The organism is Micromonospora sp. NPDC047620, from assembly GCF_043205005.1.
Taxonomy (GTDB): Bacteria; Actinomycetota; Actinomycetes; order Mycobacteriales; family Micromonosporaceae; genus Micromonospora.
This window is the reverse complement of the sequence record NZ_JBIDDG010000026.1, coordinates 1-99,012: the sequence shown is the minus strand read 5'-3', so window position 1 is coordinate 99,012 and position 99,012 is coordinate 1. Positions and strand designations below refer to the sequence as shown.

Annotated in this window: 70 protein-coding genes; 42 read left to right on the top strand and 28 right to left on the bottom strand. The window is 70.8% G+C overall.

Annotated elements, in window-relative coordinates; genetic code table 11:
• Positions 1–111: 111 nt before the first annotated feature.
• The 6 genes from ACGF5C_RS26605 to ACGF5C_RS26580 form a co-directional block, all read right to left on the bottom strand.
• Complete coding sequence (locus ACGF5C_RS26605; protein WP_393305870.1) at positions 112–864, bottom strand: hypothetical protein; 753 nt, start codon at positions 862–864, stop codon at positions 112–114.
• 258 nt (positions 865–1,122) lie between these two features.
• Positions 1,123–1,992: an alpha/beta fold hydrolase gene (locus tag ACGF5C_RS26600; RefSeq protein ID WP_393305868.1), complete on the bottom strand. Its 870-nt coding sequence runs from the start codon at positions 1,990–1,992 to the stop codon at positions 1,123–1,125.
• Between the two features lie 467 nt (positions 1,993–2,459).
• Positions 2,460–2,999, bottom strand: coding sequence for an enediyne antibiotic chromoprotein (locus ACGF5C_RS26595; RefSeq protein WP_393305866.1), 540 nt, complete (start codon positions 2,997–2,999; stop codon positions 2,460–2,462).
• A gap of 221 nt (positions 3,000–3,220) precedes the next feature.
• Complete coding sequence (locus tag ACGF5C_RS26590; RefSeq protein WP_393305864.1) at positions 3,221–4,864, bottom strand: (2,3-dihydroxybenzoyl)adenylate synthase; 1,644 nt, start codon at positions 4,862–4,864, stop codon at positions 3,221–3,223.
• Positions 4,861–10,053 (bottom strand): type I polyketide synthase, encoded by a 5,193-nt coding sequence (locus tag ACGF5C_RS26585; RefSeq protein ID WP_393305862.1) that lies wholly within the window; start codon positions 10,051–10,053, stop codon positions 4,861–4,863. Before ACGF5C_RS26585 ends, ACGF5C_RS26590 begins: the two co-directional genes overlap by 4 nt.
• A 69-nt stretch (positions 10,054–10,122) precedes the next feature.
• Positions 10,123–11,538, bottom strand: a complete 1,416-nt coding sequence (locus tag ACGF5C_RS26580) for a methyltransferase (RefSeq protein ID WP_393305860.1) — start codon at positions 11,536–11,538, stop codon at positions 10,123–10,125.
• On the opposite strand from ACGF5C_RS26580, the gene ACGF5C_RS26575 reads away from it, so the two are divergent.
• Positions 11,510–13,300: an FAD-dependent monooxygenase gene (locus ACGF5C_RS26575; protein WP_393305858.1), complete on the top strand. Its 1,791-nt coding sequence runs from the start codon at positions 11,510–11,512 to the stop codon at positions 13,298–13,300. The genes ACGF5C_RS26580 and ACGF5C_RS26575 overlap by 29 nt on opposite strands.
• Positions 13,301–13,446: 146 nt before the next feature.
• Here ACGF5C_RS26575 and ACGF5C_RS26570 read toward each other — a convergent pair whose 3' ends face one another.
• From ACGF5C_RS26570 to ACGF5C_RS26560, 3 genes are all read right to left on the bottom strand, one after another.
• Entirely contained in the window at positions 13,447–14,499 is a 1,053-nt protein-coding gene (locus ACGF5C_RS26570; protein ID WP_393305856.1) for an alpha/beta fold hydrolase, read from the bottom strand.
• A gap of 327 nt (positions 14,500–14,826) precedes the next feature.
• Positions 14,827–15,072 carry a hypothetical protein gene (locus ACGF5C_RS26565; RefSeq protein ID WP_393305854.1) on the bottom strand — a complete coding sequence of 82 codons (246 nt, stop codon included), beginning with the start codon at positions 15,070–15,072 and terminating at the stop codon, positions 14,827–14,829.
• A gap of 84 nt (positions 15,073–15,156) precedes the next feature.
• Complete coding sequence (locus tag ACGF5C_RS26560) at positions 15,157–15,432, bottom strand: phosphopantetheine-binding protein (protein WP_363703127.1); 276 nt, start codon at positions 15,430–15,432, stop codon at positions 15,157–15,159.
• 189 nt (positions 15,433–15,621) lie between these two features.
• On the opposite strand from ACGF5C_RS26560, the gene ACGF5C_RS26555 reads away from it, so the two are divergent.
• The 7 genes from ACGF5C_RS26555 to ligA all read left to right on the top strand — a co-directional run bounded on the left by ACGF5C_RS26555 (position 15,622) and on the right by ligA (position 27,976).
• Positions 15,622–18,828 (top strand): amino acid adenylation domain-containing protein, encoded by a 3,207-nt coding sequence (locus tag ACGF5C_RS26555; RefSeq protein WP_393305852.1) that lies wholly within the window; start codon positions 15,622–15,624, stop codon positions 18,826–18,828.
• 6 nt (positions 18,829–18,834) lie between these two features.
• The gene (cmdF, locus tag ACGF5C_RS26550) at positions 18,835–20,445 is read left to right on the top strand and encodes a tyrosine 2,3-aminomutase (protein WP_393305850.1); all 1,611 of its coding nucleotides are present in this window, start codon (positions 18,835–18,837) and stop codon (positions 20,443–20,445) included.
• A gap of 38 nt (positions 20,446–20,483) precedes the next feature.
• Positions 20,484–22,016 carry an FAD-dependent oxidoreductase gene (locus tag ACGF5C_RS26545; RefSeq protein WP_393305848.1) on the top strand — a complete coding sequence of 511 codons (1,533 nt, stop codon included), beginning with the start codon at positions 20,484–20,486 and terminating at the stop codon, positions 22,014–22,016.
• Entirely contained in the window at positions 22,003–23,418 is a 1,416-nt protein-coding gene (locus ACGF5C_RS26540) for a condensation domain-containing protein (RefSeq protein WP_393305846.1), read from the top strand. Before ACGF5C_RS26545 ends, ACGF5C_RS26540 begins: the two co-directional genes overlap by 14 nt.
• Before the next feature lie 115 nt (positions 23,419–23,533).
• A complete protein-coding gene (locus ACGF5C_RS26535; protein ID WP_393305844.1) occupies positions 23,534–24,247 on the top strand; it encodes a class I SAM-dependent methyltransferase in 714 nt (237 codons plus the stop codon).
• Positions 24,248–24,317: 70 nt separating this feature from the next.
• Entirely contained in the window at positions 24,318–25,733 is a 1,416-nt protein-coding gene (locus tag ACGF5C_RS26530) for a nucleotide disphospho-sugar-binding domain-containing protein (protein ID WP_393305842.1), read from the top strand.
• 92 nt (positions 25,734–25,825) lie between these two features.
• A complete protein-coding gene (gene ligA / locus ACGF5C_RS26525) occupies positions 25,826–27,976 on the top strand; it encodes an NAD-dependent DNA ligase LigA (protein WP_393305840.1) in 2,151 nt (716 codons plus the stop codon).
• Between the two features lie 75 nt (positions 27,977–28,051).
• Here the strand turns inward: ligA and ACGF5C_RS26520 are convergent, their stop codons facing one another.
• From ACGF5C_RS26520 to ACGF5C_RS26510, 3 genes are read right to left on the bottom strand one after another with little or no spacing between them, the layout of a single operon-like run.
• A complete protein-coding gene (locus ACGF5C_RS26520) occupies positions 28,052–29,593 on the bottom strand; it encodes a 4-hydroxyphenylacetate 3-hydroxylase family protein (RefSeq protein WP_393305838.1) in 1,542 nt (513 codons plus the stop codon).
• Positions 29,590–30,585 (bottom strand): NAD-dependent epimerase/dehydratase family protein, encoded by a 996-nt coding sequence (locus ACGF5C_RS26515; protein WP_393305836.1) that lies wholly within the window; start codon positions 30,583–30,585, stop codon positions 29,590–29,592. Before ACGF5C_RS26515 ends, ACGF5C_RS26520 begins: the two co-directional genes overlap by 4 nt.
• Positions 30,582–31,913: a nucleotide sugar dehydrogenase gene (locus ACGF5C_RS26510; RefSeq protein ID WP_393305835.1), complete on the bottom strand. Its 1,332-nt coding sequence runs from the start codon at positions 31,911–31,913 to the stop codon at positions 30,582–30,584. The genes ACGF5C_RS26515 and ACGF5C_RS26510 overlap by 4 nt, the downstream gene beginning before the upstream one ends.
• Before the next feature lie 683 nt (positions 31,914–32,596).
• Here ACGF5C_RS26510 and ACGF5C_RS26505 point away from each other — a divergent pair.
• Positions 32,597–33,799 carry a methyltransferase domain-containing protein gene (locus tag ACGF5C_RS26505; protein WP_393305878.1) on the top strand — a complete coding sequence of 401 codons (1,203 nt, stop codon included), beginning with the start codon at positions 32,597–32,599 and terminating at the stop codon, positions 33,797–33,799.
• A 242-nt stretch (positions 33,800–34,041) separates the two neighbouring features.
• On the opposite strand, the gene ACGF5C_RS26500 is transcribed toward ACGF5C_RS26505, so the two are convergent.
• Genes ACGF5C_RS26500 through ACGF5C_RS26480 form a run of 5 tightly spaced genes read right to left on the bottom strand, consistent with a single transcriptional unit; the run spans position 34,042 to position 39,524 of the window.
• Positions 34,042–35,355 carry a cation:proton antiporter gene (locus tag ACGF5C_RS26500; RefSeq protein ID WP_393305833.1) on the bottom strand — a complete coding sequence of 438 codons (1,314 nt, stop codon included), beginning with the start codon at positions 35,353–35,355 and terminating at the stop codon, positions 34,042–34,044.
• On the bottom strand, positions 35,352–36,455 hold the full coding sequence (locus ACGF5C_RS26495) for a carboxymuconolactone decarboxylase family protein (RefSeq protein WP_393305831.1): 1,104 nt from the start codon (positions 36,453–36,455) through the stop codon (positions 35,352–35,354). Before ACGF5C_RS26495 ends, ACGF5C_RS26500 begins: the two co-directional genes overlap by 4 nt.
• 32 nt (positions 36,456–36,487) lie before the next feature.
• Entirely contained in the window at positions 36,488–38,125 is a 1,638-nt protein-coding gene (locus ACGF5C_RS26490) for a GMC family oxidoreductase N-terminal domain-containing protein (RefSeq protein ID WP_393305829.1), read from the bottom strand.
• Entirely contained in the window at positions 38,122–38,691 is a 570-nt protein-coding gene (locus ACGF5C_RS26485; RefSeq protein WP_393305828.1) for a DUF5987 family protein, read from the bottom strand. Before ACGF5C_RS26485 ends, ACGF5C_RS26490 begins: the two co-directional genes overlap by 4 nt.
• Positions 38,688–39,524 (bottom strand): TIGR03084 family metal-binding protein, encoded by an 837-nt coding sequence (locus ACGF5C_RS26480; protein ID WP_393305826.1) that lies wholly within the window; start codon positions 39,522–39,524, stop codon positions 38,688–38,690. The genes ACGF5C_RS26485 and ACGF5C_RS26480 overlap by 4 nt, the downstream gene beginning before the upstream one ends.
• Positions 39,525–39,847: 323 nt before the next feature.
• Here ACGF5C_RS26480 and ACGF5C_RS26475 point away from each other — a divergent pair, with 323 nt between their 5' ends.
• From ACGF5C_RS26475 to ACGF5C_RS26450, 6 genes are all read left to right on the top strand, one after another.
• Positions 39,848–40,846, top strand: a complete 999-nt coding sequence (locus tag ACGF5C_RS26475; RefSeq protein ID WP_393305824.1) for a DUF1702 family protein — start codon at positions 39,848–39,850, stop codon at positions 40,844–40,846.
• Between the two features lie 107 nt (positions 40,847–40,953).
• A complete protein-coding gene (locus ACGF5C_RS26470) occupies positions 40,954–41,940 on the top strand; it encodes a DUF1702 family protein (RefSeq protein ID WP_393305822.1) in 987 nt (328 codons plus the stop codon).
• A gap of 42 nt (positions 41,941–41,982) precedes the next feature.
• On the top strand, positions 41,983–47,799 hold the full coding sequence (locus ACGF5C_RS26465; protein WP_393305820.1) for an SDR family NAD(P)-dependent oxidoreductase: 5,817 nt from the start codon (positions 41,983–41,985) through the stop codon (positions 47,797–47,799).
• Position 47,800: 1 nt separating this feature from the next.
• A complete protein-coding gene (locus ACGF5C_RS26460; protein WP_393305818.1) occupies positions 47,801–48,241 on the top strand; it encodes an acyl-CoA thioesterase in 441 nt (146 codons plus the stop codon).
• Positions 48,241–48,792, top strand: coding sequence for a flavin reductase family protein (locus tag ACGF5C_RS26455; protein WP_393305816.1), 552 nt, complete (start codon positions 48,241–48,243; stop codon positions 48,790–48,792). The genes ACGF5C_RS26460 and ACGF5C_RS26455 overlap by 1 nt, the downstream gene beginning before the upstream one ends.
• Entirely contained in the window at positions 48,789–50,156 is a 1,368-nt protein-coding gene (locus ACGF5C_RS26450) for a cytochrome P450 (RefSeq protein ID WP_393305814.1), read from the top strand. The genes ACGF5C_RS26455 and ACGF5C_RS26450 overlap by 4 nt, the downstream gene beginning before the upstream one ends.
• Here ACGF5C_RS26450 and ACGF5C_RS26445 read toward each other — a convergent pair.
• Positions 50,069–50,884, bottom strand: a complete 816-nt coding sequence (locus ACGF5C_RS26445) for a helix-turn-helix domain-containing protein (protein WP_393305812.1) — start codon at positions 50,882–50,884, stop codon at positions 50,069–50,071. The genes ACGF5C_RS26450 and ACGF5C_RS26445 overlap by 88 nt on opposite strands.
• Positions 50,885–51,340: 456 nt before the next feature.
• On the opposite strand from ACGF5C_RS26445, the gene ACGF5C_RS26440 reads away from it, so the two are divergent.
• The 12 genes from ACGF5C_RS26440 (at position 51,341) to ACGF5C_RS26385 (ending at position 65,111) form a co-directional block, all read left to right on the top strand.
• Positions 51,341–52,060 carry a MerR family transcriptional regulator gene (locus ACGF5C_RS26440; RefSeq protein WP_393305810.1) on the top strand — a complete coding sequence of 240 codons (720 nt, stop codon included), beginning with the start codon at positions 51,341–51,343 and terminating at the stop codon, positions 52,058–52,060.
• A 468-nt stretch (positions 52,061–52,528) separates the two neighbouring features.
• A complete protein-coding gene (locus ACGF5C_RS26435; RefSeq protein WP_393305876.1) occupies positions 52,529–54,442 on the top strand; it encodes a CRTAC1 family protein in 1,914 nt (637 codons plus the stop codon).
• Positions 54,439–55,449: an enediyne biosynthesis protein gene (locus ACGF5C_RS26430; protein ID WP_393305809.1), complete on the top strand. Its 1,011-nt coding sequence runs from the start codon at positions 54,439–54,441 to the stop codon at positions 55,447–55,449. The genes ACGF5C_RS26435 and ACGF5C_RS26430 overlap by 4 nt, the downstream gene beginning before the upstream one ends.
• A gap of 962 nt (positions 55,450–56,411) precedes the next feature.
• Complete coding sequence (locus ACGF5C_RS26425; RefSeq protein ID WP_393305807.1) at positions 56,412–57,200, top strand: helix-turn-helix domain-containing protein; 789 nt, start codon at positions 56,412–56,414, stop codon at positions 57,198–57,200.
• 225 nt (positions 57,201–57,425) lie between these two features.
• Entirely contained in the window at positions 57,426–58,604 is a 1,179-nt protein-coding gene (locus ACGF5C_RS26420; protein WP_393305805.1) for an acyl-CoA dehydrogenase family protein, read from the top strand.
• A gap of 33 nt (positions 58,605–58,637) precedes the next feature.
• Entirely contained in the window at positions 58,638–59,060 is a 423-nt protein-coding gene (locus ACGF5C_RS26415; RefSeq protein WP_393305803.1) for an SgcJ/EcaC family oxidoreductase, read from the top strand.
• A 634-nt stretch (positions 59,061–59,694) separates the two neighbouring features.
• Complete coding sequence (locus tag ACGF5C_RS26410; protein WP_393305801.1) at positions 59,695–60,954, top strand: aminotransferase class V-fold PLP-dependent enzyme; 1,260 nt, start codon at positions 59,695–59,697, stop codon at positions 60,952–60,954.
• 142 nt (positions 60,955–61,096) lie between these two features.
• Positions 61,097–61,963 carry a formylglycine-generating enzyme family protein gene (locus ACGF5C_RS26405; protein ID WP_393305874.1) on the top strand — a complete coding sequence of 289 codons (867 nt, stop codon included), beginning with the start codon at positions 61,097–61,099 and terminating at the stop codon, positions 61,961–61,963.
• 14 nt (positions 61,964–61,977) lie between these two features.
• A complete protein-coding gene (locus ACGF5C_RS26400) occupies positions 61,978–62,244 on the top strand; it encodes a MoaD/ThiS family protein (RefSeq protein ID WP_393305799.1) in 267 nt (88 codons plus the stop codon).
• Positions 62,244–63,263, top strand: a complete 1,020-nt coding sequence (locus tag ACGF5C_RS26395; RefSeq protein ID WP_393305798.1) for a quinone oxidoreductase family protein — start codon at positions 62,244–62,246, stop codon at positions 63,261–63,263. Before ACGF5C_RS26400 ends, ACGF5C_RS26395 begins: the two co-directional genes overlap by 1 nt.
• Before the next feature lie 139 nt (positions 63,264–63,402).
• Positions 63,403–64,467: a glucose-1-phosphate thymidylyltransferase gene (locus ACGF5C_RS26390; RefSeq protein ID WP_393305796.1), complete on the top strand. Its 1,065-nt coding sequence runs from the start codon at positions 63,403–63,405 to the stop codon at positions 64,465–64,467.
• A 263-nt stretch (positions 64,468–64,730) separates the two neighbouring features.
• Positions 64,731–65,111, top strand: a complete 381-nt coding sequence (locus ACGF5C_RS26385; RefSeq protein ID WP_393305794.1) for a hypothetical protein — start codon at positions 64,731–64,733, stop codon at positions 65,109–65,111.
• A gap of 89 nt (positions 65,112–65,200) precedes the next feature.
• On the opposite strand, the gene ACGF5C_RS26380 is transcribed toward ACGF5C_RS26385, so the two are convergent.
• The 8 genes from ACGF5C_RS26380 to ACGF5C_RS26345 form a co-directional block, all read right to left on the bottom strand.
• On the bottom strand, positions 65,201–66,430 hold the full coding sequence (locus ACGF5C_RS26380) for an acyltransferase family protein (RefSeq protein WP_393305792.1): 1,230 nt from the start codon (positions 66,428–66,430) through the stop codon (positions 65,201–65,203).
• A 156-nt stretch (positions 66,431–66,586) separates the two neighbouring features.
• A complete protein-coding gene (locus ACGF5C_RS26375; RefSeq protein ID WP_393305790.1) occupies positions 66,587–67,930 on the bottom strand; it encodes an FAD-binding monooxygenase in 1,344 nt (447 codons plus the stop codon).
• A gap of 250 nt (positions 67,931–68,180) precedes the next feature.
• A complete protein-coding gene (locus tag ACGF5C_RS26370; protein WP_393305789.1) occupies positions 68,181–68,528 on the bottom strand; it encodes an ArsR/SmtB family transcription factor in 348 nt (115 codons plus the stop codon).
• A 119-nt stretch (positions 68,529–68,647) separates the two neighbouring features.
• Positions 68,648–70,051 (bottom strand): UbiD family decarboxylase, encoded by a 1,404-nt coding sequence (locus ACGF5C_RS26365; protein WP_393305787.1) that lies wholly within the window; start codon positions 70,049–70,051, stop codon positions 68,648–68,650.
• A complete protein-coding gene (locus tag ACGF5C_RS26360) occupies positions 70,048–71,472 on the bottom strand; it encodes an aldehyde dehydrogenase family protein (protein ID WP_393305785.1) in 1,425 nt (474 codons plus the stop codon). Before ACGF5C_RS26360 ends, ACGF5C_RS26365 begins: the two co-directional genes overlap by 4 nt.
• Entirely contained in the window at positions 71,469–72,269 is an 801-nt protein-coding gene (locus ACGF5C_RS26355) for an SDR family NAD(P)-dependent oxidoreductase (protein WP_393305783.1), read from the bottom strand. Before ACGF5C_RS26355 ends, ACGF5C_RS26360 begins: the two co-directional genes overlap by 4 nt.
• The gene (locus tag ACGF5C_RS26350) at positions 72,266–73,864 is read right to left on the bottom strand and encodes a class I adenylate-forming enzyme family protein (protein ID WP_393305781.1); all 1,599 of its coding nucleotides are present in this window, start codon (positions 73,862–73,864) and stop codon (positions 72,266–72,268) included. Before ACGF5C_RS26350 ends, ACGF5C_RS26355 begins: the two co-directional genes overlap by 4 nt.
• A 4-nt stretch (positions 73,865–73,868) precedes the next feature.
• Positions 73,869–74,984, bottom strand: coding sequence for a pyridoxal phosphate-dependent aminotransferase (locus tag ACGF5C_RS26345; RefSeq protein WP_393305780.1), 1,116 nt, complete (start codon positions 74,982–74,984; stop codon positions 73,869–73,871).
• 481 nt (positions 74,985–75,465) lie between these two features.
• On the opposite strand from ACGF5C_RS26345, the gene ACGF5C_RS26340 reads away from it, so the two are divergent.
• The 8 genes from ACGF5C_RS26340 (at position 75,466) to ACGF5C_RS26305 (ending at position 83,692) form a co-directional block, all read left to right on the top strand.
• On the top strand, positions 75,466–76,650 hold the full coding sequence (locus tag ACGF5C_RS26340) for an epoxide hydrolase family protein (RefSeq protein ID WP_393305778.1): 1,185 nt from the start codon (positions 75,466–75,468) through the stop codon (positions 76,648–76,650).
• Between the two features lie 109 nt (positions 76,651–76,759).
• Entirely contained in the window at positions 76,760–78,322 is a 1,563-nt protein-coding gene (locus ACGF5C_RS26335; protein ID WP_393305776.1) for an MFS transporter, read from the top strand.
• An 88-nt stretch (positions 78,323–78,410) separates the two neighbouring features.
• Positions 78,411–79,424, top strand: coding sequence for a hypothetical protein (locus ACGF5C_RS26330; RefSeq protein WP_393305774.1), 1,014 nt, complete (start codon positions 78,411–78,413; stop codon positions 79,422–79,424).
• 137 nt (positions 79,425–79,561) lie between these two features.
• Positions 79,562–79,948: a DUF1801 domain-containing protein gene (locus ACGF5C_RS26325; protein WP_393305772.1), complete on the top strand. Its 387-nt coding sequence runs from the start codon at positions 79,562–79,564 to the stop codon at positions 79,946–79,948.
• Positions 79,948–80,739, top strand: coding sequence for a YaaA family protein (locus ACGF5C_RS26320; protein WP_393305770.1), 792 nt, complete (start codon positions 79,948–79,950; stop codon positions 80,737–80,739). Before ACGF5C_RS26325 ends, ACGF5C_RS26320 begins: the two co-directional genes overlap by 1 nt.
• A gap of 105 nt (positions 80,740–80,844) precedes the next feature.
• On the top strand, positions 80,845–81,438 hold the full coding sequence (locus ACGF5C_RS26315) for a hypothetical protein (RefSeq protein WP_393305768.1): 594 nt from the start codon (positions 80,845–80,847) through the stop codon (positions 81,436–81,438).
• A gap of 428 nt (positions 81,439–81,866) precedes the next feature.
• Positions 81,867–83,246: an FAD-dependent oxidoreductase gene (locus ACGF5C_RS26310; protein WP_393305766.1), complete on the top strand. Its 1,380-nt coding sequence runs from the start codon at positions 81,867–81,869 to the stop codon at positions 83,244–83,246.
• A gap of 212 nt (positions 83,247–83,458) precedes the next feature.
• Positions 83,459–83,692 carry a hypothetical protein gene (locus ACGF5C_RS26305; RefSeq protein WP_393305764.1) on the top strand — a complete coding sequence of 78 codons (234 nt, stop codon included), beginning with the start codon at positions 83,459–83,461 and terminating at the stop codon, positions 83,690–83,692.
• Positions 83,693–83,707: 15 nt separating this feature from the next.
• Here the strand turns inward: ACGF5C_RS26305 and ACGF5C_RS26300 are convergent, their stop codons facing one another.
• Positions 83,708–84,079, bottom strand: a complete 372-nt coding sequence (locus ACGF5C_RS26300) for a hypothetical protein (RefSeq protein ID WP_393305762.1) — start codon at positions 84,077–84,079, stop codon at positions 83,708–83,710.
• Between the two features lie 418 nt (positions 84,080–84,497).
• Between ACGF5C_RS26300 and ACGF5C_RS26295 the strand changes: the two genes are divergently transcribed.
• The 7 genes from ACGF5C_RS26295 (at position 84,498) to ACGF5C_RS26265 (ending at position 98,287) form a co-directional block, all read left to right on the top strand.
• Positions 84,498–85,742 (top strand): phosphodiester glycosidase family protein, encoded by a 1,245-nt coding sequence (locus tag ACGF5C_RS26295; RefSeq protein ID WP_393305872.1) that lies wholly within the window; start codon positions 84,498–84,500, stop codon positions 85,740–85,742.
• A gap of 341 nt (positions 85,743–86,083) precedes the next feature.
• Complete coding sequence (locus tag ACGF5C_RS26290; RefSeq protein ID WP_393305760.1) at positions 86,084–86,800, top strand: hypothetical protein; 717 nt, start codon at positions 86,084–86,086, stop codon at positions 86,798–86,800.
• A gap of 3 nt (positions 86,801–86,803) precedes the next feature.
• Positions 86,804–87,631 (top strand): cobalt transporter, encoded by an 828-nt coding sequence (locus ACGF5C_RS26285; RefSeq protein ID WP_393305758.1) that lies wholly within the window; start codon positions 86,804–86,806, stop codon positions 87,629–87,631.
• 66 nt (positions 87,632–87,697) lie between these two features.
• Positions 87,698–91,897: a LamG-like jellyroll fold domain-containing protein gene (locus tag ACGF5C_RS26280; protein ID WP_393305756.1), complete on the top strand. Its 4,200-nt coding sequence runs from the start codon at positions 87,698–87,700 to the stop codon at positions 91,895–91,897.
• Between the two features lie 466 nt (positions 91,898–92,363).
• On the top strand, positions 92,364–93,974 hold the full coding sequence (locus ACGF5C_RS26275) for an FAD-dependent monooxygenase (protein ID WP_393305754.1): 1,611 nt from the start codon (positions 92,364–92,366) through the stop codon (positions 93,972–93,974).
• A gap of 539 nt (positions 93,975–94,513) precedes the next feature.
• Positions 94,514–94,849, top strand: a complete 336-nt coding sequence (locus ACGF5C_RS26270; protein ID WP_393305752.1) for a trypco2 family protein — start codon at positions 94,514–94,516, stop codon at positions 94,847–94,849.
• 42 nt (positions 94,850–94,891) lie between these two features.
• Positions 94,892–98,287 (top strand): tetratricopeptide repeat protein, encoded by a 3,396-nt coding sequence (locus ACGF5C_RS26265; RefSeq protein WP_393305750.1) that lies wholly within the window; start codon positions 94,892–94,894, stop codon positions 98,285–98,287.
• Positions 98,288–98,361: 74 nt separating this feature from the next.
• Here ACGF5C_RS26265 and ACGF5C_RS26260 read toward each other — a convergent pair.
• A partial coding sequence (locus ACGF5C_RS26260; protein ID WP_393305748.1) for an IS5 family transposase occupies positions 98,362–99,012 on the bottom strand: 651 nt, incomplete at its 5' end.

The following is a 99,012-nucleotide window of genomic DNA, read 5'->3' as shown; positions in this document are numbered from 1 at the left end:
GGCGCCGCCGCACCGGCCCCCCTTCACCAGCCCCTTTGGCTGTGTCCGCGCCGGGCGCGGGGGGTGGGGGCCGGCGGGGCCCCCCCCACGACCTGGGAGGGCGGCGGTTGATCAGCTCAGGGCCAGGGCCCGCTCGTAGACGGTGGAGACCGACTCGGTGGCCAGCTGCTCCGTCGGCTCGACCGACCAGATCAGCACGTCCCCGTCAGCGGCCAGGGTGAGCTGGGCCTCACACTCGGTGGTCGGAAGGACCTCGTCGTTGAGTCCGGTGAACGACGGCAGGATCGTCGTGAGGGTAGAGGCGAAGGTGCGGGCGCCGTCCAGCGGCAGCGCCTTGTGCTCGGCGTAGGAGATGCTGCCCTTCAGCGGCTCACCCTTGCCGGTCTCCAGCAGGATGGTGCCGGCGCTGCAGGTGCGCAGCACCTCGGCCACCTTGTCGATCGCCGCGTCGGCGCCGCCGGGGATCTGGAACACGGCGGTCATGAAGTACCGCTGGAGGCTGTCCGGCGCGGCCTCCACCGATCGCTCGCCCGACTGCATGTAGCCCTCGACCCCGCTGAGGTCGCCAAGGGCATCGGTCATGTTCAGGCAGCCCTTGGGCTCGGACGTGAGACCAGGACCGGACTCGAACTGACCGGTCGCCACTGCCTCCTCGATGGTGATGGTGGGCTGGACGGACGCCGACTTCGCGTCCAGACCGTCGGCGGGAAGGAGCTGCCGGAGCTCCGACGACTCGAAGTGCATCGGGGCCGCCGCGGTGTCGCCGGACTCGGCGCTGGCCGCCCCGTTACCCGCCAGGAACAGCGTGGTGAGGGCCGCCATCGCCACTGCGGCGAGTGCGACGACGGTACGCTTTTTACGCATGTCTTCTCCATTTTTTCGGTGACATTGACCGGTGAACGCCTGAACAGCGGAATTCACCCGAGGCGTTCGGCCGCCCTCCCGATTCTCTCGCCTCTCCATCAGTATGTGGTTCGTCCGGACCGTTTTCCCCTCCCGTATTGCTCACCGGTTAGGGGGTGTGGAGTTCGCGATTCGTGTCGGATTAGTTATTGATTCAGGCGTGTAATTAAGACGGGCACAAAGGTCGCCTTTCCCTCGCAGCGAACCGGTCTCGGGCCGTCACCGCGTCGGTGGCGTGCTTGTCGCACGGGGGTGCGACAGGAGAACGGCGTGGAGCGCCTCGGCGAACTCGTACGGGTGGGTGACGTGCCCGAGGTGGCCGCCGGGAAGGTCGACCATTCCCACCTCCAGCAGCCGCGCCAGCTCCTTGTTGGGGCGGTAGGCGTACTGCTCCCGGGAGGCGGTGCCGCCGGCGAGCACCAGCTTGTCGCGGTGTCGGCGCAGGGCCGCCAGGTCGGGCTGGAAGGCCGGGAAACTGCGGGTCTCGTGCTCGAACCAGAACACCTCGTTGCGGCGGAGCCGGGTGAGCAGTTCCTCGAGTTCCCGCGGCGGAAGCCTGGCGTCCTCGGGCGGCCGGGTCTCACCTTCCAGGCCGACATGGTCGCGGAAAACGGCCTTGGCGGCGGCGACGCCGGACTCCCGGTAGGTGACGTAAAGGGTCTCGTAGAAGCTCAACCAGTGTGCGGCGTCCGGCAGGACCGACGCCAGGGGCGGCTCGTGGGCAACCAGGGTGCGTAGGCGGTTCGGGTGCGACTGCAGCAGTGCCAACGCCACGATGCCGCCTGAGCAGGTACCGAACACGTCGGCCGGCTCGTCGGAGACATGGTCGAGCAGCGCACGCGCGTCCAGCGCGTCGACGAGGACCCGCCGATGATCCGCCACGGCGTCGAAGGTCGGGCTCCGGGAAAAGCCGCGCCGGTCGTACGTGATGACCGTGCGGTGGGCGGCGAGGGAGTCGGCCAGTGGCCCGAACGGGGTGGCGTCCCCGTTGCCCGTGGGAATGCACAGCAGTGGTGGCCCGTCGCCGCGGAGTTCGAAATAGAGGGTGGCGCCGGGAACGTCGATGGTGCCCCGTCGCGGTGGGCGCATGTGGACCTCCTGGGGGAGTGCGGGGACCGGCGCGGTCGCGGCCCTGGCTGGGGATGCCACGACGGTCGCGTGCCTCCGAGACCGCCCGGAGCGCGCCGACGCGTCGACCGTGGTTGGCCCGACCGCTGCTCGGGAGCGGCTGCGGTCCCGGTGGAGTCGGCGGGCCCGGCCCTCGGCCGTCAGTCGACGGTAGGTCCGGCGGTGCTGCTGGACATCTTCATGAATGCGTGGAGGCCGGGGCGCGCCACCGCCCGTTTCTCAGCGCGGCCAACGCGGTGCAGGGCCGGAACATCGCCGGCACGTTGTCCACGTGTCGAACGCATCGACAGCGGCCGGTGGCCGGCCGAATTGCGTCGCTGTTTTTCGCCGGGCGTTCGAAGCGGCGCGGAATGGTGCCCGTCAGGTCCAAAAAGGCTGTTCCGGGTCACGCGGAACGTGACCCGGAACAGCGTTAGTGCGGCTTGCGATTACTTGAACGAAATTGCCGCGCCGGCGCCCTCGCCGAGGTCGTTGAACATGCCGATGCCGCACGGCACGGCCTTGCAGTCAACGGTGCCCCACGGAATGTTCTCCGGGCCCAGCGTGCCCTCGTAGACCTGCCGGACCGTCAGTTTGGTGCTCAGGTTGCCCGAGCTGGACGAGCTGACGTGAATGGTCTCGGCGCCGTTGCACGGAAGGGTTTCGCCGACGATCGCGCACTGACCGATGTGGTACACGGTGTCCGGCCGGAGGCCGGTGGCGGCAATGGTCACCGCCGTCCCGTCGACCAGGTTGCTCGACGGCGTGATGGTGACCTTGGCGGCGGCGGCGGAGACGCCGTCCTTCGGGGCGCTGACCGCTGGCGCCGAGGCGGCAACGGTGAGACCGAGGGCCGCCACGGCGCTGAGGCCGAGGGCGGACAGGGCAGTGCGGTTCCAGTTCCTGACGGTCACGCGAAACTCCAATTCGTGGGATGTCGTGCACACTTCTGGCAGGACCGGTCGTTTTGCGCCCGAGGCAACGGGCAAGTGATGCGACGCGACGGGACGAACAGTGCACCCGTGTCATGGCGTATTGACGACCGCCGAGCCGCATCATGAGCGCTCTAACAGTTATGACGACGGGCCGGCCGGCGATTGATCGGTCTGCGGCCAGAAATTTTTGTGCGGCCATCTCGCCGCTGCGGCCGGGGGTGGCGGCACCAGGGTGAGACCGGCGAGCCCACGGCAGGCCGCGCGAGGCTCCGGCGCTACGCAGACCGCGTCAGGAGCAGCCGCAGCGCCTTCTTGTCCGGTTTCCCGAGCGGGGTGTGTGGCAGGTCGTCCAGGACGACCAGACGCTCCGGCACCTTGAACGTCGCGAGCCCCCGCTCCGTCAGCGCCGCCGCCACCCGGTCCAGGGTCAGCTCGCGTCCCGGATGCAGGCGGACAACGAGGCAGACCCGTTCCCCGACGACGGCGTCGGGCACCGATACGGCCGCAGCCTCGGCGACATCCGGGATGTCCTGCGCCAGCGTCTCGATCTCGGCGGCGGAGATCTTCTCACCTGCCCGGTTGATCACGTCCTTCACCCGGCCACAGACCACAAGGTTTCCTCGCGGGGTGATGCGCACGAGGTCACCGGTGCGGTACCAGCCGTCGGGCGTGTAGGAGACGGCGTTCTGCTCGGGCGCGCGGTAGTAGCCGCGCGGGGTGTACGGGCCTCGGATGAGCAGCTCCCCAACCGCACCGGGCGGCAGGGGTCGGCCCGTCATGGGGTGGACCACGAGCAACTCGTCGAAAGGGCTGAGCGGGCGCCCCTGCGTCGTGTTCGCGATGGAGCGGGGCGCGTTGACCGGGGTGTAGCAGACCAGACCTTCGGCCATCCCGTAGACCTGTTGCAGCTCGCAGCCGAGGGCCGGGCCGATGGCGGCGGCGACCTCCGGGGAGAGCATCGACCCGCCGACGTGAATGTGCCGCAGGCTGGACAGGTCACGACCGCTGCCGTCCACGGCCTCCATCCATCTGATCGCCACCGCAGGCACCACCGACGTCGCGGTGACCCCTTCCGCCTCGATGGCGGCGAACGCCTGCTCGGGGCGGGGCGACGGCAGCATGACGACCCGCCCGCCGCTGTGCAGGGTCCCTAGCACTCCGGGGTTCGCCAACGGGAAGTTGTGGCCGACGGGCAGCACCGCCAGGTACACCGTCTGGCGGTTGAACTGGCAGACATCGGCGCTGCGCCGGATGTTGTACTCGTAGTCGTTGTGCGTGCGGGCGATGACTTTCGGTACTGCGGTGGTGCCGCCGGAGAGCAGGAAGAGCGCCACGTCGGCGGCGGACGGGGCCAGGCCGTCCAGCCGCCGGCGCCGCGCCTCGACGTCGTTGCAGGAGCGCATGAGGGACCGTACGTCGACGTTGTGCGGTCGGACGTCGGCGCCGACCACGAGAACGGCCGCGCTGTCCGGCAGGCCGGCTGCCACCCGGTCTGCCAGGGCCTGGTGGTCGTAGCCGCGCCAGGTGTCCGGTACGACCAGTGCCCGAGCCTCGACGTGTCTGGCGATCGCGGTGAGCTCGTGCGCTCGGTGCTGCGGGAGCAGCATCACGGGTGCCACCCCCGCTCGGAAGCAGGCGAGGGTGACGACGACGAACTCCCAGCAGTTCGGCAGCTGCACCAGGACGCTGTCGCCGCGGCGGAGCCCGTGCTCGATCAGCTGCTCGGCCAAGCCGTCGCTCAGCACAGCGAGTTCCCGGTACGTCAGCCGCCGGTCGCCGTCGACCACGGCCACGTGGTCGCCCCACGCGTCCGCCCAATCCCACAGATACGCCCCGAGTGGGCGGCCCCGCCAGCAGTCGGCCGTCCGGTAAACGTAGGCGAGATCCTCCGGCCAGGGCACGGTGCCCTCATCGATCACGGCTTGACTCCTTCCGTAGGGGTGGCCGTCGGCGCCAGCCGGGCGGCCAGGTATGTGGCGATGGCGTCCACGGTGGGTTGGTCCCAGAGCAGGGTCGCGGGCAGTGCGAGCCGGAATTCCTGTTCCAGCGCGTACCGGATCCGTGTGGTCATCACCGAGTCCAGGCCCATCTCCGACAGGGGGCGGTGAGGGGCGACGTCGCGGACGGGCAGCCGGGTCTCGTCGGCGACCTGTTCGCTGATCCGCAGGGACAGGTGCGCGTGCAGCGCGGCGTCGTCCAGACCGGTCCACGATGGAGCCGTCGTATCGGCCGCCTCTCCGGCGGAGGAGGCGGTCGTCAGCTCATCGAGCAGGGGTGGGCGCCGCCCGGCCGGGGAGCCCGGCAGGATGCGCAACACGGCCGCCTCGCCGAGGCTGTACCGCTCCACGAGGTCCCAGGAGGCGAACGCCTCGGCCGCACTGATGTCTGCGGTGCCCCGGGCGGCCAGTTCGGCGTTGATCACGTCGGAGGAGGTGGACATGCCGAGCCCACGCCAGGACGTCCAGGCGATGCTTCGCGTTCCGCTGTCCCCCACTGCGCGTCGGTGTCGCGCGAGACCGTCGAGGAAGGCGTTGCCCGCGGCGTAGCTGGCCTGCCCGGGCAGGCCGAGGAGTTGGCCCGCCGAGGAGAAGAGCACGAAGAAGTCCACGCTGCCGGGCGGGAAGATGTCATGCAGGGCCAGCGCCCCCGCGACCTTCGGCCGTAGCACGTGACGCAGTGACGCCTCGTCGAGTGCGTCGACCGTGCGGTTGTCGATCACCCCTGCCGCGTGCACGAGGCCGCGGACGGGAGGCAGCCCGAGCGCGGCCGGCCGCAGCAGTCGCGCGGCGGCGTGCCGGTCGGCGATGTCGACCGGCACCACGGCGACCGTGACACCGGAACGCTCGAGTGCCCGGATGGTCTCGACCGCTGCCCGCTGCCCGGGGTCGGTCAGGTCGTCCCATGCGTCACGGTGGGGCAGACCACGGCGACCGGCCAGCACGATGCGGCGCGCGCCACGCGTCGCCAGCCAGGACGCCACCTGCAGGCCGAGGGTCCCCAGCCCGCCGGTGACCAGGTACGTGCCGTCCGGCCGGCAGATCGCCGGTGAGGCCTCGGGGGCGTCCTCACCGGTACGCAGGCGTGGCACCGAGACGATCCCGTCCCGGATGACGATGACGTCTTCGCCGTGGCTGTCCCCGATGATCTCCACGAGCGTCGACAGGTCCCCCGGCGACGCGCCGACGTCAACGACACCGCCCCAGAGCTCCGGATGCTCGCCACCGACGATCCTGCCCAGACCCCAGAGAGCCGCGTGGCCGAGAGCCCCGCTGTCCGTGCAGCCGACCACGCCCTGGGTCAGGCACCAGAGGCGTGCGGGCCGCGCCGACCCGGCCCCCGCCAGCCGCTGTACGGTCCGGGTGAGCAGCCAGGTGTTCTCGTCGACCGACCCGGCCACGTCGTCAGGATGCGTGCGGGCGGGCACGACGAGGACCGCCGTACCATCGGTCAGGTCCGTGCCGGCGAGGTGGTCCGGGTCGGAGACGTGCCTCCACGGTATGCCCGTGCCCTCCAGGCGAGCGGTCAGTCCCTCGCTCAGCGATGTGCCCGGGCCGACCAGGACCACCGCCTCCGGGCGGTGCCCGACCAGCCGGGGTGCGGACCGCCAGATGGTCTGGTGCACCAGACCCGTCGGGGTGCCACCCCGGTGCACATCGAGGTCGAGTACCCCGTACCGCAGGCCGGTCAGCCGGCCGACCGTCTCGCCATCCGAGTTGACGATCTCAACCTCGACGACGTCGTCGGCCGCAGTACGCACGACGATCCGTGCCTGGGCGACCGCCGCCGGCGAGAGCGTGACCCGGTGGATGTGCGCGGGCATCCGGAGGGTGGCCGGCCCGGGAAAGACCACCGACGCGATCGACAGCGCAGCGTCGAGCATCGGAGCCCATCCACGCGGCGCGCCTTCACCGTTCTCGACATCGACGTCCGCGACCATGCCGTCCACGGTTCGGCCGATGCGACGGACGACCCAACGGAAACCCATGGCGGCGACACCGAGCGAAGCCAGCCGGTCGACGACGAAGTCGTCCGGCAACGCCTCGATCACCTTGGTGGGGTGGCTGTCACCGGCGGGTAGGTCCAGGTGTGTGTCGATGGTGGCTGCGGTGTGCGTAACCCAGCTCTCGTCCTCGTCGTCGGCGCCGTCAGCGAGGATCCGCGAGCTGAGTCGGAGCGTTTCGCCCTGACGGACCACCTGGACTTCCCGCGGCCGGGTCACGCTGACCGGTACCCGGAGGGCGAGGTCTGCCAGGTCGACCCAGCCCCGATCCGTTGCGGCGGAGAAGAAGGTGTTGAGCAGCACCGCGGCGGGGACGATCTCCACGTCCCGTACGGGATGGTCCCCCGGGTACGGACGGGAGCCGTGGTCGAGGCGGGTTGACCAGAACTCGGTCCTCTCGGCCCCACGCACCACCGTGCGCCCGCCGAGCAGCGTGTGGCTGCGCGGGTCGTGCCGCCTCGTCACCCCCGGCGTCGGTGCCGGCTCCGGTGCCCAGTGCCGCCTGCGCTGCCACGCCTGGGTCGGCAGGTCGGCGAGGTCACCAATGGACCATAGGGCTGACCAGTCAACGGCCGCGCCGTGGCAGTACAGCTCGCCCAGGCTCGTCAGCAGGGCTTCATGTGCCGGCCGCCCCCGGCGCAGCGAGTACGCCACCCGGCCGTCGTCGATCCCGAGGCTGTCCAGGGCTTCGCTGATCGAGTGTGCGACGACGGGGTGCGCGGAGATCTCCAGGAAAAGCCGGTGACCGTCCTCGGCTGCGGCGGCGACGGCCTGCGCGAAGCGCACCGAGCCGCGCAGGTTCGCCGCCCAGTAGGCGCCGTCCCGAGCGACGGTCGAGCGGGGATCGGAGAGGGCCGTCGTGTAGGTCGGGATCAGTGGCGCCGCAGGCGGAAGGTCGGTGGCGGCGGCCTCCAGCGGGTCCAGGAGCGGATCCATGTGCGGACTGTGGAACGCCACATCCGACTGGATCGGCCGGACCGTCACCCCGTCTGCGAGCCACCGTTGCGCGACGTCGGCGATGCCCGCGACGTCACCGGAAAGCACCGACCATTCGGGGGACGCGGCGATCGCGACGACCACGTCGTCCCGTTCGCCCAGCCGGCGTACCGCCTCGTCGAATCCGACGTTCACCATGACCATGGCGCCGGCCCCGGCGACCTCCCGCAGGAGCAGCGAGCGGCGGCAGACCAGGCGCGCGCCCTGCTCCAGGGTGAGCATTCCGGCGGTGACCGCGGCGGCGATCTCCCCCACGGAGTGACCTATGACGGCGGCGGGACGCAGTCCCATCGCCCGCCACGTCGTCGCCAACGCGACCTGGACGGCGAAGATCATTGGCTGGATCACGTCCACCGGTTGCGGACGGTCGTCGAGGAGAACGGACCGTGGCGAGAGGCCCAGCTCCGCCCTGAACACCGGGTCGAGTTGGTCGAGCACGTCGGCGAACGGGGTGTCGTCGATCAGGTCGCGGGCCATGCCGGTCCACTGTGAGCCGTGTCCCGAGAACACCCAGACGACGCCACGGTCACCGCCGGCCGGTGCCGCGCCGGTCACGCAGCCCCGGCCGGTGGACGCGTACTCCCGCAGCGTCTCGACCAGGCCGGTCCGGTCGGCGGCTACCACGGCGGCGCGATGGGTGAGATGGCTGCGTCCGAGGGCGAGGGTGTGGCCGACGTCCGTGGCGGTCACGGCCGGCTTATCCGTGAGTCGCCTGGCGAGCCGGTCGGCGTTCTGCCGCAGGGCGGTAGGGCTTGCCCCCGACAACGGGTGGAGAAACGGGCCGGGTCGCTCGCCGTCGCCGCCGCGGCGGACCGGCGTGCCGGCTCCGTCGATGATGAGGTGGGCGATGGTACCGCCGTAGCCGTACCCGGAGACCGCCGCGCGCCGCGGCGTATCCGCTTGCGGCCACGGCGTCAGCTCCGTCACCACCTGGAGTCCCGAGGTCTCCCACGCGACGGCGGGGTTGGGACGGTGGAGGTGCAGACTCGGTGGCAGCTCGCCGTGCCGGAGGGCGAGCACGGTCTTGATGACGCCGGCGACGCCGGCACCCGCCTCCAGGTGACCGATGTTCGGCTTGACCGAGCCGATCAGCAGCGGTCGGTCCGGCGGCCTGCCGGCCCCGAACACCGACGCCAGCGCACCCGCCTCCAGGGGATCGCCCACCGGTGTCCCTGTGCCGTGCGCCTCGACGTACTGGACCGTCCGCGGATCTATGCCGGCGTCCCGGCAGGCGCGACGCATCAACTGCTCCTGTGCGTGCCCGTTCGGCGCCATGATGCCGTTGGTTCGGCCGTCCTGCTGGACCGCGCTGCCCCGGACGACGGCCAGGATCCGGTCGTTGTCCCGGCGGGCGTCGGCGAGCCGCTTGAGCACCACGACGCCACCGCCCTCGCCACGGCCGTAGCCGTCCGCGTCCGCGTCGAAGGACTTGCAGCGCCCGTCCGGGGCGGTGGCGCCGGCGGCGTCCAGTACCAGGGTCAGGCCGGGCGCCGCCATCACCAGCACCCCGCCGGCTAGGGCGACATCGCATTCCCCTGTCCGCAGGGCCTGTGCTGCCAGGTGGATGGCGACCAGGGACGAGGAGCACGCGGTGTCCACGGTCATGCTGGGACCGTGCAGGTCCAGCGCGTACGACACCCGGTTGGCGACGGCGCAGTAGGCCCCTCCGATTCCGGTCCACGCCTCGATGCGGGGGAGGTCCTCCAGCAGCCGCCGCCCGTAGTCGTCCGTGCCGACGCCCATGAACACGCCGGCGTCGGTGCCGGCGAGTCCCTTCGGCGGGATGCCCGCATGCTCCAGGGCCTCCCACGCCAGTTCCAGCACGATGCGTTGCTGCGGATCCATCAGCGCCGCTTCCCGCGGTGTGATCTCAAAGAAGTCGGCGTCGAAGCCGGAGACGTCGGCCAGGAAGGATCCTCGCGTGGTCGCCGTCGCCAACGCTGCGGCCTGCTCCGGGCCCTGGCTGGCGTACCAGCTCCAGCGGTCGTCGGGGAGTTCCCCGACGGTGTCCCTGCCGTCACGCAACAACGCCCAGAACTCGTCGGGCGAACTGACGTCTCCGGCGAACCTGCAGGCCATGCCGACGATGGCGATGGGTTCGGTTGAGGTCATGAAGAGGTCTCCTTGACGCGTCGCGAGCGCACGGTTGTCGGAGTCGGTGTGGAGCCGGCGGACGAGGCCCTATCGACGGCCGACGACGAGGGCATGGCTGAACCCCATGTCCTCGTACCGCTCGACGTGCGAGAAGCCCGCATCGAGGGCCGCTTGCTCCATGTCGGCGGCGGAATAGGCCATGCCTTCGCCGGAGGCCAGGGTGAGGAAGTACGGGGAAACCAGCCCGGCGCTCATCGAGCCGGTGCCCGCGTCGTCGGAGACGAAGTTGTAGATGAGGCAGATGCCGCCCTCCGGCAGCGCCGCCCGGCACTTGCGCAGCAGTTCGGTGTTACGTTTCCGGGACCAGATCTCGAAGATGTGGAACACGAACACCGCGTCGGCGCCGTCGGGCAGCGGGTCGGCGAGGATGTCACCGGCGTGGAAACGTACCCGTCGCCGCAGATCCGGATCCTCGATCCGGTCTGCGGCCAGGCGGGTGACACTTTCCTGGTCGAAGACGGTGACCGTGAGGTGCCGGTAGCGTCGGGCGAGTTCGATCGCGTTCGTCCCGTCGCCACCACCCACGTCGACCGCGTGCCGCACGGTGCTGAAGTCGTAGCGCTCCAACAGCTGCGCGAATGCCTTGCGCGACGCGTCGCCCATGTTGGCGTAGAACACCTGCTGCAGCTCGGGATGCGCGGTGAGCCGCTCGTAGAGGGTGGTCCCCGGGCCAGGCAGATGACGGAGCCCTACGTTGGTGCCGCGACGTACCGATTCCGCCAGGTCGGGCAGGGCTCGGTTGATCACCTTCGCCTGGACGTCGACGAGCGCTCCCAGGAAGCGGGGGCTCGACCGCAGCAGCTTCCTGCGCGCCATGGCGGTGTTGCCGTAGGTGTCACCGCACTTCTCGACCAGCCGGAGCGCACAGAGCCCCAGCAGCATGACGCGGGCAGGCTGCGCCTGGATACCGATCGTCGCGGCCAGGCGTGCCGCGTCCATTCCTCCGCTGCTCTCCAGGTGCTCGAAGATCTCGAGTTCCAGGCTGGTGCGCACCAACTCGAACGCGGTCGTGCCGTGGATCAGCAGTCGGAGGTAGTCGGCTTCCGTCAACGCCACGTGCCGATCGATGCCCATGGTGCTCCTTCCTGCCCTGCGCAGGGTTTCGGGGCCGTACGTGCCGACGAGACGGCAGTTTCGGGGGGACGATCCGATCGTGGTGGCGGCGTGTCGCCTCCTGCACCTCCCTGGGTGCCGCGTCGTCGGTGCGCCGCCCGCGGCATCAGACGCGGACCTGGATCCGGGGAACGCGGACGCCTCCGCCGCACCGGGGAAGATGCCGCCCGTGCAATCGGCTGCGACGATCCGAACCAGGCCGGACCGTGCCGCGGCGGAAGGTGGCGCGGTCCGGGCCGGACTTCTGCTCGGAATCGTCGGCGCGACCGCGTACGGCGACGAGGAAGCGGTGAGGGCGGACATGGGTGGCGTGACGCGGTTGGCGATCATCGGGGCAGGTCCCGCCGGTCTCTTCCTGGCACGGCTGATCGGCCGCACGCTGCCCGGGGTGACCGTCGACGTCTACGAGCGCAACCGGCGTGAGGACGTGGCCGGCTTCGGCGTCGCGTTGTCCGACCGGACCATGCGGGAGCTCGCGACCTGGGATCCCGAGGTCGCCGAGCGCCTCGGGTGCGTCGTGCGGCCGCTGTCCGGCATCGAGCTGCGGCTGCCCGGCGAACGCCTCCGCTACGCCGGCTTCCCGATCGCCACGGTCTCCCGCGACACGATGCTGGCGCTTCTGTCGGAGGCGGCACGACGGGTCGGCGCCCGGCTCCACTACGGGCATAATGCCCGCGCCGACCAGTTCGACGCGGACGTGACCGTCCTCGCCAACGGTGCCCGCTCGGCGCAGCGGACGGCCCGTGCCGCGGACTTCGGCACCACCGTGCGCACCGGCGCCGCCCGCTACATCTGGTTGGGCTCGGCCGCCGACATCGGCGACGCCGCCACGATGTTCTTCGTGCCCACCGAGCACGGACCGATGGCCGCGCACACCTATTCGTGCGGTGACGGGTTGAGCACCGTCGTGGTGGAACTCGACGAGGGGACCTGGCGTCGGGCGGGTCTTGACGTCCTGTGTCGTCCCGACGGCGTACCGGGCGAAATCAGCGGCGACGGGCTGGCACTGCTCGACGACGTCTTCGCCGACCACCTCGGCGCCCCGCTGGTCAGCAACAGGAGCCGGTGGTCGCGTTTCGACGTCGTGACGAACCAGCGGTGGTCCGACGGCAACCTGGTGCTGGTCGGCGACGCCGCCCACACCGCGCATTTCAGCGTCGCGTCCGGAACCACGATGGCGCTCGCGGATGCGGCTGCGCTTGCCGCTGCGCTGCGCGAGCAGGACACCGTCGCCGACGCGTTCGCCGCGTACGAGCGGGCGCGACGGAGCCGGGTGTCCCGCGTGCAGCGCCTGGCGGGACCCAGCATGCGGTGGTGGGAGACCTACGGGCGGCGCCTGCACCTGCCGCCGGCGCAGTTCGGCATGCACTTCATCACGCGGAGCACGGCGATCAGTTATCTCGGCCTGCGCCGTCGTTGTCCCGCCCGCGTCGACGAAGCGGAGGCGGCGTACCGCCGTGCCGCCGGCGTCGACCCGGACGGCCCTACTCGCAACGCCATTGCCGAACCGCTGACACTCGGTGCGCTGCGTCTGCCGAACCGGCTCGTCAGTCTCGGTGGACCGGCATCCGTCGGCACCACCGGTCCGACACTCGGCGCGGGGGACGGGATCGACCCGCGTCTGCGGCCGGTTGCGGAGCTGCACCCGCTCCCGCCCGGATCAGCTCCGCCCGCCGACGGCTGGACGGTGGGCACCGAGGGGCGGCTGCTGGTCCGGGGCATGCACGCGCTGAGGATCGTGGCACTGGCACCGCCGGACCCGACGGCGTCCGCGCCGGTCGACGACGACGGACTGGTCGCCGCCGCCGCGCTCCGCAGGCGCGGCGTCGACGGTGTCCTGCTGTTGCCGAACTTCAGCGTCCCCGGCTGGTGGGACCGGACCGTCGAGTTCGGCGGCCGGATCCGGGCGGAGGCCGGCATGGTGGTCGTCGGCTGCGTGCCGATGGACTGGTCGATCGACCTGTTCCGTGATCCGTCCGTCGACGCGTGGCCGACGCGGATCCACCTGGCGCTGGTGTCGGCCCGCCTGGACCTCGTGGTGCAGTGGCCGTGCTCCGCGACGCAGATGGCTCCGGGCAGCGAGGCGGCGTGACCCCACCTCGTGTTCCTCTGGAACACGTCCGGATCGGCTGTGGGCGAATGGCGGTTCGGACGACGCGGCCGGCCGCCACGCGCCGGTGGGCACGTGACGGCCGGCTGCTGACCTCGTCGGGGCGGACCCCGGCGCGGGCCGGACGATCAGGCGACGCAGTTGGCCAGTTCCGGCGACGGCGGGGTGGCCGTCACGCCGGTGAAGAGGTTGACGCAGGAGATGAGGAACTGCGGGTTCTCTTCGGGGATGAAGTGCCCCGAGTTGGGGGCGACGACCTCGCGTACGTCGTCGGCGACCTGCCGGAACGAGGCCGCGACCCCAGGCCCGAACGTCGCCGCCGAGCCCATCGCCAGGACCGGCATGGCCAGCCGCCGCGCCGCGTTGGCCCGGTTGTTCTCCGCGTCCCCGGCGTACGCGCGGTAGTAGTTGAAGCCCGCCGTCCGGTCGGCCGGGTCCCGGTAGTACTGGTAGTAGACCTCCCTGTCGATGGCCTCGCGGTTGACGCTGAAGTCGAAGATCATGCCCAGGTAGGTCGACACGTCCTCGTTGTCGAGGATCCGCTCGGGGATCGGCGAGGGCGCCGCGTTGAACAGGAAATGGAAGCTGAGGGTGTAGGCGTCCTCCAGGCCGAATCCAGACAGTGTCGAGTCGAGCACCGCGAGTCGCGTGACCTCGGTGGGGAACTCACGGGCGTACGGGTACGCGACCAGTACGCCGACGTCGTGCGCGAGGATCGAGACCTGACGGTGTCCGAGGGCGTGCACCGCCTGACGAATACGCTGCGCGGTGGTCACCTTGTCGTATCCGCCGGCGAAGGAGCTGGAATCGCCGAGGCCCGGCAGGTCGAACGCGATGACCGTGTGGTTGCGGGCGAGGGCAGGCATGACATCGTGCCACGCCCACCAGGTCTGCGGCCAGCCGTGCAGCAGTACCAGCGCCGGCCCGGAGCCGCCCTTGACGTAGTGCAGCTGGCCGCCGTCGACCGGCACCATGCCGTGCCGGAAGGACGTGCTGAAACTCGCCGTGCCGCTGGTCGGCTCGGCGTAGGTGCCCGCAGCGGAGGACGACGACGCCCCGACGACGAGCACCGTCGCCGCGACCGCGAGGGACGCGACGCCCCTTCGCCACAGCGATCTCGCCCGGGCGGGCGAGCCACCGTAGTGCTGCTTTCGCCCACGGCGAAGTACGGACAATGTCATGGTGCCCCTTTCGGTGTTTGCCGAGCGTCGGGCGCGCCCGACCCACGACGGGATGCGCTTCCCGGAGCAGGACCGCAGGCTAACGATATGCATAGATATAGGTCTTAGCCTGACAAGATCCGTTGTTGGCGACGATCTTATGTTTGGCTAAGATAGTCGTCAATTGTCCGTGTGGACCGCCGCCTTTGGCTCACCGGGTCCATGTCGCGATCGCAAGGACGAAAAAGCGCCTCGACCGATGACTGGCGGCCGGCGGGCACGTCGGTGGCGCGGCAGCTCCGGGCGTCCGTTCGCGACCGGGCCGGCAGCCGACGGGGGTTGGTCCACTCATGCGGCCGCCCCCGGTGTGGCCGGACCCGCCATCCGCAACACGGTGTCGCGCCTCGGCTGCGTCGGACGTACCGGAGCCGGGGGTGGTGTCGACACCAACTCCACGACGTACACGACGTCGTTGGTGCCGATGCCGCCAGCTCCGAATCGCTCCAGCCACGAGTCCGCAGTCGCCGGATCGGTCACCTCGGTAAGTGTCTGGACGTGGCCGGTCTCGATGTCGTACAGCCTGATGGCCAGCATCGCGTGCTCCCTTCTCGCGGCGACGGGGCGTGCCCTGGACCGGGCGGCGTGGGGTGGGGCGGCCGGGCCCGGACCCGAGCCCGGTTAGCCGGCGGACTCTGCCTGCCGGATGACCACGTCGGTGAAGGTCCGCAGATCCGGGTCGTCGAAGAGGACGGCGGCGTCGACCTCGATGCCGAGCTCCTCCTCGATCCGGCCGACGATGCGCACAGCGGAGATCGACTGCCCCTGCAGTTCAAGAAAGGTGGCGCCCGGGGACGCCTCGCGGGCGTTGAGGACGTCACGCCAGATGGCGCTGATGCGCCCCTCCAGCTCAGCGGGGTCCCGGGGGTTCGGAGCAGTTCCGGGGACGTCGTTCATTCGTCACCTCTTCCAGGTTGCGCGCTCGGCTCTGCGGTCATCCTGGGCGGTATCGACAGTGGCGCGCATCTCTGCGAATGCGCATTCCGGGAGATCGGCTCCCGGCGTACGGCCGGCCGTTCGCCGGTCCCACTTCCACGGCGCATTTCATGAGATGCCGGCCCTGCGGGACCCGCCGAGACTTGCTGCGTGACAACCGACGCTCCAACCACCCCGTCGCGCCTGGCCGCGGCCGCCGCCGACGTGCAGGACGGCATCTGGTACGTCACGCGGCTGCACGCGGACGCCCCTGCTCCGACGGTCCGCCGCTCGTACTGGGTCACCGGCGACATCGACGTGGACGCCCTGTGCTCGGCCTGGCGGGCGGTACTCGACCGGCACGAGGCGCTGCGGACGACGGTCGCGACGGTGGGCGGCAGGCCCGTCCGGTGCGTCGGCCCCGTGCACCGGGACGCCGTCGAGGTGCGGGACGTGCGCGACGGATCACCGGCTGTGCTGCCGGGCGACCTCGGTGCCGGGCCGTCCGCCCGGATGACCGTCCTCCGAATCACCCCGCGGCACCACCGCATCATGCTCGCCGCCCACCGGGCGGTCGCGGACGACGTGTCGATGTCGCTGGTCGCCGGGGAACTCTCGGCCGGGTACGCCGACGCCGTCGGCGCTTCCCACGAGGCGTCCGCACCGACCCGGCACCACCGCGAGCACCCGCGCAGGCCAGAAGCAACCATCTGCCGCGACGCTGCCGACCGGTGGGTCGCCGAACTGGACCCACCTCCGCCGGCCGCGTCCCTTCCGGTGTACCGGCCCGCCAGCGGAACACCGATGACGGCCGACGAGGTGACCTTCGACTGGGAATCGAGCCTGTACACCGCGGTCCGGGCTCTGGCCCGAGCGGAGGGCACCGCGCCCCTGACGATCGTGTTGGCCGCGCTCCAGGTTGTCCTCGGGCGGTACGGCGGCGACGACACGCTGACGGTGGCGATGCCCGTCTGCCTGCGCGGGCCGGGCGAGGAGGGCACGGTCGGTCCGCTGTCGACCCTCGTTCCCATCGTCGGCAGGCTGACCGCCACCGCCACGTTTCGGGAGCACCTGCGCCGTACGGCGCGGCGGCGGCGAAGCGCTGAGACGCACGGACGGCTGCCCTTCCCGCGCCTGGTCCGTGGCCTCAATCCGCCCCGCCCCGTCGACGGAATCCCGCTCTGCGACGCGGTGCTCGCCGAGGGCCGGCACCAGGGCACGTCGCTGCGGCTGGCCGGCGCCGCCGTCCACGAGCTGAGGACCCCCGCCCACACGCTCCTCGCCGATCTGGTGCTCACCGTCTCACCGACCGGTCCGGCCCTCACCGGAACCCTCGCCTACCGCACCGACCGGATGGGGCGCTCGACCGCGGAGGGCATGCTCACGCACCTGCGCACCCTGCTCACGGCGGCCGCCCGCCACCCCGACGTGGCCATCGCCGACCTCCCGCTGGAGACGCCCCGGCAACTCGCGACGGCGGTACGCGACCTGGACGCCACGGCCGATCCGCCGGTACCGCCGCGGCCGGTGCCCGACCTGATCCGCGAATGCGCCGAGCGGTTCCCGGACGCGGTCGCCGTGCGGTGCGAGGAGGAGAGCCTGACCTACGCCGAACTCGTGGCCCGGGCGGCCAGCCTCGCGGCCTGGCTGCGGGCCCGGATCCCGGTGACGGGCCGCGCGGTCGCCATCCGGCTGCACATGGGACCGGCGTTGGTGGCGGCGTCCCTGGCCGTGCTGCAGTCCGGCGGGCATGTGGTGTGGATGAGCCCGGACGACACCGGGGAACGGGCCGCGATGGTCCTGACCGACCTGAGGCCGGCCGTCGTGCTGCTCGGTGGCGACCCGGCCGACGACCTGCTGGCCGACCGGTACAGGGCCGAGCGGGGCGGGCAGGTCCTCGCGCTGCCGACGGATCTGACCACGCGAGCGGCGGCGACGCCGTGCGACATCGACCTCGCGTCGGCGGCGTACGTCGCGTTCACGTCCGGGTCGACCGGGCGACCGAAGGGCGTCACCCAGACCCACGCGGCGCTCGCCCAGTTCGCCACCTGGCTCGCGCACATCGGCGGTCTCCAACCCGGTTCACGGGTGGCGCAGTGGGCCGCCGTCGAGCACGACCCGAGCCTCTGCGAGGTGTTCGCGACCCTGATCTCCGGTGCGACGCTGGTGCCCGTGCCGGGCCGGGTCCGGGCTCACCCCGAGCGGTTCGTGCGCTGGCTCGACCGGGAGGGCGTCACGCTGCTGCAGACCGTGCCGAGCTTCGCCCGCGAGCTGGCGGTCGCGATGGAGCGGGACGGCGCCGTGCCGAATCGCCTGACCCACCTGATCCTGATGGGGGAGGCACTCGCGGCCAGCCTGGCGAACCAGCTGCGCCGGCTACTCCCGCACACCCGGCTGTGGAACGTCTACGGACCGACCGAGACGGTGGCGGCCAGCGCGTACCAGATCGATGCCCCGGTCCGCGGCGAGCGGGTGCCGATCGGCCGGCCGATCCCCGGCCGGCAGGTGCTCGTCGTCGACGAGCGGGACCGTCCCTGCCCCGCGGGAGTGACCGGGGAGATCATCGTCCGTAGTCCGTACGCCGTGCCGGGCTACCTGCCCGGCGCGGCCGGGCAGAGGCCACGCGACGCCGCCTTCCGGCCCCTGCGCGGCGCCGATGAGGCCGCCTCGCCGGCGGGGCGTTGCTACCGGACCGGCGATCTCGGCCGACGCCGCTTCGACAACACTCTGGAACACGTCGGCCGGATGGACCACCAGGTCAAGCTCGCCGGACACCGGCTCGAACTCGCGGCGGTGGAGGCAGCCCTCGCCGAACATCCGCTTGTGGCGGACTGCGCCGTGGTCGCCGTGGCCGACCCGGACGGACTGGTGAGCCGGCTGGTCGTCTTCGTGGTCGCCCGGCACCGCGGCGACTGGCAGACGCTGGTGGCGTCGCTGCGGACGCACCTGCGTCGTCGGTACGGTCCCGTGATCCACCGCGCATCCTTCGCCGCCCTCGACGGGATGCCACGCAACGTCGGCGGCAAGGTCGACCGGACCCGGCTCCCGGACCCCGTGCTGGCCGCCGGGTCCGCCGCCGGGCGGGATCCGACCGCGGCCGAGCAGGAGATCGGGCGGCTCTGGGCGGAACTGCTTCCGGCCGGGCCGGCGGACGTGCACCACAGCTTCTTCGCCGCGGGCGGCCACTCGCTGCTGTTGGCTCGGCTCGCCCACCGGCTCACCGAGCGCTTCGGTGTGGACGTGTCCGTGGCGGAGCTGATGACGGCCCCGACGGTGGCTGGCATGGGGGCGCTGGTGCAGGCGGCGGCCGCCGGGTGCGGCGACTCGACAGCCGGTGGAGCGTTCGCTGCTGCCGGGCCAACCACGACGATGGGATGAAAGAGCATGGCTCAGTTCGACAGCGCTGCCAGATCGGTGGTTCTCGACGGCGCCGGACTCACGATCGACGGCGTGCGACAGGTGGCCGAACAGGGCGCACCCTGCGTGGTGCCGGCGGAGTCGCTGGCCCGCGCGGCCGGCAGCCGGCAGCGGTTCGAGGACATCGTGCGGCAGGGCATCCCGGTCTACGGCGTGACGACCGGGTACGGCGAGATGATCTACATGCTGGTGGACCAGTCCAAGGAGGTCGAGCTCCAGACCAACCTGGTCCGCAGCCACAGCGCTGGCGTCGGTCCGCACTTCTCCGAGGTGGAAGCCCGGGCGATCCTCGCCACCCGACTCAACGCCCTGGCCAAGGGCTACTCCGCCGTACGCCCCGAGCTGATCACCCGACTGGAGCTATACCTGAACCTCGGCATCACGCCGGCCATCCCGGAGATGGGCTCGCTGGGCGCCAGCGGGGACCTGGCCCCCCTGTCGCACATCGCGAGCACGGTGCTGGGCGAGGGATACGTGCTGCGCGACGGCCGGCCCGTACCGGCCGGGGAGGTACTCCGCGAGCACGACATCACGCCGATGGAGCTGCGGTTCAAGGAAGGCCTCGCGCTCATCAACGGCACCTCCGCGATGACCGGACTCGGTGCCCTGGTGATCGGCCGGGCGACCGAACAGGTCCGCCAGGCCGAGATCGTCGCCGCGCTGATCATCGAGACCCTGCAGGGATCCACCGGCCCGTTCCTCGCCGAGGGCCACGACCTTGCCAGGCCGCACCCCGGCCAGATCGACTCCGCCGCCAACATGCGTGCGTTGATGAGCGGCAGCGAACTGACCGTTTCCCACGCCAGCCTGCGGCAGCGGCTCGCCGACGAGTGGCAGCCGGACAAGGCGGTGCAGCGGACGAACATCTACATGCAGAAGGCGTACTCCCTGCGGGCGGTGCCGCAGGTGCTGGGCGCGGTGCGGGACACCCTCACCCACGCCCGGTCGACGGTCGAGGTCGAGCTGAACTCCGCCAACGACAACCCGCTCTTCTTCGGCAGCGGCGAGGTCTTCCACGGTGCGAACTTCCACGGCCAGCCGGTCGCCTTCGCGATGGACTACGTCACCATCGCCCTGACGCAGCTTGGTGTGCTCTCCGAGCGCCGCACGAACCGCCTGCTGAACCGCCATCTGAGTTACGGTCTCCCGGAATTCCTTGTCATGGGTGAGCCGGGGCTCAACAGCGGTTTCGCCGGCGCCCAGTACCCGGCCACCGCGCTCGTCGCGGAGAACCGCACGATCGGCCCGGCCAGCATCCACAGCATCCCATCCAACGGCGACAACCAGGACATCGTCAGCATGGGCCTGATCGCCGCCCGCAACGCGCGCCGGGTCCTGGCGAACAACGACACGATCCTGGCCGTGGAGCTGCTCGCCGCCGCGCAGGCGGTCGACGTCTCCGAACGGTACGCGCAGCTGAGCCCGGCCGGGCAGGCCGCCTATGACCTCACCCGATCCATCGCACCCACCCTGCACCGCGACCGCTACATGGCCGACGACATCGCCGCAGTGGCGACGGCGCTGAGCCGTGCGGACCTCCTCGACGCCGTCCTGCGCGCCGACGTGGTCCTGCGGTGACCGGCGAACCCCTGTCCGCGACTCCTGGAGGACGTGACATGAACAACGACGGCTATGACTACGACCTGATCGTCGTCGGCGGCGGGCCGGCCGGCTCCACGGCTGCCACGCTGGTGGCGATGCAGGGGCACCGCGTCCTGCTGCTGGAGAAGGAGACATTTCCCCGGTACCAGATCGGGGAGTCGCTGCTGCCCTCCACGATCCACGGCATCTGCCGACTGACCGGCGTCACCGACGAACTCGCCCGCGCCGGGTTCCCGGTCAAGCGCGGCGGGACGTTCCGCTGGGGACGCAACCCCGAACCGTGGACGTTCGCCTTCGCGATCTCGCCCAAGTTCGCCAGCGAGGGCGCCACCGCCTACCAGGTCGAGCGCATGAAGTTCGACCAGATCCTGCTCGACAACGCCCGCCGCAAGGGGGTCACCGTCCGCGAGCGGTGCGCCGTGGTGGACGTCCTGGAGGAGGGGGACCGGGTATGCGGCGTTCGGTTCGACGACGAGGACGGCACCCGCCGGGAGGTCCGCAGCCGCTACGTCGTGGACGCCTCCGGCCACCGCAGCCGCATTCACCAGCGGATCGGCGGTGACCGGCACTACCCGGAATTCTTCCGCAACCTCGCGCTCTTCGGGTACTTCGAGGGCGGCAAGCGGCTTCCGGAGCCGAACAGCGGCAACATCCTCGCCGTCGCCTTCCCCAGCGGCTGGTTCTGGTACATCCCGCTGAGCGACACCCTCACCAGCGTCGGCGCCGTGCTGCGGCCGCAGGCCCTGGACCGGATCCGGGAGGGCGACCGGGAGGCGGTGCTGCGCCAGTTGATCGCCGAGTGCCCGATGATCGCCGACTACCTCGCCGACGCGACCCGGGTCGAGAGCGGCCCGTACGGCGAGGTCCGCGTCCGCAAGGACTACTCCTACATCCACGACACCTTCTCGCGGCCCGGGATGCTCCTGGTCGGCGACGCGGCTTGCTTCATCGACCCGGTCTTCTCCTCCGGGGTGCACCTGGCGACCTTCAGCGCGTTGCTCGCCGCCCGCTCCATCAACAGCTGCCTGGCCGGGGAGCTGGACGAGGAGAGCGTCTTCGAGGAGTTCGAGGCGCGCTACCGCCGCGAGTACAGCCTCTTCCACGACTTCCTGGTCGCCTTCTACGACATGCACCAGGACGAGGAATCGTATTTCTGGACGGCGAAGCAGATCACCGACGACAACGTCGCCGGCGCCGTCGAGGCATTCGTGCAGCTGGTCGGAGGCGCCGGGTCGCAGGAGCGGGCGTTGGTCGACGCCGAGTCGTACGTCCAGCGCCGGGAACCGGCGTTCCGGCAGCTCGCCGAGGTCGTCCAGGGGCCGGTCTCCGAGGCGGGCGAGGACCGCAACCTGCTCGGTGCGTCGATGCTCAGGGAGGTCCTCAAGGAAGGGGTTCGCGTGCAGACCCAGGCAGCCCTGGGCGGCAACGTCGACGATCTACACCCGCTCCGGCCGGGCGGCCTGATCCCGTCCGCCGACGGCATGCGGTGGCGCCGGCCGGCCGGCGACGAGGCGGCGGCCGGGGGCTCGGCCCATGCCGGCGGATGACCACCGTCCGGCAGCGTCCCTGTGGACACTGCCGGACGGCGTCGCGCCCGCCGCGCCGGAACACGTCCCGGAGCCGGCATCCGGACCGGACGAGCCGTTCGCGCTCTCCCGGCAGCAGGAGTTCCTCCGCATGGTCGACGGCGGCGACGACGCCGGCCCGTTCGGGCCGCGGTACACCATCGTCGGTGGCTGGCGGATCACCGGACCGCTCGACGTCGCGATACTCCGGGCAGCACTCGCGGACGTGGTCGAGCGACACGAGTCCCTCCGCACGTCGATCGTCCGCGAGCCGGGCAACGTCCACCAGCGCGTGCGGCCCGCCCAGGCACCCCACCTCGAGGTCGAGTTCCTTCCCGCCGAGCCGGCCGACCGCGACGAACAGGCGGAGCGCCTCCTCAACGACGTGGAGTCCCGCCCGGTGCCGATGGACCAGTGCCCCACGCTGCACGCCCGGCTCGGTCGCTTCGACGACCGTGACGCGGTCCTCGTGCTCGCCGCCCACCACACCGGTGTCGACGGCTGGTCGATCCAGGTGGTGCTGCGGGACCTCGCGCACTGCTACGCCGCGCGTCACGCCGGACGGCGACCGGACCTTCCCCCGGTACGCCAGTACCGCGAGTACGTGCACTGGCAGCGGCTCGCCGCTGCCTCGCCGGCGTTCGCCGCCGCGCGCCGGTACTGGGAGCAGCGGCTGCGCGGGGCGGCGGTGACGCCGGTCCGGATGGACCGACCCCGCGGGTCCCAGCGACCGGACGTCACGTCGTGGTACCGGTTCCTCTACGAGGACGATCTACGTCGCCGGGTGCAGGCGTACGCCACCGCCCGACGCTGCACGCCGTTCATGGTCATGGCCGCGACCTACGTGTGGCACCTCGCCGCCACCACCGGCCACACCGACGTGGTCATGCCGACCTTCACTCCCGGCCGGCGGCCAGCCTGGACGCTCGACATGGTCGGTTCTTTCTTCAACCTGCTGCCGCTGCGGGTGCGGACCGACGGCTGCGTCCGCTTCGACGATTTGCTCGACCGGGTCCGGACGGCATGCGTGGAGGCGTACCGGCACGAGATCCCCTTCGTGGACCTGCTGGGCGTGGCGCCGGAGCTGATGGGCGCCGCCGCCGGCGAGGAGCACGCGGCCTGCGTGTTCCAGCTGGTGCAGTCACCGTTCATGGCCGTCGGCGAGCGGGTCGGCGATCTCACCTACCAGGCGATGCGGCGCCGGTTGCGCTCGCAGCCGGTGGGCTCACAGATTCCGGACGGGGCGCTGTGGGCGGTGGAGTTCGACGTCGGGGGCGGCATCGTGGGCAGCGTCGGGTACTGCCGCAGCCAGTTCCGGGCGGAGACGGTGGCCGAGCTGGTGGCGGGCTACCAGGACACCCTCGCCCGTGCGCTGCCGACCTAGGCCGGCAGCGGGCAAACCGGAAGATGCCCGCACAGCCGGGCCGACACGACGATCAGCAACCGGTGCACGCGCCGTCCTGGCGTCGTCGTACCGGGACGAGAAACCGGAGGTGATGATGCCCGTCGAGGCAGCACAGTCCACGTTCTACGACCTTGTCCACGTCGACGGCAGCCGGGACCACGCGGCGGAGGCGCAGGCGCTGCTGCGCATCGTCCGGGCCCGTCACCCGCACGCCACGTCGGTGCTCGACGTGGCGTGCGGCGCGGGTGAGCACCTGCGACACCTGATTCCGCACTTCGCCGTCGCCGAGGGCGTCGCCGTCGATGCTCCGATGACGGCCGCAGCCCGCCAGGCGCTGCCGGGCACCACGATCCACGAGGCGGAGTTGCCTCACCTCGACGTGGGCCGCACGTTCGACGTCGTCACATGCCTGCACGACGCCATGGCGCAATTCTCGTTGTCGGGCTACCGGGCCGTCCTTCGGGCGCTGGCCCGACACCTGGCGCCCGGCGGCCTGATGATCCTCGCCCCGCTCTGGATGCCGGACCAGGCGACCCGCCGGACCGCCAGCGAGGCGCTGACGTGCGCCGAGGACGGCCGCACGGTCACGCACATTGCGCGGGGGGTGCCCCGCGACGGCGCCCATCGCCTCGAGCGGCACTTCCTCGTCGCCGACGGGGACAGCGTCCGGCACGTCGAGGACACGCGGGTCCTGCGGGCCTTCGGCCGCCGTGAGCACCTCAGCGCGCTCGCCGCGGCCGGCTGCGGCGGCGACTTCCCCTCCGTCGGCCTCGCCGGGCGGAGGCTCCTCATCGGTGTGCGGCGCTGAGCGGCGGGACCGTCCCCGCACCCCGGCATCGCACCCCACGTCCTGATCCGAACGCCCGCGAGGGAGAGACATGCGCGTCCTGTTCGCCATCGACCCGTCGATCGCCCATCTGTACCCCATGGTGCCCACCGCGTGGGCACTGCAGAACGCCGGCCACGAGGTGCGCCTCGCGTCCTTCGGTGGCTTCGCCGACCGCATCGCCGCCACCGGCCTGACCCCGGTGCCGCTCGGTGACGCGTCCTGGGCCGCCCGGATCTCCGACGATCCGCTGGAGCCGCACGGCCCGGAGGAGGCCCAGCGGTACGCGGACGCTCTTGGCCTCAACCCGGAGGAGCGCGAGTACTGGTACCTCTTCTACCAGTACCTCCTGACCCCGACCGGGGACTATCTGCGTCCCGACCGGCCCGAGCCGCACGCCCTCATCGAGTTCGCCCGGACGTGGCGTCCCGACCTGATCATCTGGGACCTGACCCAGGCCGCCGGCGCGGTCGCGGCCCGGGTGTGCGGCGCGGCCCACGCCCGGCTCGTGTTCGCGTACGATCCGTCGGGCTGGAGCCTCGACCGCCTTGCCGCCGGCCGGGACGCCCTCGTCGCCGCGGGCCTCGACGAGAACCCGCTCGCCACCCTGGTTCGCCCGCTCGCGGAGAGCTACGGCGTGGAGCTCGACGAGGAGTTGCTGGTCGGGCAGTGGACGATCGACACGGCGCCGCCCGGGCTCGGCCTGCCGACCCGCACCCGGAAGGTTCCGCTGCGGTACGTGCCCTACAACGGCGCGGAGCCGGTGCCGGACTGGCTGCGGGAGCCGCCGCGGCGACCCCGGATCTGTCTCACCCTCGGTGAGTCCTACCGGCGCTTCATCCGCGGCGACTGGAACCGGACCCCGATGCTGCTCGACGCCCTCGCCGACCTGGACGTCGAGGTCGTCGCCACGCTCAACGACGTCCAGCTCGACGGGTACACCCCGCCGGCGAACGTGCGGACGGTCGAGTACCTTCCGCTCAACCAGCTCCTGCCGACCTGCTCGGCCATCATCCACCACGGCGGTCTCGGCACCTTCCAGGCCGCTGTGGCCAGCAAGGTGCCGCAGCTCGTCTGCGACACCCTGGAGTCCATCATGCTGCGGGTGGAGGAGGACGCGCCGGAGGCGGAGCCGGACGACGTCGGGGTCTATCGCTCCGGCGTGGAATACGGCGTCCGGGAGGCGGACGCGCGGGAGCAGCCTACGGTCCGCTGGGTGATGCCGGCGAAGAAGCTCGAAGCCACCCCGGTGGCGAACTATGTCGTCTCCCGGGGCGCCGGCGTGCGGCTGGACCACCAGACCCAGTCGGTGACCGAGCTGCGGGAGGCGATCCTGGCCGTGCTCACCGAGCCGTCCTACCGGCAGGGCGCCGAGGCGATCTATGATGTCTGGCGCGCCATGTCGAGCCCCAACGATGTGGTGCCGGTCCTCGAGAGCCTCGCGTTGGATGCTCGAAACCGCCGATAACAGCTGACCGGGCAGTCGTCTCAGCCCGCCCGGACCGCAGCCCGCCCTCGCGGGCGGGCTGACGGCCGAGTGGAGGTGGCATCCGACCCGCCATGACCGACACGCAGACCGATCCGCCGCCCGGGGCCCTGACACCGGTCGTGGACGCCGAGTTCGCCGTACCCTTCCCGGACCGGACCGCGTACGCCGACGCCGTCGCCACGGTCCGCGCCGCAGCCGCGACGTACCACAACGGCAGTGACCTATTGATGGACGACGCGGCCTATGACGCGTTGTTGGCGCGGGTCGAGGCGACCGAGACGGCGCGGCCGGACTGGGCGGTGGCGGACTCGCCGTCCGGGGCGGTGGCTGCCGGCGTGGCGGCGCACGGCGACGTCGAGCACAGCGAACCGATGCTCGGCCTGGACAACGTCTTCGGGGAGGAGCAGCTGCGCCGGTGGGCCAACCGCCTGGAGAAGCTGCTCGGTCACGCGGTGGCCGCTTTCGTGGTCGAGCCGAAGATCGACGGCCTCGCGATCGCGGCCTGGTACGTCGACGGCCGGCTGGTCCGGGTCGCGACCCGCGGCGACGGGCGGGCGGGGGAGGACGTGACCGGCCAGGCCCGACGCGCGGTCGGGCTGCCGGGACAGCTCGCCCGACCGGTCACGATCGAGGTCCGCGGCGAGGTTTTCATGACCGACGCGGACTTCGCGGTCGCCAACGAGATGCGTACCGGGTACGGTGAGCCACCCTTCGCCCACCCCCGCAGCGCCGCAGCCGGCACCCTGCGGGCCGAGGGACGGGCCTACGACGCGCCGTTGTCCTTCATCGCGTACGGGGTGCGCGGTGCGGTGACCGGGCCGACCGGGGAGACGTCGCATTCGACCGAGATGACGGCGTTGGCCGACCTGGGCGTGCGGACCACCGCCGCCACCTCGTCCGTCGGATTGACGGTCTGCCTCACGCTCGACGAGGTGCTTGCCGCCGTGGAGGCGCTGGGCGCCGCCCGCGGTGTGATCGGGTTCGGTGTCGACGGCGCGGTCGTCAAAATCGACGGGTCGCGGGACCGGGAACTGGCCGGCTCGTCCAGCCGTGCCCCGCGCTGGGGTGTGGCGTACAAGTTCCCCGCGGACACCCGGACCACCAGGCTGCTGGGCATCGAGGTGCAGATTGGTCGTACCGGCGTGGTCACCCCCGTGGCGGTGCTCGAGCCCGTGCAGATCAGCGGCGTCACGGTCACGTCGGCGACTCTGCACAATTTCGACGATCTGACCCGACGCGACGTGCGGGTGGGCGACGTTGTCTTCGTCCGCCGGGCCGGCGACGTCATTCCCGAGATCACCGGCGCCAAGCTCGACGAACGTGACCCGACCTCGGCGCCGTACGAGCCGCCGGGAGACTGCCCACGCTGCGGCGGCGAGCTCGACCGGACGCAGAAGCGGTGGCGATGCCTGCGTGGCCGGGCCTGCGGCGCACACGAGGCGCTGGCCTACTTCGCCACGCGGGACGCGATGGACATCGAGGGGCTCGGCGACAAGATCGTACAGATGCTGGTCGGCGTCGGCATGGTCACCGATCCGGCCGACCTCTACGATCTCGAACCGGCCGCCCTGCTCACCCTCGACCGGATGGGGAGCGTCTCGGCAGCGAAGCTCGTCGCGAGCATCCAGGCGTCGAGGCAACGCCCCCTGTCTCGGGTGCTGATCGGTCTCGGTGTGCGCATGACCGGCCGGGCCCTCTCCCGCCGCATAGCCCGGCACTTCGGCTCGATGCGGGCCCTTCTCGACGCGAGCATCGAGGACCTGCAGCGGGTGGAGGGCATCGGCCCGGACCGGGCCGCCACGATCGCCGCCGACCTCGTCGAGCTCACCCCCGTGATCGACAAGCTCGTCGCGCGTGACGTCAACATGGTCGAGCCAGGAGCGGCGTCCCCGGACGAGGCGGGTCCCGCCGCCCCCGGGCCGGGCGCGGCGCTGCTACGCCGGCCCGACGGAGCCCCGATGCGCGTCGTCGTGACCGGTGCCGTGCCGGGGCTCAACCGCAACGAGGGCAACGAGGCGGTCGAGCGGCTGGGCGGGAGCGCCTCGTCGTCGGTCTCCGCCCGGACCGACCTGGTCGTGGTCGGGGAGGGCGCCGGCTCCAAGGCGGACAAGGCGGCGGCGCTGGGCGTACGGGTCATGCCGGCGGCCCGGTTCGCGGCCCTGATTGCGGCTCACGACGCCGGGGACGCCGATACGGCCGCCGAGATCATGGCGGGAAGCTGACCCGGGACGAGCGGCGCGTGCCGCGCCCGTGGACGGGCGCGGCACGCGCGGTGTGGCGGTCGGGGGCGGTGCGGGTCAGGGCTGGCGGTCGTGCATCGGCCACGGCCCGTCGTACGTCGTGAGGTCCGGGACCCGCCAGCCGTCGAGGTCGTACTCGTCGAGGCACGCGTCGGCGAGCGCCTTGTACCGGTCCAGATCCCCGCCGGCCATGGCGCCGGCCAGCAACTCGATCCGGGTGTTCTCGTGGTTGCCGGCGTAGTTTCGCTCGTACAGCTCGTGCCGGCCGCCGAACTCGGAGCCGACGGCGTCCCACAGCAGCTTCATCACCTTGACCCGGTCGACCGCCTCGACGCCCTGCGAACCGCGCAGGTACCGGTCGAGGTACGGTCGCAGCTCCGGGTTACGGAAGTCCTCCGTGCCGGAGTTGACGTAGATCAGGCCGCTGGCCACGTCCTGCAGGATGATCTCCCGGACCCGGGGGTAGCCCACCTGCATGAACCACCGGTATGCCATGCCGTACCGGGGATTCGGCAGGACGGCGCCATCGTGCCAGGGTACCGGCTCGCGTGCGGCCGCCTCGGCCAGCCCGCGGAACAGGTTGCGCCACGCCAGCACCTCGCCCAGCCGGCTCTGCACGCCCCTGAAGTCCGCGGTGCCGGTCGTCTCGAGCGCCTTGGCCAGCAGACCGGCCAGGAACTCCAGCTTCACCGAGAGCCGGACACATCCGTGGAAGGTGAACCGCTCGGTGAAGCCCGACCGCCCCGCGAACGTCTGCACCTTGGCCAGGTCACCGTAGATGAAGACGTTCTCCCACGGGATCAGAACCTGATCGAGGACGAGGATCGTGTCGTTCTCGTCCAGCCGGGACGACAACGGGTAGTCGAACGGGCTTCCCGTCACGTTCGCGGTGGCCGTGTAGGACGGGCGGCAGATCAGCTTGACCCCCGGCGCGTTGGTGGGCACGGCCGCCACCAGCGCGAATTCCCGCTTGGCCACGGGAAGGCCGTAGTGGGCTACAAAGATGTGGTCGGTCAGGGCCGAACCGGTGGCGACCACCTTGGCACCGCTGACCACCACACCCGCGTCGGTCTCCCGCTCGACGTGCACGAACACGTCCGCCACCTCGTCCGGCCGACGCGATCGGTCCACCGGTGGGTGGACGATGGCGTGGCTCCAGTAGAGCACCTTCTCCTGCGACTGCCGGTACCACCGCCGCGCGTTGTCGCCGAAGGGCTCGTAGAAGGCGGCGTTGGCGCCCAGGGTGCCGAGGAACGACGCCTTGTAGTCCGGGCTGCGCCCCAGCCAGCCGTAACTCATCCGGGCCCAAGCGGCGATGGCACCCGCGTCGGCGACCAGGTCCTCCGCGCTGCGTGGGGTCGTGAAGAACCGGTGCGTGTAGCCGTCGCTCCCCGGAGCGTCGCAGGCCGTGGTAAGCACCGGGCGGTGCTCCTCGGCGTGCAGTGCGTCGTACAGCCGCGCCGTCATCCGGACCGGGTTGCGGAAGCCGGGGTGGACCGTCACGTCGCGGATCCGTTCACCGTGGAGGTAGACCGCCCGACCGTCGCGCAACGACTCGACGTACTCGTCCCCGGTGAGCGGACGCGTCCCAGGGCTCACCGACCGGCACCGCTGTCGGACAGGGCCAGCCACCACGGGTTGGCGCGCGCCCACTCCACGGTGCGCGTCAGGCCCTCTCGCAGCCGCGTCTCCGCGCTCCAGCCGAGCAACGTCCGCGCCCGGGTGGCGTCGGGGATGCGCCGCGGCAGGTCCTGGTACCCGGCGCCGAGTTGCTCCGCCGTGTCGGCTGCGACGGCGCTCTCCGCGGCTCCGCTCACGGCGCCCACGAGAGCGACGGCCTCGGCGATAGTGGTCTCCCGCATGCTGCCGATGTTGAACGCCTCGCCGATGCCCCGGTCGCAGGCTCCGACGAGGATGGTGCCCTCAACGGCGTCGGCGACGTACGTGAAGCTGCGGGTCTGCCGTCCCTGGTCGTAGACGATCGGCGGCCGGCCGTTCAGTGCCCGGTGGACGCTGCGGCTGATCACGTAGGCGGGCCGCTGGCGGGGACCGTAGACGTTGAAGTAGCGGACCACGGACGCGGCGAGGCCGTGCTGCTGCACGAAGCCGAAGGTGAGGTGCTCGGCGAGCCCCTTGCTGGAGGAGTAGCACCACCGCTGGGCGGTGGTCGGGCCAAGGACGCGGTCGGCGTCCTCGCTCCAGGGCACGGCAGGATTCTTGCCGAAGACCTCGCTGGTGCTGGCGACGACGACCCGCGCCCCGACCTCCGTGGCCCGCTCCAGCACCCGCATCGTCCCGACAAAGTTGGTGTCGATCACCTCCAGCGGGTCGCTCAGGTAGGTGTCCACGCCGACCGCCGCGGCGAGGTGGTAGACCAGGTCCACCCCGGGGGCGATTGCCTCTGCCAGCCGGTCCGGGTCGCGGATGTCCCCTCGGACGTGCCGGGTGTGCCGGCGCAGCAGGTCGAGGTGCGGTGGCGGGTCGCCGCCGTCCAGGACGGTCACGTCCGCCCCGGCGGTGACGAGCCGCTCCGCGAGGTGACTGCCGATGAAGCCGTGTCCCCCCGTGACGACGACCCGGGGCGCGCTCATCGGCCCACCCCGCGGTAGGTGTAGCCCAGTCGTTCCAACATGGCGATCTCCTCCTTGGGCAGGTAGGCGCGACCGTCGAGGACGAGGCAGCCTTCGGCGACGGGCAGCTCGGCGAAGTCGAGGGACCTGAACTCCCGGTGCATGGCCAGCAGGGCGACGCAGTGCGCGTCGCGCACCGCCTCCTCGACCGTCGCCGTGACGGGTAGCCCGAAGGTCTCGCGTGCGTGGACCGGGTCGACCAACGGATCGTGGATTCGCACCCGCACGCCCGCGGCCGACAGGGCGTCGACCACGCCGCGGGTCGGCGTCGCGCGCAGGTCCCCGGTGTCGTTCTTGAAGGCCAGCCCCAGGACCGCCACCGTCGCCGCCGACGGGGCCACCCCGCAGGCTGCGAGGTCGTCCAGGATCAGCCGGGCGGCGTAGCCGGGCATCTGCTGGTTGACCTCGCGACCCACCCGCGCGGTGGCGATGTCCAGCCCGTGCCGGCGGGCGGACCGCCACACCATCCAGGGATCCTTCGTCAGGCAGGAACCGCCGACGCCGACGCTCGGTCGCAGGATGTTCACGTGTCCGTTTCCCTTCGGGATGGAGTTGGCGGCGCTGATGACGTCCAGCACGTCCACCCCGAACAGGTCGCAGAACATGGCCAGCTCGTTGGCGAGGGCGATGTTGAGGTCGATCCACCAGTTGTCGGCGAGCTTGACGACCTCGGCCGCCTCCAGGGAGTCCTGCGTGAGGACCTTGGTCCCGAGCGCATGTTCCAGAAAGTCCGCTGCGGCCCAGGTGCTGTCCGCGTCGAGGCCACCGACGACGACCGGCAGGGCCTGCAGATCGGTCATCGCGGTCCCCTCGGCCAGGCGTTCGGGCGCGAAGGCCAGGGCGAAGTCCGCCCCGGCCCGCAGGCCGCTCGCCTCCAGCAGGGGACGGACGAGGTCCCGGGTCGTTCCCGGGGGGACGGTGCTCTTGAGAATCACCAGTTGTCCCGCGCGCAGGTGCTGGGCCAATGCCGTGCAGGCGGCGCGTAGGTGGTCGTCGGCCAGCGACCCGTCGGACCGTACCGGCGTGGCGACCGTGAGGAGGACGACGTCGGCCTCCGTCGACGCGCGGTGGTCGGTCGTCGACCGGAGACGGCCGCTGCCGACCCCGGCCTGGATGCGGTCGGCGAGCCCCGGCTCCCGCAGCGGCGTGCTGCCGCTGTTCAGCCTGTCCACGAGGCCGGCGTCGGTGTCGATTCCGATGACGTGGAGACCGCGGTCGGCGAGCGTCGCGGCGACGCACGACCCTACGTAGCCCATGCCGACGACGGCAACGGTGGTTTGCGTACCCACGTCAGGTCCTCTCGGCCCGGGGCGCGGAAGCCCCTGCCGTCGGGCGGTCCGGCGGACCCGGCACGCCGCCCGGTGATGTGGCCCTGGCCATGCGCGTCTCCTCATCCTCGGTACACAAGACCAACTCCCGGTCCGACGCTGTTGCCGCAGCGTCGGACCGGGAGAAACGCCGGGGGAATCGGCAGCCATTGGCCGCAGTCTCTGCAGACGGTGAACTGGGGATACGCTGCGTCCCGCCCGATGCCAACCGATCCTCGCCGCCGCGCCGAGCTGCCGGCATCTTCCCCGTTGCGGTGCCGACCGGTCGGCCACCCCACGGGCGGCCCCGGACCGGGTCCGTCGCCGCCGGCCCCGCCGCGCGGCCTCGGACCGGGCGTGCCGCCGCACACGCCCAGGTCGAGCACCCTGAGAAATGCCGGGAGGTCCGCGGTGCCGCGACGATGGCGGTGCGACGGCGGAAGGGCCGCCTCCCGCACCATCGTCGGCACCTGCTCAGGGCCGCTGCCGACGCCGCGACGCCACCGCCTCTCGGACCGGCGTCGACGTATGCCGTTGCCGTATCTGGTCATCCGCCGGATCGGCGTCGCGGCGGCTGGCGCGGGCGACCGACGGTGTGCGACACCGTGAAGGAGCATGACGACGTGAATGGCCGCGAGCTGGTGTCAGCCGCCCCGGCATGCCGACTGTGTGCGGGGCCCGTGCGGGAGTGGGTGGATCTCGGAAGGCAGCCGGTCTCCAACGCCTTCCTCAAGCCCGAGGAAGTCGACTCTGAGACCTTCTTCCGGCTGGCGGTGGGCATCTGCGTCGACTGCACGATGGTGCAGCAGCTGGAGCCGATGCCGACGGACAACATGTTCCGGCCGGACTACCCCTACCGGTCATCCACCTCCGCCGGGCTGCGCAGCCACTTCGAGGAGGTGGCCCGCTTGCTGCGGGACACCGAGCTCACCGACGCCGACGACCTGGTCGTTGAGATCGGCAGCAACGACGGCATCATGCTCCATACGCTGAGCGCCGCCGGCGTACGGCATCTCGGGGTCGACCCGTCCGCCGGCGCCGCCGCGGCCGCCGCCGCCAGAGGGGTCAGGGTCAGGGTCGACTTCTTCGACGAGCGCTCCGCCCTTGAGATCCTCGCCACCGATGGTCCCGCGAAGGTCATCTTCTCGGCGAACACGGTCAGTCACGTCGCCGACATCGACACGGTCTTCCGCGGGGTCGACCGGTTGCTCACGGCCGACGGGATCTTCGTTTTCGAGGACCGGTACGTCAGCGACATCGTCGAGTACGCGTACTTCGACCAGATCTACGACGAGCACTTCTACCTGTTCGCCGTACGGTCGGTGGACGCGATGGTGGCCCGGCTCGGCTTCGAACTGGTCGACGTAAAGCGCATCCCGATCCACGGCGGGTCGGTGCGCTACACCGTCGCCCGCCCCGGCTCCCGCGAGCGCCGGCCGAGTGTGGCGCGGATGGTCGACGAGGAGGCCCGCTACCGCATCGGAGAGCACGAGACGTACCTCCACTTCGGCCGACAGATCGAGCGCATCCGCACGGATCTGGTCGCACTCCTGACCGACCTGCGTGACGCGGGCCGGCGGGTGGTCGGCTACGGCGCCACGTCCAAGAGCGCGACCGTCACCAACTACTGCGGAATCGGACCCGACCTGGTGCCGTTCATCTGTGACACCACACCGGAGAAGCAGGGCCGTCTGTCACCGGGCGCACACATCCCGGTACGTCCCTACGCGGCGTTCTCGGACCCCTATCCCGACTACGCTCTGCTGCTCGCCTGGAACCACGCGGAGGAGATCATGGCCAAGGAACGCCAGTTCGTCGAGCAGGGCGGCCGGTGGATCCTCTACGTCCCCCACGTGCGCATCGTCTGAGCCAGGTCTGGCATCCCCGACCGGTCCGACCGTCCCGCATCGGCGCCGACTCGCGCCGACACCGGGATCGGCCGGCCGCGTCGGAGGAGGAGTCAGCGTCGCAATGCGGCGGCCCGGATCCCGGGCCGCCGCACCCGTGCGTACGCCGTCGTCCCAGGCGTGGGCGTGGTCGGCCTCGTGGGTCGCGGCGGGCAGACGGTCACGGCCGTGGACCATGGGTCCGCAGCCGTGACCGGACGTGCCTAACGCGACGCCGGCGTGGGATCCCTGCCCTCGATCCGCCGCAACCGGCGCCGTTCCTCCGGCTCGACCCGCACCCGGCGGAGCGTCATCCGCAGCATCGGCGGCGCCATCACCGAGGTGACGATCGCGACGAGGATGACGATGGTGTACATGTCCACGTCGAACACGCCCAGCCGCAGACCCACCATCGCCACGATCACCTCCACCACGCCGCGGGCGTTCATGCCCGCGCCGACGGCCAGTCCCTCCCAGCTCGTCAGCCCACTCAGCCGGGCACCCAGATAGGCGCCCGCGAACTTGCCGGCAACGGCCACGGCGACCACCGCCGTCGCCGTCAGCGCGAGGCCGGGGTCACGCAATGCCGTCAGGTCCATGCGCAGACCGGCGCTGGCGAGGAAGATCGGCGCGAGCACGGTGAGCACGACCGTCCGCAGCGGTGCGAGCTTCGCCGGATCCGGGACGCGGATGAGCAGGCCCGCGACGAACGCCCCGAGCGCGGCCTCCATGCCCAGCCCGTGGGTCAGCACTGCACCGGCCAGCACGACGACTACGGTGGCAGCGACCGTGGGTCCCGCCTCGTCCGACCGTGCCACGCGCCGCATCACCGCCCGCACCAGGACCCGGCCGACGGTCGACACGAAGAGGACGAAGCCGACCAGTGCCGAGACCGACAGGGCCACCGTGCCGGCGCTCACGCCGACCGTGGCGGCCGCGACCAGAAGTGAGAGCAGGAACCAACACACCGCGTCGTCAACGGTGCCCGCCATGAGGATTAGCTGACCCACGGTGCGGTGCAGAAGGCCCATGTCGGTCAGGGTCTTGGCGATGACTGGCAGCGCGGTCACCCCCATCGCCACGGCGAGGAAGAGCGCGAACAGCACTTGGTCCGCCGTCCCGTCACCCGCCGGTGCGGCCAGCACCAGCCCGAGGCCGGCTCCGCCGAGCAGCGGCAGCAGCAGTCCGCACAGGCTCACCACGACCGCGGTGCGTCGCTGGCTGCGCAGCAGGCCCAGGTCGAGGTGGGTGCCGGTGATGCCGACGAGGAGCAGCACGCCGAACTGGCCGACCGCGTCGATCAGGTGCATGTCGCCGGGGTCGGTGGGCAACAGGAGCCGGGCCACCTGGGGGAACAGATGCCCGAGCAGGGAGGGGCCGAGCAGCACCCCGGTGAGCAGTTCGCCGACGATGGCGGGCATGCCGACCCGGGTGGCCAGGCGTCCGAGGACCCGGGCCGTCAGGAGCAGGATGGTGACGGCGACCAGGAAGACGAGCAGGGCGTCCGGCGCCAGCGGCGGGATGACCTCCAACGTCATCCCCGTCGCTTCCGGGGCGCCGCCGGGGCCGGGGTGCCCTGCCATGCAGCCTGCAGTTGCCGGCCGGCCGCCCGCGCCGCCGTCAGGCTGGCCCAGGAGACCAGCTCCAGCAGGCGGCGGTCGTCGCAGGTGCCCAGCCGATAGCCCGCCACCATGGCGTCGGTGACCCGGTAGGAGAAGAAGGCGGCGGTCAGGGCCAGGCGCGCGGCGGCCCGGTCCGACTCCGGCAGGTTCTCGAGCAACGCCTCCAGGCCGGCCCGGTCCGTGACCGCGCCGAGGCCCGCCGGGCCGGCCAAGAGGTCCAGCAGGAGCCCTCGAACGGATGCGGGTACGACACGTTCCGCGGCGTCGTCGACGGCGGCACTGGCCCGAGCGAAGGCGGCGGCCAGGATGCCGTTCGGGCGGGCCCAACCGAGATCCGGCGGCAGCGGCGCCAGCGGAAGCAGATCGAGGTCTGCGCCCGGAGCGACGCCCCGACGGGCGAGCCGGGCCATCGTCGCGGCGGCGAGCCAGCGCGCGACCCGGGCCGCGCGCGGAGTCATCGCCATGGGCAGCGGGGAGGGGGCCAGGAAGACGTTCACCATGCGATTGAGGTAGTGGAACAGCACCGCGACGCCGATGAGTTCCGGGATCTCGGCGGAATCGACCCGCGGCGGGAGCACCCCGGCCACGGTTCCGTCATGACGGAACCATTCGACGACCGTACGCAGCCGCGGCTCGGTGACCTCGGTGAGCCGATCGTCGATCACGGCACGGGCGTCCGGCCCGCGCAGCAGCCCGCGCAGGGCGCTGCCGTGGACGTCCACGCAGTATGGGCAGCGGTTGGCCAGGGACACCGCCGCGGCCACGGCCTCCTTCGTGTCGCGCCGGACCAGTCCGTCGACCAGCAGCGCCTCCCGCAGCATCACCCAACACGCGGCGAGCACGGGGGGAGAGGCGGCGTGCAAGGTCACCGGCGGCGCGAGCAGGCCGAACTCTCGTTCGAGCCGCCGGTAGACGTACCGGACCCCGGCGGGCGCACCCCTCACCGGCACGGGCCCCAGGTGCTCGATGTGGCTCTGGGTGATCCCACGGGTCAGCCGGGCGAGCAGGGCGCCCATGGGCGCCCCGCTGCCCCGAGTCGGGCCGCCGTTCACCTCGACCGCCGCAGGCTCAGGTCTCCCGCCCGGGTACCGTCCGGCGACGGCGCGCCGTACGTCACGGCGATGCCCCGCTGCTGCGCGGCACGCACCAGACCCGGCACCGCGCGTTCGGCCAGGGCCGCGATCGTCAGTGCCGGGTTGACGGTCAGCGCCGCCGGCACCGCCGACCCGTCGGTGACGAAGATGCCGGGATGGTCGCGGAGCTCGTGCCGGTCGTCGAGGGCCGACGTCGCCGGGTCGTCACCGATGCGGCAGGAGGACAACGGGTGCACCGTGTACGCGCCGACCTGGTCGTTGGTCCACGGCCGCACCTGAGCCAGACCGTCGCGCTCCAGGATGTCCCGGACGTCGGCGTCGGATTCGGCCCAACCCCGGAGCGTGTTCTCCGTCGGGTCGTAGCGCAGCGAACCACGGCCGAGCATCTGCTGCGCGATCCGCTCCGCGTTGCCGCGCGCCGGGGGCGCCCCGAAGACGCCCTCGTTGTCGTCCTCCGTCATGGCGAACACCGTCAGCCAGGAGCGCCACTGGCGCAGCATCTCCTTCTTCTCCCGGCCGAACCAGGTCGGCCCGGCGGCGCCCGGCGCCTGGGCGAGGATGGTGCCCAGACCCGGTGGGAAGTACAGCTGCTCCAGCGAGTAGCGGCTGTACTCGGGCAGCGACCCGTCGAGCTTGTCCCAGGTGGCCACGCACGGGCCCTTTCCGATCTGGTGCGCTTCGTACGCTGTGCCGTCACCCCGGTCCAGACCGAGCAGCTCGCGGGCCCGGGCGTCGTTGACGACGGCGGTGTTCAGGCGTTCCCCGTTGCCGGAGAAGTAGCGGCCGACCGCCGGTGGCATCGTGCCGAGCTCCGACTCGGAGCGCTGGAGGATGACCGGGGTGGCGCCGGCTCCGGCCGCAAGCACCACGATCTTCGCCTCGATCACCCCGCCGCCGCGGCTGACGCGGTAGTCCTCGTCGTCGATGACGTCGTAGTGGACCCGGTAGCCGCCCTCCGGGGTCCGGGACAGCCGCTGCACTTCGTGCAGCGGGCGGATCTGCGCGCCGTGCGCGAGCGCGGCGGGCAGGTAGTTCAGCAGCAGGGAGCGCTTGGCGTCGAAGCGGCAGCCGGCCATCATCCAGTTGCAGTTGGTGCACCTGGGCTTGTCGATAGCCGACGGGACCGGGTTCGCGGTACGGCCGGCGTGGGCGCAGGCGGCGGCGAACAGGCCACCGGCGAACGGAACGTCGTTCCATGACTGCTCGGTGACGGGCAGCGCGTCACTGACGATGTCGTACCACGGGTCCAGGGTGTCGCGGTTGATCGATGCCGGCCACATCCGCCGTCCGAGGCCGCCGGTGCGCTCGAAGACGAAGCGGGGCGCCCGCGGCATCGTGGCGAAGTAGACGACGCTGCCGCCGCCGACGCAGTTGCCCGCGAGCACGCTCATGCCGTCGCCGACCGTGAAGTCGAAAATTCGGGTGTAGGACGAGCCGAGGAGGAAGTCGTGGTCGAACTCGGTGCTGTCGAGCCACGGACCCCGCTCCAGCACGACGACCCGGGCGCCGCCGGCCGCGAGGTGGTACGCCGGGATCGCGCCGCCGAAGCCGCTGCCCACGACGATGACGTCGGTCTGCTCGATGCTGGTCATGCGGGGCTTCCCGTCGCCGTGGTCTGCGGATGGATGTCGGCGAGCTGCCGCTGGTAGGAGAAGTGCGGGAACCGCCAGAGGCCGTCCTCGTCCGGTTTGCTGAAGCCGAGGATGGACATGCCGGGGTGGCCCTGGTCGAGGGCCTCGGCGGTGGACAGGTGCGGGGCGCTGTCGAACGCCATCGTGCAGAAGAGGGCGGCGCCGAACCACACCTCGCGCTCCGGGTGGGACGGATCGGTGAGGTCCTGCACGAGGGCGGTGCGGTCGTCGAATTCGAGGGCGACGAACGCGGGAACCGCCGGGTCCAGGGTGAGTCGCCGGGTTCGGGCGTAGGTCTGCGCGTGCATGTTGAGCAGCCCGGCCATGCCGTCCAGAGCATCGGCCAGCCCGAGGGCGGGGTGAGCGAGCAGGTCGAGGGCGCCGGCTTCCACGGCGCCGGCGTCGTCCACGACGCCCGCGATGGCCCGATCGCCGGGGAAGCGCTTCGTCCCGGGGATGATCGTGTCGGCGAACGCTTCGAGCGTCGCCGTCCGTACCGGGTCGGGCGGCGGCGGCCCGGCCGTCACGGTTGCCCGTCCGCGGTGTGCGACCGGCCGCCGGTGGTGGCCGCGGGTGGGCCGAACTGACCCGGCTGGCGTCCCGGACCGGCCGGGCCGCGGTAGGCCTGCGCGATGTCCAGCCAGCGGTCGGCGTCGGCGCCGACGGCGGTCAGCGCGAGATCGTCCCGGTGCCGCCGACGGGTGGCGAGAAGGCAGAGGTCAACGGCGGGGCCGGTGATCAGCTCGGCGTCCTCCGGTCCGTACACCCACAGCGCATCCGAAGGGGCGGTCAGCTCGTACCGGAAACCCCGCTGCGGTGGGGTCAGGTTGCGGCTGAGGTAGCCGAATTCCCAGGTCTGCACGGCGAAGCCGACGACGTGCCGGATCCGGTCGGTGGGGTTGCGCCGGATCCGCAGGGCGTCGGCGATGTCCTGGCCGTGGCCGAACAGTTCCATCATCCCGGCGGCGGCGAGGACCGGTGCCGGCAACGGGCGGACGAGCCAGGGCACGGTCTGCCCCTCCGGTACGGCGGCGAGCGCTTCGACCGTGTCGGTCCACTCCTCGCGCCACCGGCCGCGCAGCGCCGCTGCGCCGGTGTCGAGGTACCGGGACAGCGCGGCGGTCACGTTGGCGTCGAAGTCGTCGCCGAGCTGCGCCATCAGCGCCTGGAACGACGGGGCGTCGGATGCCGCGACGGCGGCCATCCGGAAGACCGCGCACAGGTGGGCGACCTGGTGCCGCACCTGCCAGCCGGGCGCCGGTGTCGAGCGGGTCCAGTCCTCAGGACCCAGGTCGGTCAGGATTTGATCGAGATCCGCGCAGTCGTCCGCCAGATCAGCGAATACGTTCGCCTTGTCCATTCCGAATTCCTCTACGAGCTTGAGGTGGCCCCTTTTCCGCCGGCCATGGCGTCATTCGGACGACACGGGGACGGGCGCGAGTGGGGAAGGTCGCGAATTTCAGCGTGCCGAGGAGTGCGGGCCGAGTCCTCTTCCGCTGTGCGCTCCTGCCGGTGGGCACGCTTCCCGGATTCACGAGCGCTGACGCCATCGGCGCATCGCCTGGTCGTACCCGGGTCGACTACGCACAGCGGGAGAAGAATCGCGCGCCCCGTTGGCTGACGATGGAACGGCCGTCCAGCGGTGACGGTTGTTTTGCACACCACGGCAGGAGAGTGGGAACGATGCCCACCATCGTCGGTTCGTTACGTCGGTACGCGCTGGCTCCGTCATTGCGGGAGGTCAGCTTTGCTGCGCGCCGGTTCCCGGGCGCCCCGTCGGAGGCGACGCGCCAACTCGAGACGATTCCCCAGACCGTGGTGTGCGGTTTCGAGTGGGGCATGGAGTCCCGCGACCTGTGGGAGGTGGAGCGCCGCCTCGCGCTGGTCGACCCGTACCTGCGCGGATTCGCCTATGAGGGCGCCACCATGGCGTTCACCATCCGGGATGCGATGGCGATGCACCGCACCCGCCGGGCGCGGGATCTGCTCGCCGGGCCGGGCCGTCCCCACACCTTCCTCAACTACATCGGCATCGGCTTCGCCATGGCCAGGTTGCCCCGGCCGCTCTGGCGCAGGGTGGTGCCGGACCTGGCCGGAGCGCCGTACTACCCGACGATGAGCTGGCTCGCGGTCGACGGATACGGCTTCGACCGCGCCTACTTCGACACCGACCGATGGGTTGGGAGGCTCGAGCGGCCCGTCCCGTACCCATGGGAGGGCACACCCGACTACTTCCTGCGCGCCGCGGACCAGGGGATCGGCCGCGCGCTCTGGTTCATTCACGGCGGCCAGGTCGACGACGTCACCGCTGCGGTGGGCAGGTTCGCCGCCGGCCGCCGGGCCGACCTGTGGAGCGGCGTCGGGCTGGCGGCCACCTTCGCCGGAGGCTGCGACCGCGCCGCGCTGGGAACGTTGCGCCGGCACGCGGGAGCGTACCGGGCGCATCTGGCACAGGGAGCAGTCTTCGCCGCCCGCGCCCGAACGTTCTCTGCCGCGGTGCCGCCGCACACCGAGGACACCGTCGCCGCGCTGACCGGGCTCTCCGTCGCAGCCGCGTCGGCGCTTGCCGACGACGTCGCCGGCGACGGATTCCCGTCCGGAGGTGAGCCGGCGTACGAGGTGTGGCGTCAGCGGGTGCGAGCCCACTTCGACGCGGAGCCGTCGGACACGACGGCGCACTGATCATGACGCGGCGGGGCTCTGCCGCCGCAGAAAGACGTTGCCGCAAGCGAGCCGCGTGAACGGGTATCCGGCCCGCTCGGTCGACGCTGACCACGTAAGGGGTACCAGTGGGTTTCATCGGTTCGCTGCGTCGCATCGTCCTCACGCCGGAGGTGCACAACACGTACGTGAGCGTCCGGGGCTTCCATGTGAAGTCACCGCAGGCGCAGGCACTCCTGGAGACGATCGGCCGGACGTTCCTCGAAGGCTACGGCGACGCGGCCGAGGCAGGGCGGGTGTCCGAGATCGAGCCGGCCCTCGAGCGGATTCCCGCGCGGTTCCGAGGATTCGGCTACGAGGGCGCGGCGATGGCACTGGCCATCCGCGACGCCCTACCGTTCGGCGGCGGGAAACTGGAGGAGTTCCTCGCCGGCCCCGGCGACCGGCACGTCTACATGGCGTACGTCGGAATCGGGTGGGCGATGGCACGACTGCCCAGATTCCGGTGGCACAGGCTGCACGCCCCGGACCCGCTGCTGCGCTGGCTCGCCCTCGATGGGTACGGATTCCATCAGGCGTACTTCCATACCCGGCGGTACGTCATGGAGCACTTCCAGGCAGAGCGGTTCCCGTGGCCGGTCGACGACGACACGGGCTACGCCAACCGCGCCATCGACCAGGGGATCGGCCGAGCGCTGTGGTTCGTCGGCGGAGCCGATGTGCTGCAGGTAACCCGACTCGTCGACGGGTTCGCCGAGTCCCGTCGGGCCGACCTGTACAGCGGTGTCGGCCTGGCCGCCACCTACGCCGGCGGCGCGGACGAGACAGAGCTGCGCGAACTCTGGCGCCGCGCCGGAACATACCGCGCCCACTTGATCCAGGGCTCCGCGTTCGCAGCGGCGGCCCGGGTGCGCGCCGGGCTCGTGGGCCCGCATGTGGAGACGGCCACCCGCCTGTTCTGCGGGCTCGCGCCGGTCGAGGCGGCGGCGGTCACCGACCGCGCACGGCCCGGTCATTCCTTGCCCGGTGAACCACCGGCGTACGAGATCTGGCGGAGCCGCATCCGGAAGACGCTCGCCATCGGCCGGTATGACCGCGCGTCGGACACCCGCTAGGACTGCGGTCGCGATCGCGACCAGATCGGAGATTCGCTCAACATGACGAGGATCGCCATCGTCGGCATGGCATGCAGGTATCCGGATGCGACCTCCCCGAAGGAACTGTGGGAGAACGCCGTCGCCGGCCGGCGGGCCTTCCGCCGACTGCCCGACAGCCGGATGAGGCTCGCCGACTACTGGTCGGCAGATCCCGCAGCGCCCGACCGCTTCTACGCCCGCAACGCCGCCCTACTGGAAGGCTGGGAATTCGACCGGATCGCGTTCAAGGTCGCGGGCAGTACGTTCCGCTCCACCGACCTGACGCACTGGCTGGCGCTCGATGTCGCCGCCGCGGCGTTGGCCGACGCTGGATTCCCCATGGGCGCCGGCCTGCCGACCGAACGGACAGGCGTGGTCATCGGGAACAGCCTCACCGGGGAGTTCTCCCGCGCCAACCAGCTCCGGCTGCGATGGCCCTATGTCCGCCGGGTGCTCGCCTCCGCGTTGGCCGACGTGGACTGGAGCGAGCAGCGCCTGGCGGACTTCCTCGACCGTGTCGAGGTCGACTACAAGCGGCCCTTTCCGCCCATCGACGAGGACACCCTCGCCGGAGCCCTGTCGAACACCATCGCTGGCCGCATCTGCAACCACTTCGACCTCCAGGGTGGCGGCTACACGGTGGACGGCGCCTGCTCCTCCTCGCTGCTGTCGGTCACCACCGCCTGCCGCGCCCTGGTCGACGGTGACATCGACGTGGCGATCGCGGGCGGGGTCGACCTCTCGATCGATCCCTTCGAGATCATCGGCTTCGCCAAGACCGGAGCGCTCGCCACCGGCGAGATGCGGGTGTACGACCGCGACTCGAACGGGTTCTGGCCGGGTGAGGGCTGCGGGATGGTCGTGCTGATGCGGGAGGAGGAGGCACGGCGCGCCGGGCACCGGATCTACGCCACCGTGGCCGGCTGGGGGATCTCCTCCGACGGCAGGGGCGGCATTACCCGACCGGAGGTCGGCGGCTACCAACTGGCGTTGCAGAGGGCGTACGCGAGGGCGGGGTTCGGGCTGGGCACCGTCGCGTTGTTCGAGGGACACGGCACCGGAACGAAGATCGGCGACACGACCGAGCTGTCTGCCCTGTCCCAGGCCCGGCGGAAGGACAACCCGGACGCGGCTCCCGCCGTGATCAGCTCGATCAAGGCGATGATCGGCCACACCAAGGCGGCTGCCGGGTTGGCGGGCCTGATCAAGGCCACCATGGCGGTACACCAGGAGGTGCTGCCACCGGCGCTCGGCTGCCCGCAGCCGCACGAGATGCTCACCACGCCTGACCGGGCCCTGCGGGTGCTCTCCGAGGCCGAGCCGTGGCCGGCCCACGCTCGGGTGCGCGCCGGCATCACCGCTATGGGCTTCGGCGGCATCAACACCCACGTGGTGCTGGAGAAGCCGGGTGCCCGGCGGCCGCGGCAGCTCGATGCGCGGATGCGCGCACTCGCCGCAGGGGCACAGGACGCCGAACTGCTCGTGCTGGACGGCATGTCCTGGACGGCCCTGCGGGAGCGTGTGGAGCGGGTCGCCGCATTCGCCGGTGGAGCGTCCTACGGTCAGCTCACCGATCTGGCCGTGGCGCTGCGCAATGACCTGCGTGACCTGCCGTATCGGGCGGCCGTTGTCGTCACCGCCCCCGAGGACGCCGAACTCCAGCTCCGCCGGATCCTCGACGCCATCGACGCGGGGGAGACGACCCTGGTGTCGGGACTGGACCGGGCGTTCCTCGGTCGGGTCGGCGGCCGGGGCCGGATCGGTTACCTCTTCCCGGGCCAGGGATCAGGCACCGGTGTCAGCGGTGGAGCGCTGCGGCGCCGGCTTCCGGCCGTGGCTGCCGCGTACCGGCTCGCGGCGCTGCCATCCGACGGGGACACGATCGCGACCGAGGTCGCGCAGCCACGCATCGTCACCGGCTCCGTCGCTGGCCTGGCCGCGCTGTCGGCACTCGGCGTCGACGCCACCGTGGCGCTCGGCCACAGCCTCGGTGAGCTGACCGCGCTGCACTGGGCCGGCGTCATGGACGAGTCCACCCTGCTGCGTCTGGCCGTGGCGCGGGGCCGTGCCATGGCCCGGCACAGCGCGTCGGGCACGATGGCGGGGATCTCCGCCCCGCCTGAGGTCGTCGCCCGGCTCGTCGGCGACCTCCCGGTCGTCGTCAGCGGCTACAACGGCCCCGGCCAGACGGTCGTCTCCGGCGTGGTGGCCGCCGTCGAAGACGTCTGCCGCCGAGCCGTGGCCAGCGGGGTCACGGCGGTGCCGCTCGCGGTCTCCCACGCGTTCCACTCGCCGTTGGTTGCGCCGGCCGCTGACGCGTTCGCCGCGGAGCTGATCGGTGTCGAGCTCGGGCCCGTCGACCGGCGCGTCGTCTCGACCGTCACGGGCGGCCTGCTGCCCGCGACGACCGACGTGGTCTCGCTTCTGCACCGGCAGATCACCGAGCCGGTCCGGTTCAGCCAGGCAGTCGCCGCCGCGGCCGAGGAGGTTGACCTCTTTGTGGAGGTCGGGCCCGGCCGCGTGCTCTCAGGTCTCGCCGCTGGTGCCACCGACGTTCCGGCGGTGTCGCTCGACACCGACGACGAGTCGCTGGCGAGCCTGCTGAGGGTCGTCGCCGCGGCGTACGTGCGCGGGGCGGCCGAGATCCCCGAGCGGTTGTTCGAGGACCGCCTGGCTCGGCCGATCGACATGGGCGCGCCGGCCGCTGTCCTGAGCAGCCCCTGCGAGGCCGCCCCGCTCACCGACGCCATTGGGGGCCAGGGCGCCACCGTCGTCGAGCCCGTGGGCGGCGCTGCCGCCGCTGCGGCGTGGGCGGTGGACCCGACGCCGGCGGGCCCCGCAGCCGCTCCGGCGGAGGCGACGGTGGACCTGCTGCGTCGGATGGCCGCCGCGCGGGCGGAGCTTCCGCTGGAGATGGTGCGTCCGGACAGTCGCCTCCTGGACGACCTGCACCTGAGTTCCATCACCGTCGGGCACGTCGTCAACGAGGCGGCCGAGCGGCTGGGCGTGCCGGCGGCGCGTACCCCGTTGAACTTCGCGACCGCGTCGGTGCGTGAACTCGCCGAGACGCTCGACGAGTTGCGAGCGAGCGCGGGGGAGGACGCTGCGGAGGCGGCCCCGCCGGTGGCGGGAGCGGCCAGCTGGGCCCGGGCCTGGAGCGTCGACCTCGAGCCGGCACCGGTGCCCGACCCGGTGGAACCTGTCGGCGCCGGCTCCTGGCGGTGGTACGCCCGAGCGGACCACCCGTTCGCCGCCGCCCTCGTCGAGCGGCTGGAGAACGCCGAGGTGGGCCCCGGGGTGCTGGTCTGCCTGCCAGCGCGGTGCACGGCTGCTGACCTCGAACTCGCTCTCCAGGGTGCCCAGGTGGCGCTGGCCGGCGATGCGGGTACGCGGTTCGTGCTCGTGCAGCACGGCAGAGGGGCAGCGGGCCTGGCCAAGACCCTGCGGCTGGAGGCGCCCCACCTGCGGGTGACGATCGTGCACCTGCCGCCCACCGTCGAGGGGGCGGACCACGTCGTCGCGGAGGTTCGCGGCACCGACAGGTACGTCGAGGCGTACTACGACCACGACGGGGTCCGGCGGCTGCCGACGCTGCGCGCCATGCCCGTGCGACCCGACCGTTCCGACCAGCCCGTCGGCGAGTCGGACGTGCTGCTCGTCACTGGCGGCGGCAAGGGGATCACCGCCGAGTGCGCGCTGGCGGTGGCCGTGGACACCGGGGCCCGGGTCGCACTCCTCGGCCGGTCGGATCCGGCCGGGGACGCCGAGTTGGCGGCGAACCTGGAGCGGCTGGCGCACCACGGTGTGACGGCGCACTACGTCCGGGCGGACGTCACCGACCCCGCGCAGGTCCGTGACGCGGTCGACGAGGTCCGTCGGGTGCTCGGTCCGGTGACCGCCGTCCTGCACGGGGCGGGGATCAACGAACCGGCGGCGCTGGGGAACCTCGACTTCGCCGCGCTACAGCGTGCCTTCGCTCCGAAGGTTGACGGGCTGCAGGCCGTGCTGGACGCCGTCGAAACGCGGAACCTGCGGCTGTTGGTCACCCTCGGCAGCATCATCGGCCGCGCCGGCCTGCGGGGTGAGGCGCACTACGCGACGGCGAACGAGTGGCTGGCCGAGCTGACCCGTGCGTTCGGCGCGGAGCATCCCGGGTGCCGCAGCGTGTGTCTCGAATGGTCCGTATGGTCGGGCGTGGGGATGGGCGAGCGGCTGTCGGTCGTGGAGAGCCTGGCCCGCGAGGGCGTCACGCCGATCACCCCCACGCAGGGGGTTGAGCTGCTGCGTCGCCTGCTCACGGATCCCGCCGTGCCCCCCGTCGTGGTGATCAGCGGACGTACCTCCGGGATCGACACGGTCGGCTACGAGCAGGTGCAGCTGCCGCTGCTGCGGTTCCTGGAGCGGCCACTGGTCCACTACCCCGGCGTGGAGCTCGTGACGGAGGTGGAGCTGAGCCCGGGCAGCGACCTCTACCTGCCGGACCACCATCTCGACGGCAACCTGCTCTTCCCCGCGGTCATCGGCATGGAGGCGATGGCCCAGGTGGCGTCGGCGCTCACCGGCCGGTCGTCCGTGCCCGTCATCGAGAACGCGGAGTTCCTCCGGCCGATCGTCGTACCGCCCGACGGCACGACGCAGATCCGCATCGCCGCGGTCGTCACGGACAACGAGGTGGTGGAGGTGGTCATCCACAGCAGTGAGACCCGGTTCTCCGCCGAGCACTTCCGGGCACGTCTGCGCTACGAGGGCCTACCTGTGCCCGACGGCCCGCCTGCTCCCGGTCAGGTCGGGCTACCGGCGGTGTCGCTGCGTCCGGCGGAGGACCTCTACGGCGACGTCCTGTTCCAGGGCGAGCGATTCCAACGGGTCCTGCGGTACCACCGGGCGGCGGCCCTCGAGGTCGACGCCGACCTCGCGATGGTGTCGGTGGACTGGTTCGCGCCCTTCCACCCGAGCACGCTGGTGCTCGGTGACCCCGGGATCCGGGACGCGCTCATGCACGGCAACCAGGTCTGCGTGCCGCACGCCACGTTGCTGCCGGTAGGCGTCGATCGGATCCACGCCGCTGGGGGGCCGGTCGAGCCGGGGGAGTTCAGGTACTGCGCCATCGAACGCTCACGTGACGGCGACACGTACGTCTACGACGTGGCGTTGCGGTCCGTGGGCGGCAGCGTCGTCGAACGCTGGGAGGGACTGCGTCTGCGTGCCGTCCGCAAGACGGACGGACAGGGGCCCTGGGCACCCGCGCTGCTGGGCCCGTACCTGCAGCGCGTCGTCGCCGACGTGACCGGTGCCGGGATGGCTGTCGCCGTGGTACCCGACGACGAGTCGGCCGGCGGTGACCTCCGGGCGCTGCGTCGGTCGCGCTCGGCCCGGGCGTTGGCGCACGCCGCCGGACGGGTGATCCCGGTGCGGTACCGCAGCGACGGCCGGCCGGAGATCGACGGCGGCCAGGACGTGTCCTTCGCCCACGGGGCGGGGATGACCGTCTGCGCGCTGGCGCCTGCGGCGGTCGCGTGTGACGTGGAGCCGGTGGCGTCCCGGTCGCCGGTCGAGTGGCGTGGCCTGCTCGGTGCACACGCCGAGCTGCTGCCGTTGCTCACCGACCCTGAGGCGGGCGAGGACCGGGACGTGGCGGCGACCCGTGTGTGGGTGGCGATGGAGTGCCTGCAGAAGGCCGGGGAACCGCCGGTGGGCACCCTGACCGTCCTGCCGGTCGAGCAGCCCGGCTGGGTCGCCCTCAGTGCCGGGCGGGTCACCGTCGCGACCTTTGTCACGACGCTGCGTGGCCGGCCGGAACCGGTGGTGTTCGGCCTGTTGAGCAAGGAGGACCGATAGCATGTCGCGCTATTTCGAGTACCGGCACGTAGTCGGATTCGAGGAGACCAACCTCGTTGGCAACGTCTACTACGTCAACTACCTGCGCTGGCAGGGCAGGTGCCGGGAGTTGTTCCTCCGCGAACGGGCGCCCCAGGTGCTGGCCGACCTGCAGGCCGATCTGAAGCTGTTCACCCTGCGGGTTGACTGCGAGTTCTTCGCGGAGCTGGCCCTCTTCGACGAACTGTCCATCAGGATGCGGCTGGTCGACCTCGCGCAGACACAGGTCGAGTTCGGATTCGACTACGTGCGCCTGGACGCCATCGGCGCCGAGACGCTGGTCGCCCGGGGCATGCAGCGGGTCGCCTGCATGCGCGGACCGAACACGCGGACGGTGCCGACGCGGGTGCCGGATCCACTCGTCCGGGCGCTGACGCCTTTCACGGCTCGGGGGGATGCGTGATGGCCGCGCCGGATGGTGACCGGGATGGCCTGCCGACAAGGGACGAGGTGGACACCCGGCGGGCGCTGCGACGCGTCTTCGGCACCTTCGCCACCGGCGTGACGGTGATGACCGTCGGCGGTGACGAGCCGCACGGGATGACCGCCAACTCGTTCACGTCGGTCTCGCTCGACCCGCCGTTGGTGCTCGTCTGCGTCGACCGCACCACGATCATGCACCGCTGTCTCGAGACGGCGGCGTACTTCGGTATCTCGGTCCTCGCCGCCAGCCATGCGGGGCTTGCGCGCTACTTCGCTGATTCCCGCCGTCCGGTGGGGCCAGCGGAGTTCGCACGGGTTGCCGCGGTCGCGGGGGAGCGGACCGGGGTGCCGCTGATTTCGGACGCCCTCGCCTGGTTCGAGTGTGAGCTGTGGCGGCGCTACGACGGGGGGGACCACACGATCGTGGTGGGTCGGCTGCTCACGACGGCCCTGCCCGGTGAGGACGAGGCCCTGTTGTTCCACAAGGGACGGCTACGGGCCGTCGGCCCCGACCGGGAGGTCTCGTCATGACGCTGCTGGACGACCGACTGCTGTCCCCGCCCGGTCCGCCCCGACACGCCGCCCTGCGCATGCTGGCCGTCATGGCACGGGACCGGCTGGGCATGATCAGTGACGCGATCGACCGGTACGGGGACGCGGTCCGACTGCCCGTGGGGCACAAGAGCCTGCACATCTTCAACCGGCCCGACTACGCGAAGCACGTCCTGGCCGACAACAGCGACAACTACCGCAAGGGGATCGGTCTGGTCCACGCGCGGCGGGCGCTGGGCGACGGTCTACTGACCAGTGAGGGCGAGCTGTGGCGCAAGCAGCGCAAGGTGATCCAGCCGGCCTTCCATCCGCGGCGGATGGAGCGGCACGCCGACCTCATCGCCGTCGAGGCCGAGCAGTTGATGCGCCGACTGCGGCAGTGGCGTGGCGACGACCCGGTCGACGTGGTGTCCGAGTTCACCGGGCTGACGCTGGGCGTGCTCGGCCGGACCCTGCTCGACGCGGACCTGAGCGCGTTCGGCTCCATCGGGGACGAGTTCGCCGCCGTTCAGGATCAGGCCATGTTCGAGCTCGCCTCGCTCGGATCGGTGCCGACCTGGCTACCGCTGCGCCGCCAGCTGCGGTTCCGACGCGCCCGCCGCGAGTTGCAACGGGTGGTCGATCAGCTGGTCGAGCAACGGAAGGGCTGGGGGGACGGACATGACGACGTGCTGTCCCGGTTGGTCGTCTCCACCCGGACGGAGGCGGATCCGCACGTGGCACGGCGCCGGCTCCGGGACGAGCTGGTGACGCTGCTCCTCGCCGGCCACGAGACCACCGCGAGCACCCTGGGCTGGACCCTGTACCTCATCGACAACGAGCCTGAGGTGCGGGAGCGGCTCCGCGAGGAGGCGGACCGGGTCCTCGGCGGCCGCCTGCCGGCATACGAGGATCTGCACCACCTCCGATACAGCACGATGGTGGTCGAGGAGGCGATGCGGCTGTACCCACCGGTGTGGCTGCTGCCGCGCATGTCCGTGGCGGCTGACGTGATCGGCGGTTACCACGTGCTCGCCGGGTCCGACGTCGTGATCCTGCCGTACACCCTCCACCGGCACCCGGAGTTCTGGACGCGGCCGGATCGGTTCGACCCGGACCGGTTCGACCCGGCCCGCGTGCGTGAGCGGCCCCGGTACGCCTACATTCCCTTCGGTGCGGGGCCACGCGTCTGCGTCGGCAGCAACCTCGGCATGATGGAGGCGGTGTTCGTGCTGGCGATGATCGCCCGGGAGTTTCGGCTCTCGACGCTGCCCCGTCACCAGGTCGTCCCGGAGCCGATGCTCTCGCTGAGGATCCGCGCCGGGCTGCCGATGCTGGTGAGGGGTGTGGGTGCGATGGCGTGACGACGCTCCTGATCCTGGCGCATCCTCAGCACGACCTGCGGCGGCAGGTCGAGGAGTGAGAGCAGGGCCGGCGGGTCGAAGTCCCGCGGCGGGCGCATGGTCATCTCGGTCGCCTGGATGCTGCCGCCTCCGGCAATCCGGACCGGCCCGTACCGGGCCACCGCGGTGACCTGATCGGTCCGGTCCGGCTCGCTCGCCGGCACGTTGCGGCCCCTCAGGGAGTGTGCGATGAGATGCCACGATCCGGGGGCGACCCCGGAGAGCCGGTAAGTGCCGGGACGATCCATGACGGCCCAGCTCACCGGCCGTCCCTCGGCGATGGCGTCGGGGAACAGTCCGATGAAGATCGGCGCGGCGAAGCGCGGGCAGAACGTCCGTACCTCGCCGATGATGGTGGCGCCCGCCCTCGCCGGGACGGTCTGCTCCGTCGGCAGCGGTTCCGGATAGCGGTGGCGGCGGTACGCCGCGGGGGATATGCCGACGCTGCGGTGGAACCGCGAGCTGAAGGTGCCGAGGCTGGTGTAGCCGACCGACGTGCTGATCGCCGCCACCGTCAGCGAGGTGTTGATGAGCAGCCGTTTGGCCTCCTGGATGCGGATGGCTGCAAGAAACCGGCCCGGTGATATGCCGGTGAGTCGTCGGAAGAGCCGCGAGAAGTGATATCGGCTGAACATGGCCGCGGTCGCCAGGTCGTCGATCGTCAGGGGCTCGGCAAGCCTTTCTCGCATGGTCCACAACGCACGTCTTACGGCAATCTCGCCTATCAGCATTGCGCCCTCTTCCCAGCGTCGGGGCGCGAGTTGTCCGACTGCGTCGACAACGCTGCCCGACAGAGTTATTCGTAGGTTGGAAGTGATTGTTGAATTTATGGTTGTCGTTGTTGATCAAGATGTTGTCGCTAGATGTTATCGCCCGGAAATCGGTCCGGCAACCATGCGCCTGCTTTTCGATGGGCGGAGCGTCGACGAATGGTGACCGACAGTGATGGATAGTTGCGCTATCCGGCCCAGGAGATACGGTTTCCGGTTAGTCGCTGGCAAAAGCGACGGAAGTGGTAGGGCCGTACGGCGCAAGCTGCGGCGTCGGGTACCGGGGTGGCCCGACGGAGTCGAGGGCCGGATACCGGCGGTAAGGATGGCCGCAGCGGCAGGGAAGACTGCCGTGGCGAGGGAGGTGTGCCCACCATGCCGCCCACAACGGGCGAAACAGCGAATACGTGCTCGTCCTACCGAGCTGCGCGAACCGGACGCATGGTGGTGACGAAGATGAGGATTCGGGAGCTGAGCAGTCGGTCCGGCCTATCGGTGCCGACCATCAAATACTACCTACGGGAGGGACTTCTTCAGCCAGGGCGGGCGGGGGCGGCGGGCCGGCAACTGTACTACGACGAACGCCACCTGTCGCGGTTGAGACTGATCCGCATGCTGATCGTCGTCGGGCGGATGAGTCTGGCCTCGGTCCGGGAGGTCCTCCAGGCGATCGACAACCGGGGGCTGCCGCTCGCCGGGCTCTGCGCGGTGGTCAACGAGGCGCTGTTCGCCGAGGACGCCAGCCTGAACCTGGCGCCGGAGCGGCGCGGCGCCGCAGACCGTGTCGACTCCTTCGTGGACGGGCTGGGCTGGCGGGTGGCCGACACGTCTCCTGGCCGACGGACGCTGACGCGGGTGCTCACCGCTCTCGAACGGTTGAGCGGTGACGTCGACGCGGACGTCTTCGTGCCGTACGCCGAGGCCGCAGTGCGCCTGGCGGCTCTGGAGGCCGCGTCCATGCCGCAGACCCTGGACTCGGAGCGTGACGCCGCGACCGTGGTCGCGCGGGCGGTCCTGTTGGAGGCGGCGATGGCGGCGCTGCGCCGAATGGCGCGCGAGCATCTGGTCGGGCAGGCGGGCCGGCGCAGCGCCTGAGCGCCGGTGTGCCGCCGGCCGGTCGCCATGCCTCGCTGGCCGCTGCTGGTGCCGGCGGCGGCTGAGCGCCCGCCGCCGGCAACGGGGCGGCGCGAACCGCCACGGCATTGTGCAAGAAGACTCTGGTCGCTTTCCTCGGCCATGATGTTGTTGGTTCGGGACCACTCCGATAATGCGGGTCGCTGATTGTCGGGCGTACCGCCTCTCGTTTCTCCCCGGAAGGAGAACCGTCCTCCCGTGAAATAGGCGGACGGCCCGCCGACGATCACCGCCCACAACGCGGCCGACACGCGTACCGACTCGGATGGTCGTGACGGAATCTTCGTACGCCGAACGGGCGGCAGCGGTGGTCTCGAACCGTCGCAATTCGGCGCAGCGCGATGTCGTCGTACCGGCGCTGCCTATTCCGAGGAGGAGCCGTTGGCACCGCAACCGGTTGGCGTTCTACGCCGACTAATACCCGCGATCATGGTGCTCGCTCTGTTGGCCGGCTCATATGCCGTCGCCCGCCTGCCGTCAGCGTCGGCGGCAGACCGGGCGAGCCTGGCGTCGCAGTTCGAGTTCACGGAGTTGCCCATCGTGCTGCCGCCCGGGCTGCCCGTGCGCACCGTCCGTGCCGTCAACCCTCAGTACGAACACATCCGGTCATGGGTCTCCTCCGTCGGTGCCGCCGTCGCCATCAACGACCTGGACGGTGGTGGCGTGGCCAACGACATGTGCCTGGTCGACACCCGCAGCGACAGCGTGATCGTCACGCCCGCGCCCGGCAGTGGGAACGTCTACCAGCCCTTCGTCGTCGACCCCGCGCCGCTGCCGGTGCACTCGGCGATGGCGCCGATGGGGTGCGTCCCCGGCGACTTCAACGAGGACGGGTGGACCGACCTCCTTGTCTACTACTGGGGCCGGACCCCGGTCCTGTTCATGCACCGCGGTGGACGGGGCGCGTTGAGCCTGGGCAGCTTCCTGCCGACCGAACTCGTCGGTCAGCGCGGCGCCGGCGACGGCGACTACGACGGGCAACTCTGGAACACCAACGCCGTGTCCGTCGCGGACTTCGACGGGGACGGGCACGTCGACATCGGAATCTTCAACTACTTCCCCGACTCCCGTGTGCTCGACCCGGAGGGGCTGGCGGGCGTTCAGATGAACCACTCGATGTCGCACGCCCGCAACGCGGGCGGCGCCCACATCCTGCGGTGGACCGCCGCCCGCGCCGGGCAGCAGCCGTCGGTCACGTACGAGGAACAGAAGGCCCTGGACCCAGCGGTGGCCACCGGCTGGACGCTGGGTGCGGCCTCGGCCGACCTCGACGGCGATCTCCTGCCCGAGTTGTACCTGGCCAACGACTTCGGTAACGATCGCTTCTTCCACAACCGGTCGGTCCCCGGGCGGATCCGGTTCGAGCTCGTCGAGGGCGAGCGTGATCCGTTCACGCCGAAGTCGCTGGTCCTCGGTCACGACTCGTTCAAGGGCATGTCCATCGAGTTTGGTGACCTGGACGGCAGTGGGCGCTTCGACGCCTTCGTCAGCAACATCACGACGTCCTGGGGGCTTGAGGAGAGCACGTTCGTCTGGCGCAACACGGCCGCCAGCCCGCAGGCTGCCGGGTCGATGATGCGTGACGGCAGAGCCCCGTACGTGAACGTGGCAGCCGAACGCAACCTTGCCTGGTCCGGCTGGGGCTGGGACGCGAAGATGGCGGACTTCGACAACAACGGCGCCGTTGAGGTCGTGCAGACCAACGGGTTCGTCAAGGGCAGCCTGAACCGCTGGGCCTGGCTGCAGGAGTTGGCGATGGCCAACGACCTGATGCTGCGGGATCCGGCGATGTGGCCCAACGCCGGACCGGGTGACGACATCGCCGGCTCGCAGCCCGTCGCCTTCTGGGTGCCCGAGGGCAACGGCCGGTACGTCAACGTCGGCAGCGAGCTCGGCATGACAGACGACACCCCGAGCCGCGGCGTCGCCGTCGCGGACGTCGACGGCAACGGCAGCCAGGACTTCGCCGTCGCACGGCAGTGGGGACCTCCCACCTTTTACCGCAACACCACCGGCGATCTCGGCGACTTCATCGGCCTGCGGCTGTACCGACCCGCCGCCGCCGACGACGCGGTCGGCACTCCCGCCTACGGCGCCCAGGTCCGCGTCCGGACCGCGGATGGCCGGACCCGCCTGGCCCAGCTCGACGGGGGTGGCGGGCACTCCGGGAAACGTAGCTTCGAGATCGTGGTCGGACTCGGCGAGATCGGCGACCAGCCGGTCTCGGTCGAGGTGACGTGGCGAGACCTCGACGGCGTCGTCCACGCTCAGACGCAGGAGATGACCCGCGGCTGGCACAGCCTGATGCTCACGGACCAGGTGCGGGAGGTGAGTGGGCGATGAGCACGCGGTCCATCGACAGGCCCGTCGGCTCGGCGGGCCCGCGACGCACCGGCGGTGACCCGCCGTCGGCGAACCCTCCGACCTCGGCGGCACCCCGGGATCCGCGCTACATCGCACTACGCAACTTCGCGATCTCGATGACCGTCTTCAACATCCTCGGCTACACCGTCCTCGGCTTCGAACAGCCGTGGACCTGGCCCATCTTCGCACTCCTGGTCGGCTACTCGGCGGAGATCTTGATCGAGTGGGTTACCGCTGCCATGCACCGGCGTCGACCGGAGTTCGCCGGTGGCGGGCTGCGGGGGATGTACACGTTCCTGCTGCCGACACACATCACCGCCCTCGCTGCCAACATGCTCCTGTACGCCAACGACCGCTTCTGGCCCATCGCATTCGCGGTCCTCGTCGCGATCGGTCAGAAGGCGCTGCTCCGCGCGCCTATCAACGGGCGGATGCGGCACTTCATGAATCCGTCCAACCTCGGCATCTCGGCGGCACTGCTGGTGTTCCCATGGGTGAACGTCGCCCCGCCGTACCACTTCACGGAGCACGTCCCCGATGCGATCAGCATCGTCATCCCGCTCGTCATCATCACCTCCGGCACGGTCCTCAACGCCCTGCTGACCAAGAAGGTGCCGCTCATCCTCGGATGGGTGGGCGGGTTCGTCATTCAAGCGCTGGTCCGGCATTGGACGCTCGACGTGGCGCTGTGGGGCGCGCTGGTGCCGATGACCGGAGTGGCCTTCGTCCTGTTCACCAACTACATGATCACCGATCCCGGCACCACGCCGACCAAGGGCTGGAACCAGTTCGCCTTCGGTTCCGGCGTCGCTGCGGTCTACGGGATCCTGATCGCCTTCAACGTCGTCTACACGCTGTTCTTCGCGGTCACTATCGTCTGTCTCGTCCGGGGCGTGATGTGGTGGATCATCTGGCTGCGTCGCCCTGGCGGCAGTCGGGCGAGCGCAGCCGGGAGCGTGCCGGTGGGTGCGTCCGGGAGGGCATGACGTGACGCCGGCCGGTCGTCGATCCCGGCCGGCCCGTCGCCTCCGCGGCTCGCGAGCAGACGGCGCCTCACGCCGGCTGCTCGTGGGCTGTCGGCCTGCGAGCTGCCAGTCGGCCTGCGGGACGCTGCCGTTCGGCCGGCGGGCGGCCTGGCGGCCACGCCCGCTCTCCTCGGCGCGAACGATCGGGCGTGGCGGCGCGTCCCTGCCGCCCCGCTACGGCAAGGAGGGCTATAGCGTTTGCCGCTGGCGTGCTGTCTAATGGGACGTTCGGCCCTCATCACAGTCTGTCATCGCGTGACGACCGAAGGCCAGTTGCGCTGAGTGGCGGCTCAGCGGCCCATGCCCGTCGCGTTAACACCGTCCGTCACCGGTTAACAGACTTTTGTGTGCTCCGTCGTCGATTCGAATCTACGGAGCGTCCACGAGGTGCAGCGACTGTCGGTGACGATTCCCGGTCGCGTTGGCCCACGCGTGGCGCATGCGCGGCCCGCGCTCCGGGGCCCAATTTCTCAAGGAATGCTCAACAGGCGTGATTCTGCGCACGGAACCTTTCTTCAAGCGTGCCGTATTGACAGCACTTTTCAAGATGCCGCTCTCTTCCCGTCCCGAGAGGATTACCGCAATCGCAGGTGGAAGACGTGCGGAGATCGAAGAGGGAGTGAACGTGCCAGATGGCGGTCGCAGTTCGACATTCGACACCGTCCCCCGGCCCGCTTCGCCTCGTTCTGGGCGGTCGGGTCGGCAGGTGAGACTGTCCGAAGGGTAACCATCCGCGGGGCTGGGTGGGCGGACCGGATGTTCCGCTCCCGGCGCACCTGCGGTTGACCGTCGAAGAGGTGCAGCCCGTAGCCCTCGGAAACCGGGATCAGTGAATCCCGGACCATTTCTCGGAATGTGTCCGGGCGTGTTTCGCGCCCTTTTGATGATGGCGACATGGTGGCGTCGTCGGCCTGGGAGACGTGATGAACAATCATTTCGTTGATGCTGTCGAGCGTTCCATAATCCTGATGCATGAGAACCTCGGCGAGCAGTTGACGGTGGACGACATGGCGCGTGCCGCCATGTTCAGCAAATTCCACTACACTCGGGTCTTTCAGAGGATCACCGGCATTTCGCCGGGTCGATTCCTGTCGGCCCTGCGGCTCCAGCGTGCGAAGACGTTGCTGCTGTCGACGTCCATGAACGTGGCCGACATCAGCGTGCACGTCGGATACAACAGCGTGGGCACGTTCAGCTCCCGCTTCACCCGCAGCGTCGGCGTTTCACCCATCGAATACCGCCGTTGCGGGGGCGCAGTTCCTCGCCTCGGGGCGACAAAGCCCGAACGCAGCGTCGAAGCCGCCGACGGCGTGGTAGCCGGCGTGGTCTCGCCCTGCTCGCCGGTGGCGCTCGACGCGATCTTCCTCGGCCTCTTCAAGAGCCGGATACCCGAGGGACAGCCGACGAGCTGCGCCATGCTGCCGGGCCCGGGGCGGTTCGTGCTGGACAAGGTTCCCGAGGGCACGTGGTACCTGCTCTGCCAGGGTGTGGGGCCGGGGCGTGGCGCTGGCGGCGAGAATGACGACGTCTCCCAGTTCGGCAGCCACGGCCCCTTCCGGATCGGACCGGAGCAGAAGACCCTGGATGTCGTCGTACGGCTCGGTCCCGCCCGCCTCTGCGACCCGCCGATGCTGCTCGCACTGCCCGACGCCCGCACCATCGCCCCGGTCCGCCGATCCGGATGGGGCGCGGCCCTCGGCCGTGCGGCCTGACGCCCGGGGCGCCCCTGCGGGAAACCGCGCCGTCGAAAGCGGTGCGGGTCCCGGAGCGTTGCCGCCCGCCGCAACACGGGAGATGTGGCCGTCGGCCCGACCGTGCGATCGTGGCGTGACCATGATCGACCCTGCTCGATGATTTTGCGCCGCGGCGGATGATCCGCGGCGGAGCGCACCCCCTGTCGCGGCTCTGCGAGCCGATCGTCCACAAGGAGGCATGAGTTGACCAACGACCAACCTGGGCGTGCCGAGGTGCTCCGCCGAGCATCCGACCTCGTTGCGACCCTGCAGAAGTTCTCGGCGTGGAACGAGGAGAACCGGCGGGTGCACGACGAGGCCGTCGCCGCCCTGACCGACGCCGGCATCTTCCGGCTGCGCACGCCGGCGCGGTACGGCGGCTACGAGTGCGACACCCGTACGCTCGTCGACGTCGCCGCGACGCTCGCCCGGGGGGACGGATCGACCGCCTGGACGGCTTCGGTCTACTGGATTCCGACCTGGATGGCGTCTCATTTCCCGGACCACGTCCAGGATCAGGTCTTCGCCAGTCCCGACGCGCGTATCTGCGGAACGCTCAGCCCCAGTGCGATGGCCGCTCCGACGGAGGGTGGGATCGTCGTCAACGGCAAGTGGGGCTTCATCACCGGCGCCCTGCACAGTCGGTGGCAGGTGATCATCGCGGTGCTTATCGCGCCGGAGGCCGAGCCCATGCCCGTCATCGCGCTGGTCCCCACCACGGACCTGCACATCATCGACGACTGGCACACGTCGGGGCTGAAGGGCACCGGCAGCGTCAGCACGGTCGCCCAGGACGTCTTCGTGCCGCAGGACCGCTTCCTGCCGCTGGGCGCGGTGCTGCAGGGACAGGGCGCGTCACAGGCCAACGCCGCCAGCGGGATCTACCAGGTGCCGCTGCTTCCGGTGGCCTCCGCGTCGTCGGTGGGTGTAGCGCTCGGTCTCGCCAAGGCCGCCATGGACGTGTTCACCCAGCGGCTCGAAGACCGCAAGATCACCTACACCGACTACGCCAGTCAGCGCGAAGCACCCATCACGCACCTCCACCTCGCCGAGGCGGCCATGCTGATCGACGAGGCGGAGTTCCACGCGCACCGGCTCGCCGGAACTGTGGACCGGAAGGCGACCGAGCGGGCGGAGTGGACGATGCCGGAGCGGGTGCTGGCGCGGGCCGACATGGGCGCGGCCGTCCGACGCTCCCAGGAGGCCGTCGAGATCCTGGCCAACGCCAGCGGCGGCTCCTCCATCTACCTCGACAACCCGATGCAGCGCATCCGCCGGGACATCCAGGCGCTGAGCATGCACGCGCTCATGCACCCAGACACCAACGCGGAGCTGTACGGCCGCCTGCTCAGCGGGCTGGGGCCGAACACCCTCTACGTCTGACCAACACGTCCACAACAGCAGGAGGAGACCACCGTGTCCGCAACCAGCCAGAGTTTCCGTGCCAGCCCGGCCGACCACGCCGCGATCGCGGCACTACCGAGCAGGATCGTGGCGGCGTGGGCCGAGCACGACGCCGAGGCCTTCGGGGCGGTCTTCGTCGATGACGGCACCATGGTCCTGCCGGGCCTGTTCCTGACGGGCCGCGACGCCATCGTCGCCTTCATGCGGGAGGCGTTCGCGGGCCCGTACCAGGGCACGCGAGTCACGGGCCAGCCCATCAACGTCCGCTTCCTCAACGGCGAGGTCGCCATCGTGCTCACCGAGGGTGGTGTGCTCGCGCCCGGCGAGACGACCGTCGCGAAGGAACGCGCCATCCGCGCGTCCTGGCTGATGGTGAAGCGCGACGGCGCCTGGCTCCTGGCCGCCTATCAGAACAGCCCCAGCGAAGGCGCCTGACGGCGCTCCAGCCACAGCCACCGCGCATCTCGGTCCAGGCCGGGATCCGCGCGGTGGCTGTCCGCTGCGCACCGGCGTTCGACATCGCCGTGGACCGCCGCGCAGCGGCGTTCGACGGCGGCACGGGCCACCGCGCCGGGCTCCCGGGCCGCCGTCCGGACACGCGAAGAGGGGGCGGCTGCCCGCCCGCCCCCTCGTGCACCTGCCGACACCAGTCATCTACTGCCGTCAGGGCTATCTCTATCGAAGCGGATCAATAGGGCCGGTTCACCTTCCAGAGTGCGGGACCCCGAGCCCGTGCCGGGCGGACGTGCGCCGCGGCCGCGGCGTCGACCTCGACCGAGCGCCGAGACCTCCGGGCACGGGGGGAGGTGTCGGCGCCGCGTCGTGATGGCAGGGTCGCCTCAGGCGCGCTGACGATGCGACGGCCGCGCGGTGGACCAGCCCGAGCCGTCCCACAAGCGCCGCGAGGAGACCTCGGAGGAACTATGGACGCCACGTCACGCAGAGCTGGCTCCGCCGCCTGGCGGGACGCTGACCGGTGCGACGTGACCGGCCCCAGCCGGCGCCGCGCGCAGGCAATCACCGTGCGCCTGGCCTGGCGGACCGGATGTGAGCTTCAGGAGGGCCGGCGGTGACCTCGCCGACGTACGACGTGGAGCGGGTGCGAGCCGACTTCCCGATACTGGGCCGCCAGGTCAACGGGCGCAACCTCGTCTATCTGGATTCGGCCAGCAGTTCCCAGGCGCCCAGGCAGGTGCTCGACGCGCTGCATCGGCACCACCGCGGGCACCACGCCAACGTCGGACGCGCCTCGCACACCCTGGCGGCACAGGCCGGCGCCGCCTACGAGGCCGCCCGGGCGAAGGTGGCCGCATTCGTGGGCGCCCGAACCGAGGAGCTGGTCTTCACCCGGAACGCGACCGAGGCGATCAACCTCGTGGCGCACGCCTTCGTCCCCCGCGACTCCCGACCGCCGGGAGACCCCCGGTTCCGGTTGGGACCCGGTGACGAGGTCGTCGTCACCGAGATGGAGCACCACTCGAACCTCGTGCCGTGGCAGCTGCTGTGCCGGCGCACCGGAGCCACCCTGCGGTGGATCCCCCTGAACGGGGACGGGCACCTGGACCTGTCCTGTCTCGAGACGGTGGTCAACGCGCGGACGAGGCTGGTCTCCTGGGTGCACGTGTCGAACATCCTCGGCACTGTCAACCCTACCCGTGAGATCGTGGACCGGGCTCGTTCGGTCGGCGCGCTGACGCTGCTGGACGGGGCCCAGTCGGTCCCGCACCGCCCCGTCGACGTCGGGGCGCTCGACGTGGACTTCCTCGCCTTCACCGGGCACAAGATGTGCGGGCCGACCGGAATCGGCGCGTTGTGGGGGCGGGGAGAGCTACTCAACGCCGTACCACCGCTGCTCGCCGGCGGCGGCATGGTGGCTGCCGTCGAGCTGACGGAGTCAACCTTCCTGCCGGTCCCGGCGAGGTTCGAGGCGGGCACGCCGCCCATCGTGCAGGCGATCGGGCTCGGCGCGGCGGTCGACTACCTCGGCGCGGTCGGCATGGCAGCCGTACGTCGTCACGAGCGGGACCTCACCGCGTACGCCCTGGGTGTTCTCGACGGGGTGAAGGGCCTGCGAATCCTCGGGCCAGGGAATCCGGCCGACCGTGGGGGAGTCATCTCCTTCGTCCTCGACGGCTTCGAGCCCGCCCAGGTGGGCCGGTACCTGGACCTGCACGGCATCCAGGTGCGCGTCGGCCGGCACTGCGCGGCCCCGGTCTGTCGGCGGTACGGCCTGTCGGGCACGGTCCGTGTGTCGGTTCATCTCTACAACACCCGCGCCGAGATCGACTTCCTGGCGGCCGTCCTGCTAGGCATGGGCAGCCGGCGCTGACCCCCCCGGACCCGCCGGCGGTGCCGCCGTGCCCCGCACAGCGAGAGGTGCCGGCAGCCCGAAACCGTCGTGATGATTGATCCACGATGCGGATCCGGATCCGGTGCAGGCACCGGTCCGGCGGCAGAAGGCTGGGGACGCGATGGGCGAGATGTGCCGGATACCGGGCGGTGCGTTCCGGCAGGGAAGTCCGGACTGGATGATCGACTGGCTCGAGGCGGCCGACCAACCGCTGCCCCGGCTGTGGTTCGCCGACGAGACCCCGCAGGTGACCACCGTCGTCAAGCCGTTCCGCATCGACCGGTTCCCGGTCACCGTCGGCGAATACGCCCGGTTCGTGCGGGACACCGGCTACCGGACCGAGGCGGAGCGGCGGGGCTTCGGCCTGGTCTACACGGAGCAGGGCTGGAACGAGCGCGAAGGAGTCACCTGGTGCGCTCCGGGCGGCCCGGGCACCGGAGGTCCCGACTTCGACGACCATCCCGTCGTCCACGTCTCATGGCGTGACGCGAACGAGTTCGCCCGCTGGTCCGGTCGGCGGCTGCCCACCGAGGCCGAGTGGGAGTTCGCCGCCCGGGGACCCGACTTCCGCATCTGGCCCTGGGGCGACGAGTGGGACGTCGAAGCCGCCAACACCGCGGAACTGCACGCCGGCCAGCTGCACTCGTTGTCGGCGTGGCAGGAGTGGTGGCGGGCCGAGTGCGAACGGATCGGGCCGGTTCCCCGTACGTCCCCGGTCGGGTCCTTCCGTGGCCGTGGCGACAGCCCTTTCGGCTGTGCGGACATGGCCGGCAACGTCTACGAGTGGACCTCGACACTGTCGCGCCTCTACGACGACAGCACCCGGTGCGACCCGACGGTGCGGATGGCGATGGGCAGGTACCGCGTTATCCGCGGCGGCTCGTGGATGAACTTCCGCTACCAGGTCAGGTGCAGCGAGCGGATGCACGGGGACCCCGACGGCTGGTCCAGCTTCGCGCACGGCTTCCGCTGCGCCTCCGACGTCTAGATTCGAGGAGAAACATGGTCAGAATCGTGGTGCCCGCCGTCTGGACCCCGCAGGGCCGGACCGACTTCGAGGGCACGTCCGGCCCGCTGGACGACGTCATCCGGGAATTCGCCGCGCGTCACCCGGAGTTCGGTCGGCGGCTGCTCGACGCGGACGGCGAGCCGCTGCGCTATCTCAACATGTGCGTCGACGACGAGATGATCCCCCGGCACCAGCGGGCCGCCGCCTCGGTCGGGCCCAATGCTGTCGTGACCATCATCGCGCCGATGGCGGGTGGCTGATGACATCCGCGGAAACACCCGAGCCGCCGCGGACGGGCGCGGGCACGGTCCCGCGACGGGTGGTCATGCAGGCGTACGGCGACCCGGCGGTCCTGACCGTCCGCGATACCGACCTTCCCCAGGTGTCGGCGAGTGACGTTCTCGTCCGCGTCGCGGCCGCGGGTGTCAACGTCGTGGACCTGTACCAGCGCAGTGGCGTCTACCCGGTGTCCCTGCCTTTCACCCCCGGATTCGAGGGGAGCGGAACGGTGGTCGCGGTCGGCGCGGGGGCCACCGGTGTCGGGGTCGGGGACAGGGTCGCGTGGATGGGGCAGCCGGGCTCGTACGCGACCCACTGCCTGGTACCGGCGGCACGGCTGGTGCCCGTGCCCGACGGGTTGAGCCTCACCGACGCGGTGGCAGCCCTTATTCACGGCATGACGGCGCACCTGCTGACCACGGACGTGTACGCGCCGTCCGAGGGCGCCGTTTGTCTGGTGCACTCGGCCGCCGGCGGCGTCGGCGGGATGCTGTGCCAGTTCGCCGCACGGCGCGGCGCGACCGTCATAGGTACGGTCTCCCGCGACGACAAGGCGCCGGCGGCGCTCGCCGCCGGCGCCCACCATGTGATCAACTACAGCCGCACGTCGTTTCCCGCCCAGGTCCGCGAGCTCACCGCAGGACGGGGCGTCGACGTGGTGTACGACGCCGTCGGACGGGACACCTTCACCGACGGGCTCGCCTGCCTTCGGCCGGGTGGCACGATCGTGCTCTACGGCCAGGTCAGCGGAGCGGTCGATCCGGTCGACCCGCAGCTGCTCAACTCGTACGGATCGCTGTTCCTCACCAAGGTGTCGCTCAGTCATTACGACCGCACCCCTGAGCAGACGCGCCGCCGCGCCTCGGCGGTGTTCGACGACGTGGTCGCCGGACGGCTGCGCCTGCGGGTACACGCCACCTTCCCGCTCGACGCCGCGGCTGCGGCCCACGACGAGCTGGCGTCCCGTCGTACGCGCGGCAAGATCCTGCTTCTGCCTTGAACTCGGCGTACGGGCAGGCCGGTTCGCCGGCCTGCCCTGACCCGGCCCGGCGTGCGTCGTTCCGTGGCGCCGGGGGGGCACGGTCCTCGTGCACCACGGCCCCCGCTGGACGACGCCGCCCGAACCGACGGGAGAAATCGTGAAGGCTCTGGTGCTGTCCGGCGGCTCGGGTACCCGGCTGCGGCCCATCAGCCACTCGCTGCCCAAACAACTTGTTCCACTGGCGAACCGGCCGTTGCTCGAGCACGTCCTACAGGGGATCCGCGATATCGGGATCACCGAGGTGGGCATGGTGGTCGGCGACCACGGACCGCAGATCAGGCAGGCGCTCGGGAGTGGATCCTGGAACGACGTCGAAATCACCTACCTGACTCAGGAGTCGCCGCAGGGACTCGCGCACGCCGTGCGGGTCGCACGGGGGTATCTCGGTGACGACGACTTCCTGCTCCACCTCGGCGACAACCTGCTTCCCGACGGCCTCGGCGGCGGTGCCGCGGAGTTCCGTCGGGGCGGCGCCGGCGCGCACCTCCTCGTGCAGAAGGTCCCCGACCCGCGGCCGTTCGGAGTGGTCGAACTCGATCGGGACGGCCGGGTCGTCCGTCTCGTGGAGAAGCCCCAGCGGCCCCGCAGCAACCTCGCACTCATCGGGGCCTGCTTCTTCACCCCGGTGGTCCACCTGGCCGTCGACGCCATCCGGCCCAGCCGCCGCGGCGAGCTCGAGCTCACGGACGCGGTGCAGTGGCTCGTGGACCAGGGTGTCGCCGTACGGGCCAGCGAGTACACCGGCTACTGGAAGGACGTGGCCGACAGCGACGACGTCCTGGCGGGCAACCGACGTCTACTGGAGGGTATCGACGCGCACCGCGGTGGCGACGTCGATCCGTGCAGTGCCGTGGGCCCCCGGGTGTCCATCGGAGCGGGTGCGCGGATCATTCGCAGCAATGTCGAAGGTCCGGCGATCATCGGCCCCGGCTCGGTGATCGAGGATAGTCACGTGGGCCCCTACACCTCGGTCGGCCGTGACTGCCTCATCCGGGGCAGCGAGCTGTCAGGGTCCGTCGTCATGGACGGTGCGGAGATCTCGCAGGTGACCCGGCTGACGGACTCGATCATCGGTCGCGGAACCGAGATCGGCCGCGGTGATCGGCACGCCGGCCACCGCATTGTCAGCGGTGACCACGCTCGCATCGAGGTGCCGTGGTGAGCCGTCCGGCAGTCGTGTCGCGACTGCCGGCCGCGTCGCCGTTCCGGGCGGTCGCGTCCCGCCGTGCCGCGCCTGTCGACGGTGCGGCTGATGTCCCGGCGAACATGGCCGCTCTGTCAGCGTGCGTCGAGACGGCCCTTCGCGACCTCCTCGGCGTCGAGCTGGCCGTCGCGGTGCGACCGGCTGCGGACCCCACGGCCGGGGTCGCACACGCAGGGGCGAGCGCGCCCGTGCCCACGGGCGGTCCGCTCCACCGGGGCGCCATGACCACCGTCACGGCGACGGCAGACGGCGTGTCCCTCGAGGTGACTGGCGCCGGCCGGTTGGTTTGTGACGTCGCGGCGGTGCGGACGTCCTCCCCGGCCGAGTGGGACCGGTCGCTGGCCGAGCATGCCGCGCTGGCGCGGGAGGCGGCGGAGCTGGCGGGGGAGAGCCACGACCAGGCCGCCTGCCGTACGGGTGCCGTCCTACGGTGTCTGCGGCGGCTGCACCTGCCGACGTGCGTTCCCCTGACACTCGCTCCGGCGTCGCGGTCGGGTTGGCTGGTCTATGTGTCGGGCACGCTGCGCGTGGCCACGCACGTCGTGCCGGGGCCCCGTGAGCGGCCGGTGGTCCTGGCCGTGCTGACCGACGGCTGGGCCTGACCCGCGGGTACGACGACAGGGCCGTCGGCGTGTGTCGAACGGCCCTGTCGTCGTACCCGCGGGTTTCCGCCTGCGGTAGGTCAGGCTGGTCAGGAGGTCCGTTCGCCGGCGGCGCCGGGCATCGGGCCCGTCAGGCCCTCCTGCCGGTGGTCTCGCCGTCGCGGCCGGGACCACCGGCGCATGACCGGCTGTTCGACGAGCGCGTAGAGGATAGACGCGAGGACCAGGCAGACCAGGTACGTGGAGATCAGGACGAGGATTCCGGTGCCGAGGTCGAACGTCGTGCGGGTGTACATGCCCACTACGCCGTTCTCTCCGCTGAACGACGCGTGGACCATGAACATCACGGTGACGTGGATGACGAAGAAGGCGTACATCCGGTCGCCCAGCCAGACCATCAGCTTGCCGTTGGCCAGCGTCCGGCGGCCCCGCACGTCCGCGACCGCGAAGGCGGGGATCAGCAGGGCCATCGGGATGAGCGGCACGAAGGTGTAGCCGTAGAAGACCGGCACGTCGAGGGTTGCCAGGTAGAAGCCGATGGTCAGGAGCGAGGCCGGCAGCGCCCCCAGACCGATCCACCGGCCAGTCAGGACGATGCGGGCCATGATGATTCCGACCACGAATTCCAGTGCCCGCGTCAGCGGGAAGTAGAAGCCGAACCAGTGCTGTGGCCAGGAGACCTCGGGCGCCACGAGGGATGGCGGCTGGTCGGGCAGGAAGGCGTTGGCGACTACCGGAACCAGCGCCGACAGGGCGGTCACGCCCACGGCCCAGGCCCACAGGCGGTTCGGTCGGATCTTCTTGACCAGGACGTACAGCAGGGGGAACGCCGCGTAGGCCAGCACATCGATGTTGGCCGACCACATGGGACCGTTGAGGTTGTTGAACAGGAAGGATTCGGACGGGAACCAGGCGCTGACCAGTAGCAGCCCGGCCAGGGCCTCCACCGCCTTGATCGGCACCCCGGTGGGGATCCACAGCGCGATGATGATGGCGTACACGACGACGTGGTTCGGGAAGAGTTTGAAGAACCTGCGACGCCAGAACTGCCACGCGCTGTCCTTCGATGACGCCGTCCAGGTCACCACGAAGCCGGTGAGGACGAAGAAGAAGCTCAGGCCGAACATGCCGGCGTTGGCGCCGTAGCGGATGTACTCGACCATTACGGCAGGGTCGGTGAACAGGCCCAGGGCGAGCCCGTGCGTGATGAACACCGACAGGCCGGCGACTGCCCGCAGACCGGTCAGCGACGGCAGGCGGGAACGGGTGCCGGTCCCCGCGGGGGTTTCCGGCCGCGCTCCGGGTTGTGTGATCGTCATGGATGCACCTCCGGGTGCGGGTTGCCCGTCGGCGGTGCCGACAGGATCGGGCGAGGCAACAGGGGATGAGGATGCGAGCGGCGGTGGGCGCCGACCGGGCTGGTCGGCGCCCACCGGCACCGGTGCCGGGCGGGGCTGGCGTGGGGGCGAGGTGCCTCAGGCGGCGGCTTGCGGTTGCGGCCGGGAGCCGCGCAGCACACGGAGGATCATGCTGGGGCGCATCAGCGCCTCGAGCGGATCGACCAGGCCGGCGGACCGCATGAACTGCTCGGTGACGGCGGCGTCGCGGGTGGCGGCGATCTGGACGCGGTACATGTACGCCTGCATCAGCTTGAGCATCGGAGTCCGGTTACCCTCGACGCCGGGGAAGCTCAGGTTGATCCCTTCGGTCATGTCCCAGGCGGGGTCGATGATCCGGCCGACCTCGCGCATGAAGTCGAGCGAGCTGGGTGGGGCCCCGAGGCGCAGCCGGTCCCGCAACGCCAGCGCCTGCAGGGCGGCGAGGCTCTGCGCCTGGGCGAAGACCGGATTCGGGGTGCACACCGCGTCGCCGAGCACGATCAGTCGCTCCGGGAACCGGGGCATCCGGTCGTAGCGGCGCCGCAGCGTGGTCGGGAATCGGAACAGCACCGGGTCGTCGAGCGGCTCGGCTTCGATGATCGCCTCGTGGATCTCCTTCGCCGCCAGCGTCTTGACGAACGCGTTGAAGCCGTCCGGGTCGGTCGGCGGGTGGTCGCCCAGGAGACCGTAGGCGGTCAACTCCACCAGGCCGCTGTCGGTCTTGGTGAAGATGGCGCCGCGGGGCAGGGTCGGGTTCGCCACCGCGATGATCGAGTGGTCGGTGCCGAACGGGTCGGTACGCAGCCGGTAGTGCCGGGTCACGTAGCCCAGACCGATCTTCGTGCCCTCCTCCTCGACGCGCGGGTAGCCCAGGGCTTCCAGCCACACAGGCGTGCGGGAGCCGCGGCCGGTGGCGTCGACGACCAGGTCCGCCTCCAGCGTTTCCTCCGCGCCGCCGTCACGCCGCTGTACCCGGGCCCCGGTCACCCGGGACCGGTCGGGGTTGGTGGAGAGGCCGGTGATGTCATAGCGCTCCATGAAGGTCACGTTTCCGAGGGCCTGCACCCGCTCCCGGACGTGGGCCTCCATGATCGGCCGTCGCGCGCCCACGTTGGTGAGGCCAGCGCGGACCTGCTTGAGGGGCTTGCCGTTGAAGTACCACCGCACCGTGCCGGACAGGTCGGTCTGCGGGCACCCGGCGCTGATCATCTGCGCGGTGATTTCGGGGAAGAGTTCCTCCATGGCGCGGGCGCCGCGGGCCAGCAGGCCGTTGATGTGCCGTGCCTGAGGCGCGCCCCGACGTGCCTCGCGCACGCCGAGGAGTTCGTCCCGGTCGACCACGATTACCTCGCGGTAGCTTTCCGACAGGGCGCTGGTGGCGAAGAGCGACGTGATGCTGCCCCCGAGCACCACGGCACGTTCTCCGACGAATTTGCTCATTGACATTCGTCTCCCTTGTGTAATGAACGATTGCGACACGTCGACAGGAAACCGTTTCGGCGTCCGAGCGGCGTCGAATCGCCATCCGGGCCGGCTCTGTGTGGGATCGTTTCAGTCGGGGCGTTCGGCGAGCATCTTCCTGACTGCCCTTGATGCCCGGTGACCTGCTGCTTGTCGCGCGGCGAGCGACCAGGGTCGAAAATGGTGGACGCGGCACGGAGAAGGGTGCGGGGGCCGACGGAATTCCGCGCTATTTGGCGGTGCCCTGCTGCGGGTCGGAAACTGGGGCGTCCCGTTTCGTTCGCACGGCGGCAGGCGTCGCGTCCGCGTCGGCGATGATGCCCCCCAGCCATGCCGACGCCACATCGAGGGGCCCGGTGTCCAGCCGGCAGGGGCGCCGCTGCGCGTCCTGCCGCCGCCGTACCAGACCCGCCCGCTCGAGCACGCGGAGGTGGCGACTGACTGCAGGCATGCTCATGGCGAATGGGGCGGCCAGCTCCGTGACACTCGCCTCGCCGGACACGAGCCGGGCGATGATCGCCCGCCGGGTCGGATCGGCCAGGGCGGCGAGGATTCGGCTGAGATCGTCTGATGCCACAGATGGTGACCTTCCGTCTCTGGGGCCGGGCGGCCCAGCCGTTGTTGCTGCGCCCGGCCGCGGGGCGGCGGACCGCGCCAGCGGGTCGCGTGGGCGCGGGGTGCCGGGCCTGCCGTTGATCATGAGGAGGCGGCCTCGGCGAGGTACCGTGCGATCCGCTCCGGCCGCCCTGGCCGGGTTCGCATCCGGGCATGGCGGTCGTGCCCGCCCGCCGGAACGGTGGCGTCGATGCCCAGTTTCGCGGTCATACCCCCGACGGCGGACGGGTCGAGGCTGCTGCCGGCGGCGCGGGGAATGACGACGACGTCCCGGTCCGCCTGCACCCGCGTCGCCAGGGCCCATCCCACCTGTTCGTCGTCGTGGATGTCCACGTCGTCGTCGACCACCACCGCGTACTTGACCGCGCTGGCCCCGCCGAGGGTGGCGAGCAGGACGTTCACCGCGGATGCGGCAGCGCCGCCGCGTACGGACACCACGGCGTGCAGTCGGCAGGAGCCGGCCTCCGGCAGCCGGACCGCCACCACGTCGGGGTGCGCCTGGCGCAGCATCCGCAGCAGCGCCGCCTCGCGCGGTACCCCGCCGAGGAGGAAGTGCTCGCGGCCACCGGAGAGGATCGTCTGGAAAACGGCCGCACCGCTGTGCCAGCCGGCGGTCAGCTCGATCACGGGCGCCGGAGCGGTGGGCCCGTACGTGCGGGGGAACTCGCCGAACGGCCCCTCCGGCGCGCGTACGCCGGCACGGAAGCGTCCCGCGAGGACGAATTCGGCGTCGGCCGGCACCGGCAGACCGTTGGTCGGGCAGGCGACGACCGGAAGCGGTGTCGTGCGTAGCGCGCTGGCCACCTCGAGGTCGTCCAGGGCGCGGTCCGCCGCCGGGGCCTGGCTGGCGAGGGCCAGCAGCGGATCGACGCCCACCACGATCGCCACGTCGAGGTCGAGCCCGCGGCGTTCCGTCGCGGTCAGGATCCGGCGCAGGCGTCCCGGCAGGACGAGTGTCCGGAGGGTCCGTTCGCCGACGGCCAGCATGCGGTTGATCGACAGGTTCGTCTTTCCGGTCGCCGGGTCTCTGACGACGAGGATCGCCGAGGTCAGGTAGCGGCCACCGTCGTGTTCGTGCTGCACGGTGAGGGGAAGCCGGGACAGCAGCGCGTCGCCGTCGAAGCGGTGGGCGAGCACCGCCGCGGCGGCGTCGGGCATCGACGCGCAGGGCCGTGGTGCGGTCAGTGCGTCGAGGTAGCGGGTGGTCGTCTCGTGCGGGAGGCAGTCCATCGCCTCGGCGAGGTCGTCACGGCTGCGGACCAGGTTTCCGGCGAGGGGGAACGATGCGCCGGCCACGTCGAGGAAGAGCACCGACCGCCGCCCGTCGAGGCGCTCCAATACGGCCGAGACCTCCTGGTCCGGGTCCACCTGTGACCGTACCCGGCCGAGGCGACCGTTCGCGTCGAGCTTCGTCAGCCATGACCGTAGGTTCTGCGCCGCGGGCCAGCCCGGTGACGTACCGGTCGACGGGGCGGGGATGGTCACGGTCGGCCGCCGGGAGCGCGGACGGTGAAGTGGATGTGCTTGAGCTCGGTGAACTGTTCCAGCCCGACGGTTCCGCGGGTGCGGCCGATGCCCGAGGACTTGAAGCCTCCGCTGGGTGTCTCCGGGTACGAGTGGTTGTACCCGTTGATCCAGACGGTGCCGGCCTCGAGGCGACGGGCGATGCGCCACGCGCGGTCGAGGTCCCTGGTCCACACGCTCATCGCGAGGCCGTACGGTGTGGCGTTGGCCCGCCGCACCGCCTCGGTCTCGTCGTCGAACGGCTCGACGGTCACCACCGGGGCGAACAGTTCCCGCTGGACGACCGGCGAGTCCGGTGTCGCCCCCGTGACGACGGCCGGCCGGACGAAGTGCCCCGCCAGAGCGTCGAGGTGGACGCGCTGGCCGCCGTGCACGCCGTGCCGCGCGGCAGCGTCGGCCAGTGTCGCCGCCATCCGGTCCCCGGCGGCCGGGGACACCAGCGGCCCCATCTCCGTCACCGGGTCGCCTGGGTGACCGACGCGGACGCCGTCGAGACCGGCGGTGACGGCCTGCAGCACGTCCTGGTGGATCGGGCGGGCCACCAGGACGCGGGTGCAGGCCATGCACATCTGCCCGCAGGTCACCACGACCGCCTTGACGACCGCGGCGATCGCCGCCTCCAGATCGGCGTCGGCGCAGATGACGGTGGCCGCCTTCCCGCCGAGTTCGAGCAGGTGACGCTTCATTCCGTCGCCTGCGGTGCGCAGGATCTCCGTACCGACCCGGGTCGAACCGGTGAACGCGACCGCCCGCACCAGGGGGTGCGCGACGCTGGCCCGCCCGACGGCGGGACCGCCGACGACGAGGTGCGCGACGTCGGCGGGAAGCCCGGCCTCCCGGCCGAGCGCCAGCACCCGGCCGGTGACGAGGCTGGTCTGCGGCGCCGGCTTGACCAGCGCGGTGACGCCGGCGGCCAGCGCCGGCGCCAGGTCCCGGATGAGCAGCAGCATCGGCCAGTTCCACGGCACGATGAACGTGGTCACCCCGACCGGTTCCCGGACGACGTGCGCCACCGTGCCGTCGGGCAGCGTGCCGGCGATGCCGCCGAGGTGTCGGGCGAGCCCGGCGTTGTAGGTCAACGCGTCGACGCAGGCACGGATCTCCTGATGGGCCTCGGACCTGGTCTTGCCTGTCTCGGTCACCAGCGCGTCGGCCAGTTCGGCCGCGTGCGCGGCGAGCGCCTCGCCCCACTGGTGGAGCGTGGCGGCCCGGCGTCGTGCGTCGAGCGCCCACGGGCCGCGTAGCGCCCCGTGGGCCTGCGCCGCCGCCTCGTCCAGCTCGGCGCCGGTCGTGACCGCAACCGGCGTCAGCGGCGCGAGGGTCGTCGGATCCACCGGTCGCACGTACGCGTCCGGCTCGGCGGGCGGGATGTCGGGGTTCATGAGAAGACCTGCCCGCCGTCGACGATGACGGTTTGCCCGGTCACGAACGCCGAGGCCGGCGACGCCAGCCAGAGCAGCGGGCCGACGAGGTCGTTGGCCTGCATCGGTCTGGCCAGGGAGCGCGCCCGGGCCGACGCGGTGAGGTACGACTCGGTGTTCAGTGACCTGCTGGCGTCGTTGTCGACCAGGCCGGGGGCGATGGCGTTGACCCTGATGCGCTGTCCGCCGAGTTCCCGGGCCGCGGCACGGGTCAGCCCCTCCACCGCTGCCTTGGAGGCGACGTAGTGGGCGAATCCGACCGCGCCGATCCGCCCCACCACGGAGGACACGTTGACGACGCTGCCGCCGCCGAAATCCGTCATGGTCGGCGCCACGGCTCGGATTCCCAGCCAGGTGCCCCGCACGTTGACCGCGAAGACGTCGTCCCACTCCTCGACGACGAGGTCGGTCAGGGGGCGCTTCTCGCTGATCTTCCGATAGACGGCCGCGTTGTTGACGAGCACGTCCAGGGCGCCGAATTCGGCGACGGTCCGTTCCACCACCAGCCGCCAGTCGGACTCGGAGGCGACATCGGCGGGGGCGAAGACCGCGCGGCCGGGACCGTCGCGCGTCGCGGCCCGGGTCATGGCGAGCGCCTGCCGGGCGGACCGCAGCAGGTCGACGGCCACGACGTTCGCGCCGGTCGCGGTGAACGCCCGCACGTACGCGCTGCCGATCTCGGCGGCCGCGCCGGTCACGATCACCGTGCGGCCGGCGAGGCCGGCGAGGGACGCCGCGCGCATCGGGAGGACACTCATCGTGCTGGCACCTCCGGTCCGTTGGGTATGTGCGGGCCCGACGCGGTGTCGGCGAGGGCGTCGTACCCGCCGTCGGTGAGCTGCCGACGCAGGATCTTGCCGACGGGGGAGCGCGGAATCCGGTCCACGGCGACAACTCGCTTGGGGCGCTTCAGCGACGGCAACCCTGATGAGGTCCGGATGAAGTGCTGGACCTCCCGGACGGCTTTCTCGGGGTCGAGCCCCGCGCGGGGTACGACGAATGCCGTCACCGCCTGTCCCCACCGCTCGTCGGGTAGCCCCACCACGACGTTGTCGCCGATGGCGGGGGAGGCGGCCAGCGCGGCCTCGATGTCGGCGGGGTAGATGTTCTCGCCACCCGAGATGATCATGTCGTCGACGCGACCCTGGTACCACAGGTTGCCCTGCTCGTCGCAGATCGCCAGGTCGCCGGTGTGGTACCACCCGTTGCGGATCGCCGCCTCGTCGGCGTCGCCCCGTGCCCAGTAGCCCGAGAAGGCTTCCGGGGAGTCCATGGACGCGATGACCTGTCCCGGCTCGCCCGGAGCCACCACGTCCTCGGCGCCGGCACCGGCCGCGTTGGCGATGACACGCACGCGGGAGAAAATCCCGGCGCGGCCCGCGCTGCCCGGCCGTGCCGCCACATCGGGCTCGACTGTGAACGTGTAGATCTCGGTGCTGCCGTAGTGGTTGACGAACGTGCGTGGACGGACCGTGCCGGCCAGGTGGCGTGCGAGGTCGGGGGCCATGGGCGCCCCCGCGTACCCGAGCCGCCGCAGTGACGTCAGCTCGTGCATCCGACCGGTGTTGAGCAGCGACCAGTAGATGGTGGGCACCAGGTACAGCGAGGTGACGCCGTCACGCACGATGAGTTCCGACGACTCGTCGGCGTCGAACCGGCGCTGAGGTACCCAGGTGCCGCCGACCAGCAGGCTGGCCAGGAGGGTGCGGACACCCATCGTGTGGAACAGCGGCATCACTCCGAGCGCGACGTCGCCGCTGCGGTGCCCCGACTGCAGCACGTGCGCCACGGTGGCTGCGTGCTCGGCGGCGTGCGTACGGGGAACTCCCTTGGGACGTCCCGTCGTGCCCGAGGTGTAGAGCATCACGCTCAGGTCGCCGGAGTCGACGGCGACGGGTATCGGGCCGTCCGGCTGCGCCCCGACGAGCGGCGCCAACGCGACCTCGCCGGCGGGCGCGTCCCGCGGGTCACCGGCGTACACCCGCCTCGGCGCGTCGGGCAGGGCGACCGGCGCCGCCCGGGACTGACTGGAGGTGGTGGCGTCGGTGACGACCAGCACGGGAGCGCAGTCCTGCAGGCAGTGCCCGATCTCCGCGGGGCCGAACCGCGTCGATAGCGGCACCGCCACCGCCCCCAGCTTCTGCACCGCCAGGTAGAGACCGGCCAGTTCCGTGCCGTTGGCCAGGTGGAGCACGACGCGGTCGGCGCGCCGAACGCCGAGGTCCGCCAGCGTGCGGGCGAGCTGGTTGGTGTACGCGTCCCACTGGCGGAACGTCAGCGGCCGCCGTCCACCCACCGCCCGCTGTTCGGGGTGGCGTGCCGCGCCCCACGCCAACATCCGACCGATGTCCATGCGGTCACCCGAGATTCTCGACGGCCTGGCGGATTCGGCTCAGGCCCTCCTCGAGGACGTCGTCCGGGACGGCGTACGTGATGCGCACGTGCCCCTCGCCCCGGTCGCCGAACGCCGTGCCCGCGACCACTCCCACCGAATACCGGTCGATCAGGTGGTCGGTGAACTGTTGGGCGGTCATTCCGGTGCCACGGATGTCCGGAAAGACGTAGAAGGAGCCGTCCGGGGCCGTGCAGTTGATGCCGGGCATCGCGTCGAGCGCCGCGACCGTCCGGTCGCGCTTGGCCCGCAGGCGGTCGCGGGTGGCGATGACGTGGTCCTGCGGCCCGGTGAGTGCCGCGAGGGCGGCGATCTGGACGAACGCGGGCACGTTGGTCACCGAGTTCTGCTGGAAGATGTCCATGGCGGTGATCAGGTCCCGGTTCGCCACGCACCAGCCGATCCGGAAGCCGGTCATGATGTAGCTCTTGCTGAACGTGTCCACCAGGAGCGTCCGCTCCGCCATGCCCTCGACGGCGGCGATGGTGCGGTGTTCGGCGGGCGGGTAGACCATGTGGCTGAAGATCTCGTCCGAGATCACCATGACGTCGTGCCGCTGACACAGCGCGCTGATCTCCGCCAACCGGTCGACGGTCATCCCGTTGGGTCGCTGCGGGGTGTTGATGATCAGGACCTTGGTGCGGTCGTTCATCAGGCGGGCGAGTTGATCGATGTCGAAGTGGAAGTCCGGTTCGACCAGCGGGGCGTAGACCACCCGCCCGCCGGCATAGGTGATCCAGAACTCGTCCGGCGGATAGCCGGGGTTGGGGAAGATGACCTCGTCGCCGTTGTCGACCAGCGTGAGCAGGCTCTGCGTCAGCGCGTGCTTGGCACCCATGGTGACCAGGACCTCCTCGCGGGCGGTCGGGCGTCCCCGACGCGTCGCCTCCTCCGCGATCGCGTCCCGCAGCTCCGGTAGGCCCGGACCGGGCACGTAGCGCACGTGCCCGTCGTGCACCGCCTTGGCGCAGGCCTCGAGGATGTGTGGTGCCGGGCGGAACTCCTCGCCCTGGAAGTCGCCCTTTTCCAGGTGGATGACCCGGTTCCCGGTTTCCCGTTCGAGCTGCTCGGCCCGGCGCATCGACGCCCATTGCTTCGGCAGGACGAAATGGCTCGTCCGGCTCGAGAGGGGGCTTCTCGCGGTCCGCGCAGGGATGTTCGGCGTGGTCACCGGTAATCACACTCCTCGTGTTCGACAGGGGGAGGGCGCCCATCGGGTGAGGCCGATGACGCCGCGGCTCACGATTCCAACTGCCGCCGCACGTCGGCATCTCTGTGCGTGCTCTCGTCGTCGCTCGCTGTCGCGGTGCCGTTTCGGCGGCCGGGACGTGTCGGGGCCCGACGCCGGCGGACCGCGATCGTTCCCGCGCCCCGCTGAAGTCCCAGGTGACCGGCCTGCGCCGCATTTCAGGAGATGCGCAGGCCGCCGGCCTGGTGCCACGGTCATGGTCGGCATCGACGGGTTCGTTGCTGTCGGAGCGTCGTTCCGGGGCATGTGACGAGTGACCGCCGGGCCGTGCTCCGGGTGAGCTGATCGGCGCCACTGACGAGGAGAGGGACAAGTGCAGCCATTCCAGATCAACATCCGGCAGACCGAACTCGACGACCTGCGTCGTCGCCTGGCACAGACCCGATGGTCGCCGGACCTCCCGGAGACGGGCTGGGCGCGCGGCGTGCCGCTGGCATACCTCAAGGAACTGGTCGCCCACTGGCTGACCAGCTACGACTGGCGTCAGGCCGAATCGCGGCTCAACCGCCTGCCGCAGTTCACCACGTCCATCGACGGCACCACCGTGCACTTCATGCACGTACGCTCGCCCGAGCCGGACGCACTGCCGTTGATCATGACCCACGGGTGGCCCGGGTCGGTGGCGGAGTTCCTTGACGTGGTGGGCCCGCTGACCAATCCCGCCGCGTACGGCGGCGACCGGTCCGACGCGTTCCACCTGGTCATTCCATCGATTCCCGGCTTCGGCTTCTCCGGCCCGCTGCCCGCGGCCGGGTGGACCATCGACCGCATCGCGGCGGCGTGGGTTGAGCTCATGCGTCGCCTCGGCTACGAGCGCTACGGCGCCCAGGGCGGGGACTTCGGTTCACCGATCTCCCTCGCGGTGGGTCGACTCGACCCCGAGCACGTCGTCGGCGTGCACAGCAACATGCTCACCGTGTTCCCCTCCGGTGATCCGGCAGAACTGGAAGGCCTCAGCGAGCAGGACATGGCCCGGCTGGGCCGGCTGGCGCGCTTCGACGCCGACGGCTCCGGATACCGGAAGCTGCTCTCGACCCGTCCGCAGACGGTCTCCTACGCCCTGAACGACTCGCCGGCCGGCCAACTGGCCTGGATCGTCGAGCGGTTCAAGGAGTGGACCGACGCCGAGCTGCCCGACGACGTGATCGACCGTGACCTGCTGCTGACCAACGTGATGATCTACTGGCTGACCAACACGGCAGGATCGTCGGCCCAGTTGTACTGCGAGATCACCGAGCAGCAGCGCAAGGCGACCGAGGACCCGAACGGGGACATGCTGGCCGGCTACCGCGAGCAGCCGCTGACGGTTCCGCTCGGCGTGGCCGTGTTCCCGGAGGACTGCATCGTCCCGATCCGTCGCTTCGCCGACCGGGACTTCTCCAGCATCACGCACTGGACCGAGTTCGACCGAGGCGGGCACTTCCCGGCGATGGAGGTGCCGGAGCTGCTGGTCGGCGACGTCCGGACCTTCTTCCGGTCGCTGCGGACCGCATCCTGACCGGCGGTGTGCTGCTACCGGTCGCCCCGCACGGAGCGACGTCATCCGTCCGACCGCACGTACACGTCCACGTCCGAGACGCGATACCGATCGATGGAGGGACCGCAAGGTGACGACAGTTGACATGGGACCCCGGGCGGGCCGCCGGGAATGGCTCGCGCTCGCCGTGCTGTGCCTACCCACCCTGCTCACCACGGTGGACATCAGCGTCCTGATCCTCGCCCTGCCCCGGCTCGCCACCGATCTCGGGGCCAACAGCACCCAGCAGTTGTGGGTGACCGACATCTACGGATTCATGATCGCCGGCTTCCTGGTCCTCATGGGCACCCTCGGCGACCGGACCGGTCACCGCAACGTGCTGCTCGGTGGCGCCGCAGGCTTCATGGTCGCATCACTGCTCGCGGCCTACTCGACCTCGATCGAGATGCTCCTGGTCTCCCGCGCCCTGCTCGGGATCGCGGCGGCGACGGTGATGCCCTCCGTGCTCGCCCTGATCAGTCAGCTCTTTCCGAATCCGATGCAGATGGGCGCCGCGATGGGCATCTGGGGCACCTCCATCATGCTCGGCGTGATCCTCGGCCCGGTGGTCGGTGGCATCCTGCTCGACTCGTTCTGGTGGGGCTCGATCTTCCTGATGGGCGTTCCCGTCATGGCGCTGCTGCTGATAGTCGGACCAGGGCTGCTGCCGGGCGCCCGCAACCCGCACCCCGGGCGGCTCGATCCGCTCAGCGCGGTGCTCTCGCTCACCGCGCTCCTGCCGGTCGTCTACGGGCTCAAGGAGATCGCACGGGCCGGTTGGCAGCCGACGCCCATCGGCGCCGTCATCGTCGGGCTCGCCTTCGCGCTGATGTTCGTCGCCCGCCAGCGGCATCTCACCCACCCGATGCTGGACCTCGGGCTCTTCCGCAACCCGGTCGTGAGCACGATCGTGCTGCTCGGCCTCGCGTTCGGCTTCATCACCGCGGGGGCCGGCCTCGTGTCGACCCTCTACATGCAGCTGGTGGAGGGAATGTCTCCACTCAAGGTCGCCCTCTGGATGCTGATTCCGGCCGGCGCGATGATCGTCGGCGGCAACATCGGACCGGCCGTCGCCCGTACCGTGCGGCCGGCCTACGTCCTCGCGGCCGGAATGGTCCTCGCGGCGGTCGGCGCGCTGGTCATCACCCAGGTCAGCGTCTCCGGCGGCCTGGCGACCCTGATCGTCGGCCTGGTCATCATGTACGTGGGCGGCAGCCCGAGCGCCACGCTGGCCAATGCCGTGCTGATGGGCGCGACACCACCGGAGAAGGCGGGAGCCGCCGGCTCGTTGTCCTCCACCGGCGGGGAACTCGGGGTGGCGCTCGGCGTCGCGATCCTCGGCAGCGTCGCCGGCGCCGTCTACGGCTCCGCGGTCGAGGTGCCGTCGGCCGTGCCGCCCGAGGCCGCCACGGCGGCGGGGGAGAGCATCGTCGGCGCCGCGGCCGTCGCGGACACCCTGCCGCAACCTGTCGCGGCGGAGCTGCTCGACTCCGCCCGGGAGGCGTTCACGCAGGCGCTGCACGGCGCCAGCCTGATCAACCTCGTCCTCTTCCTCGCGGTCGCGGCGCTCCTCGTCGTCCGGCTCCGGGCCGTGCCGCCCACCGGCGCGGGGCATCCCGGCATGCCCCCGGAGGCCGGACAGACCGTTCAGTGAACCCGTCGCGCCGACCGTCGATGGTCCGCGCAGCGCCCGACCGCAACCGGGCGTCCCTGGTCCCTCATCTCCCAAGAAGGAAGGCGTCATGCCCCGTCGAAAAATCCGCACCGTCGCCGTGGCGGCGGCCGCGCTGGCTGCGCTCGTACTCGTCGTCGCCCTCACCCCGAATCCCGTCTCGGCCCGCGGCCCGCGGGTGGCGGTCTGTGTAGCACCGACCGTGAAGAGTGGCATCGAGTTCAACGCCACGGTGCCGAAGAAGGCCGCCGACATCCTCGTCCGCCGCACCGCCTCGTACCTCGGGGTCTGCGCCTCCTACGGGCAGTCCACGAGAATGGGCGACGGCACGATCCGCGCGTTCTCGCAGTCCCGCAACGGCGTGCCGCACACCATCGGCCTGGTCATGGGCGTGAACGCGCTCGACGGTCTGCCGAGCCACCCGCCGACGGCGGGCCTGTGGTGCTACGACGTCAACGGCGACGGCGTGACCGACCAGCACACGGAGTGCACGGGCGGATACGAGTATCCGCTGCGGCTCAGCGATGAGTTCCGCGCGCGGGTGGACACACCGTTCCAGTACGTCCTGATGAACTGGAACCCGGCCGGCCATCTGCCCGAGCACATCTACGACCGCCCTCACTTCGACGTGCACTTCTACATGAACTCCAACGAGGAGCGTTTGGCCATTCGCCCGGGGCCGTGCGGGATGCTCGTCAACTGCGACGACTGGGAGGTGGGTCGCCAGCCTGTCCCCGGGAAGTACATGCCTGCCGACTACAGCGACTTCGGGGCCGTCGAGCCGGGCATGGGCAACCACCTGATCGACCTGACCGGGCCTGAGCTGAACGGCCAGCCCTTCACGCACACCTTCATCTACGGCTCCTACGCGGGACGCCTGACGTTCTACGAGCCCATGGTCACCCAGGACTGGTACCAGAAACTCGCTTCGGGCGCCGTGTCGGACGGCTGCTTCCCGATCAAGCAGCCGCAGGCGTGGCAGACGGCCGGCTGGTACCCGACCAGGTACTGCCTGCGCCACCGCGAGAACAGGTCCGAGATCGTCACCACGCTGGAGGGTTTCGTCCAGCGGGCGGCGGGTTAGCCGTTCGCCCACCGGGTGGTGGTGCGGCGGCGGTCGCACCACCATCCGCTCGGAAGTCCGGGCCAAGCTTGTCACCGTGAACCCACGCCTGACTTCGGTATGCTCGCCAGGGGTATCGATCTCGGTGCGGAGGCGAAATGGGCAAGGTCGACAACACCGTCAACAAGACTGACGAGGTTGACGCGTTCATGGACAAACTCGACCACCCCTTCAAGGTGGAGGTCGAGATGCTCCGCGAGAGCATCAAGGCCATCAATCCGAAGATCACCGAGCAAGTCAAGTGGAAGGCGCCGTCGTTCTCCTACAAGGGTGAGTACCTGGCGACGTTCAACCTGTGGGCCAAGGAGCACGTCCACTTGGTGTTCCACAACCCGCTGGTGGTGGACATCGACAGCAAGCTGCTGGAGGGCAATTACACGGACGGTCGCCGAATGGCCTACTTCCAGGACATGAAGGACGCGCGAGCCAAGAAGACCGAGCTGAAGCGCGTCATCAAGGAACTCATCAAGTCGATCGACAAGTGATGATCGTCCTCATCCACACCTCCAAGGTCATGCGGTCGGCGCCCCGCGGCGACGCCACACTGACCGAGCCGGCACTGCGCGGCAGGGCCGAGGAACTGGCGGCCTACCTTCAGACCCTGTCGGTGGAGCAGTTGGCGGCCGTCATGGAAATCTCGCCAGCGCTGGCCGAGAAGACCCACGCGCTCCTCGCGAGCTGGGGCGTCGAGCCGGAGCGGCAGTCTCCGGCAATCGACAGCTTCGCGGGCGACATCTACAGCGGGCTGCGCGCGTGTGACTTCTCGGCGGCCGACCGCGCGTATGCACACGACCGACTGCGGATCCTTTCGGGCCTGTACGGGATCCTGCGTCCTCACGACGCGGTTCAGCCGTACCGACTCGAGATGGGCTATCGGCTGCCCGACCCGCCCTACTCCAACCTGTACGAATTCTGGGGCGACTCCATCGCCCGGCGCCTGCCGTCTAGGGGCACCATCGTCAATCTCGCCGCAGTGGAGTACAACAAGACCGTCACGACGTTCCTCGACTCGGACCGGTTCATCAGTCCCCGCTTCATGACAGTGCAGCCGAAGACGGGAGAGCCCCGTTTCGTGGTGGTGCATGCCAAGATCGCGCGAGGCGCCTTTGCTCGATGGCTTCTGACAGCCCGCGTCGAGAATCCGGATGACCTTCTCGATTTCGCCGAGATCGGCTACCGGTACGACCCCGCGCTGAGCAAGCCTCGCCAGCCAGCGTTCGTGTGCGAGGAATTCGAAGGAAAGGGTCTCAGCGTCCGCCTGAACGGTCTGGGCTGACGAGCCGTCGCACCCGCCCCGACCAGAGCACATTAGAAGTTACCCTCCGTCACGGTTTTGTCTAGGGTCGCCTCAACACCTCTCGGTGTCGCGGTAGGAGGACTCATGGCAATCGCTGCGGACAAGGCTGTTCCCGGCTCACGTGCACCACTCAACGGCAGGTTCCACCGCACGGCGCTCACCCTGTACATGGCGGTGGTCGTCGCGCACTGGGCGGAGCACCTGGTGCAGGCGTACCAGATCTGGGTGCTCGGCTGGCCGCGGCCGGAGGCGCGTGGCGTGCTGGGGATGCCATTTCCCTGGCTGGTCAGTTCCGAGTGGATGCACTACGGCTACGCCATCGTGATGCTGATCGGCCTGTTCCTGTTGCGGTCCGGGTTCACCGGCCGCTCCCGGGCCTGGTGGATGGTGGCCCTGGCCCTGCAGTTCTGGCACCACATCGAGCACGCGCTGCTGCTCGTGCAGGCCCACAGCGCCTTCCGGCTGCCGGGCGCGGCCGAGCCGACCAGCCTGCTCCAGCTGATCGTGCCCCGGGTGGAGCTGCATCTGTTCTACAACTCGGTGGTCTTCCTCCCGATGCTGATCGCCATGTACCTGCACCTGCGCCCGAACCCGGTGGAGCGGGCCGCCATGCGGTGCTCCTGCGCCGGCAAGGCCGGCGTGATGTCCTGGCGGCAGCCCGTCGCTGCCAGCGACTGACGACGGCACGGGACGGATCTACGCCGGCGCCGCCCTCACCGTGGCGGCGCTGGTCGCCCTCCTCAGCTCCATCGCCTGGGACAGCCCCGCGATCTTCGCTGATTCCCCGTCGAGATGATCTCTCTCGCCCGCGCCCGCCGAGGCGTCCTGCTTCCCACCGCGTCGCACCGTCCGTTCGCGGGCCCTGCCGCATCGGAGCGGACTCATGTCGATGCACGACGCCGGCATCGCACGCGGGGAGATGCTACGGCAGCCGTCGGTGACAACCCTGGCGGTAGCCCCGTAAACGACGCTCAGGCCGGTTTCAACCCTTCGAGAACCCCGGCCGGTCCTCGGCCGACCGACCGCCATCGAAAGGTGCCTCCAGGCTGACGTCGCACCGCGGCAGGCCGATCGGTCCCGGTTTCCCATCAGGAAGGTAAACATCGATGAGCCATATCGGAGCCCGTGCCGTCGTGCTCGGCGGAAGCATGGGCGGCATCCTAGCGGCCAGGGTCCTGGCCGAATCCTACGCGGACGTCGTCGTCGTGGAGCGCGACAAGGTGCTGGGCATCAGCACGCCTCGCAAAGGTGCGCCCCACACGGTCCACGCGCACGGCCTGCACGCACGGGGACACCTCATCCTCGAGGAACTGTTCCCCGGGATCACCGACGAACTGCGCGCCAGCGGGGTGCCCACCGGCGATCTGGGGGAGATGCGGTGGTTCTTTAACGGCCGGAAGATACAGCCCGCCCACACCGGGCTCATCTCGGTGACCGCCCCCCGTCCAGTCCTCGAGAACCACGTCCGCAACCGGGTCGCGGCCCTGCCGAACGTCACCTTCATACAGGAGTGTGACGTGCTCGGCCCTGTCGCCACCGACGATCGGGAGCAGATCGTCGGGGTACGGGTGCAGCGGCGGACCGGAAACGCCGACGTCGAGGTGCTGGATGCCGATCTGGTTGTCGACGCAACCGGCCGAGGCTCCCGTACGCCCGCCTGGCTCGAGGATCTGGGATACCAGCGGCCGGAGGAGGAACGGGTCAAGGTCGGGCTCGCATACACGACCCGGCACTACCGCACCCGTCCCGAGATGTTCGACGGCGTGCAGTCGATCAACCCGGTCGCTTCCCCGGGCCACCCGCGAGGGGCCTTCTTCGGCCAGGTCGGCCGGGACGTCTGCATTCTCTCGCTGACCGGAGTGCTCGGGGACTACCCGCCCACCGACCCCGGGGCGTTCCTCGAATTCGTTCGTTCCCTGCCGGTGCCCGACGTCTATCACGCGGTTCGCGACGCCGAGGCGCTCGATGACCCTGTCTCCTTCCGCTTCCCCGCCAGTGTCCGACGGCGGTACGAGCGACTGCTGCGCCTCCCCGACCGGTACCTGGTCATCGGCGACGCCTTCTGCAGCTTCAACCCCGTCTACGGCCAAGGCATGAGCGTCGCCGCGATCGAGGCGATGACGCTGCGGCAGCATCTGCGTGAGGGGCATGCGCCCACACCGCAGCGCTTCTTCGCTGATCTGTCCAGGGTCATCGACACCCCGTGGGACATCTCCGCGGGCGGTGACCTCGACTTCCCGGGCGTGGAGGGCAAGCGCACCCTCAAGGTGCGGATCGGTAACGGCTACATGGCCCGCCTTCAATACGCCGCCACCCAGGACCCAGAAGTGACGAAGGGGTTCATGCGTGTGGCGGGTCTGATCGATCCCCCTCAGGCGCTCATGCGGCCCGCGATGATGCGCCGGGTGCTACGGCATGCGGTCCTCCGCCCCGCACCGGGCCGGTCATGGTCTGACGAGTCCGTGATCGGAGCCGTAACCAGCTAGGCAGGCTCACGCTCGGGCGATCCGCTTCCATAATCGGTGGCCCCCGGTCGGACTGTCTCCACGCTCCGACCGGGGCGCGGTCTACGGCCAAAGCCCCTGCCGCTGGTGCGCCCGACGGCGGCAGCACGCTCTTGAAGACGGCCGTACCGACTGCAAGGGCGTGCGGGCTCGGCCGTGCAAACCGGGGAAGGCGTTTTTACCAACGCGAGCAAATGATCGGCCTGCAACGTTCGACACCACGTCGACGGCAGCGGGTAGCCGGGATGATCGAGACAAAGAAGCCGAAGGAGTACAACGCCGCCGTCGCACTGCTGTCCGACCTGAAGGCGCTGGCCGAACGGGACGGCGACATGGAGGCGTTCCATCGGCGCGTGCGGCAGCTGCGGGAACGGCATGCCCGTAAGCCAAGCCTGCTGGATCGCCTCGACCGGGCCGGGCTCGGCTGACTGGCACAGTTTCCATCAACCGCCGCTGCTTTCGGCCATGGTGAAGCCGAGTTGGATGTAGGAGCGGGATCGTTTGCGCCGCATGGCAGCGAGCATGCCGACGTGTTCGCCGACGCGGACGCCGCGCGAGTTCGTCCCGTTGCCGGTTGCGGTAACCAGCGTCAAGCGCCAGGTCGGCCAGCACGCCGTCGAGGCGTTTGTTGGCCGCAGGCAGACGTCTCCGGCATCGACAATGCGCCCGCCACGATCGACGGCCTGCCGTCGATCGTGGCGCGGAATCGCCGCGGACCACACCGTGATGCCCTGCCCCAGCGAGGACATCACCGCGATGCGGTACACGCCGCGTCGCGGCAGCATCCCCGGCCACGGAGCGCTGCTGTCCACCACCGGGCCCGCACCGAGCTCGAGTTTCAGCCACGCGGCTCGTGGCGCCACCACACTCCGAAAGGAGCATCATGAACAGCCGACGACAGCTGGCGCTGGTCACCGGCGGATCCGCCGGCATCGGCTACGCCCTGGCAGAGCAGGCCGCCCGGCACGGCTTACCTCGTCATTACCGGCGCCCAGCGGGTCGCGATGGTTTGCAGGAAACGCCATCCCCGCGTCGGGACCGTCCGCCGTCGCCGCGCCTGTCAACCTACATTGACAAGGAGGGCATGTCAATCTTGGTTGACATAGCCTTCCTTTGCCTAACAATTCGACTCGGTGTCAGGTGGAGTCGGTCGCCTGGTTCTGTGGGGGCACCAAGGTCACCGGCATGACTGTTTCCACTCCTGACCTGTCCCGCTTCCGCCGGGCCGGGGCGATCGCGGCAGCCGCGCTGGCCGCGGCGGCGCTCGGTGTCGTTCCGGGGGCCCGCGCCGAGGCCGCCACCGGCACCCTCCCGCTCGGCGACGCCGACCTGACAGAGGTACGCACCAGCCGTACCCTGGCCGAGGGCGTCACCCTCACCCGGATCGAGCGGGGCAGCGAGCCGGCACTGGCCGACCAGATCAACACCACCACGCGCGGTCCGTGGGTGGTCAACGTGCTCACCATCGAGCCGAGCCAGGCCCGGGGGCATCTGCGGGCGACGTACGGCCCGGACCTGGGCCAGGTCGAGAAGACCAGCGACCTGGTCCGCGCCTCCGGCGCCCTGGCCGGGGTCAACGCGTCCTTCTTCACCTTCACCGCCAGCCGGCTCCACCCCGGCGACCCGGTCGGGCTGGGACTGTTCGGCGGGCAGCTGCTCAGCGAACCCACCCGCGACGCGGCCGAGGTCAACTTCGTCGTCGACGCCAACAGCAACCGGGCCCTGACCGGAAAGCTGACCTGGTCGGGCAGCGTACGAAACCGGCAGACCGAGGCCAGCCTGCCGCTGGAGTTCATCAACCACCCGCCGGTCGTGCCGGCCGGATGCGCCACCCTCACCGACCAGACGCAGTGCACCCTCCCCGGCGACGTCGCCGAGTTCAGCCCCGAGTTCGCCGCGGCCACCCCGTCGGGTGCCGGCGTGGAGGTCGTGCTCGACCGGCTCGGCTGCGTGGTGCGTACCTCGACCACCCGGGGCACCACACTGACCGCCGGGCAGACCTCGCTACAGGCCACCGGGCGGGACACCGTGGCCCTGCTGGACGTGGTTGAGCAGGGGTGCGTGAGCACCACCTCGACCCTGACCGACCAGGACGGTGAGGAACTTCCCGTGCGGCCCGGGCTGTTCGGGGTGAACGGGCGCTACCCGTTGACGGCGGACGGCCAGATCGTCGTACCGGCCGGCTCCGGCAGCTTCTTCGCCCGCAATCCGCGTACCATCGCCGGCACCACGCGGGACGGGAAGATCGTGCTCGCGACGATCGACGGCCGCCAGACCACCAGCGTCGGCACCACCATGGACGAGACGGCCGCCGTCGCCCAGGCGCTCGGCATGTTCGACGCGGTCAACCTCGACGGCGGTGGATCCACCGCGATGGCCGTCGAGGGTGCCCTGGTCAACCGGCCGAGCGGTTCGACCGAGCGGGCGGTCGGTGACGCGCTCGTCTACGTGGACGGCCCGTACCGCAGCGGAAGCTGACGCCGCCACGGACGGGAGTAACCGCGGGGTGCGGCCGGATCCGTGCGACGGTGCCGGCCGCACCCTCAGGAGGCCGTCCAGGTCTGCGCCTCGACCAGGTTGCCTTCGGGGTCGCGCAGGTAGGTTGAGCGCACGCCCCACCCAGGACGGTCGCCGGCGCGACCAGCGCCGGTCGGGACTGGCCAGAGGCGTCCGGTATCCACGATGACAAGGGCTCAACAGATTTTTTATCCGGCAATCTCTCCGTAAGAGTTCGCTCGGTTGTCGTGATCTTGCTGGTCACCTGCGGCCGGAACATTCATCGCGTCTGCGCCCGATCTCCGAGCGAATGAGAGTCTGTTGTGTCTGCCCTGTGCCGTGCCCTACGCCATGCCTGGTGCTCCGGGGGCGTACTCGCACTGGTGCTGATGGGGGTGCTGGTCCCGGACGCGGCCTCGGCGCATCCCTTCGGTGCCCCACAGCAGATCAAGGTCGCGGGCGAGGGCGATCACGGTGTGCGGGTCCGCTGGCTCGTCGGCGGAACCGATGACCTGACCCTGCTCGGCATCGCCCTCGGCGTGCTTCCGCAGGACCGGGTGATGCTGGACGGTGCGGTGAGCTACGAGGCCTCCGACGCTGAGGCGATCGCTGAGGCTCCCGAGTTCACCCGGTACCTGACCGAGCGCATCACCGTGACCCAGGACGGGCGGCCCTGCGAGGGCGAGGCCAGCGTGGCCGACGACCTGACCGCCGGCGGCGCCGAGGTGCTGTTCACCTGCCCCGAACCCGTGAGCACAGTGACCGTGACGTCCCGGATGCTCACCGACCTGCACGAGGCCTACCGGACGCTCGCCAGAGGCCCCGAGGGGCAGAAGGCGGTGTACGACGCCACGCACGAGTCGGCGGACTGGACCATCAGCGCCGGCACGGGCACCGGTTCCCGCCCCGGGTCCACCCGGACCCTGGCCGCAGTGTCCTCGGGCCGGAACGCGCTGCAACTCTCGATCGTCGGGGGCGCCCTGCTGGCCGCCGTCGCAGCCGGAATCTTCTGGCACCGCCGGCGCGGACGAAAGGCCTGAACCATGCACGTCGCCACCAGCCTCGGCGCCGCAGCGGCACCCCTCGGCGCCAGCCCCACGGCCATCCTCGATATCGACCTCTTCGGAGCCGCTGAACTCGGCGATCGACTGATCGGGACGGTGCAGTCGCCGGGGTTCGTGCCGGTGGCCCTGGTGATCGCCTTCGTGGCCGGGGCGGCGCACGGACTCGCACCCGGCCACGGCAAGAGTCTCGCGGCGGCGTACCTGATCGGCTCCCGGGGCCGGATCCGCGATGCCGCCTGGCTGGGCTTCTCGGTGGCCGCGATGCACACCGTCTCGGTGCTGGCCATCGCGGTCGCCTGGACCTTCTTCTCCCTCTCCGACCTGGTCAGCCTCGATCGACTGACCACCGGACTGCAGCTGGCGGCGGGCCTGACCGTCCTCGCCGTCGGGCTCTGGCTGCTGCGCCGCCACCTGCGTCGGCGCGGTCATGCCCACAGCCACACCCACAGCCACGACCACGGACATGGCCACACCAGCCCGTCCCGCCCGGGTCTGTTCCTCCTCGGCATGTCCGGCGGCCTGACGCCATCGCCGGCGGCCTTCCTCGTGCTGGTGACCGGCATCTTCGCCGGGCGGGTCGGGTTCGCTCTCGTTCTCGTGGTCTGCTTCGGCCTCGGGCTCGCCGCGGTGCTCTTCACCGTCGGCCTCATGGCTCTCACCGGCCGCGCCCTCGTGGGACGCGCCGCCGCGTCCCACGCCCTCCTGCAGCTGGCCACACGGGTAGCCCCGGTGCTGGCCGCCTGCGGGATCACCCTCATCGGCGTCGGCATCACCGCCTCCGCCGTAGCCGGCCTACCCGGCACCTGACCTACTCCACCGGATTTCCAATCAGCTACTCACCCGACACCACGGAAACCCAAAGAAGGAGATGTCGTGACGACACGACTCCATCCGTTCGCCCGGAGGTGGCGCCGCCTGAGCGCGGCCGCCCTCGGGCTCGCGATGGCCGGCGGCGCCCTGATGTTGCCCGCCCAGGCCGCTCTGAGCTCAGGCAACACCGCGGCTGCCACGGCTCCGGCTGCCGACGTGCTCGACGTCGCCTTCACCGGCGGCGCCACCACCGATCGGGCCCAGGGCCTCACCCCCACCACCTGGGGCGCTCCCAGCTACGCCACCGACGCGGCGTTCGGTCACGACCTCCTCAAGGTGGACGGGGTCGACGACGCGGTCTCCTTCGACTTCACCGACCAGTGGAGCAGGTTCTCCACCGGCTTCGCCATCGAGTGCGTCTTCCGGGTCGACACCACCATGCCGGTGAGCGGCGAGAAGGACCTCTGCTCCGACAAGGAGGGCGGCGGCTTCTCGGTCTACGTCAACGGCGGCAACCTCGGCACGATGGCCCACATCGGCGGCGGCTACAAGTCGGTGCTGACCCCGATCAGCGGCAACCGCTGGTACCACGCCGTCTCGGTCTGGGACGGCCAGACCCTGAGCCTCTACCTCAACGGCCAGCTGGCCGGCTCGACCGCAGCCACCGGTGCGCTCACCCCGCCGACGTCCACCGCGCGCCGATTCGTGATCGGCGCCGACGCGGCGCCCTCCGGCATCGGGCAGGTCGCCCCGCCGGCCTCCTTCGCGGGCAGCAAGCTCTGGAGCCGGGCGCTGACCGCCGCCCAGGCGGCCGAGCTGGCGTCGGCCTACGACCTCAAGGGGCCGGTCCCGACCGCCGACATCCTCGACGTGGACTTCGACGACGGCACGCCGAAGGACGACGCCCAGAACCTCGCCGTCACCACCGTCGGCGAGCCGGTGATCGCCCAGGACACCGCGGTGAAGGCGTCAGTCGCGACCTTCGACGGCGCCAACGACGCCTACGCCTACGCGATGGGCGACACGCAGTGGGAGAAGATCCGCAACCAGGTCTCGATCGAGTGCACCTTCAAGGACAACGGCACCCTGCCCAACTCCGGTGAGCACTCGGTCTGCTCCGAGAAGGAGGTGGGTGGCTACTCGATCGTCGTCTACGGCGACAAGCTGACCTTCGCCGTACACGCGGGTGGCGCCTACCGCAACGCCCAGGTCCAGATCTCCTCCGGCCGCTGGTATCACGCCGTCGGCGCGTGGGATGGTGCCACCGCCCGCCTGTACGTCGACGGCGAGCTGGCCGCGTCCGTCGCTGCGCCGGCACCGCTCGGCCTGCCCGGCGGCGCCGCCCGCAACTCCTTCTACGTCGGCGCCGACGCGGTCAACCAGTTCTGGGCGCCGGCGACGGTGCGCAACGCCCGCATCTACTCCCGGGCCCTCACCTTCGACGAGGTGAAGGCGCTCAACATCGCCGCCCTCGGCGACGTCCGGAACGCGGGCGTCGCGATCACCTCGACCCGTCCCGGGGAGGGCGACCACCTGAGCCGTCCGACCGAGCTCCAGGTGAGTGTGACCAACCAGGGCAACGCGACCGGCTGGCGCTACCTGCTCGACGGCGAGCCCGTCCAGGTCGGCCAGGAGATCGGCGCCGGCATGAAGTCCGGCAACCACACCCTGGCGATCTCGGCGACCGACGTGTTCGGCAAGTCCGTCAGCAAGACGGTCACGTTCACCTCCGACGCCATCCCGACGACGGGCGGCACCGACGTCGGCCAGGGCAGCGGCCGGGTGACCCTCTCGGCGATCGCCACCAACCCCAACGGGGGCGAGGTGACCACCACCTTCAAGCAGGCCACCCCGAGCCTGCCAGTGGGCGGCTTCCAGGGCGTCATCCCGGTGATGCCGTCCGCGCTGGACTTCTCCTACACCGAGGGCGGCCAGATCGGCGCAAGCCCGCGTCCCGACGGCAAGATGGCGAACAGCCCGTCCACGGGCAACATCCCGATCCAACGGTTCGACGTCCAGGTGCCGGTGTCGGCCGAGCGCCGCCAGATCCTGTGGAACGGTGTGGTCGACCCCGAGCGCGCGGTCTCGCTGCACGCGTGGAACAGCACCACCCAGGCGTGGACCGAGCTCGCCACCGCCCGTGGCCAGGCCGAGGGTGAGACCACGCTGAAGGCCGTCGTCCGGCCGGAGCTGGTCGACAGCGGCGTGGTCCACGTCCTGGTCACCGGCCAGGACCCGTTCGCCGACGACCTGGCGCCGCGCGACGCCACCGCTGGCGACCCGGCCAACCGGGACCACTTCGAGGACCCGTCGAAGTACGACTTCTCGCTGGCCCACTTCACCGACACGCAGTACCTCGCCGAGGGCGCGGTCGGTGGCACGTACGACGACTTCGACGGCATCGACGAACCGACCGACAAGATGGCCATGGAGGAGCAGGCGCTCTGGGCGAAGTCCTACCAGGACACCACCCAGTGGCTGGCCGACAACGCCGCCAAGCGGAAGATCGCCTACACCGCGCACACCGGTGACATCACCGAGAACTACTACACCAACCCGCTGGCCACCGATGCCAACGGCAACCTGCTCCGCCCCGGCCTGAACGAGCAGGTGACCAAGGAGTTCCAGTTCACCGCCGAGGCCCAGCGCAACCTGGATGCGGCCGGACTGGTCAACCAGATCGTCGCGGGCAACCACGACAACCAGGGCGGTGCCGAGACCGGCCCGAACTCCCGGTTCAACCAGTACTACGGCCCGGAGCGCTACTACGAGGGATCCAAGCTGTGGCCGGCCGAGTACAAGGCGTCGTACCACGCCTGGGACGAGACCACCGACGCCTCCGGCGCCGTGGTCACCCGCGGTAAGGACAACCACAACAACTACGTCCTCTTCTCCGCGGGCGGCCTGGACTTCGTGGCGGTGGGCCTCTCCTACGGCGTCACCCAGGCCGAGGCCGACTGGGCCAGCTCGATCTTCCAGCGCTACCACGACCGCAACGGCATCCTGCTGACGCACGCCTACATCGCCCCGTCGGGTGCGCCGGACGGCCGTGGCGCCAACTTCTCCACCGACGGCTCCCGGGCCTTCTCGAGCATCGTCCGATCCAACCCGAACGTGTTCCTGGTCCTCGCCGGTCACGAGCACGGCGTCGGCACGAACCTCAAGACCGGGGTCGGCGTCACCATCGAGCACAACGTGGTCGAGTTGCTCGCGGACTACCAGTTCTACAAGATGACCGCGGGCGAGCTGTGGCCGGAGAAGGTCGACGCCAATGGCAACCTCGACCTCAACGGCGACGGCATCGTCGACCACAAGAAGGGCGACCTGCTGCAGTTCGGCGCCAGCTTCCTGCGGCTGCTGCAGATCGACGTCGACCGGGCCCAGATGAGCATCGACACCTACTCGCCGATGTTCGACAACTTCGGTGCCACCGAGTACGACGACCGCAAGCGCTACAACGGCGCCGAGGACAACATGGTGCTGCCGATCGACCTGTCGTCGCGGAAGACCAGCTTCAGCACCGACGGTCTCGTTCTGGTCACGCCGACCGACACCGTGATCGGTGAGGCGACGGCCAAGTCGGGCTGGCCGGCCACCGTGCAGTGGAGCGGCCTGACCGAGGGCGAGCTCTACGCCTGGACCACCACCAGCCGCACCGGCGACGGCGACCAGGTGGGCTCGGTTGACCAGTTCGGGGGCATCTTCGTCGCCACTGCGGCCGGCACGGACGTCACCGCGCCGGTGCTGACCGTCCCGGCCTCGACCTCGGTCGAGCAGGGTCAGGCCTTCGATCCGCTGGCCGGGGTCACCGCAGTGGACAACACCGACGGCGACGTCACCGACCGGATCCAGGTGGTCGGCACCGTCGACACCACCACCCCGGGCAGCTACGCGCTTTCCTACCTGGTCTCCGACACCAACGGCAACCAGGCGGTCGCCAGCCGGGTGGTCACCGTCACCGCGGCCCCGACCGTGGAACTCACGCCGACCTCGGTCCGGGCCAACGACGTGACGGCCACCTGGGGCCGGACCCTGAAACTGACCGCAGCGGTTACGCCGACCACGGCGACCGGTCCGGTGCAGTTCATGGTCGGTGAGGATGTGCTCTGCGAGGCCCCGGTCAAGAAGGGCGTCGCCTCCTGCACCGTCCGCATGCTGCCCAACCCCGGCGCCCACCAGGTGCGGGCGGTCTACGGCGGCGACAAGACCCACGCGGCGTCGTACGACGACTTCACCCTGACGGTGGTCGAGCGCACCCGCTGATCGAGGGGGTCAACGGGGGAAGCCCGGAGCGGGGCCGGTCCCATCGGGCCGGCCCCGCTCTCGTCCCTGGCGCCGGGCGCGGCCCGAGCGCCTGCCTGACGACGGCGCCGGCTGCGGCGCCCGCTCACAGCAGCGTCGGACGCCTTGCGACTCGCGGTCTTCATAGCAGTGACTGACACCTTTGTCTGGGATCGACGCGTTCATCCGGCTGTGGTGACTGGCCGTGCCTTGATGACGAGGGCGTCGCTGCGTAGTTCGTCGGCGTCCAGTGGTAGTCCGGCCCGGAACGCGGCTGCGGCGAGGAGGTTGAGCGGGGGTGCGGGGCTGCAGTGGGCGTCTGAGTGGAGGTCGTTGTCGAGCCAGGCATCCGGGCAGTCGAGGTTTTATGGGGACGACAGCTGCATGTCTGGGGCTACCGTGACCCTGAGGGCAGGCGCGATCCGCGCCGCGAACCAGGGGGCTGCCGATGACGGGCGCTGTGGGCTCCGAGGTGGAGGTGCTGGTGGTCGGCGCGGGGCCGACCGGTCTCACCATGGCCGGGCAGTTCGCCCGGTACGGCGTGCGAGTGCGCCTGGTGGACCGCGCCCTCGACCGGGTGCACGAGTCGCGGGCGTTGGCCGTCCAGCCCCGTACGTTGGAGGTCCTCGCCGGTCTCGGGGTGACCGAAGAGATGGTGGCGGCCGGCAACCGGGCGGTCCGGTTGACTCTGCACGCGGGGCGGTGGCAGCGGTCGGTGCCGTTGTTCGACCTGGGCCTGTCCGACACGGCGTACCCGTACCTGCTGTTCCTGTCGCAGGCGGAGACCGAACGGCTGCTCGGCGAGCGCCTCGTGGCGGTCGGGGTGACCGTCGAACGCGGCGTCGAGCTGGTCGGCCTGGAGCGCACCGACCGGGCGGCGATCGCGACGCTGCGCGACCGCGATGGCCGGGTGCAGCACGTGTCTGCCCGGTACGTGGTGGGCTGCGACGGCGCGCACAGCGCGGTGCGGCAGTTCGCCGGGATCGGCTTCGAGGGCGGCGCCTACCCGCAGACCTTCGTGCTGGCCGACCTGGAGATCGACGGCGTGCAACCGGGCGCGGCGCACGCCTTCCTCGCCGGGCGGGGGATGCTGTTCCTCTTCCCCCTCGGCCGCCCGGCCACCTGGCGGCTGTTGGCCATGCGCCCGGCCGACGATCCCACCCCGCCCGGCGCGCCGGTCCACCTCGCCGGGGTGCAGGCGCTGGCCGACGCGTACGCGGACGGGGCGCTGCGGCTGCACGACCCGGTGTGGGCGACGAACTTCCGGCTGCACCACCGGGCCGCCACCGCCTACCGGGCCGGACCGGTGTTCCTGGCTGGCGACGCCGCGCACATCCACAGCCCGGCCGGCGCGCAGGGCATGAACACCGGCATCCAGGACGCGGTGAACCTTGGCTGGAAACTCGCCCGGGCCCTGCACGCCGACGCCGACCCGGCTCTGCTGGACAGCTACCAGGCGGAACGGGCCCCGGTCGGCCGGATGGTGTTGCGGTTCAGCGACCGGGCCTTCACCGTTGCCACCTCCACCAACCCGCTGGTCCGCTTCTCGCGCACCCGGATTGCTCCCGCCCTGCTGCCGGCGGTTCTCGCGCCCCGGTTCGTGCGGGCCACCGCGTTCCGCACCGTCGCCCAGCTCGCCATCCGCTACCGACGCAGCCCACTGTCCACGGAAGGCCCACACGCGCCGCGGACCGGTCCACGGGCCGGCGACCGGCTGCCGGATGTCCCACCGGCCGACGGCGGCTCGCTGCACCGGCTCACCGCCGCGCCCGGCTGGCACCTGCTGCTCTGCGGCCCACCGCAGGGATGGCCCGCCCGCGAGATCGCCGACCTGACCCGACGCCGTCGTGGCCAGCTCACCGCACACCAGCTGGCCGGCCTGGACGGTGTGGCGCCGCGAGCCGGTGCGGAGGTGCTGCGCCGGCTCGGGGTCGGTCCGGATGCCCACGCCAGCTACCTGATCCGGCCCGACGGGCACATCGGCTACCGCGCGGGCGGCACCGACCTGACCGGCCTGCGTGCCTACCTGGTCCGCTGGCTCGGCGCATACTGCCTGTGATTCCGGAGCCATAGGGCTGTCGGGGACCTGGGTTAGAGGAATATCGGTACGGCGGTTGTCGCGACGGGACAGCGCTCGTTCGATCGCTGAGCTGGACGAGCGGTGGTTGCGGGTTCGCGGTGCCGCTGGCAGCGGGTGGGCAGGGCTGGCGCGGGGAGCTGGTTGCGGGTGCACCGGGACGGCCCGCCGGCTACTGCGGCGTGGTTGCGGTTCCAGGTCGTCAGCGCCTGCTGTCCCGCAGTCGTTCGAGTAGGTCGGCCGGATCGTCGCTGTCCAGTGGCCAGGATTCGGTCAGCGTCGAGTGCGGCGAGCAGCCGGTCGAGGACCCGGCGTAGCTGCGGCGGGTATTTGGGTTAGTGCAGCGGGTCAAGGACAACACGTTGACGGCGGCCTGGACGATGGTGGTGTCTCGGCACATCGTGCGGCGACCGGCTCATGAAACCGCCTTGTGGCCGCTCGGGATTGCCGCTGTTGTGCTTATCCGGTAGGTGTGGGCGGTAACTGTCGGCAGGTGTACGTCGATGCCCTGGGGGTGCGTAGTGGAGATCGAGTTGGCGGACGCGGTGGCGGTGGTGCGTGAGGAGTTGCTGGAGGCTGCTCGTCGCGGCGCTGACCACGAGGTCGGTTTTGTGGTGGGGCCGATCGAGATGGAGTTTGCGGTGGAGTTACGCGCCGATGTGAAGGCCAAGGCCGGATTTAAGGCGTGGGTGCTGGCGTCGGCGGAGGTGCAGGCCGGGGTGACGCGGGGCTCCATCCATCGGGTGAAGGTGACGCTGACGCCGAAGCAGCCCGACGGTACGGATCTGCTGATCGCCGACGCGCCGGGGTCAAGGCCGGCCGGGCCGGGTGACGTTTCCGAGCGTATCGGCCGGTGACCGCGCCGAGCGGGTGGTAAACGGACAGTGCAGCCAGATCGGGTGGTGCGGGTGGAGTCGCCGGCCGGGCGTGGGTCGGGGTATGTGATCGCGCCGCGGTTGGTACTCACCTCGGCGCACGCCACGTCGGCGGTGCAGACGGCGGTGACGCTGTTCAGGGTCGGTGCGGCGGCCACGGCCACTGGGCGGGTGGTGTGGCGGGGCAGTCCGGGCGGCCGTGACGACGCGGCGTTGGTATTGGTAGAGGATCCGGCGTGGCAGCCGCCGGCAGGGGGCGTCCCGCGGTGGGGGCGCCTGGTCACGAACCGGCCGGGCATCGCCTGCCAGACGTGGGGGTTCCCGGCGTGGGTGCAGCGGCCCGAGCGTGCCGCGGATACCTGGCAGCCGTCAGGCACGGTGAACCCGGGAAACCGGTACATCGGCGACCGCTATGTCATGGCCGTCACCGGTTATCCGCCCGCCACGGCCAACCAGACCTCGCCGTGGGCGGGTCTGTCCGGCGCGGGCTTGTTCTGCGGCGATTTGCTGACCGGGGTGGTCGCCGTCGACCCGGTCGGCGGGCGCCACGGCTACTTGGAGGCGGTGCCGGCATACGTGCTGCAGCACGACCCGGAGTTTCGGCGGGTGCTGGCCGAGTACGGCGGTGGCAGCATGCTGCTGGATCCGGTGGAGATGCGGGAGCTCACCGAGGATGAGCCGCCGGTGGGCCGCTCGGTGGCCGGGCTGCTGCGCGCGCGGCAGCAGGTCGTCGGGTTCCGTGGCAGGGAACACCTGCTGCAGGAGTTGCAGGCATGGGGCCAAGGTCTGGGATTCGCGGCGTGGCTGCTGCACGGGCCGGCCGGGCAGGGTAAGACCCGGCTGGCGCAGGAGCTGGCCGGCCGGTTCGGCGAGCAGCGTTGGGCGTGGTTATGGCTGCGCGGCCATGTTCCGGCCGACGCGCTGGCGGTGCTGGCCGACGCAGCGGTGCCGCTGCTGGTGATCGTGGACTATGCGGAAACCCGCGCCGAGCAAGTCGTAGCGGCGCTCCACGCCTGCGCCCGCCACAGCGGGGCCACGCCGGTGCGGATGCTGCTGTTGGCCCGCACTGCCGGGGACTGGTGGCAGCAACTACAGGCGACCGACCCGCACACCGAAGCGCTGCTCGACGGCGCGCCCGCCGTGCCCTTGCCTCCGTTGGAGCCTGATTCGGGCGGCCGGGTCGACGCCTACCGACAAGCCCTCACTCACTTGTCTCGAGCCTTGGCCGGCATGCCCGCGAACGGCGGCTTTCACTGGGAGCTGATCGCCGACCGGCTAGCCGCGGCGGCGTCCGACCCCGGGCCGGTGTCGGCTCTGGCGGTGCAGATGAAAGCGCTGGCCGATTTGCTCGATGCCGCCGTTCCCGCACCCGCGACGGCGGGCGAGTTTCACCCGGTGACGGTGGAGGATCGACTGCTGCGTCATGAACGCCGCTACTGGCGCGACTCCGCCGTGGCCCGCGGGCTGTGGCCCGCCCTCACCGAATCGGCGCTGCTCGACGCCATGGCCGCCGCGATGATGCTCGGGGCCGACAACCGCGACGCTGCGGACACGCTGCTGCGTGGCCTACCCGCGCTGGCCGATCAATCCCGGGATCGGCGCAACGCGGTACGGGCCTGGATTACCCACCTGTACCCGGCCGCCGACGCCCGCCCGTGGGGCGCTCTGCAACCCGACCGGCTCGCCGAGCGGTTCGTCGGCACCCGCCTCGCCGACACGCCTGAGCTGGTCGATCCGCTGGTGGCGACGGCGACTGCGGGCCAGGTAGAGCAACTACTCACCGTCTACGCTCGCGCTGCACATCACGCTGGCGGGGGTCGTTTGGGTCCGCAGCTGACGGCGCTGTGCGTACGCCACCGCGACCAGCTCGCCGTGCCGGCCATCGAAATCGCCACGCAGGTCGAGGCGCCCAGTCCACTCATCGCCGCGCTGCAGTGCCTCACCGCCGCACCGGAAACTCCACTTGGCCTCTTGAACACCATGGCCGACCGTGCCCCGCAGAGCAGTCACAATCTCGCCGAGTGGGCCGCTGAGCTGTCCCAACGCCTCACCGATGAACACCGCCGACTCACCGCGCACGACCCGGACACGTTCCTGCCCGACCTGGCCACCGCGTTGAACAACCTCTCGGTCCGGTTGGCAGACGTGGGCCGCTACGAGGACGGGCTGGCCGCTATCGAGGAAGCCGTCGAGGTCTACCGAGAGTTGGCCCAAGCACGCCCGGACACGTTCCTGCCCGACCTGGCCATGTCGATGAACAACCTCTCGCTCCGGTTGAGGGACCTGAGCCGCTACGAGGAAGGGCTGGCAGCCATCGATGGGTCCGTCAAGGTCTACCTGGAGTTGGCCCGAGCACGCCCGCGCACATTCCTGCCCAACCTGGCCAGCGCGATGATCAATCTCTCGGTCCAGTTGGGAGACGTGGGCCGCTACGAGGACGGGCTGGCCGCTATCGAGGTAGCCGTCGAGGCCTGGCGGGAGTTGGCCCAAACACGCCCGGACGCGTTCCTGCCCGACCTGGCCAGCACGTTGCACAACCTCTCGATCCAGTTGGGAGACCTGGGTCGGCGGGAGGACGGGCTGGCAGCCAGCGAGGAAGCCGTCGAGGTCTTCCGAAAGTTGGCCCAAGCACGCCCGGACGCGTTCCTGCCCGACCTGGCCAGCGCGTTGAACAACCTCTCGGTCCGGTTGGGAGACGTGGGCCGCTACGAGGACGGGCTGGCCGCTATCGAGGAAGCCGTCGAGGTCTTCCGAAAGTTGGCCCAAGCACGCCCGGAGGCGCTCCTGCCCAACCTGGCCAACGCGATGAACAACCTCTCGGTCCGGTTGAGAGACGTGGGCCGCTACGAGGAAGGGCTGGCAGCCAGCGAGGAAGCCGTCGAGGTCTACCGAAAGTTGACCCAAGCACGCCCGGACACGTTCCTGCCCAACCTGGCCAGCGCGATGAACAACCTCTCGGTCCAGTTGGGAGACCTGGGTCGGCGGGAGGACGGGCTGGCAGCCAGCGAGGAAACCGTCGAGGTCTGCCGAAAGTTGGCCCAAGCACGCCCGGACACGTTCCTGCCCAACCTGGCCAGCGCGTTGCACAACCTCTCGAACCGGTTGGCTGGTCTGGGCCGCTACGAGGACGGGCTGGCAGCCAGCGAGGAAGCCGTCGAGGTCTTCCGAAAGTTGACCCGAGCACGCCCGGACACGTTCCTGCCCAACCTGGCCAGCGCGTTGCACAACCTCTCGATCGGGTTGGCTGGTCTGGGCCGCTACGAGGACGGGCTGGCAGCCAGCGAGGAAGCCGTCACCATTCGCCGGGGGTTGGCCGCCAAGTGGCCCGATGCCCACAAAGGCGAGCTTGAAAAGTCGGTGAAAATTCGGGACGGGCTGAAGGGCCTCGGTGGCGAGCCCGATCCGCTGCCTGAGGCATGATGGCGGTCCGTTATCGCTCCCAATGGCCTGACGCGATCAGGCCACCGTACCTTCCGGGGGCCCTAGCCCGTGTTTCATAAGGCTCGGAGCCACTGGTTGATGATGGCGATGGTGACGGTGGCTTCGAAGCGGACGGCGAGTTTGTCGTAGCGGGTGGCCATGGCCCGGTGCTGCTTGAGCTGGTTGATGCCGCACTCCACGGCATGCCGCAATCGGTAGTCGGCCGGGTCGAAGGCGGGCGGCCGTCCGCCTTTGGATCCCTTGGCCTTGCGGTGGGCGTCCTGGTCGGCCTTGCTCGGGATGCAGACCCGGATCTTTCGGCGGCGGGCATACCCACGGTTGCCGCGGCTGGTGTACGCCTTGTCGGCCAGGACCAGGTCGGGACGAGTGCGGGGCCGGCCGCCGCCGACCCGGTACACCTTGATCCGTTCCAGGACGGTGATGAACTGCGGGCTGTCTGCGCGCTGCCCACCGGTGATCACCACGGCGAGGGTCTTGCGGCCCTGCTCACAGGCCAGGTGCGTCTTGGTGGTGAATCCGCCCCTCGATCGGCCCAGCCCGTGATCGTCGGGCTCGGTAGCAACGCCACCCGGCGGTTCCTTCTGCAGGTGACCGTCCCGGCGGGCGCCCGCGGCGTGCTGGTGGGCGCGGCTGATCGTGGAGTCGACACTCACCGTCCAGACGATTCTCCCGGCGGCGTCCGCCCCGGCCTGCAACCCTGCCAG

Excerpts from the sequence above, each read along its gene's own strand:
- ACGF5C_RS26605 (WP_393305870.1), bottom strand. The coding sequence starts at position 864 with ATGCGTAAAAAGCGTACCGTCGTCGCACTCGCCGCAGTGGCGATGGCG.
- ACGF5C_RS26600 (WP_393305868.1), bottom strand. The coding sequence starts at position 1,992 with ATGCGCCCACCGCGACGGGGCACCATCGACGTTCCCGGCGCCACCCTC.
- ACGF5C_RS26585 (WP_393305862.1), bottom strand. The coding sequence starts at position 10,053 with ATGACCTCAACCGAACCCATCGCCATCGTCGGCATGGCCTGCAGGTTC.
- ACGF5C_RS26575 (WP_393305858.1), top strand. The coding sequence starts at position 11,510 with ATGGGTGGCGTGACGCGGTTGGCGATCATCGGGGCAGGTCCCGCCGGT.
- ACGF5C_RS26580 (WP_393305860.1), bottom strand. The coding sequence starts at position 11,538 with ATGATCGCCAACCGCGTCACGCCACCCATGTCCGCCCTCACCGCTTCC.
- ACGF5C_RS26570 (WP_393305856.1), bottom strand. The coding sequence starts at position 14,499 with ATGACATTGTCCGTACTTCGCCGTGGGCGAAAGCAGCACTACGGTGGC.
- ACGF5C_RS26565 (WP_393305854.1), bottom strand. The coding sequence starts at position 15,072 with ATGCTGGCCATCAGGCTGTACGACATCGAGACCGGCCACGTCCAGACA.
- ACGF5C_RS26560 (WP_363703127.1), bottom strand. The coding sequence starts at position 15,432 with ATGAACGACGTCCCCGGAACTGCTCCGAACCCCCGGGACCCCGCTGAG.
- cmdF (WP_393305850.1), top strand. The coding sequence starts at position 18,835 with ATGGCTCAGTTCGACAGCGCTGCCAGATCGGTGGTTCTCGACGGCGCC.
- ACGF5C_RS26545 (WP_393305848.1), top strand. The coding sequence starts at position 20,484 with ATGAACAACGACGGCTATGACTACGACCTGATCGTCGTCGGCGGCGGG.
- ACGF5C_RS26540 (WP_393305846.1), top strand. The coding sequence starts at position 22,003 with ATGCCGGCGGATGACCACCGTCCGGCAGCGTCCCTGTGGACACTGCCG.
- ACGF5C_RS26535 (WP_393305844.1), top strand. The coding sequence starts at position 23,534 with ATGCCCGTCGAGGCAGCACAGTCCACGTTCTACGACCTTGTCCACGTC.
- ACGF5C_RS26530 (WP_393305842.1), top strand. The coding sequence starts at position 24,318 with ATGCGCGTCCTGTTCGCCATCGACCCGTCGATCGCCCATCTGTACCCC.
- ligA (WP_393305840.1), top strand. The coding sequence starts at position 25,826 with ATGACCGACACGCAGACCGATCCGCCGCCCGGGGCCCTGACACCGGTC.
- ACGF5C_RS26515 (WP_393305836.1), bottom strand. The coding sequence starts at position 30,585 with ATGAGCGCGCCCCGGGTCGTCGTCACGGGGGGACACGGCTTCATCGGC.
- ACGF5C_RS26500 (WP_393305833.1), bottom strand. The coding sequence starts at position 35,355 with ATGACGTTGGAGGTCATCCCGCCGCTGGCGCCGGACGCCCTGCTCGTC.
- ACGF5C_RS26495 (WP_393305831.1), bottom strand. The coding sequence starts at position 36,455 with ATGGGCGCCCTGCTCGCCCGGCTGACCCGTGGGATCACCCAGAGCCAC.
- ACGF5C_RS26490 (WP_393305829.1), bottom strand. The coding sequence starts at position 38,125 with ATGACCAGCATCGAGCAGACCGACGTCATCGTCGTGGGCAGCGGCTTC.
- ACGF5C_RS26480 (WP_393305826.1), bottom strand. The coding sequence starts at position 39,524 with ATGGACAAGGCGAACGTATTCGCTGATCTGGCGGACGACTGCGCGGAT.
- ACGF5C_RS26475 (WP_393305824.1), top strand. The coding sequence starts at position 39,848 with ATGCCCACCATCGTCGGTTCGTTACGTCGGTACGCGCTGGCTCCGTCA.
- ACGF5C_RS26465 (WP_393305820.1), top strand. The coding sequence starts at position 41,983 with ATGACGAGGATCGCCATCGTCGGCATGGCATGCAGGTATCCGGATGCG.
- ACGF5C_RS26460 (WP_393305818.1), top strand. The coding sequence starts at position 47,801 with ATGTCGCGCTATTTCGAGTACCGGCACGTAGTCGGATTCGAGGAGACC.
- ACGF5C_RS26455 (WP_393305816.1), top strand. The coding sequence starts at position 48,241 with ATGGCCGCGCCGGATGGTGACCGGGATGGCCTGCCGACAAGGGACGAG.
- ACGF5C_RS26450 (WP_393305814.1), top strand. The coding sequence starts at position 48,789 with ATGACGCTGCTGGACGACCGACTGCTGTCCCCGCCCGGTCCGCCCCGA.
- ACGF5C_RS26445 (WP_393305812.1), bottom strand. The coding sequence starts at position 50,884 with ATGCGAGAAAGGCTTGCCGAGCCCCTGACGATCGACGACCTGGCGACC.
- ACGF5C_RS26440 (WP_393305810.1), top strand. The coding sequence starts at position 51,341 with ATGCCGCCCACAACGGGCGAAACAGCGAATACGTGCTCGTCCTACCGA.
- ACGF5C_RS26435 (WP_393305876.1), top strand. The coding sequence starts at position 52,529 with ATGGTGCTCGCTCTGTTGGCCGGCTCATATGCCGTCGCCCGCCTGCCG.
- ACGF5C_RS26430 (WP_393305809.1), top strand. The coding sequence starts at position 54,439 with ATGAGCACGCGGTCCATCGACAGGCCCGTCGGCTCGGCGGGCCCGCGA.
- ACGF5C_RS26425 (WP_393305807.1), top strand. The coding sequence starts at position 56,412 with ATGAACAATCATTTCGTTGATGCTGTCGAGCGTTCCATAATCCTGATG.
- ACGF5C_RS26405 (WP_393305874.1), top strand. The coding sequence starts at position 61,097 with ATGGGCGAGATGTGCCGGATACCGGGCGGTGCGTTCCGGCAGGGAAGT.
- ACGF5C_RS26400 (WP_393305799.1), top strand. The coding sequence starts at position 61,978 with ATGGTCAGAATCGTGGTGCCCGCCGTCTGGACCCCGCAGGGCCGGACC.
- ACGF5C_RS26395 (WP_393305798.1), top strand. The coding sequence starts at position 62,244 with ATGACATCCGCGGAAACACCCGAGCCGCCGCGGACGGGCGCGGGCACG.
- ACGF5C_RS26385 (WP_393305794.1), top strand. The coding sequence starts at position 64,731 with ATGACCACCGTCACGGCGACGGCAGACGGCGTGTCCCTCGAGGTGACT.
- ACGF5C_RS26380 (WP_393305792.1), bottom strand. The coding sequence starts at position 66,430 with ATGACGATCACACAACCCGGAGCGCGGCCGGAAACCCCCGCGGGGACC.
- ACGF5C_RS26375 (WP_393305790.1), bottom strand. The coding sequence starts at position 67,930 with ATGAGCAAATTCGTCGGAGAACGTGCCGTGGTGCTCGGGGGCAGCATC.
- ACGF5C_RS26360 (WP_393305785.1), bottom strand. The coding sequence starts at position 71,472 with ATGAACCCCGACATCCCGCCCGCCGAGCCGGACGCGTACGTGCGACCG.
- ACGF5C_RS26355 (WP_393305783.1), bottom strand. The coding sequence starts at position 72,269 with ATGAGTGTCCTCCCGATGCGCGCGGCGTCCCTCGCCGGCCTCGCCGGC.
- ACGF5C_RS26350 (WP_393305781.1), bottom strand. The coding sequence starts at position 73,864 with ATGGACATCGGTCGGATGTTGGCGTGGGGCGCGGCACGCCACCCCGAA.
- ACGF5C_RS26345 (WP_393305780.1), bottom strand. The coding sequence starts at position 74,984 with ATGCGCCGGGCCGAGCAGCTCGAACGGGAAACCGGGAACCGGGTCATC.
- ACGF5C_RS26330 (WP_393305774.1), top strand. The coding sequence starts at position 78,411 with ATGCCCCGTCGAAAAATCCGCACCGTCGCCGTGGCGGCGGCCGCGCTG.
- ACGF5C_RS26325 (WP_393305772.1), top strand. The coding sequence starts at position 79,562 with ATGGGCAAGGTCGACAACACCGTCAACAAGACTGACGAGGTTGACGCG.
- ACGF5C_RS26320 (WP_393305770.1), top strand. The coding sequence starts at position 79,948 with ATGATCGTCCTCATCCACACCTCCAAGGTCATGCGGTCGGCGCCCCGC.
- ACGF5C_RS26315 (WP_393305768.1), top strand. The coding sequence starts at position 80,845 with ATGGCAATCGCTGCGGACAAGGCTGTTCCCGGCTCACGTGCACCACTC.
- ACGF5C_RS26310 (WP_393305766.1), top strand. The coding sequence starts at position 81,867 with ATGAGCCATATCGGAGCCCGTGCCGTCGTGCTCGGCGGAAGCATGGGC.
- ACGF5C_RS26305 (WP_393305764.1), top strand. The coding sequence starts at position 83,459 with ATGATCGGCCTGCAACGTTCGACACCACGTCGACGGCAGCGGGTAGCC.
- ACGF5C_RS26285 (WP_393305758.1), top strand. The coding sequence starts at position 86,804 with ATGCACGTCGCCACCAGCCTCGGCGCCGCAGCGGCACCCCTCGGCGCC.
- ACGF5C_RS26275 (WP_393305754.1), top strand. The coding sequence starts at position 92,364 with ATGACGGGCGCTGTGGGCTCCGAGGTGGAGGTGCTGGTGGTCGGCGCG.